This window comes from Pseudomonas sp. ICMP 8385, from assembly GCF_002699915.1.
GTDB lineage: Bacteria > Pseudomonadota > Gammaproteobacteria > Pseudomonadales > Pseudomonadaceae > Aquipseudomonas > Aquipseudomonas gessardii.
In genome coordinates, this window is sequence record NZ_LKBY01000091.1 from 1 (window position 1) to 112,727 (window position 112,727).

Annotated in this window: 104 protein-coding genes and 1 other RNA gene (1 of these 105 running past the window's edge); 66 read left to right on the top strand and 39 right to left on the bottom strand. The window is 61.8% G+C overall.

What is annotated here, in order from left to right; genetic code table 11:
• The first annotated feature begins 130 nt into the window (after positions 1 to 130).
• Positions 131 to 1,366, top strand: a complete 1,236-nt coding sequence (locus tag AO268_RS09660) for a sterol desaturase family protein (protein ID WP_099168553.1) — start codon at positions 131 to 133, stop codon at positions 1,364 to 1,366.
• Here the strand turns inward: AO268_RS09660 and AO268_RS09665 are convergent.
• Positions 1,347 to 1,991 (bottom strand): DedA family protein, encoded by a 645-nt coding sequence (locus AO268_RS09665; protein WP_076964238.1) that lies wholly within the window; start codon positions 1,989 to 1,991, stop codon positions 1,347 to 1,349. The two genes, AO268_RS09660 and AO268_RS09665, sit on opposite strands and share 20 nt — an antisense overlap.
• A gap of 218 nt (positions 1,992 to 2,209) precedes the next feature.
• On the opposite strand from AO268_RS09665, the gene hemB reads away from it, so the two are divergent.
• The 3 genes from hemB (at position 2,210) to AO268_RS09680 (ending at position 7,104) form a co-directional block, all read left to right on the top strand.
• Positions 2,210 to 3,223 (top strand): porphobilinogen synthase, encoded by a 1,014-nt coding sequence (gene hemB, locus AO268_RS09670; RefSeq protein WP_099168554.1) that lies wholly within the window; start codon positions 2,210 to 2,212, stop codon positions 3,221 to 3,223.
• A gap of 18 nt (positions 3,224 to 3,241) precedes the next feature.
• A complete protein-coding gene (ppk1, locus tag AO268_RS09675; RefSeq protein ID WP_099168555.1) occupies positions 3,242 to 5,464 on the top strand; it encodes a polyphosphate kinase 1 in 2,223 nt (740 codons plus the stop codon).
• 230 nt (positions 5,465 to 5,694) lie between these two features.
• The gene (locus AO268_RS09680) at positions 5,695 to 7,104 is read left to right on the top strand and encodes an amidase family protein (RefSeq protein WP_099168694.1); all 1,410 of its coding nucleotides are present in this window, start codon (positions 5,695 to 5,697) and stop codon (positions 7,102 to 7,104) included.
• 4 nt (positions 7,105 to 7,108) lie between these two features.
• Here the strand turns inward: AO268_RS09680 and ppx are convergent, their stop codons facing one another.
• The gene (ppx, locus tag AO268_RS09685) at positions 7,109 to 8,611 is read right to left on the bottom strand and encodes an exopolyphosphatase (protein ID WP_099168556.1); all 1,503 of its coding nucleotides are present in this window, start codon (positions 8,609 to 8,611) and stop codon (positions 7,109 to 7,111) included.
• A gap of 481 nt (positions 8,612 to 9,092) precedes the next feature.
• On the opposite strand from ppx, the gene AO268_RS09690 reads away from it, so the two are divergent.
• The 4 genes from AO268_RS09690 (at position 9,093) to AO268_RS09705 (ending at position 13,624) form a co-directional block, all read left to right on the top strand.
• On the top strand, positions 9,093 to 9,740 hold the full coding sequence (locus AO268_RS09690; protein WP_076964279.1) for a DUF1120 domain-containing protein: 648 nt from the start codon (positions 9,093 to 9,095) through the stop codon (positions 9,738 to 9,740).
• 144 nt (positions 9,741 to 9,884) lie between these two features.
• Positions 9,885 to 10,577, top strand: coding sequence for a fimbria/pilus chaperone family protein (locus tag AO268_RS09695; RefSeq protein ID WP_236309557.1), 693 nt, complete (start codon positions 9,885 to 9,887; stop codon positions 10,575 to 10,577).
• Complete coding sequence (locus tag AO268_RS09700; protein WP_373562124.1) at positions 10,567 to 13,053, top strand: fimbria/pilus outer membrane usher protein; 2,487 nt, start codon at positions 10,567 to 10,569, stop codon at positions 13,051 to 13,053. Before AO268_RS09695 ends, AO268_RS09700 begins: the two co-directional genes overlap by 11 nt.
• Complete coding sequence (locus AO268_RS09705) at positions 13,019 to 13,624, top strand: hypothetical protein (RefSeq protein WP_176561357.1); 606 nt, start codon at positions 13,019 to 13,021, stop codon at positions 13,622 to 13,624. Before AO268_RS09700 ends, AO268_RS09705 begins: the two co-directional genes overlap by 35 nt.
• On the opposite strand, the gene AO268_RS32690 is transcribed toward AO268_RS09705, so the two are convergent.
• Complete coding sequence (locus tag AO268_RS32690; RefSeq protein ID WP_176561358.1) at positions 13,596 to 13,763, bottom strand: hypothetical protein; 168 nt, start codon at positions 13,761 to 13,763, stop codon at positions 13,596 to 13,598. The genes AO268_RS09705 and AO268_RS32690 overlap by 29 nt on opposite strands.
• Before the next feature lie 94 nt (positions 13,764 to 13,857).
• On the opposite strand from AO268_RS32690, the gene trxA reads away from it, so the two are divergent.
• The 4 genes from trxA to AO268_RS09725 all read left to right on the top strand — a co-directional run bounded on the left by trxA (position 13,858) and on the right by AO268_RS09725 (position 18,271).
• Entirely contained in the window at positions 13,858 to 14,187 is a 330-nt protein-coding gene (gene trxA, locus AO268_RS09710; RefSeq protein ID WP_076964277.1) for a thioredoxin TrxA, read from the top strand.
• Positions 14,188 to 14,419: 232 nt separating this feature from the next.
• Positions 14,420 to 15,679 carry a transcription termination factor Rho gene (gene rho, locus AO268_RS09715; RefSeq protein WP_003176825.1) on the top strand — a complete coding sequence of 420 codons (1,260 nt, stop codon included), beginning with the start codon at positions 14,420 to 14,422 and terminating at the stop codon, positions 15,677 to 15,679.
• A 157-nt stretch (positions 15,680 to 15,836) separates the two neighbouring features.
• Positions 15,837 to 17,303, top strand: coding sequence for a 4-hydroxy-3-polyprenylbenzoate decarboxylase (ubiD, locus tag AO268_RS09720; protein WP_076963617.1), 1,467 nt, complete (start codon positions 15,837 to 15,839; stop codon positions 17,301 to 17,303).
• Positions 17,303 to 18,271 (top strand): CDP-6-deoxy-delta-3,4-glucoseen reductase, encoded by a 969-nt coding sequence (locus tag AO268_RS09725; protein ID WP_099168558.1) that lies wholly within the window; start codon positions 17,303 to 17,305, stop codon positions 18,269 to 18,271. Before ubiD ends, AO268_RS09725 begins: the two co-directional genes overlap by 1 nt.
• Positions 18,272 to 18,338: 67 nt before the next feature.
• On the opposite strand, the gene AO268_RS09730 is transcribed toward AO268_RS09725, so the two are convergent.
• Complete coding sequence (locus AO268_RS09730) at positions 18,339 to 18,815, bottom strand: sn-glycerol-3-phosphate transporter (protein ID WP_099168559.1); 477 nt, start codon at positions 18,813 to 18,815, stop codon at positions 18,339 to 18,341.
• 219 nt (positions 18,816 to 19,034) lie between these two features.
• Here AO268_RS09730 and AO268_RS09735 point away from each other — a divergent pair, with 219 nt between their 5' ends.
• Positions 19,035 to 19,700 (top strand): gamma-glutamylcyclotransferase, encoded by a 666-nt coding sequence (locus tag AO268_RS09735; RefSeq protein WP_099168560.1) that lies wholly within the window; start codon positions 19,035 to 19,037, stop codon positions 19,698 to 19,700.
• On the opposite strand, the gene glpT is transcribed toward AO268_RS09735, so the two are convergent.
• Complete coding sequence (glpT, locus tag AO268_RS09740) at positions 19,684 to 21,021, bottom strand: glycerol-3-phosphate transporter (protein WP_099168561.1); 1,338 nt, start codon at positions 21,019 to 21,021, stop codon at positions 19,684 to 19,686. The genes AO268_RS09735 and glpT overlap by 17 nt on opposite strands.
• A 288-nt stretch (positions 21,022 to 21,309) precedes the next feature.
• On the bottom strand, positions 21,310 to 22,290 hold the full coding sequence (locus tag AO268_RS09745) for an NADPH:quinone oxidoreductase family protein (RefSeq protein ID WP_099168562.1): 981 nt from the start codon (positions 22,288 to 22,290) through the stop codon (positions 21,310 to 21,312).
• A gap of 149 nt (positions 22,291 to 22,439) precedes the next feature.
• On the opposite strand from AO268_RS09745, the gene AO268_RS09750 reads away from it, so the two are divergent.
• Positions 22,440 to 22,847: a flagellar basal body-associated protein FliL gene (locus AO268_RS09750; RefSeq protein WP_099168563.1), complete on the top strand. Its 408-nt coding sequence runs from the start codon at positions 22,440 to 22,442 to the stop codon at positions 22,845 to 22,847.
• A 105-nt stretch (positions 22,848 to 22,952) separates the two neighbouring features.
• Here AO268_RS09750 and AO268_RS09755 read toward each other — a convergent pair whose 3' ends face one another.
• The 4 genes from AO268_RS09755 to AO268_RS09770 all read right to left on the bottom strand — a co-directional run bounded on the left by AO268_RS09755 (position 22,953) and on the right by AO268_RS09770 (position 28,286).
• Positions 22,953 to 24,071 (bottom strand): ABC transporter permease, encoded by a 1,119-nt coding sequence (locus AO268_RS09755; protein ID WP_099168564.1) that lies wholly within the window; start codon positions 24,069 to 24,071, stop codon positions 22,953 to 22,955.
• Positions 24,071 to 26,788 (bottom strand): ribosome-associated ATPase/putative transporter RbbA, encoded by a 2,718-nt coding sequence (gene rbbA, locus AO268_RS09760; RefSeq protein ID WP_099168565.1) that lies wholly within the window; start codon positions 26,786 to 26,788, stop codon positions 24,071 to 24,073. Before rbbA ends, AO268_RS09755 begins: the two co-directional genes overlap by 1 nt.
• On the bottom strand, positions 26,785 to 27,750 hold the full coding sequence (locus AO268_RS09765) for an HlyD family secretion protein (protein WP_099168566.1): 966 nt from the start codon (positions 27,748 to 27,750) through the stop codon (positions 26,785 to 26,787). The genes rbbA and AO268_RS09765 overlap by 4 nt, the downstream gene beginning before the upstream one ends.
• A gap of 86 nt (positions 27,751 to 27,836) precedes the next feature.
• Positions 27,837 to 28,286, bottom strand: a complete 450-nt coding sequence (locus AO268_RS09770) for an EVE domain-containing protein (protein ID WP_099168567.1) — start codon at positions 28,284 to 28,286, stop codon at positions 27,837 to 27,839.
• A gap of 196 nt (positions 28,287 to 28,482) precedes the next feature.
• Here AO268_RS09770 and AO268_RS32695 point away from each other — a divergent pair, with 196 nt between their 5' ends.
• The gene (locus AO268_RS32695; RefSeq protein ID WP_092231272.1) at positions 28,483 to 28,632 is read left to right on the top strand and encodes a hypothetical protein; all 150 of its coding nucleotides are present in this window, start codon (positions 28,483 to 28,485) and stop codon (positions 28,630 to 28,632) included.
• 2 nt (positions 28,633 to 28,634) lie between these two features.
• Here the strand turns inward: AO268_RS32695 and AO268_RS09780 are convergent, their stop codons facing one another.
• The 4 genes from AO268_RS09780 to AO268_RS09795 all read right to left on the bottom strand — a co-directional run bounded on the left by AO268_RS09780 (position 28,635) and on the right by AO268_RS09795 (position 30,060).
• Positions 28,635 to 29,270: a 5-formyltetrahydrofolate cyclo-ligase gene (locus tag AO268_RS09780; protein WP_099168568.1), complete on the bottom strand. Its 636-nt coding sequence runs from the start codon at positions 29,268 to 29,270 to the stop codon at positions 28,635 to 28,637.
• Between the two features lie 57 nt (positions 29,271 to 29,327).
• Positions 29,328 to 29,506, bottom strand: a non-coding RNA gene (ssrS, locus tag AO268_RS09785) — 6S RNA.
• A gap of 30 nt (positions 29,507 to 29,536) precedes the next feature.
• Positions 29,537 to 29,854 carry a cell division protein ZapA gene (locus tag AO268_RS09790; RefSeq protein WP_076963628.1) on the bottom strand — a complete coding sequence of 106 codons (318 nt, stop codon included), beginning with the start codon at positions 29,852 to 29,854 and terminating at the stop codon, positions 29,537 to 29,539.
• Positions 29,851 to 30,060 carry a TIGR02449 family protein gene (locus AO268_RS09795; RefSeq protein ID WP_007982902.1) on the bottom strand — a complete coding sequence of 70 codons (210 nt, stop codon included), beginning with the start codon at positions 30,058 to 30,060 and terminating at the stop codon, positions 29,851 to 29,853. Before AO268_RS09795 ends, AO268_RS09790 begins: the two co-directional genes overlap by 4 nt.
• A gap of 137 nt (positions 30,061 to 30,197) precedes the next feature.
• Here AO268_RS09795 and AO268_RS09800 point away from each other — a divergent pair, with 137 nt between their 5' ends.
• From AO268_RS09800 to gcvH, 8 genes are all read left to right on the top strand, one after another.
• On the top strand, positions 30,198 to 30,755 hold the full coding sequence (locus AO268_RS09800; RefSeq protein ID WP_076963629.1) for a YecA/YgfB family protein: 558 nt from the start codon (positions 30,198 to 30,200) through the stop codon (positions 30,753 to 30,755).
• A 20-nt stretch (positions 30,756 to 30,775) separates the two neighbouring features.
• Positions 30,776 to 32,098, top strand: coding sequence for a Xaa-Pro aminopeptidase (gene pepP / locus AO268_RS09805; protein ID WP_076963630.1), 1,323 nt, complete (start codon positions 30,776 to 30,778; stop codon positions 32,096 to 32,098).
• Positions 32,095 to 33,282 (top strand): 2-octaprenyl-6-methoxyphenyl hydroxylase, encoded by a 1,188-nt coding sequence (gene ubiH, locus AO268_RS09810; RefSeq protein WP_099168569.1) that lies wholly within the window; start codon positions 32,095 to 32,097, stop codon positions 33,280 to 33,282. Before pepP ends, ubiH begins: the two co-directional genes overlap by 4 nt.
• 103 nt (positions 33,283 to 33,385) lie before the next feature.
• Positions 33,386 to 34,603, top strand: a complete 1,218-nt coding sequence (locus AO268_RS09815; RefSeq protein WP_176561359.1) for a 2-octaprenyl-3-methyl-6-methoxy-1,4-benzoquinol hydroxylase — start codon at positions 33,386 to 33,388, stop codon at positions 34,601 to 34,603.
• Positions 34,604 to 34,731: 128 nt separating this feature from the next.
• Complete coding sequence (locus AO268_RS09820; protein WP_076963633.1) at positions 34,732 to 35,736, top strand: extracellular solute-binding protein; 1,005 nt, start codon at positions 34,732 to 34,734, stop codon at positions 35,734 to 35,736.
• 162 nt (positions 35,737 to 35,898) lie between these two features.
• The gene (locus AO268_RS09825) at positions 35,899 to 37,515 is read left to right on the top strand and encodes an ABC transporter permease (RefSeq protein WP_076963634.1); all 1,617 of its coding nucleotides are present in this window, start codon (positions 35,899 to 35,901) and stop codon (positions 37,513 to 37,515) included.
• A 156-nt stretch (positions 37,516 to 37,671) separates the two neighbouring features.
• The gene (gene gcvT, locus AO268_RS09830) at positions 37,672 to 38,754 is read left to right on the top strand and encodes a glycine cleavage system aminomethyltransferase GcvT (protein WP_099168571.1); all 1,083 of its coding nucleotides are present in this window, start codon (positions 37,672 to 37,674) and stop codon (positions 38,752 to 38,754) included.
• 52 nt (positions 38,755 to 38,806) lie between these two features.
• Complete coding sequence (gcvH, locus tag AO268_RS09835; protein ID WP_099168572.1) at positions 38,807 to 39,190, top strand: glycine cleavage system protein GcvH; 384 nt, start codon at positions 38,807 to 38,809, stop codon at positions 39,188 to 39,190.
• Between the two features lie 42 nt (positions 39,191 to 39,232).
• On the opposite strand, the gene AO268_RS09840 is transcribed toward gcvH, so the two are convergent.
• The 7 genes from AO268_RS09840 to AO268_RS09870 all read right to left on the bottom strand — a co-directional run bounded on the left by AO268_RS09840 (position 39,233) and on the right by AO268_RS09870 (position 45,356).
• Positions 39,233 to 40,372, bottom strand: coding sequence for a DegT/DnrJ/EryC1/StrS family aminotransferase (locus AO268_RS09840; RefSeq protein WP_099168573.1), 1,140 nt, complete (start codon positions 40,370 to 40,372; stop codon positions 39,233 to 39,235).
• 120 nt (positions 40,373 to 40,492) lie between these two features.
• On the bottom strand, positions 40,493 to 41,158 hold the full coding sequence (locus AO268_RS09845) for an outer membrane protein (RefSeq protein WP_076963638.1): 666 nt from the start codon (positions 41,156 to 41,158) through the stop codon (positions 40,493 to 40,495).
• A 188-nt stretch (positions 41,159 to 41,346) separates the two neighbouring features.
• Complete coding sequence (locus AO268_RS09850; RefSeq protein ID WP_076963639.1) at positions 41,347 to 41,664, bottom strand: DUF2388 domain-containing protein; 318 nt, start codon at positions 41,662 to 41,664, stop codon at positions 41,347 to 41,349.
• Positions 41,665 to 41,733: 69 nt separating this feature from the next.
• Positions 41,734 to 42,180: an NfeD family protein gene (locus tag AO268_RS09855; RefSeq protein WP_076963640.1), complete on the bottom strand. Its 447-nt coding sequence runs from the start codon at positions 42,178 to 42,180 to the stop codon at positions 41,734 to 41,736.
• A gap of 10 nt (positions 42,181 to 42,190) precedes the next feature.
• Complete coding sequence (locus AO268_RS09860) at positions 42,191 to 43,111, bottom strand: SPFH domain-containing protein (protein WP_027608388.1); 921 nt, start codon at positions 43,109 to 43,111, stop codon at positions 42,191 to 42,193.
• 73 nt (positions 43,112 to 43,184) lie between these two features.
• Entirely contained in the window at positions 43,185 to 44,936 is a 1,752-nt protein-coding gene (locus AO268_RS09865) for a GspE/PulE family protein (protein ID WP_099168696.1), read from the bottom strand.
• 84 nt (positions 44,937 to 45,020) lie between these two features.
• On the bottom strand, positions 45,021 to 45,356 hold the full coding sequence (locus tag AO268_RS09870; RefSeq protein ID WP_076963641.1) for a hypothetical protein: 336 nt from the start codon (positions 45,354 to 45,356) through the stop codon (positions 45,021 to 45,023).
• 127 nt (positions 45,357 to 45,483) lie between these two features.
• On the opposite strand from AO268_RS09870, the gene AO268_RS09875 reads away from it, so the two are divergent.
• Entirely contained in the window at positions 45,484 to 45,954 is a 471-nt protein-coding gene (locus tag AO268_RS09875; protein WP_076963642.1) for an Lrp/AsnC family transcriptional regulator, read from the top strand.
• A 250-nt stretch (positions 45,955 to 46,204) separates the two neighbouring features.
• Here AO268_RS09875 and AO268_RS09880 read toward each other — a convergent pair whose 3' ends face one another.
• Positions 46,205 to 47,572, bottom strand: coding sequence for a CYTH domain-containing protein (locus AO268_RS09880; protein ID WP_099168574.1), 1,368 nt, complete (start codon positions 47,570 to 47,572; stop codon positions 46,205 to 46,207).
• A gap of 160 nt (positions 47,573 to 47,732) precedes the next feature.
• On the opposite strand from AO268_RS09880, the gene argE reads away from it, so the two are divergent.
• The gene (gene argE / locus AO268_RS09885; RefSeq protein ID WP_076963644.1) at positions 47,733 to 48,881 is read left to right on the top strand and encodes an acetylornithine deacetylase; all 1,149 of its coding nucleotides are present in this window, start codon (positions 47,733 to 47,735) and stop codon (positions 48,879 to 48,881) included.
• Positions 48,882 to 49,016: 135 nt separating this feature from the next.
• Positions 49,017 to 50,315, top strand: a complete 1,299-nt coding sequence (gene argA / locus AO268_RS09890) for an amino-acid N-acetyltransferase (protein WP_032858930.1) — start codon at positions 49,017 to 49,019, stop codon at positions 50,313 to 50,315.
• A 56-nt stretch (positions 50,316 to 50,371) separates the two neighbouring features.
• On the opposite strand, the gene tauA is transcribed toward argA, so the two are convergent.
• Positions 50,372 to 51,358 (bottom strand): taurine ABC transporter substrate-binding protein, encoded by a 987-nt coding sequence (tauA, locus tag AO268_RS09895; RefSeq protein WP_099168575.1) that lies wholly within the window; start codon positions 51,356 to 51,358, stop codon positions 50,372 to 50,374.
• Between the two features lie 369 nt (positions 51,359 to 51,727).
• Here tauA and AO268_RS09900 point away from each other — a divergent pair, with 369 nt between their 5' ends.
• From AO268_RS09900 to AO268_RS09935, 8 genes are all read left to right on the top strand, one after another.
• Entirely contained in the window at positions 51,728 to 53,053 is a 1,326-nt protein-coding gene (locus AO268_RS09900) for an OprD family porin (protein WP_099168576.1), read from the top strand.
• Positions 53,054 to 53,327: 274 nt separating this feature from the next.
• Positions 53,328 to 53,966 (top strand): peroxiredoxin, encoded by a 639-nt coding sequence (locus AO268_RS09905; protein ID WP_029289478.1) that lies wholly within the window; start codon positions 53,328 to 53,330, stop codon positions 53,964 to 53,966.
• Between the two features lie 315 nt (positions 53,967 to 54,281).
• The gene (ssuE, locus tag AO268_RS09910) at positions 54,282 to 54,875 is read left to right on the top strand and encodes an NADPH-dependent FMN reductase (RefSeq protein ID WP_076963647.1); all 594 of its coding nucleotides are present in this window, start codon (positions 54,282 to 54,284) and stop codon (positions 54,873 to 54,875) included.
• Between the two features lie 93 nt (positions 54,876 to 54,968).
• Positions 54,969 to 55,937: a sulfonate ABC transporter substrate-binding protein gene (locus tag AO268_RS09915; protein ID WP_099168577.1), complete on the top strand. Its 969-nt coding sequence runs from the start codon at positions 54,969 to 54,971 to the stop codon at positions 55,935 to 55,937.
• A 25-nt stretch (positions 55,938 to 55,962) separates the two neighbouring features.
• Positions 55,963 to 57,111: an FMNH2-dependent alkanesulfonate monooxygenase gene (gene ssuD / locus AO268_RS09920; RefSeq protein ID WP_099168578.1), complete on the top strand. Its 1,149-nt coding sequence runs from the start codon at positions 55,963 to 55,965 to the stop codon at positions 57,109 to 57,111.
• 9 nt (positions 57,112 to 57,120) lie between these two features.
• Positions 57,121 to 57,909 carry an aliphatic sulfonate ABC transporter permease SsuC gene (gene ssuC / locus AO268_RS09925; RefSeq protein ID WP_076963650.1) on the top strand — a complete coding sequence of 263 codons (789 nt, stop codon included), beginning with the start codon at positions 57,121 to 57,123 and terminating at the stop codon, positions 57,907 to 57,909.
• Complete coding sequence (gene ssuB / locus AO268_RS09930; protein WP_099168579.1) at positions 57,906 to 58,712, top strand: aliphatic sulfonates ABC transporter ATP-binding protein; 807 nt, start codon at positions 57,906 to 57,908, stop codon at positions 58,710 to 58,712. Before ssuC ends, ssuB begins: the two co-directional genes overlap by 4 nt.
• Before the next feature lie 28 nt (positions 58,713 to 58,740).
• Entirely contained in the window at positions 58,741 to 58,956 is a 216-nt protein-coding gene (locus AO268_RS09935) for a TOBE domain-containing protein (RefSeq protein ID WP_099168580.1), read from the top strand.
• A gap of 129 nt (positions 58,957 to 59,085) precedes the next feature.
• Here the strand turns inward: AO268_RS09935 and AO268_RS09945 are convergent, their stop codons facing one another.
• Both AO268_RS09945 and AO268_RS09950 read right to left on the bottom strand, forming a co-directional pair.
• On the bottom strand, positions 59,086 to 59,721 hold the full coding sequence (locus AO268_RS09945) for a TetR/AcrR family transcriptional regulator (RefSeq protein WP_099168582.1): 636 nt from the start codon (positions 59,719 to 59,721) through the stop codon (positions 59,086 to 59,088).
• Positions 59,722 to 59,856: 135 nt separating this feature from the next.
• Positions 59,857 to 61,233, bottom strand: coding sequence for a glutamine synthetase family protein (locus AO268_RS09950; protein ID WP_057440427.1), 1,377 nt, complete (start codon positions 61,231 to 61,233; stop codon positions 59,857 to 59,859).
• Between the two features lie 278 nt (positions 61,234 to 61,511).
• Here AO268_RS09950 and AO268_RS09955 point away from each other — a divergent pair, with 278 nt between their 5' ends.
• The 8 genes from AO268_RS09955 to AO268_RS09990 all read left to right on the top strand — a co-directional run bounded on the left by AO268_RS09955 (position 61,512) and on the right by AO268_RS09990 (position 70,686).
• Positions 61,512 to 62,300, top strand: coding sequence for a gamma-glutamyl-gamma-aminobutyrate hydrolase family protein (locus tag AO268_RS09955; protein ID WP_099168583.1), 789 nt, complete (start codon positions 61,512 to 61,514; stop codon positions 62,298 to 62,300).
• A 39-nt stretch (positions 62,301 to 62,339) separates the two neighbouring features.
• Positions 62,340 to 63,698, top strand: coding sequence for a glutamine synthetase family protein (locus AO268_RS09960; RefSeq protein ID WP_038444282.1), 1,359 nt, complete (start codon positions 62,340 to 62,342; stop codon positions 63,696 to 63,698).
• Between the two features lie 55 nt (positions 63,699 to 63,753).
• Complete coding sequence (locus tag AO268_RS09965; protein ID WP_099168584.1) at positions 63,754 to 65,118, top strand: aspartate aminotransferase family protein; 1,365 nt, start codon at positions 63,754 to 63,756, stop codon at positions 65,116 to 65,118.
• Between the two features lie 194 nt (positions 65,119 to 65,312).
• Complete coding sequence (locus tag AO268_RS09970) at positions 65,313 to 66,410, top strand: polyamine ABC transporter substrate-binding protein (RefSeq protein WP_076963677.1); 1,098 nt, start codon at positions 65,313 to 65,315, stop codon at positions 66,408 to 66,410.
• Between the two features lie 173 nt (positions 66,411 to 66,583).
• Entirely contained in the window at positions 66,584 to 67,678 is a 1,095-nt protein-coding gene (locus AO268_RS09975; protein WP_076963655.1) for a polyamine ABC transporter substrate-binding protein, read from the top strand.
• Between the two features lie 67 nt (positions 67,679 to 67,745).
• The gene (locus AO268_RS09980; protein ID WP_029289449.1) at positions 67,746 to 68,888 is read left to right on the top strand and encodes an ABC transporter ATP-binding protein; all 1,143 of its coding nucleotides are present in this window, start codon (positions 67,746 to 67,748) and stop codon (positions 68,886 to 68,888) included.
• Positions 68,885 to 69,805, top strand: coding sequence for an ABC transporter permease subunit (locus AO268_RS09985; RefSeq protein WP_099168585.1), 921 nt, complete (start codon positions 68,885 to 68,887; stop codon positions 69,803 to 69,805). The genes AO268_RS09980 and AO268_RS09985 overlap by 4 nt, the downstream gene beginning before the upstream one ends.
• The gene (locus tag AO268_RS09990) at positions 69,802 to 70,686 is read left to right on the top strand and encodes an ABC transporter permease subunit (RefSeq protein WP_038444270.1); all 885 of its coding nucleotides are present in this window, start codon (positions 69,802 to 69,804) and stop codon (positions 70,684 to 70,686) included. The genes AO268_RS09985 and AO268_RS09990 overlap by 4 nt, the downstream gene beginning before the upstream one ends.
• Positions 70,687 to 71,100: 414 nt before the next feature.
• On the opposite strand, the gene AO268_RS10000 is transcribed toward AO268_RS09990, so the two are convergent.
• Entirely contained in the window at positions 71,101 to 71,454 is a 354-nt protein-coding gene (locus AO268_RS10000; protein WP_076963657.1) for a carboxymuconolactone decarboxylase family protein, read from the bottom strand.
• Between the two features lie 99 nt (positions 71,455 to 71,553).
• Here AO268_RS10000 and AO268_RS10005 point away from each other — a divergent pair, with 99 nt between their 5' ends.
• A complete protein-coding gene (locus AO268_RS10005; RefSeq protein WP_099168587.1) occupies positions 71,554 to 72,459 on the top strand; it encodes an AraC family transcriptional regulator in 906 nt (301 codons plus the stop codon).
• Between the two features lie 26 nt (positions 72,460 to 72,485).
• Here the strand turns inward: AO268_RS10005 and AO268_RS10010 are convergent, their stop codons facing one another.
• Together AO268_RS10010 and AO268_RS10015 are read right to left on the bottom strand one after the other, a co-directional pair.
• Positions 72,486 to 74,852: a penicillin acylase family protein gene (locus tag AO268_RS10010; protein ID WP_099168588.1), complete on the bottom strand. Its 2,367-nt coding sequence runs from the start codon at positions 74,850 to 74,852 to the stop codon at positions 72,486 to 72,488.
• A 26-nt stretch (positions 74,853 to 74,878) separates the two neighbouring features.
• On the bottom strand, positions 74,879 to 75,454 hold the full coding sequence (locus tag AO268_RS10015; protein ID WP_099168589.1) for a DUF6436 domain-containing protein: 576 nt from the start codon (positions 75,452 to 75,454) through the stop codon (positions 74,879 to 74,881).
• A gap of 111 nt (positions 75,455 to 75,565) precedes the next feature.
• On the opposite strand from AO268_RS10015, the gene AO268_RS10020 reads away from it, so the two are divergent.
• Positions 75,566 to 76,507, top strand: coding sequence for an alpha/beta hydrolase (locus AO268_RS10020; RefSeq protein ID WP_099168590.1), 942 nt, complete (start codon positions 75,566 to 75,568; stop codon positions 76,505 to 76,507).
• Positions 76,508 to 76,554: 47 nt separating this feature from the next.
• Here AO268_RS10020 and AO268_RS10025 read toward each other — a convergent pair whose 3' ends face one another.
• Entirely contained in the window at positions 76,555 to 77,307 is a 753-nt protein-coding gene (locus AO268_RS10025) for a DUF2059 domain-containing protein (protein WP_076963662.1), read from the bottom strand.
• A 131-nt stretch (positions 77,308 to 77,438) separates the two neighbouring features.
• On the opposite strand from AO268_RS10025, the gene AO268_RS10030 reads away from it, so the two are divergent.
• Together AO268_RS10030 and AO268_RS10035 are read left to right on the top strand one after the other, a co-directional pair.
• Positions 77,439 to 78,071 carry a 2OG-Fe(II) oxygenase gene (locus AO268_RS10030; RefSeq protein ID WP_099168591.1) on the top strand — a complete coding sequence of 211 codons (633 nt, stop codon included), beginning with the start codon at positions 77,439 to 77,441 and terminating at the stop codon, positions 78,069 to 78,071.
• A gap of 2 nt (positions 78,072 to 78,073) precedes the next feature.
• Positions 78,074 to 78,568 carry a DUF523 domain-containing protein gene (locus AO268_RS10035; protein WP_076963678.1) on the top strand — a complete coding sequence of 165 codons (495 nt, stop codon included), beginning with the start codon at positions 78,074 to 78,076 and terminating at the stop codon, positions 78,566 to 78,568.
• A gap of 64 nt (positions 78,569 to 78,632) precedes the next feature.
• Here the strand turns inward: AO268_RS10035 and AO268_RS10040 are convergent, their stop codons facing one another.
• Positions 78,633 to 79,256 carry a transporter substrate-binding domain-containing protein gene (locus AO268_RS10040; protein ID WP_076963664.1) on the bottom strand — a complete coding sequence of 208 codons (624 nt, stop codon included), beginning with the start codon at positions 79,254 to 79,256 and terminating at the stop codon, positions 78,633 to 78,635.
• A 134-nt stretch (positions 79,257 to 79,390) separates the two neighbouring features.
• Here AO268_RS10040 and AO268_RS10045 point away from each other — a divergent pair, with 134 nt between their 5' ends.
• Complete coding sequence (locus AO268_RS10045; RefSeq protein WP_076963665.1) at positions 79,391 to 79,828, top strand: DUF4399 domain-containing protein; 438 nt, start codon at positions 79,391 to 79,393, stop codon at positions 79,826 to 79,828.
• Between the two features lie 62 nt (positions 79,829 to 79,890).
• Here AO268_RS10045 and serA read toward each other — a convergent pair whose 3' ends face one another.
• On the bottom strand, positions 79,891 to 81,120 hold the full coding sequence (gene serA / locus AO268_RS10050; protein WP_076963666.1) for a phosphoglycerate dehydrogenase: 1,230 nt from the start codon (positions 81,118 to 81,120) through the stop codon (positions 79,891 to 79,893).
• A gap of 205 nt (positions 81,121 to 81,325) precedes the next feature.
• Here serA and AO268_RS10060 point away from each other — a divergent pair, with 205 nt between their 5' ends.
• The 4 genes from AO268_RS10060 to AO268_RS10075 all read left to right on the top strand — a co-directional run bounded on the left by AO268_RS10060 (position 81,326) and on the right by AO268_RS10075 (position 85,643).
• Positions 81,326 to 82,720, top strand: a complete 1,395-nt coding sequence (locus AO268_RS10060) for an FAD-binding oxidoreductase (protein WP_076963667.1) — start codon at positions 81,326 to 81,328, stop codon at positions 82,718 to 82,720.
• 24 nt (positions 82,721 to 82,744) lie between these two features.
• A complete protein-coding gene (locus tag AO268_RS10065; RefSeq protein WP_076963668.1) occupies positions 82,745 to 83,410 on the top strand; it encodes a fumarylacetoacetate hydrolase family protein in 666 nt (221 codons plus the stop codon).
• A 265-nt stretch (positions 83,411 to 83,675) separates the two neighbouring features.
• On the top strand, positions 83,676 to 84,602 hold the full coding sequence (locus AO268_RS10070; protein WP_099168592.1) for an SdiA-regulated domain-containing protein: 927 nt from the start codon (positions 83,676 to 83,678) through the stop codon (positions 84,600 to 84,602).
• Between the two features lie 120 nt (positions 84,603 to 84,722).
• Positions 84,723 to 85,643, top strand: a complete 921-nt coding sequence (locus AO268_RS10075; protein WP_099168593.1) for an SdiA-regulated domain-containing protein — start codon at positions 84,723 to 84,725, stop codon at positions 85,641 to 85,643.
• A gap of 7 nt (positions 85,644 to 85,650) precedes the next feature.
• Here AO268_RS10075 and AO268_RS10080 read toward each other — a convergent pair whose 3' ends face one another.
• Entirely contained in the window at positions 85,651 to 87,597 is a 1,947-nt protein-coding gene (locus AO268_RS10080; protein WP_099168697.1) for an autotransporter domain-containing protein, read from the bottom strand.
• 348 nt (positions 87,598 to 87,945) lie between these two features.
• Positions 87,946 to 88,617, bottom strand: a complete 672-nt coding sequence (gene rpiA / locus AO268_RS10085) for a ribose-5-phosphate isomerase RpiA (protein WP_029289406.1) — start codon at positions 88,615 to 88,617, stop codon at positions 87,946 to 87,948.
• Positions 88,618 to 88,753: 136 nt separating this feature from the next.
• On the opposite strand from rpiA, the gene ilvA reads away from it, so the two are divergent.
• On the top strand, positions 88,754 to 90,268 hold the full coding sequence (gene ilvA / locus AO268_RS10090) for a threonine ammonia-lyase, biosynthetic (RefSeq protein WP_076963672.1): 1,515 nt from the start codon (positions 88,754 to 88,756) through the stop codon (positions 90,266 to 90,268).
• A 41-nt stretch (positions 90,269 to 90,309) separates the two neighbouring features.
• Entirely contained in the window at positions 90,310 to 90,723 is a 414-nt protein-coding gene (locus AO268_RS10095; RefSeq protein WP_099168594.1) for a DUF2269 family protein, read from the top strand.
• Between the two features lie 107 nt (positions 90,724 to 90,830).
• Here AO268_RS10095 and AO268_RS10100 read toward each other — a convergent pair whose 3' ends face one another.
• Positions 90,831 to 91,487 (bottom strand): HAD family hydrolase, encoded by a 657-nt coding sequence (locus tag AO268_RS10100; protein ID WP_099168595.1) that lies wholly within the window; start codon positions 91,485 to 91,487, stop codon positions 90,831 to 90,833.
• A 143-nt stretch (positions 91,488 to 91,630) separates the two neighbouring features.
• Between AO268_RS10100 and AO268_RS10105 the strand changes: the two genes are divergently transcribed.
• The gene (locus AO268_RS10105; RefSeq protein ID WP_003176750.1) at positions 91,631 to 92,110 is read left to right on the top strand and encodes an RNA pyrophosphohydrolase; all 480 of its coding nucleotides are present in this window, start codon (positions 91,631 to 91,633) and stop codon (positions 92,108 to 92,110) included.
• A 22-nt stretch (positions 92,111 to 92,132) separates the two neighbouring features.
• The gene (gene ptsP, locus AO268_RS10110) at positions 92,133 to 94,412 is read left to right on the top strand and encodes a phosphoenolpyruvate--protein phosphotransferase (RefSeq protein WP_099168596.1); all 2,280 of its coding nucleotides are present in this window, start codon (positions 92,133 to 92,135) and stop codon (positions 94,410 to 94,412) included.
• A 111-nt stretch (positions 94,413 to 94,523) separates the two neighbouring features.
• Here ptsP and AO268_RS10115 read toward each other — a convergent pair whose 3' ends face one another.
• Complete coding sequence (locus tag AO268_RS10115; RefSeq protein WP_099168597.1) at positions 94,524 to 95,270, bottom strand: NRDE family protein; 747 nt, start codon at positions 95,268 to 95,270, stop codon at positions 94,524 to 94,526.
• 214 nt (positions 95,271 to 95,484) lie between these two features.
• Here AO268_RS10115 and lgt point away from each other — a divergent pair, with 214 nt between their 5' ends.
• On the top strand, positions 95,485 to 96,297 hold the full coding sequence (gene lgt, locus AO268_RS10120) for a prolipoprotein diacylglyceryl transferase (RefSeq protein ID WP_032858860.1): 813 nt from the start codon (positions 95,485 to 95,487) through the stop codon (positions 96,295 to 96,297).
• A gap of 51 nt (positions 96,298 to 96,348) precedes the next feature.
• Positions 96,349 to 97,320, top strand: coding sequence for a thymidylate synthase (locus AO268_RS10125; RefSeq protein ID WP_099168598.1), 972 nt, complete (start codon positions 96,349 to 96,351; stop codon positions 97,318 to 97,320).
• A gap of 294 nt (positions 97,321 to 97,614) precedes the next feature.
• Here AO268_RS10125 and cadR read toward each other — a convergent pair whose 3' ends face one another.
• Positions 97,615 to 98,064: a Cd(II)/Pb(II)-responsive transcriptional regulator gene (cadR, locus tag AO268_RS10130; protein ID WP_076963123.1), complete on the bottom strand. Its 450-nt coding sequence runs from the start codon at positions 98,062 to 98,064 to the stop codon at positions 97,615 to 97,617.
• A gap of 85 nt (positions 98,065 to 98,149) precedes the next feature.
• Here cadR and AO268_RS10135 point away from each other — a divergent pair, with 85 nt between their 5' ends.
• From AO268_RS10135 to AO268_RS10165, 7 genes are all read left to right on the top strand, one after another.
• Positions 98,150 to 100,468, top strand: coding sequence for a heavy metal translocating P-type ATPase (locus AO268_RS10135; protein ID WP_099168599.1), 2,319 nt, complete (start codon positions 98,150 to 98,152; stop codon positions 100,466 to 100,468).
• 16 nt (positions 100,469 to 100,484) lie between these two features.
• Complete coding sequence (locus AO268_RS10140; RefSeq protein ID WP_076963125.1) at positions 100,485 to 101,348, top strand: LysR family transcriptional regulator; 864 nt, start codon at positions 100,485 to 100,487, stop codon at positions 101,346 to 101,348.
• A gap of 237 nt (positions 101,349 to 101,585) precedes the next feature.
• A complete protein-coding gene (locus tag AO268_RS10145) occupies positions 101,586 to 102,650 on the top strand; it encodes a putative 2-aminoethylphosphonate ABC transporter ATP-binding protein (protein ID WP_099168600.1) in 1,065 nt (354 codons plus the stop codon).
• A gap of 1 nt (position 102,651) precedes the next feature.
• A complete protein-coding gene (locus AO268_RS10150; protein WP_076963127.1) occupies positions 102,652 to 104,376 on the top strand; it encodes a putative 2-aminoethylphosphonate ABC transporter permease subunit in 1,725 nt (574 codons plus the stop codon).
• A gap of 26 nt (positions 104,377 to 104,402) precedes the next feature.
• On the top strand, positions 104,403 to 105,428 hold the full coding sequence (locus AO268_RS10155) for a putative 2-aminoethylphosphonate ABC transporter substrate-binding protein (RefSeq protein ID WP_076963128.1): 1,026 nt from the start codon (positions 104,403 to 104,405) through the stop codon (positions 105,426 to 105,428).
• A gap of 123 nt (positions 105,429 to 105,551) precedes the next feature.
• Positions 105,552 to 106,685 (top strand): TIGR03364 family FAD-dependent oxidoreductase, encoded by a 1,134-nt coding sequence (locus tag AO268_RS10160; protein WP_099168601.1) that lies wholly within the window; start codon positions 105,552 to 105,554, stop codon positions 106,683 to 106,685.
• Complete coding sequence (locus tag AO268_RS10165; protein ID WP_099168602.1) at positions 106,685 to 107,239, top strand: phosphonate degradation HD-domain oxygenase; 555 nt, start codon at positions 106,685 to 106,687, stop codon at positions 107,237 to 107,239. Before AO268_RS10160 ends, AO268_RS10165 begins: the two co-directional genes overlap by 1 nt.
• Here the strand turns inward: AO268_RS10165 and AO268_RS10170 are convergent.
• Both AO268_RS10170 and AO268_RS10175 read right to left on the bottom strand, forming a co-directional pair.
• Positions 107,236 to 108,603: a DUF3482 domain-containing protein gene (locus tag AO268_RS10170; protein ID WP_099168603.1), complete on the bottom strand. Its 1,368-nt coding sequence runs from the start codon at positions 108,601 to 108,603 to the stop codon at positions 107,236 to 107,238. The two genes, AO268_RS10165 and AO268_RS10170, sit on opposite strands and share 4 nt — an antisense overlap.
• Positions 108,596 to 109,975 (bottom strand): DUF2868 domain-containing protein, encoded by a 1,380-nt coding sequence (locus AO268_RS10175; RefSeq protein WP_099168604.1) that lies wholly within the window; start codon positions 109,973 to 109,975, stop codon positions 108,596 to 108,598. Before AO268_RS10175 ends, AO268_RS10170 begins: the two co-directional genes overlap by 8 nt.
• A gap of 69 nt (positions 109,976 to 110,044) precedes the next feature.
• Here AO268_RS10175 and AO268_RS10180 point away from each other — a divergent pair, with 69 nt between their 5' ends.
• Complete coding sequence (locus AO268_RS10180; protein WP_099168605.1) at positions 110,045 to 110,557, top strand: dihydrofolate reductase; 513 nt, start codon at positions 110,045 to 110,047, stop codon at positions 110,555 to 110,557.
• Between the two features lie 73 nt (positions 110,558 to 110,630).
• On the opposite strand, the gene AO268_RS10185 is transcribed toward AO268_RS10180, so the two are convergent.
• Positions 110,631 to 112,022, bottom strand: a complete 1,392-nt coding sequence (locus AO268_RS10185; RefSeq protein ID WP_099168606.1) for an L-cystine transporter — start codon at positions 112,020 to 112,022, stop codon at positions 110,631 to 110,633.
• A 242-nt stretch (positions 112,023 to 112,264) separates the two neighbouring features.
• Here AO268_RS10185 and AO268_RS10190 point away from each other — a divergent pair, with 242 nt between their 5' ends.
• Positions 112,265 to 112,727 carry the 5' end (the start) of a phosphorylcholine phosphatase gene (locus tag AO268_RS10190; protein ID WP_099168607.1) on the top strand. Its footprint extends 596 nt past the window's final position, so the window shows 463 of its 1,059 coding nt (coding positions 1-463); the start codon lies at positions 112,265 to 112,267; its stop codon lies off the right edge, out of view.

The window sequence follows — 112,727 nt, forward strand, 5'->3', positions numbered from 1 at the left end:
CTCGTCGAATTGATTGTTTTTTGATCATTTGGCGAGTTTAAAAGTTGCGCTAGGTGGTATGCCGGGGAAATACATGGCTACTTCAGACCATCCCTAATCTTGATGTAACAATAATTGATCGGACTTGCCCATGGACTTCGTCCCTTACGCGGTACCGTTTTTCATTGCCCTGATTGTGCTCGAACTGCTGGCTGACCGTTGGCGCGGCGAGCGCAACTACCGGGTGGCCGATGCCATCAACAGCCTGAGCACCGGTGTGTTGTCCACCACCACCGGGCTGTTGACCAAGGGCGTGGGCCTGCTGACCTACGCCTTTGCCCTCCAGCACCTGGCACTGTTCGAGCTGGCGACCCAGAGCGTCTGGACCTGGGTGTTTGCCTTTGTCTTCTATGACTTCTGCTACTACTGGCTGCACCGCTGCGGGCATGAGCGCAACATCCTGTGGGCGGCGCACTCGGTGCATCACCAGAGCGAGGACTATAACCTCACCACGGCCTTGCGCCAGACCAGCACGGGTTTCCTGTTGAGCTGGATCTTCTATCTGCCACTGGCTGTGGCCGGTGTACCGCTGGTGGTCTTTATCAGTGTGGCGTCACTCAACCTGCTGTATCAATTCTGGGTGCATACCCGTCATGTGCCCAAGCTTGGCTGGTTCGAGTGGTTTTTTGTCACGCCGTCCAATCATCGAGCCCACCATGCACAGAACGCTCTCTACATGGATCGCAACTACGGTGGGGTGTTCATTATTTGGGACCGCCTGTTTGGTTCGTTCCAGGAAGAAGACGAAAACGAGCCGGTGATCTTTGGCGTGACCACGCCTTTGGCCAGTTGGAACCCGCTGTGGGCCAACCTGCAGTTTTATGCGCAGTTGTGGAGTGATGCCCGGCGTACCGAAAGTGGGTGGGACAAGTTGCGTATCTGGTTTATGCGCACCGGCTGGCGCCCGGCGGACGTCAAGGCCAAGTACCCGCTGGCCAAGCCGGACCTGAGCCAGTTCCGCAAATTCGAGGTGCCCCTCGATACACGCCAGCAGGTCTACATCGCCCTGCAATTTGCCGCGTATGTGGGCTTTGGCAGCTACCTGATGAACTTTGGCGAAGGCATGCCGACCGCCGCGTTGGTGCTGGGCTGGAGTGTGATGGCGTTGGGGCTGTTTACCTTGGGCGTGGCACTGGAGAACCGCCCATGGGCCTTGAAGGCTGAGTTGCTGCGGCTGCTGCTGAACGTGCCGCTGGTGTGGCTGGCGCCGCTGGTCGGGTTGTGGCCGGCCAGCGCGCTGGGCTGGCTGGGGCTGGCCAGCTACAGCCTGCTCAGTGTCATCGGCCTCTACTGTTGTCGGGGCCGGCTTACTCGGTGGGTGTCGTAGGCTCGGGCTTTTTCGGCTCGGCCAGTTGTGCCTGCGCCAGTTGGGCTTGCTCGGCGGCGCAGTTTTCCCGGGCCAGGCGGGCGTTGCGGATGCGCCGGCGCAGCCACAAGCCCAGGCCGAGCACCAGCAAGGCGCCCAGGACCCACAGCTCGTACTTCTTGACGCTGCCCAGCATGCCTTCGAGCACGGCGCCAAAGTGATAGGCCGCCGCGCCCAGCGCTGCCGCCCAGATCGCCGCGCCGATACCGTTGAGCAACAGGTAGCGCCCCGGCGGGTAGCCGGACAGGCCAATGGCCACGGGCATGACCGTACGCAAGCCGTAGACGAAGCGGAAACTCAGTACCCAGATATCCGGGTGCCGGCGGATATGCTCCAGCGCCCGATCGCCCAGCAGTTGCCAGCGTGGCTTGCGCGCCAACAATTTGCGCCCATGCTTGCGGCCCATGAAGTACCAGAGCTGGTCGCCGGCGTAGCTGCCGAAGAACGCGACCACCACCACCACGTTGATATCCATGTATCCGCGGAACGCCAGGAAGCCTGCGAGTACCAGAATGGTCTCACCTTCAAAGAACGTCCCCAGGAAGAGGGCAAAGTAGCCAAAGTCATTCAGAAATTGTTGGAGCATTGTCTGGGTGCTGGCGAAATGAACGCGCAGCCTACGCCTTCGCGAACATTCATGAAAGTATCGAGATGTGTCACGAAGTGAACATTTCCTACGGAAACCATGAAGGAGACGACAGGCCGCATGCCGGATGGATGAGTAAGCACAACTGTCATTCCTTCGTCATAATGGCCGCTTATAACTGTCACGCTCGCCCGTCAAGCCGGGCTCAGGAGTCTGCCGTGAGCTTTACCCCCGCCCAACGCCTGTTTCCCGCTACCCGCCTGCGCCGCAACCGTCGTGATGATTTTTCTCGCCGCCTGGTGCGTGAAAACGTCCTGACGGTGGATGATCTGATCCTGCCGGTGTTTGTGCTGGACGGTGAAAATCGCCGGGAAGCGGTGGCGTCGATGCCGGGTGTCGAGCGTTTGACCATCGATCTACTGCTGGAAGAGGCCGCACAGTGGGTCGAGCTGGGGATCCCGGCGCTGGCGCTGTTCCCGGTCACGCCGGCCGGGCTCAAGTCCCTGGACGCCGCCGAGGCCTGGAACCCCGAAGGCATTGCCCAGCGCGCAACCCGCGCCCTGCGCGAGCGGTTCCCGGAGTTGGGGGTGATCACCGACGTGGCGCTGGACCCGTTCACCACCCACGGGCAGGATGGCATCCTGGATGAAGAAGGCTATGTGCAGAACGACATCACTGTTGACGCACTGGTCAAGCAGGCGCTGTCCCATGCCGCCGCGGGCGCCCAGGTGGTGGCCCCGTCGGACATGATGGATGGTCGGATCCAGGCGATCCGCGAGGCGCTGGAGCTGGCCGGGCATGTCAATGTGCGGATCATGGCCTATTCGGCCAAGTATGCCAGTGCCTACTACGGCCCGTTCCGCGATGCGGTCGGCTCGGCGTTGAACCTGGGCAAGGCCAACAAGGCCTCGTACCAGATGGACCCGGCCAACAGCCACGAAGCCTTGCACGAAGTGGCGGCGGACCTGGCCGAAGGCGCCGATATGGTAATGGTCAAGCCTGGCATGCCGTACCTGGACATCCTTTATCGGGTCAAGGAGGAATTCAAGGTGCCGACCTTTGTCTATCAGGTCAGTGGTGAATATGCGATGCACATGGCCGCGATTCAAAATGGCTGGTTGAGTGAAGGCGTCGTCCTGGAATCTCTTACCGCCTTTAAACGTGCGGGTGCCGATGGCATCCTGACTTACTTTGCCGCCCGTGCCGCCCAATTGCTTAGAGAGCAACAATAGCCCTCACAGGAACACTCGATGAATACCGAAGGACTCACAGACGTTGCTGTAAAAGATGCGCACCCGGTGGTTGAACAGGTCGCCGAAACCCCGTCGGAGCTTGTGCCTGAGCAGCCTGTCGTGATCGCGGAGCCGGTGGTGGCGGCACCGCCTCTGGTGATTCCGAACCTGGACGACAGCAGCCTGTACATCCATCGCGAGCTGTCGCAACTGCAATTCAATATCCGTGTGCTGGAACAGGCGCTGGATGAGTCCTACCCGCTGCTGGAGCGCTTGAAGTTCCTGCTGATCTTCTCCAGCAACCTGGACGAGTTCTTCGAGATCCGTGTCGCCGGCCTCAAGAAACAGATCACCTTCGCCCGTGAACAGGCCGGCGCCGATGGCCTGCAGCCGCACCAGGCCCTGGCCCGCATCAGCGAGCTGGTGCACGGCCATGTGGACCGCCAATACGCCATCCTCAACGACATCCTGTTGCCGGAGCTGGAAAAGCACCAGGTGCGCTTCATCCGTCGGCGCAACTGGACCGTCAAGCTCAAGACCTGGGTCCGTCGCTATTTCCGCGACGAGATCGCGCCGATCATTACCCCGATTGGCCTGGACCCGACGCACCCGTTCCCGCTGCTGGTGAACAAGAGCCTGAACTTTATTGTCGAGCTCGAAGGTATCGATGCCTTTGGCCGTGACTCGGGCCTGGCGATCATCCCCGCGCCGCGCCTGTTGCCACGCATTATCAAGGTACCGGAAGAGGTCGGGGGGGCTGGCGATAACTATGTATTCCTTTCGTCGATGATCCACGCCCACGCCGATGACCTGTTCCAGGGCATGAAGGTCAAGGGCTGCTACCAGTTCCGCCTGACCCGTAACGCCGACTTGGCGGTAGACACCGAAGATGTGGAAGACCTGGCCCGCGCCCTGCGCGGCGAGCTGTTCTCGCGGCGCTACGGCGACGCGGTGCGCCTGGAAGTGGCGGATACCTGCCCCAAGCACCTGTCGGACTACCTGCTCAAGCAGTTCAACCTGGCCGAGACCGAGCTGTACCAGGTCAACGGCCCGGTGAACCTGACGCGCCTGTTCAGTATCACCAGCCTGGACAGTCACCCGGAGCTGCAATACACGCCGTTCACCCCGCAGATCCCGAAACTGCTGCAAAACAGCGAGAACATCTTCAGCGTGGTCAGCAAGCAGGACATCTTGCTGCTGCACCCCTTCGAGTCGTTCACCCCGGTGGTCGACCTGCTGCGCCAGGCCGCCAAGGACCCCCACGTCCTGGCCGTGCGCCAGACCCTGTACCGCAGCGGCGCCAACTCGGAAATCGTCGATGCACTGGTAGACGCTGCGCGTAACGGCAAGGAAGTCACGGCGGTGATCGAGCTGCGTGCGCGGTTCGACGAAGAGTCCAACCTGCAACTGGCCAGCCGCCTGCAAGCGGCCGGCGCGGTGGTGATCTATGGCGTGGTGGGCTTCAAGACCCACGCCAAGATGATGTTGATCCTGCGCCGCGAAGCCGGTGAGATCGTGCGTTACGCGCACCTGGGCACCGGTAACTACCACGCCGGCAACGCCAAGCTCTACACCGACTACAGCCTGCTGACCTCCGACGACGCCTTGTGCGAAGACGTCGGCAAACTGTTCAGCCAGTTGATCGGCATGGGCAAGACGCTGCGCATGAAAAAACTGCTGCATGCGCCGTTTACCCTGAAGAAGGGCATGCTCGACATGATTGCCCGCGAGACCCAGTTCGCCCTCGATGGCAAGCCGGCGCACATCATCGCCAAGTTCAACTCCCTGACCGATCCGAAGATCATTCGCGCGCTGTACAAGGCCAGCCAGTCCGGCGTGCGTATCGACCTGGTGGTGCGGGGCATGTGCTGCCTGCGTCCGGGCATCGCGGGTGTGTCCCACAATATCCATGTGCGTTCGATCATCGGCCGCTTCCTGGAGCACACGCGGGTGTTCTACTTCCTCAACGGCGGCGAAGAGCAGATGTTCCTGTCCAGTGCCGACTGGATGGAGCGCAACCTCGACAAGCGCGTCGAGACCTGTTTCCCGGTGGAAGGCAAGAAGCTGATCATGCGGGTCAAGAAGGAGCTGGAGAGCTATCTGACCGATAACACCCACAGCTGGAGCCTGCAATCGGACGGGCGCTACCTGCGCAACACCCCGACCGGCAACCAGAACCCGCGCAGTGCGCAGGCGACCTTGCTGGAGCGCCTGGGCAGCCCGGTGCTGACGGTTCGCTGATATCGACCATGCCTACATCGGCCACCGGGAAATCGGACAGGATTGTCAGATTTTCCAGGTTGGGGAGCCCAGGCTCCGGTTCCTAGACTGACCTCGGGCTATCAGGCGATAGCCGGTACAGGGCAGTTAAGGAATTTTCGATGATGGGATCCGTTGGTATCGGGTTGGGCACTGTGGGGCTATACGAAGCGCTGGCTTCGCCGCCAAAGGGCTACCGCAGTGCGCAGGCCATGTCGTCCGACATGGCTCGGGCGGCAGTCACTTGCGAGTCACTGGTGCGCGATGCATTGAGGCGTATTGCCACTATCGATCAGGGTTTGCAGGGCGGCAATGCCTTTGTGCAGGTCAACCCCGATGCGCGTGAACAGGCGCGCATGCGCGACCAGGAGCGTGCCGGCGGTATTGTGCGCGGGTTTTTGCATGGCGTGCCGGTTGCCCTGAAAGATGTCTTTGAAACCCGCGGGAAAATGCACACCAGTGCCGGGTCCCGGGCGTTGGTCGGTTCACCGTCGAGCAAAAACGCCAGGGTCGTGGACAACCTGCTCAAGGCCGGCGCCGTGATCGTGGGCAAGACCAATATGAGCGAACTGTCCAACTTCCGCTCCAGCGTACCGGTCGATGGCTGGAGCTCCCGTGGTGGGCAAACCCTCAATCCCCATCGACTGGGAGGGCAGGTAGCAGGGTCCAGTTCGGGGTCGGCGGTGGCGGTCGCCCAGGGCCTGGTGCCGCTGGCACTGGGCATCGAGACCAATGGCTCGATCATTGCCCCGGCGGCCTACAACGGCGTGGTCGGGCTGAAAACCACGGCCGGGCTGGTGAGTACCGAGGGGGTGATGACCAGTTCAAGGTTGGATTCGGTGGGCACCTTTACGCGCAGCGTGCGCGATGCTGGCGAAGCGCTCAATGCCATGACCGAAACAACCGGCTACACCGCCGGGCTCACGCCGGATGCCTTGCAGGGCAAGCGCATTGGCTACACGCCGCTGCCTGTGTTGTCGCCTGAGGAGGCCGGGGATCCGGCCTTGCGCGCGGACCGTCAGCACTTCGCGGACGCGATCGCATTGCTGGCGTCCAGGGGCGCCGTCATGGTGCCGATAGGCAGGCTGGATGCGGAGGTCTCCCGTGAAGCTTACGATCAATACAGCGATGCGCTACTTGCCGGGATCAAGCACCACCTGGACAGCTACCTGGCTGGTCGGGAAGGGTTGCCCGTGAAGTCGTTGGCTGAACTGATTGCCTTCAATGAGCGTGACAGGCAGGCCGGGGAGCCGGACCAGGCATTGCTGGAGCAGATCAACCGCCTGCAGGTGACGGATGAACAGCGCGAGCAACTATGGGCGAGCGTCCTGCCGGTGTTCAAGGGCACCCTCGATAAGCCGCTGAGCGAGCACAGGCTCGATGCCATCGTGTCGAACTTCCGCTCTGACAGTTACTACTTTGCTGCCGCTGCCGGTTACCCCGGCATCTCGGTGCCCTCGGGCATGGATGACGAGGGCATGCCGACGGCGCTGCATTTTTCGGGTGTGGGCAACAGTGAAGCCACGCTGCTCTCGGTCGCCCATGGCTATGAACAGGCCTCGCAGGCCATCCGCGAGCCGGCGTTCTTGCCTGGCACGCCGGTGTCGTCCGAGAACGCCTAGGGGGTCAGTGCACGTTCAGGCTGAAACCCACCCGCGTCAGCCACTCGGCCTCCTGGGCGAAATCCGCCTGGGTCAGCTGGTTTTCATCCAGCCAATTTTCGGGGAACACCACATCCAGGCTGTCGCCATTGGCGAGCAGGGTGACTTGCGGCATCTGTTGGGTGCCGCGAATGTGATGGAACAGGATCGCAAAGCGCAGCAGGGCGCACAGGCGAATCAGCTTGATGCCCTCGGCGCCGAACTCGGCGAACTTGTCCTTGGGAATATTGCGGCGATGACCGCGTACCAGCAGCGCCAGCATCTGCTGGTCCTCCCGGGAAAACCCCGCCAGGTCAGAGTGCTCGATCAGGTACGCACCGTGCTTGTGGTAATGGTAGTGGGCGATATCCAGCCCCACTTCATGGACCTTGGCCGCCCAGCCCAGCAGTTCACGCCAGACCCCGTCTTCCAGCTCCCAGTCCGCAGCCACCTGGTCGAAGGCATGCAGCGCCTTGCGCTCGACCCGTGCCGCCTGTTCCAGGTCAACGTGGTAACGCTCCATCAGCGAGCCCAGGGTGCGCTCACGCACGTCTTCATGGTGATGGCGGCCCAGCAGGTCGTAGAGCACGCCTTCACGCAGGGCGCCATCGCAGTGGTCCATGCGTTGCAGTTCGAGGGCGTCGAAGATGGCTTCAAGGATCGCCAGGCCGGCCGGGAAGATGGCCCGGCGGTCGGGCTTGATGCCCTCGAAGTCGATCTTCTCCGCATCGCCGAGCTTGAACAGCTTGCGCTTGAGCCAGGCCAGGCCTTCGGCATTCACCTCGCCGGTGCCATGGCCGCCGGCCTTCAGGGCCAGGCCGATGGCGCGGATGGTGCCGGATGAGCCGATGGCTTCATCCCAGGTCAGGCGGTGCAGGGCGTGCTCGATGCTCATGATCTCCAGCCGCGCTGCCGTGTAGGCCTGGGCGTAGCGGGCCGGGGTGATCTTGCCGTCCTTGAAATAGCGTTGGGTGTAGCTGACGCAACCCATTTGCAGGCTTTCGCGCAGCAGCGGCTCGAAGCGCTGGCCGATGATGAACTCGGTGCTGCCGCCGCCAATGTCGGCCACCAGGCGTTTGCCGGGGGTATCGGCCAGGGTGTGGGAAACGCCGAGGTAGATCAGGCGCGCTTCTTCACGGCCGGAGATGACTTCCACCGGGTGCCCGAGGATCTCCTCGGCACGGCGGATGAATTCGCCCCGGTTACGCGCTTCGCGCAATGCGTTGGTGCCGACGATGCGCACGGCGCCCTGGGGCATGCCGTTGATCAACTGGGCAAAGCGCTTGAGGCAATCGAGCCCGCGCTGCATGGATTCTTCGTTGAGCTTGCGCTCGTCGTCGATCCCGGCCGCCAGTTGTACCTTTTCGCCGAGCCGCTCAAGGATGCGGATCTCACCGTTCTGGGCCTTGGCCACGACCATGTGAAAGCTGTTGGAGCCCAGGTCGATGGCGGCGATCAGGGACAGATTCTTGGCTTTGGATTGCGGCATGGGTAGGGGATCTCGGTCGATAACCTCGCCATCGTGCCACGATCAAACGCTGACGCCAACGCGCAGTGCTCGGTGATTTGCCCTACACATGCTCTCGATCAAAATTTGTAAAAAATGTAAGGCAAATTCCTGGATGGCGGATGACATCATTCCAGGGGCTGTAGGTAAGTAAGAGGTAGTTGGTTTTTTTAGAGTTTTTATGCTGTTTCCTACATGGTGAATCTACTTGTGAAGGTTCATAACTTGTTTTGGACTACTTCTGAAGTTTGTGAGGTTGACAATTGTTTTTAACGAGTCTCACAAGGATCAAGGTTTAGTCTTATATTTCTTGGGTGAGTCGAAGAGGGAAACTGTCGTTCGGCAATGATGCCGTGGTGTTATTTATTTATGGCTTTTTGTTTCATGGAGGAACTCATTGTGGGCGGTGGAACTGTCCGGTTTGAATAAAAAATACCTGACACTTACAAACGACAGGTTGATCATGAAAAAAGTATTAGGTTTGACGATGGGCATTATCTGCTTGGGTGCAAGTATTGGCGCTCAAGCAACAAACGTTGCGCAGTTGGTGGTGCGTGGCACGATCGTTCCCGCAGCCTGCAATCTCAGCCTGGGGGGTGGTGGGATCATCGACTACGGGACCATCCGCTCCGGTGAGTTGTCCCAGACCGCCTTCAACCCCCGTGAAGAGAAAACCACATCGCTGTCTGTCAACTGTGGCACCACGCCGACCAAGTTCGGCCTGGCCCTGACCGACTTGCAGTCGGCCAGCAAGGTGCCTGGCATCCTCGGTAGCGGTTACACCGAAGCCCAGAACTTTGGCCTGGGCGCTACAGCGTCCCGGCGTACGGGCGGGTACTCGGTCACGCTACGCGACCTGAGGTCTTCAGGCGCTACGTTGAATCCGATCGTGCGGATCAGCCAAGGCGCCTGGCAGAGCAGCGATGGCAAAGTCGCGCAAGCACCTAGCCAGTACTCATGGCGTAATAGTGCAACGATTACGCCGGCCGCGATCGCTCAGCTAACAGGTGTCATTGCTGTAAAAGCGGTCATCAACAAGGCACAGGACCTGGACCTGTCGCGTGATGTCACCCTGGATGGGCGTGCGACCTTAGTACTTAGCTACATATAAGCGAAGAAAACAGCCGATAGTGGGACGGAAGTTGTCATGGTACTTGCGGAACTTATCGGCTGCTTTCGCGTGGGTGATTATTTATTTGCTGAATATTTGGGTCGTTGCGGAGAAAACACGGTGAATCGTTTTTTGAAAGCAAGTGTGACGCTGTTGTGGTGTGCAGGTTTATTGTTTGGCGCAAATGGCATCGTGATAGCCGATGGTATGCAGCCCGAAACAACCGTCGTCGTGCTTAATGAAGAAGACGGTGAAGCAACGATCAATATCAAGAACACAGACCCGGGGCCCGCACTGCTTTATTCGGTCATCGAAAACATACCGGAAGACCAGGAGCCATTGCTGATAGTCACGCCACCGATTACCCGGGTCGAGGCCGGCGAAACCCAGTTGGTCCGTTTTATCAGCACCGCCGGGGCGCCACTCAAGACCCAGCGCCTGAAGCGTGTGTCCTTTGAAGGTATTCCCCAGGCTCGCACCCCCGGAGGGGCGACCATTGGGATCACGCTGCGACAGAACCTGCCGCTGATCCTGCACCCCAAGGGGTTGGCCAAGCACCAGGCACCGTGGGAGTTGCTGAAGTGGAAGCGCCAAGGCAGTCGCCTGACGGTCCACAACGACAGTGCGTATGTGGTACGGCTGGCGCTGGAGTTGCAGTTGCTGCCGGAAAAACGGCTGGCGACCCTGCCGCGCAGCTATGTCCTGCCGGGTGAAGTGCTGGCGGTCGACACCCAGGGTTCCCTGGCCGGTGTTACCTCGGTGGTTTTGCAGCCTGCCACGGTGTATGGCTTCAGTGTTGACAGCTACAAAGCTGATGTGACCGATCATGGGATTTGACCGGGCGGTGAGCAAGGGGGCCGGTGCAGCCTGTTGTTCGGGGCTGTTTATGGGCCTGGCAACCCTTTCAGGGTTTCATGGCGAGGCGTTGGCCCTCGAATTGGGGGACGGCTTTGACCTGGCGGCCCTGACCACCCACGGCATTGACCCAAAGGTCTCGGATTATTTCCGCAGTGCTGCGCGCTTTCGCGAGGGTGTCCAGGTGGTCGGGCTGCGGGTCAATGGCGTCGCATTGGGGCTGGTCGATGCCCGTTTCGACTATCAGGGTCAGTTGTGCTTTACCCGTGGGTTGCTGGACAAGGCCGGCTTGCGGGTGCCGTCGACGGTCCTGCAGGCGGGTGTTACGGCCGACCAGGCGTGCCATGACTTCCTTGGCGAGTTCCCGGCGACGCTGGTGAGGTTGCGTCCCAGCAATGACGAAGTGTCGCTGGTGGTGCCCACGCAGTCGTTTCGCGAGCCGCAATGGGAGGCGGGCAATTTCAGCCAGGGCGGTACGGCCGCCCTGCTCAATTACGATGTGCTGGGGTTCGATAACCAGGGGCGCAATGATTCCAGCCGGTTTGTCTCGGCCTATACCGAGGCGGGGTTCAATCTTGGCAACTGGGTGGTGCGCAGTCGGCAGTTCTATATCTCTGATAATGGCCGGGGCAGCAGCGAGCATGTATATGCCTATGCCCAGCGGGATTTCGCGCCCCTGCAATCGACCTTCCAGGTCGGCCAGATCTCCAGCCGGAGCCCGGTGTTTGGCGGGCTCCAACTGTCGGGTTTCCAACTCTTTCCCGATGGTGTTTCACGCCTGGGGAGCGCCAATGACGTTGTGGTCGAGGGCTTGGCCCATAGCCAGGCGAGGGTCGAGGTGCGCCAGTCCGGGGTGCTGATTTATTCGACCCTCGTGCCTGAAGGGCCGTTCAGCCTCACCGGCCTGCCGCTGCTCAATGGCACCAGTGACCTGGACGTGAGCGTCATCGACATGCGGGGTGGCAAGCGCAGTTTTGTGGTGCCCGCTGCGTCCTTCGGTGCCCAGGTGCCTGTTGCGCCAGGCTTTGACTTTGCCCTGGGCAAGGTGCGCGAAACGCTTCTCAGCGACCGGGAGCCGCCGGTGGTGGCGATGGGCAGCGGCACCTGGGGCCTGGGGGCGGGCACGGCCCTGGGGTTCGGCTTGCTGGGGACGGATGAATACCACGCGGCAGGGGGGACATTGAGTCGTGTCTTTTTCCAGCGGGTTTCGGTGGCGGCACGGCACAACGTGTCCCGGGATCAGGTGCGTGGCGTGGGGGGCACGCGCAATGCCTTGTCGCTGAGCAGCCCAGTGGGCGCCGGGGTTGAGGTCAACCTGAGTGCCACCACCCAGAGTCGAGGCTATCGCGATGTCCTGGAGGCCGGCGCATCGGCCAGGGATGACCTGGATGCGCGCTTCCATCGCCAGTACACCGTCGGGTTGAGTTGGGGCGGGCCGACGTTCGGCGGGTTCTCCCTTAGCTATTCGCGCAGTGAGCAGTTTGACGGGCAGGGTGCCGAGCATGTGTTTGCGTCGTGGAACCAGCGCTTCAGGGATGTCGATGTGGCCCTGATCGCCGATTCGCAGACCGGCCCGTCAAGGCGGCGAAAGCGTCGTTACACCGCCAATGAGGAACTCCCCTCCGAAGGCGTGTCGGTGCGCCTGCAAGTCAGCGTGCCCTTCGGCGAGAGCCGGCGCCTTACCTCCTTCGCCAGCCGCCGCAATGGCCGCTCCGATATCGGTACAACCCTGTCGGAACGAGTCAACGAGTATGTGGACTACGAAGTCGGAACCGAACGCGACCTGACGGATCGTCAGCAAGCGGTACACGGCCGGGTCGATGTCATGCCGCGCTACACCCGTGTGGGTGCGGGAATCAACCGGGATGCATCGGGCACCAGCTACACCGGGCAATTGCAGGGTGCCATTGTGGCCCATGAACAGGGGCTGACCTTTTCGCCCTACGCGGTGCAGGACACTTTCGGCTTGCTGTCGGTGGGCAATGTCTCAGGCGCCAAAGTCGAGACCCCCCAGGGCCCCGTCTGGACCGATTACCGTGGCTTCGCGGTCATTCCTGGCTTGCCGGCCTACAGCAACAGTCACCTCGAAGTGCAGACCCAGTCCCTGCCCAAGCGTGTCGACCTCAAGAACGGCACGCAGACGCTCGCCGCCGCACGCGGCTCGTTCAATACCGTGGAGTTCAAGGTGATCAGCGCTCGCCGCGTGCTGTTGACCGCTCGCGACGCCAGTGGGCGGGCATTACCCCAGGGCGCCCCGGTATTTGGCGAGGACAAGGCCTTCCTGACCAGCGTGGTGGGTGAAGGCCTGATCTTCCTGAATGACAGCCAGCCTCAGCAAACCCTGAGGGTGGAAATGCCGGGCTCCACGAAACCCTGCCTGTTGCAACTGAACCTTGAGCCAGAGCCTTCCAATGAAAAACTGTATGAAACCGCCTCGGCAACCTGTCGTGCGCTGTAAATCGCCAGGCAGGGTCTATCCATGCCTGTTGTTCGTGATGGTGTTGTTGATCAGTGAGGTCAGCGCCGCCAGCTGTCAGTTGGCGTTAAGCCAGCCGCGGGTTGATTGCGGTGTATTGCGCCAAGGGCAGGTGTTTGACGGGCACGCCAACCCGCAGTCCCTGGGCAAGCGTACGGTGCTGTTGAACGTAGTGTGTATCGACCCGGTCCCCATGGCGCTACGGTTCAGTGGGGCGCCAGGAGGTGCGCAGGGCTTTCGGTTTGGCGGCGCCGGTGCCGTTGCCCTGAGTGTCCGGGATGCCCACCTTGACGGCCGGTCCGTGGACCTGGTCGCCGAGGATTCGGCGCCGGCAGAGGCCAGCGAGCGCCTTGTGCCCGGGCAGGTTCTGATCGCCCGGGCGGCTGGTGTACCGGTAACCGGCCGTCGGTTATCGGTGCAACTGGAGATCGACCCCTCTCTGTCGTCCGATGCCTTTTCTGTCCGCCGTGAAACAACGCTCGAAGGGCAGATACAGGTCGAGTGGCTGCCGCGTGGGGTTGGCGTCAGCCCGGTTGCTCCACCGAGCCAATGACGTTGGCCGGCTCAGCGGTGCGCGGTTGCGTCAGGCACTGCTGGAGCGCCATGCCGGCTTTCTGCCGCAGGTCAGCGTGGGCGGCGTCGAGGTCTTCGCCGTCGGCTTCGGCAATGGGCCATACCCAAAATGAGCGCATCCCATAGCAAGAGTCAATCAGCGGCGGCTTCCTGAATGAAGGAAGGGCGGCTATGATGGGCAACGTTTTTTTTGCTTACAACCCGGAGACATCCATGAGCAACGATCTTATCAAGCACGTCACCGACGCGACCTTTGAGGCCGAAGTACTTAAGGCTGAAGGCCCGGTGCTGGTTGACTACTGGGCTGAGTGGTGCGGTCCTTGCAAAATGATCGCTCCGGTCCTGGACGACATCGCTACCACCTACGAAGGCAAGCTGACCATTGCCAAGCTGAATATCGACGAGAACCAGGAAACCCCGGCCAAGCACGGCGTGCGTGGTATCCCGACCCTGATGCTGTTCAAGAACGGCAACGTCGAAGCCACCAAGGTCGGCGCACTGTCGAAGTCGCAACTGGCGGCATTCCTCGACGCCAATATCTAAGTGTCGTAAAAAAGCCCCGCAATTTGCGGGGCTTTTTCGTGAAGCAGGGCTAGACGCTCTGAAATCCAGGTGGTACATTCGGCCCCGCACTGGTTTCTCCACTGCCCCCTGCAAGCCGTCGCCGACGCACTCCTTTCGATTAGTACGCGATCCTGTCGCCTTCTCTGCGGCGCGGCCTCATTAAGCCAAAAGCTTAATTCCCCCCCTCTATAAATGATTACGTCATTCCTATATGAATCTGACTGAACTCAAGCAAAAGCCGATTACCGACCTGCTCCAACTGGCCGAAGAAATGGGCATAGAAAATATGGCCCGTTCGCGCAAGCAGGACGTGATTTTCTCCCTGCTGAAAAAGCACGCGAAAAGCGGCGAGGAAATCTCCGGTGATGGCGTGCTGGAGATTCTCCAGGACGGCTTCGGCTTCCTCCGCTCTGCAGACGCCTCCTATCTCGCCGGCCCAGACGATATCTACGTCTCGCCGAGCCAGATCCGTCGCTTCAACTTGCGCACCGGTGACACCATCGTTGGCAAGATCCGCCCTCCGAAGGAAGGCGAGCGTTACTTCGCCCTGCTCAAGGTCGACACGATCAACTTCGATCGCCCGGAGAACGCGAAGAACAAGATTCTCTTCGAGAACCTGACGCCGCTGTTCCCGACCGTGCGCATGAAGATGGAAGCCGGCAACGGTTCCACCGAAGACCTGACCGGTCGTGTGATCGACCTGTGCGCCCCGATCGGCAAGGGCCAGCGTGGCCTGATCGTCGCACCGCCGAAAGCCGGTAAGACCATCATGCTGCAGAACATTGCAGCGAACATCGCGCGTAACAACCCTGAAGTTCACCTGATCGTGTTGCTGATCGATGAACGCCCGGAAGAAGTGACCGAAATGCAGCGCACCGTGCGCGGCGAAGTGGTTGCCTCGACGTTCGATGAGCCGCCAACCCGCCACGTGCAGGTTGCCGAAATGGTGATCGAGAAGGCCAAGCGCCTGGTCGAGCACAAGAAGGACGTGGTGATCCTGCTCGACTCCATCACCCGTCTGGCCCGTGCCTACAACACCGTGATCCCGAGCTCCGGCAAGGTGTTGACCGGTGGTGTCGATGCCCACGCCCTGGAGAAGCCGAAACGCTTCTTCGGCGCTGCGCGTAACATCGAAGAAGGCGGCTCGCTGACCATTATCGCCACCGCGCTGGTTGAAACCGGCTCGAAGATGGACGAGGTGATCTACGAAGAGTTCAAGGGTACCGGCAACATGGAGCTGCCTTTGGACCGTCGCATCGCTGAAAAGCGTGTGTTCCCGGCCATCAACATCAACCGCTCCGGTACTCGCCGCGAAGAGTTGCTGACGGCCGACGACGAGCTGCAGCGCATGTGGATCCTGCGCAAGCTGCTGCATCCGATGGACGAAGTCGCTGCCATCGAGTTCCTGATCGACAAGCTGAAAACGACCAAGACCAACGACGAGTTCTTCCTGTCGATGAAACGTAAGTAATACGACGTTTCAGGTCCGAAAGAATGGCGCCCCTAGGGGCGCCATTTTTTTGCCCGGGATTTTTAACGACACCTGGCGGGTAATTGCGCCTCGATAAGGCTGCCAGCGGCCCTCAGAGCAGGTAGGATGTACGCCTATTTTACGGGTGGCATGGTTAATGAAATTCAAGGATCTTCGGGATTTCGTGCAGCAACTTGAGCAGCGCGGAGAGTTGAAACGTATTCAGGTGCCGGTTTCCCCGGTCCTGGAAATGACTGAGATTTGCGACCGCACCTTGCGCAACAAGGGCCCGGCGCTGCTGTTCGAGAACCCCACAGGCTTTGATATCCCGGTGCTCGGCAACCTGTTCGGCACACCCGACCGGGTAGCGTTCGGCATGGGCGCCGAGTCGGTCAGCGAACTGCGCGAAATCGGCAAGCTACTGGCCTTCCTCAAGGAGCCCGAGCCGCCCAAGGGCCTCAAGGATGCGTGGTCGAAGTTGCCGATCTTCCGCAAGATCATTGCCATGGCGCCCAAGGTGGTCAAGGACGCGGTCTGCCAGGAAGTGGTCATCGAAGGCGATGATGTCGACCTGGCGATGCTCCCGGTGCAGACCTGCTGGCCCGGCGACGTCGGCCCGCTGATCACCTGGGGCCTGACCGTCACCAAGGGCCCGAACAAGGACCGCCAGAACCTCGGCATCTACCGTCAGCAAGTGATTGGCCGCAACAAGGTGATCATGCGCTGGCTGAGCCACCGTGGCGGCGCCCTGGATTACCGCGAGTGGTGCGAGAAGCACCCGGGCCAGCCGTTCCCGGTCTCCGTGGCCCTGGGCGCCGACCCGGCGACGATCCTCGGCGCCGTGACGCCGGTGCCCGACAGCTTGTCCGAATACGCCTTTGCCGGCCTACTGCGCGGCAACCGTACCGAGCTGGTGAAGTGCCGTGGCAACGACCTGCAAGTGCCGGCCACCGCCGAAATCATCCTCGAAGGCGTGATTCATCCGGGTGAGATGGCCGATGAAGGCCCGTATGGCGACCACACCGGCTACTACAATGAAGTCGACAGCTTCCCGGTGTTCACCGTCGAGCGCATCACCCACCGGATCAAGCCGATCTACCACAGCACCTACACCGGCCGCCCGCCTGATGAGCCGGCGATCCTCGGCGTGGCGCTGAACGAGGTGTTCGTGCCGATCCTGCAGAAGCAGTTCCCGGAAATCACCGACTTCTACCTGCCGCCGGAAGGCTGCTCGTACCGCATGGCCATCGTGACCATGAAGAAGTCGTACCCGGGCCATGCCAAGCGCGTGATGCTCGGTGTGTGGTCGTTTTTGCGACAGTTCATGTACACCAAGTTCGTTATTGTCACCGACGACGACATCAACGCCCGGGACTGGAACGATGTGATCTGGGCTATCACCACGCGCATGGACCCCAAGCGCGACACGGTGATGATCGATAACACGCCCATCGACTACCTCGACTTTGCCTCGCCGGTGTCGGGCCTGGGCTCGAAGATGGGCCTGGATGCCACCCATAAATGGCCGGGTGAAACCACCCGCGAGTGGGGCCGGGTGATCGTCAAGGATGAAGCGGTGACGGCGCGTGTCGATGCGATGTGGAAAGAATTGGGAATAGATTGATGCGTGTAACCCTGCAACCTTCCGGTGCGGTCCTCGACTTGCAGCCGGGCGAGCGGATTCTTGAAGGTGCGCGGCGCCTGGGCTATGAATGCCCCCAGGCGTGTCGTAATGGAGTGTGTCACGTGTGTGCGGCGCTGCTGGTCGAGGGCCGGGTGCAGCAAGCCGGTGAGGTACGCGATCATGGCGAGTTCTACACCTGCATCGCCGAACCGCTGGAAGATTGCATCGTGCTGTGGGATGGCGTGCTGGCGCCGGGCGAGTTGCCGGTGCGCCAGCTTGCCTGCCAGTTGAGCGAATGCGTGGAGCTGGGGGGCGATGTGTGGCGCGTGCGCCTGCGGGCCCCGGCTGGCAAAGCGCTGCGTTACCACGCGGGCCAGTACCTGATGATCGAGCGCGAGAACGGCGACAAGTCGGCGTTTTCCCTGGCGTCGGCACCCCATGCCGGGCGCGAGCTGGAGCTGCATGTGCTGGTGCGCGAAGACAGCGCCCGCAGCCTGATCGAGCAGTTGCAGCGTAACCAGATGGCGCGGGTCGAACTGCCATTTGGCGATACCCACCTGGCCGAGTTACCCGACGGTCCGCTGGTGCTGATCGCGGCGGGCACCGGCATGGCGCAAATGCACAGCCTGATCGAACACTGCCGGGCCACGGGGTTCAAGTATCCGGTGCATCTGTACTGGGGCGTGCGCCGTCCCGAGGATTTCTACCAGGTCGAGCACTGGGAGCAGTGGCAGCAACTGCCCAACCTGTTCCTGCACAAAGTGGTCAGCGACCTGTGCGGGTGGGAAGGGCGTTGTGGCTTATTGCATGAAGCGGTGTGCGAAGACATCACCGACCTCAAGGCCGTGCATGTCTACGCCAGCGGCTCGCCGGCGATGATCTATGGCACGCTGGATGCGCTGGTACATGCCGGGATGGATGCGCACCAGATGCGCGCTGACGTATTTGCCTACGCCCCCCGCGCCTGAGACGCCGCTCAAACTGTGGGAGCGGGCAAGCTCCCACATTGGATTGTGTCTACTCAGGTGTGCGGCGTCAGAAGCGCACGCCCGTGGTCACCATCGCCGCATTGAACCCCAGCAACACAAACTCCGCTGCCACCGGTCCGTAGTAGGCACCCACCGACGGAATGATCACCGGCGCCACGCCGTAGCGGTTCAGCGGGATCTTGTCGCGGTATTGGCCGCGATAGCCCTGGATCGCGCCGCCGGTCAGCTTCAGATACACCGGATAGTCGGCCATGTCATAGCGCTTGCCCGCATAGGCGTAATACGAGCGCTGGCGAAACGAGTTGCGAAAGGTCGCACCGCCATACACCCACCCCGAAGCGTCATTGCGCTCCAGGCCGATCAGGTCTTGATGGTTGTTGTGCTCGGGATCCGGTGCAAAGTGCCGGGTGTAGACGCTGGTCTGGGCGTACCAGAAGCCTTTGTCGTCGTTGGCCGGCGCTTCGGCGGCCAGGGCGGTGGTGGCCTGCGCCAGGAGCAGCAGGCCGGAAAGTCGGTTTTTCATGGGGCGACCTCGATAGTCGGTAGATGCGCGACAAAGTGGGTCGTGACGCGGGTCTATTTTGCGGGCAGGCCGCCGATAAAGGCTGAACGGACGCTGAAAATTGCGGCGTTTTCCGGGCTTATCCCCTAGCACTTTTTCGCCTTGCGGTTACAGCGGCGCGTTCTATTACGGTAAAGTCGCCTATAACTGGTAAGGCACAGGAGACCTAAGCGATCTGCCATGACCGTTATTGAATCCGAACTTCTGCAATGGGCTTACCCGCCGCGGCTCGATCTGGGGCCGCAACTCACTCACGAACAATTGATGAGCTCGATGCAGGCCACCATGGGGCTGCACAAGGGTGGGCCGGTCTGGCTGTTTGCGTATGGTTCGCTGATCTGGCGCCCTGAATGTTCGGCAGCCCAGCGCGTGCGCGCCCGGGTCCATGGGTATCACCGGGGCCTGTACCTGTGGTCCCACGAGCACCGGGGCACGCCGGAGTTACCGGGGCTGGTGTTTGGCCTGGATCGTGGCGGCTCGTGCAGCGGTTTTGCCTATCGCCTGCCGGAGGATCAACTGGAGGCCTCGCTCTATGCCTTGTGGCAGCGCGAGATGCCTTACCCCTCCTATCGGCCCCACTGGCTCAGTTGCCGGCTTGAAGACGGCAGCCAGGTGCAGGCATTGGGTTTTGTGCTGGAGCGGCACCTGCCCAGCTATGCCGGCAACTTGCCCGACAGCGTGCTGAACCAGGTCTTTGCCTGTGCTTGCGGGCGTTACGGCACCACTCGCGATTATGTCGAGCAGACCGTCAACGCCCTGCGGAGCCACGCCATGCCAGACAAGAATCTGGAGGCGCGGCTCAAGCGATGTGCCAAAGGCGTCGCGGCGATTAACGCGCCGAGCTGATGCTATTGGTGTGCCACAGGGTGGGGATCAGGAACGCGATGGCCAACAGGCACGCGCCGATCAGCAGCACAAAGCCGCCGTCCCAGCCGAAGTGGTCCACGGTGTAGCCCATGGCCGCACTGGCGGCTACCGAACCGCCCAGGTAACCGAACAGACCGGTAAAGCCTGCCGCCGTACCTGCGGCTTTCTTCGGCGCCAGTTCCAGGGCCTGCAGGCCGATCAGCATCACTGGGCCGTAGATCAAAAAGCCAATGGAGAACAGCGCGATCATGTCGACCATCGGGTTGCCCGGCGGGTTGAGCCAGTACACCAGGGTCGCCACGGTCACCAGGGCCATGAACACAATGCCGGTCAGGCCACGGTTGCCACGGAAGATCTTGTCCGACATCCAGCCGCACAGCAGCGTGCCGGGGATCCCCGCCCACTCGTAGAAGAAGTACGCCCACGACGATTTATCGACGGTGAAGTGCTTGGCTTCCTTGAGGTAGGTCGGTGCCCAGTCCAGCACGCCATAACGCAGCAGGTAGACGAACACGTTGGCGAAGGCGATGTACCACAGCATCTTGTTGCGCAGCACGTACTTGACGAAGATTTCCTTGGCGCTGAATTCGTCTTCGTGGCTGTCGTCGTAGCCTTCCGGGTAGTCGTTCTTGTACTTCTCGATCGGCGGCAAGCCTACCGACTGCGGGGTGTCACGCATGGTGATAAAGGCAAACGCCGCCACTGCCAAGGCCACCGTTGCCGGCACATAGAACGCTGCGTGCCAGTCGTTGAACCAGGCCATGCCCAACAGGAACAGCGGGCCGATCAGGCCGCCGCCGACGTTATGCGCCACGTTCCACACCGACACCACGCCACCGCGTTCTTTCTGCGACCACCAGTGCACCATGGTCCGTCCACTCGGCGGCCAGCCCATGCCCTGGGCCCAGCCGTTGATGAACAGCAGAATGAACATCATGGTCACGCTGGACGTTGCCCAAGGCGCGAAACCGAAAATGAACATCACCCCGGCCGATACCAGCAAGCCAAAGGGCAGGAAGTAGCGCGGGTTGGAGCGGTCGGACACCAGGCCCATGAGGAACTTGGACAGGCCGTAGGCAATCGCGATCGCCGACATGGCCAGGCCCAGTTGACCACGGGTGTAACCCTCGTCGATCAGGTACGGCATGGCCAGGGAGAAGTTCTTGCGCAGCAGGTAGTAACCCGCGTAGCCAAAGAAAATACCGGCGAAGATCTGCCAGCGCAGTCGTCGGTAGGTACTGTCGATCTTTTCTTCAGGCAGGGGTGCCTGATGAGGGGCAGGACGAAAGAAAGCAAACATTCAAGAGCTCCAAATTTCTTGTTTTGACTGCGGATGCGAATGTTACAGTTTCGTTACCGAAAATAGCATCGCCTCTTATCTGCAAACACAGGAAACTGGAGTAATTGCATGTTCTTTTACGAACATGTCGCTAATAGATAAATTTGGGTCGTGATCAGATTCCTCAGAACACCGCAGATCAAATGTAGGAGCTGGCTTGCCTGCGATAGCGGTGGATCAGTCACGAAAGATGTAGCTGACCCACCGCTATCGCAGGCAAGCCAGCTCCCACATTGACCGCATTTCAAATCACTGGCGGACCTGCACGACCACCTTGCCCACCGCCCTGCGTTGCCCCAGGTCATTGATCGCCTGCGCCGCGTTGTCCAGCGGATACACCTGCGACACCAGCGGCTTCAACTTCCCCTCGGCATACCAATCAAACAGCTGCTGGAAATTCGCCGCATTCTCCTGCGGCTGGCGCTGGGCAAACGCACCCCAGAACACCCCGACCACCGCCGCGCCCTTGAGCAGCGCCAGGTTCACCGGCAATTCAGGGATGCGCCCGCTGGCAAACCCCACCACCAGCAGCCGGCCGTTCCAGGCAATGGCGCGAATGGCCTGGTCAAACAGATCGCCGCCCACCGGGTCGTAGATCACGTCGGCACCGTTGCCGTCGGTCAGGCGCTTGATTTCATCCTTGAGGTTGCTTTCGCTGTAGTTGATCAATTCATCGGCACCCGCCGCCTTGGCCACGGCCAGCTTGTCGGCGCTGCTGGCGGCGGCGATCACCCGGGCGCCCATGGCCTTGCCGATTTCCACGGCGGCCAGGCCCACGCCACCGGACGCGCCCAGCACCAACAGGGTCTCGCCGGCCGCCAGCTGGCCACGCTGCTTGAGGGCGTGCATCGAGGTGCCGTAGGTCATGCTGAAGGCGGCGGCGGTGTTGAAGTCCATGCTCGGCGGGATCGGCAATACGTTATAGCCCGGCACCGCGACCTGCTCGGCAAAGCTGCCCCAACCGGTCAGCGCCATGACCCGGTCGCCGACCTTCAGGTGGCTGACCTTTTCCCCGACGTCGCTGACCACCCCTGCCGCTTCGCCACCCGGCGAGAACGGGAAGGGCGGTTTGAACTGGTACTTGCCCTCGATGATCAGCGTGTCCGGGAAATTCACCCCGGCGGCATGCACCTCCAGCAGGATCTCGTTCTTCTTGATCGCCGGGCTTTCGACGTCTTCCAACACCAGGGTTTCGGCAGGGCCGAAGGCTTTGCACAGCACGGCTTTCATCGGACTATTCCTTTTGGCGTATTGGCCGATAAGTGTAGGTGGGTCAGGTCACGGGTCAACGAGCATGCCCCGGCCTGATAAGTCGCCATAAGCTTGTGCTCTGCCTTGCTAGCGTTATGCTACTGGCAACCGAATGTGAGGAATGAACTGTGAAAGCGTGGATCCTGTTGATGCTGGCCCTGACGTTGCCGATGGCAGCCCATGCCGAAGAAGCCAAGGAAGGCGAAGCGCCGAAGGTCAGCTACTACAGCCTGACCCCGCCCTTTGTCGGCAACTACGCCCTGGACGGCGGCCCGAAACTGCGGGTGTACAAGGCCGATGTGGCCCTGCGCGTGACCGGCACGGAAGCGGCGGCGGCGATCAAGGCCAATGAGCCGTTGATCCGTAATCAACTGGTGGCGCTGTTTACCCAGCAGACTGTCGAGAGCATGGGCAGTGTCGAAGGCAAAGAGAAGTTGCGTCAGGAAGCGTTGAAGCAGACTCAGCAAGTGATGAATGATGAGACGGGGAAGCCGGTGGTTGAGGACTTGTTGTTCAATAATCTGATCATCCAGTAAAGCGGGCGCTTAGCGCCCATCGCAGGCAAGCCAGCTCCCACATTTTGACGGTGTTCACAAATCAAAGTGTGGGAGCTGGCTTGCGATGACGGCCTTGCGGGCGCTTCAAGATGCCAGGCTTTTCCTGAATCTGGCCAACGCCACCGCAAAAAACACCAACCCAATCCCCGCCAGCGCCAGCAAATCCGGCCACACCACGCCCACCCCGGCATCGCGGAACAAAATCGCCGCACTCAAGCTCACAAAATGCGTGGACGGCGAGCCCTGCATCACCCATTGCAACCATTCGGGCATGCTGTCCAGCGGCGTACTGCCGCCTGACAACAGCAACATCGGAATAATCACCGGGATCGCCAACAAGCCAAACTGCGGCGTCGAGCGGGCGAGGGTGGCGAGGAAGATGCCCAGGGCGGTGCTGGCAAACAGGTACAGCGCCGTCACCAGCAGGAACAGGCTCAACGAGCCGGCCAGCGGCACGCCGAGCAGGCCCTTGACCACCACTTCCAGTGACAGCCAGGTACACAGCACCACCACCAGCATGTTGCTCCAGATTTTTGCCAGCATGATTTCCAGGGCGGTCAGTGGCAGTACCAGCAAATGGTCGAGGGTGCCGTGCTCGCGCTCGCGCAGCAGGGCGGTGCCGGTCAGGACGATGGCGAGGATGGTGATGTTATTGACGATCTGGATCACCGCCAGGAACCAGCCACCTTCCAGGTTGGTATTGAACAGCGCCCGGGTGGTCAGCGCCGCCGGTGCCCGTTGACTGGCATCCGCCTGGCCGCTGTAGGTCAGCAGTTCGCGCTGGAAAATCCGCCCGATATAGCCGGCGCCCATAAACGCCTGGCTCATGGCCGTGGCATCCACATTGACCTGCACGCTCGGCTGGCGGCCGGCCAGCAGGTCGGCCTGGAAATTGGCTGGCACGTTGATCACGAAGGTGTACTGGCCGCTGTCCATCACCTTGTCCAACTGGTCGTAGGGCAGTGGCACGGCAGTCTGGAATTCCGGGGGTTGCAGGGCCTCGGCCAACTGGCGTGACAATTGGCCATGGTCTTCATCGACAAAGGCCACGCTGGCGTTATGCACGCCAATCACCGAACCGGCCGCTGGCATATAGATGGCGACGGTGAAGGCGTAGAACAGAAACAGCAGCAACACGCTGTCGTGACGCAGGCTGGTGAGTTCTTTGAGCCCCAGGCGCAGGATATGGGCGAACTTATGCATCAGGCCTCCTGCTTCTTGAGCATGACCAGGCTCAGCCCGGTGAAACCCAGGAAAAATCCGAACAGCGCCAGGCACTGTGGCCACAGCTGGCGCAGGTCCAGGGCTTTGGTGAAGGTGCCGACGGCCACATCCAGGAAGTAACCTGCGGGAAACAGCATACCCATCAGCGCGGCCGCGCCTTCCAGGGACGAGCGCGGCACGATCAACCCGGAGAACTGGATGGTCGGCAGGCTGGTGATGATCATGGTGCCAAGGATCGCGGCGATCTGGGTGCGGGTGAACGCGGAAATCAGCAGGCCCATGCTGGTGGTGGCCAGCACATACAGCAGGCCGCCAAACGCCAGGGTCACGCCACTGCCCTTGAACGGCACGCCGAACAGCCAGCGGTTCATCGCCACCAGCAAGGCCAGGTTGATCAGGCTGATGACCAGGTACGGCGCCTGTTTGCCCAGGAGAAACTCCAGGCGGGTCAGCGGCGTGGCATAAAAGTTGGTGATCGAGCCCAGTTCCTTCTCGCGCACGATGCCCAGGGCGGTGAGCATGGCCGGGATAAACGCCAGGATCAGTGCCATCACGCCCGGGCCGATGGCATTGACGCTGACCACGTCCTGGTTATAGCGAAAGCGCGTTTCCAGTTTGGCGGCGGCGGGGCGGGTCTGTGGTGTGCTGCTGAGTTCGGCCAACTGCTGCAGATTGGCCTGATGCACAGCCTCGACATAGTTGCGGCTGGTCTCGGCGCGAAACGGCATGCCGCCATCGAGCCAGGCGGCCACCGCCGGTTGGCGCCCGGCGTACAGGTCGCGGCCAAAGCCCGGGGGGATTTCCAGGGCCAGTTTGATTTCCGAACGTTGCAGGCGCCGGTGCAACTCGGCCGAATCGCTGATCGGTGGCTGTTCGGCGAAGTAGCGCGAACTGCGGAAGGCCTCTAGGTAAGCGCGGCTTTGCGGCGTCTGGTCCTGGTCGTACACGGCGAAGGCGAGCTTCTCTACGTCCAGGGAAATGCCGTAGCCGAAGATCACCATCATGAAAATCGCCCCGAGCAGAGCAAAGGCCATGCGCACTTTGTCGCGCAGCAGTTCCTTGCCTTCGCGACTGGCCACCGCCAGCAGGCGCGCCAGGCTGAAGCCGCGCTTGCTGACTGGCGGCGTGCTCGGTGTGCTGACGGTTGCACTGGGCGCGGCGGCTTCCGGGGCCTCCTGGGCTTGCTCCAGGCAGGTGACGAACGCGGCTTCCAGGGTCTCGCCGTGGAATTGCTGTTGCAGGGCGTCCGGGGTGTCGCAGGCCAGCACCTTGCCGGCGTGCATCAACGAGATGCGGTCGCAGCGCTGGGCTTCGTTCATAAAGTGGGTGGAGAGAAAAATCGTCACCCCTTGCTCGCGGGACAACTCCACCAGCAAACGCCAGAAATCGTCGCGCGCGGCGGGGTCCACGCCGGACGTGGGTTCGTCGAGGATCAGCACTTCCGGGCGATGCAGCACCGCCACAGCCAGGGACAGGCGCTGGCGCAAACCCAGGGGCAGTTCGCCGGAGGGCTGTTCGGCGATTTCGCCCAGGTCAAAGCGTTGGATCAGTTCCTCAATGCGCGGCCCACTGTCGGCCTTGGGCAGGTCGAACAACTGTGCGTGCAGCACCAGGTTCTGGCGCACGCTGAGTTCGCCGTACAGCGAGAAACTCTGGGACATGAAGCCCACGCGCTTGCGGGTCGCCAGGTCCTTGGCATTCACCGGGTTGCCCAGCAGTGTGGCGCTGCCTTCACTGGCCGGCATCAGCCCGGTGAGGACTTTCATGGTGGTGGTCTTGCCGCAGCCGTTGGAGCCGAGAAAGCCAAAGATCTCACCACGGCCGATGGCGAAGCTGACCTTGTTGACGGCGGTGAAGTCGCCAAAGCGCAGGGTCAGGTCGTGGGCTTCGATGGCGATATCGGTGGTGTCGTGTGCCCGAGGAGGGATCACCAGCGGCTGGTTGTTGTGCGCGCTGTCGCCCTGGAAATGGGTAAAGGCTTCATCCAGCTTGCCGCTGGGCGTGACCGCCGCCAGTTCATGGCTCAGGCCATCGGCAATCAGCTTGCCGCGGTCGAGCATCAGGCAATGCTCGAACTGCTCGGCTTCTTCCATGTAGGCCGTGGCCACCAGCAGCGTCAGTTGCGGGCGCTCGCTGCGTACGGTTTCTACCAGTTCCCAGAAGCGTCGGCGTGACAATGGGTCGACGCCGGTGGTGGGTTCATCAAGGATCAGCAAGTCCGGGTCATGGATCAGCGCGCAGCACAGCCCTAGTTTCTGCTTCATCCCGCCCGACAGCTTGCCGGCTGGGCGGTCGGCGAAACGTGCCAGGTCGGTGGCCAGCAGCAGGTTGTGCATGCGCTGCTCGCAATCGGCTTTGGACAGGCCAAACAGGGTGGCAAAAAACCGGATGTTTTCGCGGATGGACAGCTCGGGGTACAGGTTGCCGCCCAGGCCCTGGGGCATAAAGGCGATCAACGGGTACAGGCTGTTGCGGTGGCGGCGGTCTTCGATGGAGCCGCCCAGCACCTGCAGGTCGCCGGCCTGCAGCTTTTTAACCCCGGCGATCAGGCCCAGCAGGCTCGACTTGCCCGCGCCATCCGGGCCGATCAGGCCGCAGCGGGTGCCGGCCGGCAGGCTGAAGGCAATGTCGAGCAGTGCCTGTTGCTTGCCGTAGCGGTGGTTGATGCCCGTGGCGTGCAGCGCCAGCCCGTTCATTGCAGGTTGGCCGGCCAGTCCAGGTCGGCAGTGCGCACGTAGCCGGCGCCGGGCATGCCGGGCTTGGCCTGGGGCACGGCGCTGGGTTGAGTCAGGCGCAGTTTGACGCGGAACACCAGTTTCTGGCGTTCGTCGCGGGTTTCCACTTCTTTGGGGGTGAACTGGGATTTGGCCGCGACAAAGCTGATTTTCGCCGGCAGCGGATGATCCGGCAGGGCATCGAGCACGATCCGCGCTTCACTGCCCACGGTCAGGCGGCCAGTGACGGAGGCGGGCAGGTAGAGGTTCATGTACTGGTCATTCGGATCGATCAGCAGCAACACCCGCCCGCCGGCGCCGAGCACTTCACCAGGTTCGGCCAGGCGCAGCTGGATGATGCCGTCGATGGGCGCGCGCAGGCTGCTGTCCTCGATTTCGCTGGTCAGTTGCGCCACCTGGGCCTGGGCCGCACCGATGGCAGCCTTGACCGCATTGACCTGGGCCTGGGCGGCTACCACCGCTGCATTGCCGGTGTTCTGGCGTGCCTGTTGCTGGTCGATCAACTGCGCGCTGGCGAAGCCGCGGCGGTACAGCTCTTGGGTACGCTTGAGTTCCTGGCTGGCCAGCAGGTTTTCGCTCTGGCGCAGCTGCACATTGGCTTCGGCGGCGGCGAAGTTTTCCTTGGCCCGCAGCACTTCGGCCTCGGCCTGGGAGCGCTGGGCTTCCAGGGTGCGGGTGTCGATACGTGCCAGCAGTTGGCCCTTGAGCACTTTGTCGCCTTCATCGACCCGCACCTCGGCCAGGCGCCCGGGGATCTTGGTGGCGATCTGCACTTCGGTGGATTCCAGCCGGCCGTTGCCCATGTGCAAACCTTCCGGCAGGCGGTCGAGGGTGGACTTCCAGTAGCCGAAGCCGCCGGCGGCCACCAGCAACAGAATCAGGAGAAAAGCGAAGAAGTGCGAACTGCGATGGGGCGTCGACATGGGTGCATCCTGCGGTGTTAGCGTCCTAGTTTGCCGGGATCGTAACCGATAGCCGTTGATACCGGTCAAATGAATCCCTTTAGGCGTTAACGCAGGGCCATGACCGCCGCCCATTGCTCGGCCGTCACCGGCATCACCGACAAGCGACTGCCTTTTTGCACCAGCGGCAATTCGGCCAGGGCGGTTTGTTGCTTGAGGTAGCCCAGCCCGAGGACCTTGGGGAAGGTCTCGACGTGGGCCACGGTGATGGCGCTCCACGGATTTTTTTCTGCTGTGGCCTTGGCATCGAAGTGATGGTTGCCGGGCTCCAGCGCCGTCGGGTCTGGATACGCCGCTTCGATGATTTTTCCTACGCCGGCAATCCCCGGTTCCGGGCAACTGGAGTGGTAGAAGAAAAACGCGTCACCCACGGCCATGGCCCGCAGGAAGTTGCGCGCCTGGTAATTGCGCACGCCATCCCAGCGTGCTTCGCCGAGTTTTTCCAGGCCCTGGATGGACAACTCATCAGGCTCGGATTTCATCAGCCAATAGGCCATGGTTTTTGCTCCTTTGCAGGGGATTGGATAGGTTGTGCGGCAACTTCATGACAAACCGACGGTCGGTTGACGTCAAGGTTTGCGTGTTGGTTCACGTTAACGCAGAATGCCGGGATTTTAAGCTTGACGCAGCTGGAACGGGCTACATTGGAACGTTGCTGTCATCGTGTGTGATAGGCCTGAAGGGGGGCAATCGATGAAACGCAAACCGGATTTACTATGGATTTTGGTTATTTTGTTCGGTCTGGGCGTCGTGACCACCGGGTATGCGCAGAGCCTCTGGTCGAACAAGACCGAAGCGCCTGTTGAATTTGCACAGCAGCAACAACAAACCTTCAAGCGTTGACGCTATTTCGGCGCCGTTGAGTCCAGCGGCGTCCCCTCTGCGATATACCACTTCCTGTCGGTCACGGTGCCATTTAACGGCACGTCCCAGCTGGCCTGTGCCAGTCGCTCGACCTTCTGACATTCATGGGCCAGCCCCAGCAGCGTCGGCTTGCGCCACGCCGAGCGGCGCGCCAGGTACGCCAGGCTGCGATCATAAAAGCCGCCGCCCATGCCCAGCCGCCCACCCGCCTCATCGAACCCCACCAACGGCAGCAGCACCAGGTCCAGGGCCCAGACCTTGCGCTGGCGGCCGACATTGACCCGTGGCTCAAGAATGCCGAAGCGATTGGGCACAAGCTTTTCCCCGGGGCGCACGCGTTGGAACACCATCTTGGTTCGTGGCCAGGCACTGAGCACCGGTAGGTAGGTGGCCTTGCCCCGACGCTGGGCCGCGCGCAGCAGCAAGCGCGGATCGATTTCGCCATCCGTCGGCAGGTACAGGGAAATATGTTTGGCCCGGCAAAACAGCGGGTGCTGTGCCAGTTGCCGATACAAGCCAAGCGCTGCCTGGCGTTGCTCGCCTGGCGTGAGGGCGCGGCGGGCCTTGCGCAACATGCGTCGAAGGTGCGGACGGGAAAGCGGCGCAGGTTCGGTCATGGTGTTCGGCTCATAAAACAATGCCAGTCCGGGGACTGGCATTGAGTTTGGGAATTCAGGCTCCCCGACAGAACCGCTGTCGACTTAGCCCTTGAACCCGAAAGTTCAAGGTGGAAGAAGCAGTAGGCTTTAAGGCTTTCCGTCTAGCGGACATGCACACCAGCCCAACGTGCAACTTCCAGGGTAGTGCGAATCGGCTCAGGGACATCGCCGACTGGCAAGCACGCCAGGGAGTGAGGCGAGTATACCCCAAACAGGTTCGGCAATCAGCCTTTGGGTTGCTCTTGATCGTTGGAAAGGGCCAGGTCGACACGTTCCAGCAGGTCGCGTACTTGCTCACGTGTCGAGCCGCTGGCCTGGACGTCAGGGCGTTCCTGCCTGTGCAGCAAATCGTGGGTAATGTTCAGCGCTGCCATCACGGCGATACGGTCGGCGCCGATGACTTTGCCGCTGCTGCGGATTTCACGCATCTTGCCATCCAGGTAGCGGGCGGCGCTCACCAGGTTGCTGCGCTCTTCCTGGGGGCAGATGATTGAATACTCTTTGTCGAGGATCTGCACGGTGACGCTATTGCTTGAACTCATGAGTCTTGCTCCAGGGCCTTCAGGCGCGAAATCATCGATTCGACCTTACGCCGGGCGATTTCGTTTTTTTCAATGAGGTGAGCGCGTTCCTCGCGCCAGGTCTTTTCCTGAGCTAATAGGAGTCCGTTTTGACTCTTTAGTTGCTCGACCCGGGTAATTAGCAATTCGAGTCTGGCCATCAGCGCTTGCAAGTCGGTGTCTTCCATGGGGTTCCACTGGATTTGTCTGATGAATGGCAACTGCAGGATAAACGATCTGACGCCCTTGATAGTCGGGTGCGTCTGCCGGTGCTAGGATACAGCGCTTCATTCTAGACATCGCGCCGCCTGGCGCCTAGCTCATCATGCCTATTCAGAACTCCCCGTACGATGCTTTTTCCAAACTGCTGAGCGCCAGCGGTCATTCTTGCTCGCCTGCCGAACTGCATGGCGTGCTGCTGGGCCGCAGTTGCACCGGCGTCGGTTTTGACGCCGACAACTGGTTGGCCGACGCCGCAGAAGTGCTCGAAACGGAGCCAGTAGATAATGTTCGTAACGCCTTGATCGGCCTGCAAGAAATGGTCAAGGGCGAGTTGACCGGCGATGACATTGCGGTAGTCCTATTGCTGCCGAGCGATGATGCGCCACTGGCCGAGCGCGCTGCCGCCCTGGGCGAATGGTGCAAGGGTTTCCTCACTGGCTTTGGCGTGAATTCCGGCGGCCTGGAACTGAGCACCGACGCCCAGGAAGTGTTGCAGGACCTGGCAGCCATCTCCCAGGTGCAAGATGCCCTGGAAGAATCCGAAGACGGTGAAGGCGACTACATGGAAGTCATGGAATACCTGCGCGTCGCGCCGCTGCTGTTGTTCACCGAGACCAAAAAATCGGCTGAACCCGCCGCCATCAAGCCGTCGCTGCACTAAGAGAGGGAACCCACCTGCCCATGATCCATATCCCCAAAGCGGAATACACCCGCCGCCGCAAGGCGCTCATGGCGCAGATGGAACCCAACAGCATCGCGATCCTGCCGGCCGCCGCCGTGGCGATCCGCAACCGTGATGTCGAACACGTCTACCGCCAGGACAGCGACTTCCAGTACCTGAGCGGTTTCCCCGAGCCGCAAGCGGTGATTGTGTTGATGCCTGGGCGCATTCACGGCGAATACGTGCTGTTCTGCCGCGAACGCAATGCCGAGCGCGAATTGTGGGACGGCCTGCGCGCCGGCACCGAAGGCGCGATTCGCGAATACGGCGCCGACGATGCGTTCCCGATTACCGATATCGACGACATCCTGCCCGGCCTGATCGAAGGCCGCGACCGGGTGTATTCGGCCATGGGCAGCAATGCCGAATTCGATCGGCACCTGATGGAGTGGATCAACGTGATCCGCTCCAAGGCGCACCTCGGTGCGCAGCCGCCGAACGAATTCGTTGCCCTGGATCATCTGCTGCACGACATGCGCCTGTATAAATCCGCCGCAGAAGTGAAAGTCATGCGCGAAGCTGCGCGGATTTCCTGCGCGGCCCATATCCGGGCGATGCAGGCCTGCCGCGCCGGGCTGCATGAGTTCAGCCTGGAAGCCGAGCTGGACTACGAGTTCCGCCGGGGCGGGGCGAAGATGCCGGCCTATGGCTCCATCGTGGCTTCGGGGCGCAACAGTTGCATCCTGCACTACCAGCAGAATGACGCGCTGCTCAAGGACGGCGACCTGGTATTGATCGACGCCGGTTGTGAGATCGACTGCTATGCCAGCGATATCACCCGGACCTGGCCGGTCAATGGCAAGTTCTCCGCCGAGCAGAAGGCGATCTACGAAATTGTGCTGGCCTCCCAGGAAGCCGCTTTTGCGCAGATCGCGCCGAACAAGCACTGGAACCAGGCCCATGAGGCAACCGTGCAAGTGATCACCGCCGGGCTGGTGAAGCTGGGCTTGTTGCAGGGTGAGGTGGACGAGTTGATCGCCAGCGAAGCCTACAAGGCGTTCTATATGCACCGCGCCGGGCACTGGCTGGGCATGGATGTGCATGATGTGGGCGAGTACAAGGTCGGCGGCGAATGGCGGGTGCTGGAAGTGGGCATGGCCCTGACCGTGGAACCGGGCATCTACATTGCCCCGGACAACCAGAACGTGGCAAAGAAATGGCGTGGCATAGGCGTGCGCATCGAGGATGACGTGGTGGTGACCAAGCAAGGCTGTGAAATTCTGACCGATGGCGTGCCCAAGGGCGTGGCCGAGATCGAAGCGCTGATGGCGGCCGCCCGATGAGCCGGGTCAACCTGGCCATTATCGGTGGCGGCCTGGTGGGCGCCAGCCTGGCATTGGCATTGCAGGCCGGGGCCAAGGCCCGGGGCTGGAAGATCATGCTGATCGAACCCTTCGCCCCCGGCGACAGCTACCAGCCGAGCTACGACGCCCGTTCCTCGGCGCTGTCCTTTGGCGCGCGGCAGATCTATCAGCGCCTGGGTGTGTGGCAAGACATTTCCCGGCGCGCCGAGCCGATCAAGCAGATCCATGTTTCCGACCGTGGCCGCTTCTCCACTGCACGCTTGTCGGCGCTCGAAGAGGGTGTGCCGGCCCTGGGCTATGTGGTGGAAAACGCCTGGCTCGGGCAGTGCCTGTGGCAAGGCTTGGATAAGGACGTGATCAGTTGGCGTTGCCCGGCCGAAGTCAGCCGCCTGGAACCGCTGGCCGATGGCTACCGCCTGACCCTCAACGACGAAACCGTCATCGAGTGCGACCTGGCGGTACTGGCCGATGGTGGCCGCTCCGGGCTGCGCGAGCAGTTGGGCATTGGCGTCAAGCAACGGCCTTACAACCAGAGTGCCCTGATCGCCAACATCACCCCCAGCGAAGCCCATAACGGCGAGGCCTTCGAGCGTTTCACCGACGATGGCCCGATGGCCTTGCTGCCCCTGGCCGACAACCGTTGCGCGTTGGTGTGGACCCGCGTCGGCATGGACGCCCAGCGCTTGGCGCAGTTGGATGAGCGCAGTTTCCTCAGCGAATTGCAGGGCGTGTTCGGTTATCGCCTGGGCACCCTCAAGCAGGTTGGGGCCCGTCACCTGTATCCGTTGACCCTGGTGGAGGCCGAGGAGCAGGTGCGCTCGCACTTGGTGATCCTCGGCAACGCCGCCCACAGCTTGCACCCGATTGCCGGCCAGGGTTTCAACCTGTCGCTGCGCGATGCCTATGCCTTGGCCGAGGCCTTGCTGGCCGGGCCGGCGGTGCCGGGCGACCTGGCGACCTTGCAGGCCTATCGCGAACGCCAGCGCCTGGACCAGCAATTGACCGTGGGCTTCTCCGACCAGGTCACCCGCCTGTTCGGCAGCGGCCAACCACTGGTCGCCATGGGCCGCAACCTCGGCCTGCTGGGCCTGGACCTGCTGCCGCCGGCCAAACGCTGGTTCGCCCGACAGGCCATGGGCCTGGGCACGCGCCCCGATGCGTAAGTGGTTGCCCTACGAACACCTTCATGACAGTTGCGCCACCCAGGTGGCGCGAGTCCTTTACCTGCGGCACACGCCGCCAGCGAAACAGGCATAAAGCATGGACATGCGCGCAGATGTGCTGATTGTCGGGGCCGGAATGGTCGGAAGCGCCCTGGCGCTGGCGTTGCAGGGCAGTGGCCTGCAGGTGCTGCTGCTCGACGGCAGCCCGCTGAGCGTCAAGCCGTTCGACGCCGATGCACCCTTTGAACCGCGGGTGAGTGCCTTGTCGGCCGCCAGCCAGCGCATTCTCGAACGCCTGGGCGTGTGGGACGGCATCGCCAGCCGCCGCGCCAGCCCCTACGGCGAGATGCAGGTGTGGGATGGCAGCGGCACCGGGCAGATCCACTTTTCGGCGGCCAGCGTGCATGCCGAGGTGCTGGGGCATATTGTCGAAAACCGTGTGGTCCAGGACGCCCTGCTCGACCGCCTGCACGATTGCGACCTGGGCCTGCTGGCCAATGCGCGCCTGGAGCAGATGCGTCGCTCCGGCGATGACTGGCTGCTGACCCTGGCCGATGGCCGCACCCTGCGCGCGCCGCTGGTGATCGCCGCCGACGGTGCCAACTCGGCCGTGCGCCGCCTGACCGGCACCGCCACCCGTGAATGGGATTACCTGCACCACGCCATCGTCACCAGCGTGCGCAGCAGCCAACCACACCAGCGCACGGCCTGGCAGCGTTTCACCGACCATGGCCCGCTGGCGTTCCTGCCGCTGGTGCGCGATGGCCAGGACGATTGGTGCTCGATCGTCTGGTCGACCACGCCGAGCGAGTCCGAACGCCTGATAGCCCTGGACGACGCAAGCTTCTGCGGTGAACTGGAGCGCGCCTTTGAAGGCCGGCTGGGCCGCGTGGTCAGTGCCGACCCACGCCTGTGCGTCCCGCTGCGCCAGCGCCACGCCAAGCGCTACGTCGCCGAGGGCCTGGCGCTGATTGGCGATGCCGCCCACGTTATCCACCCATTGGCGGGGCAGGGCGTGAACCTGGGCTTCCTCGACGCGGCGGTGTTGGCCGAGGTGCTGTTGCAGGCGTCTGAACGCGGTGAACGCTTGGCGGATGTGAAGGTGCTCAGCCGCTACGAGCGGCGGCGCATGCCCCACAACCTGGCGCTGATGGCGGCGATGGAGGGCTTTGAACGGCTATTCCAGGCCGATCAGTTGCCGTTGCGCTGGTTGCGCAATGCCGGGCTGAAGATGGTCGACCAGATGCCTGAGGCCAAGGCCCTGTTTGTGCGACAGGCGCTGGGTTTGACTGGGGACTTGCCGGATCTGGCCAAGGCCTGAGGCCACCTGCCGCACCCTAAAGGGGGGCTTATGCAACATCTCGTAACTTCTGCGCCCAGTGTTCGGTTGAGATGCTAAATGTGAGTCCTTATCATTTGCGCTCACTTTTCCTACGAGAGACCGCACCTATGTTGGCACCCAAGCGCCTCCTGACTGCCCTGGCACTCACCCTGATCGCCAGCACCACCGCCCAGGCGGCTGACGAGGTGGTGGTCTACTCCTCTCGTATCGATGAGTTGATCAAGCCGGTATTCGACGCCTACACCCAGAAAACCGGAGTGAAGGTGAAGTTCATCACCGACAAGGAAGCGCCGCTGATGCAGCGCATCAAGGCCGAAGGTCAGAACGCCACGGCTGACCTGCTGCTGACCGTCGATGCCGGCAACCTCTGGCAAGCCGAGCAGATGGGCATTCTGCAACCGTTCACCTCCAAGGTGATCGACGCCAATATTCCTGCGCAATATCGTGCTGCCAGCCACGCCTGGACCGGCTTGAGCCTGCGGGCGCGGACCATTGCCTACTCCACCGCTCGCGTCAAACCGGGTGAGTTGACCACCTACGAAGCCCTGGCCGACAAACAATGGGAAGGCCGCCTGTGCCTGCGTACGGCGAAGAAGGTCTACAACCAGTCGCTGACCGCCACCCTGATTGAGACCCATGGCGCGCAAAAGACCGAGGAGATCATCAAGGGGTGGGTCAACAACCTGTCCACCGACGTGTTCTCCGATGATGTGGCCGTGCTGGAAGCGATCAATGCCGGGCAATGCGATGTCGGTATCGTCAACACTTACTACTATGGCCGCCTGCATAAGCAAAAGCCGGACCTGGGCGTCAAACTGTTCTGGCCGAACCAGGGTGACCGTGGTGTACACGTCAACCTCTCGGGCATCGGCCTGACCCAGTACGCGCCGCACCCGGAAGCCGCCAAGGCCCTGGTGGAATGGATGACCACGCCTGAGGCGCAGAAGATCTTTGCCGACGTGAACCAGGAGTTCCCGGCCAACCCGGCGGTGCAGCCGTCTGAAGAAGTGGCTGCCTGGGGTAAGTTCAAGGCTGATACCTTGCCGGTGGAAGTGGCGGGCAAGCGCCAGGCCGAGGCGATTCGCCTGATGGATCGTGCGGGCTGGAACTGAGTACAATTTGTAAGGCTCCACAAATCTAATGTGGGAGCTGGCTTGCCTGCGATAGCATCACCCCGGTATCACTGATAAACCGAGGTGTCTGCATCGCAGGAAAGCCAGCTCCCACAATGTTTTGTGCATGCCTCCAAATCATCCACTGCTTGAGAATTCCTTTTGGCCCACCCCGCCCAACGCCGCTGGTACCTGCCGGTCTTCACTGTCGCCGCCCTGGTGCTGCTGCCGCTGAGCGTCCTGCTGCTGTCCTGGCAAAGCATCGATACGCAAATCTGGTCGCACCTGTGGGCCACCCAGATGCCGCGTCTGCTGGGCAACACCTTGACCCTGGTGTTGGGCGTCGGGGTGGGTGTCACGGTGCTGGGCGTGAGCCTGGCGTGGCTGACCAGCCTCTGTGAGTTCCCCGGCCGGCGCTGGCTGGATTGGGCCTTGATGCTGCCGTTTGCCATCCCGGCCTATGTCCTGGCATTTGTCTTCGTTGGCCTGCTGGACTTCTCCGGGCCGGTACAAACCCTGCTGCGCGAATGGTTCGGCATGGGCCTGCGCCTGCCGCGTGTGCGTTCGACCAGTGGCGTGATCATCGTGCTGGTGCTGGTGTTCTATCCCTATGTCTACCTGCTGGCGCGTACCGCCTTCCTGGCCCAGGGCAAGGGCTTGATGGAAGCGGCGCGGGTGCTGGGTCAATCGCCCTGGCAGGCCTTCTGGCGGGTGGCCCTGCCCATGGCGCGCCCGGCTGTCGGTGCCGGCGTGGCCCTGGCGTTGATGGAAACCCTGGCGGATTTCGGCGCGGTGTCGGTGTTTAATTTCGATACCTTTACTACCGCCATCTACAAGACCTGGTATGGCTTTTTCAGCCTGTCCAGCGCCGCGCAACTGGCGAGCCTGCTGCTGTTGGTGGTGATGCTGGTGCTCTACGGCGAACGCCGGGCCCGGGGGGCCAGCCGCCCGGGCAATGAGCGACCGCGGGGCAAGGCGCTGTATCACCTGCATGGCTTCAAGGCAGCCGCCGCCACGGGCTGGTGCGCCCTGGTGTTTGCCTGCGCCTTCGTCATCCCGATGATCCAACTGCTGGCCTGGTTCTGGCAGCGCGGGCGTTTCGACCTCGACGAGCGCTATGCCGGGCTGATTGTGCATACCCTCTACCTGGGCGGCATGGCCGCGTTGATCACCGTCAGCGTCGCGTTGCTGTTGGCCTTCGCCAACCGCCTGGCGCCGACCCGGGCCATCCGTTCCGGGATCAGCCTGGGCAACCTGGGCTACGCCTTGCCGGGGTCGGTCTTGGCAGTGTCGATCATGCTGGCGTTCAGCTATCTGGACCGCGAGCTGGTGATCCCGGTTTCCAGCTGGTTGGGCGGTGCGGGCAAGCCTTTGTTGCTGGGCAGCCTGTCGGCCCTGGTGATGGCCTATCTGGTGCGCTTCCTGGCCGTGGCCTATGGCCCGCTGGAAAACAGCCTGGCGCGCATCCGCCCGTCGTTGCCGGAGGCAGCGCGCAGTCTTGGGGTCAGTGGGCCACGACTGTTTTGCAAAGTGTATCTGCCGCTGTTGCTGCCAGGCACCTTGAGCGCGGCCTTGCTGGTGTTTGTCGATGTGCTCAAGGAAATGCCCGCGACCCTGCTGATGCGCCCGTTCGGCTGGGATACGCTGGCGGTACGCATCTTTGAGATGACCAGCGAGGGCGAGTGGGCGCGTGCCTCCTTGCCTGCCCTGACCCTGGTATTGGTCGGCCTGTTGCCGGTCATCGGTTTGATCCGACGTTCGGCCCGACGAATCGGTTAGGTGCCAGTCCTACGGCTTGAGGCTACAATGCGCGGCATTCGGTGCGGCCCGTCTTTCGGGCTGGGTTGCTGATTGTGGCTGCGGGCCTTGTATTTCAAGGTGTGTAGCCCGAACGGCAACCGTCCGCACCTTCGCCACGCCCGGAAGGAGAAACCCATGGGACAGCGTACGCCTCTGTATGACCTGCATCTCGCCCTTGGCGCGAAGATGGTCGATTTTGGCGGTTGGGATATGCCTCTGCACTACGGCTCGCAAGTCGAGGAGCACCATCAGGTGCGCCGTGACTGTGGGGTGTTTGATGTTTCCCACATGACCGTGATCGATATTTCGGGCCCCCAGGCCAAGGAATGGCTGCAGTACCTGCTGGCCAATGATGTCGATCGTTTGCATGGTTGCGGCCATGCGTTGTACAGCGCCATGCTCAACGAGCAGGGCGGGGTGGTGGACGACATGATTGTCTACCGCGCCGAAGACGGTTACCGGCTGGTGGTCAATGCGGCCACCCGCGACCAGGATATCGCCTGGATGCAGGCCCAACTGGGCAACTACCCGGTACTGATGCGCGAACGCCCGGACCTGGCCATGCTGGCGATCCAGGGCCCCCACGCCCGGCACAAAATTGCCGAGCTGGTTACCCAGTCTCGCGGTGTGTTGATCCACCAGCTCAAGCCTTTCGAGGGCCGTGCCGACGGCGACTGGTTTATCGCACGTACTGGCTATACTGGCGAAGATGGCTTGGAAATCGTCCTGCCTGCCGACCAGGCCCCGGGGTTTTTCAACGACCTGGTGGGCGCGGGCATCTCGCCCATCGGCCTGGGCGCACGCGACACCCTGCGCCTGGAGGCCGGCATGAACCTCTACGGCCAGGATATCCACCTGAATGTGTCACCGTTGGCCGCCAACATGGCCTGGAGCATCGCCTGGGAACCTGCCAGCCGCGACTTCATCGGGCGCGCCGCCCTGGAAGCCGAGCGGGCGGCCGGGGTGCAGCTCAAGTTGGTGGGGTTGGTGCTGGAAGAGCGCGGGGTTTTACGCGCTCATCAAGTGGTTCGTATCGCCGATGTTGGCGAAGGAGAGATCACCAGTGGTAGTTTCTCTCCTACGCTGAGTAAATCCATTGCCCTGGCGCGTGTACCGATGGCCACCGCTGACCGCGCCGAAGTCGAGATTCGCGGAAAGTGGTACCCGGTGCGAGTGGTCAAGCCGACCTTCGTGCGTCATGGCAAAACCTTGATCTAACCTTTTCTGGCGGGCCAATGGCCGCTGACATTTCTTTTTGAGGACACAGACTATGAGCGATATCCCTGCCGCACTGCGTTTTGCCGAAAGCCACGAATGGGCACGCCTGGAAGCGGATGGCACCGTGACCGTCGGGATCTCCGATCACGCCCAGTCAGCGTTGGGTGATGTGGTTTTTGTTGAGTTGGCGGAAGTGGGCAAGGTGTTCGCCGCAGGCGACGCTGCGGGCGTAGTAGAGTCGGTGAAGGCTGCTTCGGATATTTATTCGCCAGTGTCGGGTGAAGTGATTGCGGTCAACCAGGCGTTGGCCGATGCCCCTGAGTCGCTCAATGAAAAACCCTACGAGGCCTGGATCTTCAAGGTCAAGCCAAGCGATACCGCCGACCTGGAAAAATTGCTGGATGCCGCTGGCTACAAGGCCGCCATCGGCGAATAACAGCGCCCGCTGCAGGAGCCGGCTTGCCGGCTCCTGCAAAGGTCAAGGCTTGAGCACCAGCTTCACCGCCGCCACCGCCCGCTCCACATCCGCCTTGGTCATCGCCGTAAACATCGGCAACGACACAATCAAACGCCCGACTCTTTCCGCCACCGGGAACATGCCGTCCTTGAACCCCTGTGCCCGATACAGGCTCAGCAGGTGGATCGGCGGGTAGTGATAGCCAATGCCCACGCCCTGGGCCTGCATCTGTTCCATGAACGTGGCACGGGCCGGCAGGCCGTCCGCGCGCTCGGGCAGCACCAACTGGAACAGGTGCCAGTTGCTGTTTTCAAAGTCTGCAGGCGGCAGTTGCGCGCCGTACAGGTGCTCGAAATCGTTGCCAAAGCACTCGAAGTAATGCCGGGCCAGCGCTTGCCGATGGGCGGTGATCTGCTCGATATGGGCAAACTGGCCCAGGCCGATGGCGGCGGCGATATCGGTCATGTTGAACTTGCCGCCCAGTACATCCACGTCCAGGCCATCGAACCCGCTGCGGGTCACGCCTTGCAGGCGGTACTTCTCTGCCAGGCGTGCTTCTTCTGGGGTGTTCAAGACCAGGCAGCCGCCTTCGGAGCAGGTAATGTTCTTGTTGGCCTGGAAACTGAACGAGACAAAATCCCCGGTGGCACCAATACGCTGGCCATCCCAGCTGGAGCCCAGCGCCTGGGCGGCATCCTCGATGATCCGCAGCCCATACTTGTTGGCCAGCGCGTAGAGCATCGGCATGTCCAGCGGCAGGCCCGCCAGGTAGACCGGAATGATCGCCTTGGTGCGCGGCGTAATGGCCGCCTCCAGTTGCGCCAGGTCTATATTGCGGGTCACCGGGTCAATATCGGCAAACACGGGCGTGGCGCCGACCTCCAGAATCACGTTGGCCGTTGCCACCCAGGAAATCGGCGTGGTGATCACTTCATCCCCTGGCCCGACACCGGCGATGCGCAGGGCAATCTCCATGGTGCAGGTGCCGGAGTTGAAGGTACGTACCGGCCGGCCGCCAAAATAGGCCGACAATTGCGCTTCAAACGCCTGCACCTTGGGCCCGCTGGTGATCCAGCCGGAACGCAACACATCACCAACCGCCGCAATAGTGGCTTCATCAATGCTAGGTTTTGAAAACGGCAGGAAAGGCAGTTGGCTCATGATGTTGAAAGCATCCGTTTCAGATAGGCGATAAGTAAAGAAGCAGATCAGTGCCGGTATGGTTGCACGGCCTGACTGAATATAGCCTGTCGCCTGTGAACGAATTGTCAGCCATGGTGCTTAGAAGGCAACCCGGGCTTCAAGGAAGAGATTCTGTTCCTTGAGCTTGCCTTTGAGCTGCTCATCCCGCGCGTTTATACGATTGGCGAAGGTGTTGTAGCCCGTTTCAACATCACCCATGGACACATAGCGATAGCCGACGCCCAGGGTCACTTTTTCGCTGACCTTGGCGTCGAGCCCAAGACCTACGCTGTAGGCAAAGTTGTGCTGGCGGTTGCCGGCAAAGCGCCGGGTTTCGTTGGTCTGGTAACCGTCGGAGTCGATACGGGCCAGCCCCACTCCGGCCATGCCATAAAACGAAAGCCAATCGTTGAGCGGGATATCCTTGTAGCCATTGAGCATCAAGCGTTGGCTATGGGTGTCGAGGCTGTTGACGTTGGCGTTGAAGGGCGCCCAATAGGATTTGAATGTCGAGTTGCTTGGCATGGTGTATTCACCTTCCAGGCGCCACCCCTCCATAAAGGCATAACCCACGGCGAAGGCCGGGGTGAATGTTTTGGTGTTGTCTGGCGCATCGACCCGTTCGTTAACACGCGGGCTGGTCAGCAGTGCGCTGGAGAGGTTTTGACGGGCGCTGTTGAATTTTGCCGAACCGTACCAGCCTTCCGCCTGGGCTGAGGTGGTTGCGACCGTGGCCAGTAGCAGGGTCAGAGGCAGCTTTTGCATGGTTGTTGATTCACTTTCACCAAGAAGGGAATCCATAGCTTGCGGCGGGGAGTGCCTGGTCTGAACAGGACTTCTCTGGCATTTGTTGGCGACGTCGATGCAAGCGTCTATTGAATATTCAGTGCGGCTTGTAGGAAAAAAACGCAAAAAAATGCCGCTTTAAAAAGCGGCATTTTTACTGGACGGTATTACTCGGCAGCAATGGCGTTTTTCGCCAGGATGGCGTTGGCCAGTTCCATGTCCGTGGCCTTCAGGCCTGGGTGGTCGGCACGCACTTTCTGCATGGCGGCTTCCAGGTAAGGGCCACGGATGCCACCGTCGCTGGCGACGAAGCTGCCAGCGTCGTCCTGGGCGGCGACGACCAGCTTGTGGTCCTTGAAGGTCAGGTAGGTCGAGCCGGTAGTGGCGCCCGATGAGATGACATTACGCCAGAAGCTGTCGGCCATCGCTGAACCAACAGGGAGGGACAGCACGGCGAGGGTGGCGACAGCATATTTGAGACGCATGATGGGTGACTCCGACTGGGTTAACTGAACTGTTTGATTGTCGATAACCCAGCCTAGTTCCGTGGCGGCCTAAACAGTTTCGATCCGCAGAATCACGCCGTCCTGGCCAACCACCCGCACTTGAGCCCCCACAGGCGCATCAGGCCCGGTGACCATCCATACCCCATCGCCGACCTTGATCTTGCCCCGGCCATCGATAATTGCCTGGTGCACCACAAAGGTACGGCCAACCAGCTCCGAACCCCGCATATTCAGGCCCGGCTGGTCGCTGGCCTTGGCGCTGCTGCGCTGGCGCTTCCACCAGTACACCGCCGTGAGGATGGACAGCACGGCAAACAGCAGCAGTTGCAGCTCCAGCCCAAGCCCCGGGATCAGGAACTTGAGCACGCCCACGGCCGCCGCCGCGATCCCCATCCACAGCAGATAGCCACCGGCACCAAACACTTCGAGAATCAACAGCACCGTGCCCAGCGCCAGCCAATCCCAGAACGACAGGTGTTGCAAAAATTCCCACATGGCGCGGGCCTCAGGCTTTCTTGTTGTCGAAGGTGGCCTTGACGATTTCGCCGATGCCGCCCACTGCGCCGATGACCTGGCTGGCCTCCAGCGGCATCAGGATCACTTTGCTGTTGTTGGCCGAGGCCAGCTTGCCCAGGGCATCGATGTATTTTTGCGCGACAAAGTAGTTGATGGCCTGCACATTACCGGTGGCAATCGCTTCCGAGACCACTTGGGTGGCGCGGGCTTCGGCTTCGGCTTGCCGTTCACGGGCTTCGGACTCGAGGAACGCGGCCTGGCGCCCCCCTTCAGCCTCGAGGATCTGCGCCTGCTTCTTGCCTTCGGCGGTCAGGATGGCGGAGGCGCGCAGGCCTTCGGCTTCCAGGATCTGGGCACGCTTGATCCGCTCGGCTTTCATCTGGCCGGACATGGCCGCCATCAGGTCGGCAGGCGGGCTGATGTCCTTGATCTCGATACGGGTGATCTTGATACCCCACGGCGCGGTGGCTTCATCGACCGTGCGCAGCAGCTTTTCGTTGATGCCGTCGCGCTGGCTGAGCATGGCGTCCAGCTCCATGGAACCGAGCACCGTACGGATATTGGTTTGCAGCAGGTTGCGGATCGCATGTTCGAGGTTGTTGACCTCGTAGGCCGCCTGGGCGGTGTTCACTACCTGGAAGAAACACACCGCGTCGATCTGCACCGTGGCGTTATCGGCGGTGATCACTTCCTGGGGCGGAATATCCAGCACGCTTTCCATCACGTTGATCTTGCGCCCGATGCGGTCCATCACCGGGATGATGATATTCAGGCCAGGCTTGAGCGTATTGGTGTAGCGGCCGAAGCGCTCCACCGTCCACTGGTAGCCCTGGGGCACGACCTTGAAGCCCATGAACAGGATGGCGATGGCCAAGCCTACGAAGAGGAGAAGCACTGTTCCGATCTGCATAACGATTCCTTGTCTGGTGATGGCTAACGTGAGGTCTGTCGATTGTAACGGGCTTGTCGCAGATAAGAACGGTTTACTCGTTCGCAGGGGTGACCCGCAACACTTCTTCGAGGGTGGTCAGCCCGGCAGCCACCTTGTGCGCACCCGCCAGGCGCAGGCTGTGCATACCGCCCTTGAGCGCCTCGCGGCGCAAGGCCTGCAGGTCGGTGTCGGCGCTGACCAGGGCCCTGGCAGCGTCATTCATCAGCATGATCTCGTAGACCCCGACGCGCCCGCGATAGCCACTGTCCCGGCACTCTGCGCAGCCATTGGCCCGGTAGACGCTGGCGGGTGGCGGCATGCAGGACTGGGTGGCGCTGTGCCAGTCGTCCTGGTTCAACGCCACCGGGCTTTTACACTGTGGGCATAACCGCCGCACCAGGCGCTGGGCCATGACCCCAAGCAAGGTGGCCTTGATCAGGTAATGGGCAATGCCCAGTTCCAGCAGGCGGCTGACTGCGCTGGGGGCGTCGTTGGTGTGCAGGGTCGAGAGCACCAGGTGGCCGGTCAAGGCTGCCTGGATCGCCATTTCGGCGGTTTCCAGGTCGCGGATCTCGCCGATCATGATGATGTCCGGGTCCTGGCGCATCAGGGCGCGGATGCCGCTGGCAAAGGTCAGGTCGATATTGTGCTGGACCTGCATCTGGTTGAAGGCCGGCTCCACCATCTCGATGGGATCTTCCACCGTACACAGGTTGACCGTTCGGGTCGCCAGTTGCCGCAGGGTGCTATAGAGGGTGCTGGTCTTGCCCGACCCGGTAGGGCCGGTGACCAGGATGATGCCGTTGGCCTGGCCGGTCATTTGCCGCCAGCGCTGCAGGTCATCGGCCGAAAGGCCCAGTTGCTGGAAATCCTGGAGCAGGACCTGAGGGTCGAAAATCCGCATCACCAGTTTCTCGCCGAAGGCCGTGGGCAGGGTTGAAAGACGCAGTTCCACTTCGAGACCCGTGGGGGTCCTGGTCTTGACCCGGCCATCCTGGGGTTTGCGCTTCTCGGCGACATTCATCCGCCCGAGGCTTTTCAGGCGGCTGACCACGGCGGTGGTGACCTGGGGCGGGAACTGATAGACATCGTGCAGCAGCCCATCGATACGCAAGCGCACGCGGCCCTGGTCGCCGCCAGGCTCGATATGGATATCGCTGGCGCGCTGGCCGAAGGCAAATTGCAGCAGCCAATCGACAATATTGACGATGTGCGCGTCGTTGGCATCGGGTTCCTGATCGCTGGCGCCGAGGCTGAGTAGGGTCTCCATAGGGGATGCAGCGGGGTTGACCTGATCGGCCCCGCTGACCGACCTGGCCAGCTGGAAGAACTCCTGGGTACAACGGCGGATCGCCTGGGGGTTGGCCACCACGCGCTTGATCGAGCGCTTCAACACATGGGCCAGGCCTGTTTCCCACTCGCGCAGGTACGGCTCGGCACTGGCCACCGTCACGCTGTCGCGATCAAGGGCGACGGCAAGGATATGGTGGCGCTGGGCGAAGGCATGGGACATCAGCGGCACCACGCTCGCCACATCGATATTCAGCGGGTCGATGCGTAGATAGGGTTGCCCCACATGACTGGCGAGCCACTCCGACAGGTGCTCCAGGGACAGCGACAGGCCGGGCCGGGCGGGGTCGGGCAGGGCCTGGCTGGCGAGAAACTCCAGCGGGTGCAGGCCGCCCGCCGGAGTGCGCCGCAAACGCTCGGCCAGGGCCTGGTCGAGCAGGCCGTGGGCGGTGAGGGCGGGCAGCAGGTCGTCGAGACGAAGCCTGCGATCCTGGTGTTCTGGCACAGCGGGCATGGCGGTTTCCTGGGCGATTTCGAGCAGTAGCGCCAAGGCTAGTCCGCTCCTGGCCGCTGTCGCCCCCAGGGTTGTTGCCGGCTTTTACTGCGCCACCGCCTGTACGGCTTGCAGCCTTGTGGATTCAACGGGTTGCAGTTCCAGCGAGCACACGCTGATCAAGTTACGAAGCTTTTCACCGATCACCTGGGCACGGTGCCAGCTCAGGCCATCCATCACCACGTCGATGTTCAGCAGGTCATCGTCGCGGGTCACGCTCACTTGTTGGGGCACCAGGCACTGCAAGGCGAAGTAGTTGAGGATGCGGCACAGCACATCGGGCTCGGCCTCGGCGAGGATCTGATAGCGCGCCTGGCAATGGCTGTTGCTGACGGCCCAGGCATCGAGGCGGGTGGCGGGGCTGGCGGGGACTGAATGCATGGCCGTTCTCCAAAATTGACTGGAGAAATTTTTACATGGGGTGGCGGGTATTTTTTATCTATGTTTGAGCGATATGCCTTATAAATGACTAAGGCAATTCGCAGAAGTTGGGTTTAAAGGTATTTTTATGCACAGTGAATTGGATGTCTACGACCGTCGGATTCTGGCGTTGCTCCAGGAAGATGCATCGCTCTCCAGCGCGCAGATTGCCGAACAGGTCGGCCTGTCGCAGTCGCCCTGCTGGCGGCGGATCCAGCGGCTCAAGGAAGAGGGAGTGATTCGTGCCCAGGTGACATTGCTCGACCGCAAGAAAATCGGCCTCAACACGCAGATCTTTGCCGAGGTCAAACTCAACGCCCATGGGCGCTCCAACTTCACGGAATTCACCGAGGCGATTCGCGGCTTCCCGCAAGTGCTGGAGTGTTATGTGCTGATGGGGTCGGTGGATTTTCTGTTGCGCATTGTCACCTCGGATATCGAGGCATATGAGCGGTTTTTCTTCGAGAAACTGTCGATGGTGCCGGGGATACAGGAGGTTAATTCGATTGTGGCGCTGTCGGAGATCAAGTCCACCACCAGCCTGCCAGTGTTGCGGTGAGGGTGCGGGTGTCATCGCGGGCAAGCCCGCTCCCACATTGGAATGCATTTTCCTGTGGGAGCGGGCTTGCCCTAATGCCAGTCAGTTAAGCCTTTTTGTAGGAGCGAGCTTGCTCGCGAAGAACTTGAGAGCGCCGCGTTTACCTAGCAAACACGCGTTATCGTTGACGTCCTTCGCGAGCAAGCTCGCTCCTACAGAAAGCAGAATCCGCTTAACTGACTGGCATTAGGGCTTGCCCGCGATAGCAATCTTACATGCGCAACAAAGTCTTCCAGGCCCGGTTCTGATACACCGCAATCACCTGGTGCATCCGCGCATCCAGCGACTCATCGGTGATCGGCTGGTTGGCCAGGGCCGCCAACTTGTTCAGTTCACCGTACAAACGATCCAGCTCCGGGATCTCCAGCAGGTGGCGGGCGTGGTGCAGCCAGGCCTGCAGGCGCTCGATACGCGGCAGTTGCTCGGCCAGGTCTTCCGGCTGTTGCTGGTAGCGTGGCAGGCGCAGGGCGACGGCTTCGTCGGCCAGCAGGCGTGGCAACCAGTTGGCGACCTGGGCGGCGCCCTGGCGGTTGCCCCGCACATTGCGCTCCAGGGTCCAGGTACGGGCCAGCAGCCAGCGTGAAGTGTTCAGTGAGAACAGGCCCCAGCGCACGTCGGTCAATTCTTCGAGGAACTGTTCCGGCGCGGCCTTGCGCACGTCTTCATCGTCTTCACCGGCCTGGACCAGCGGGCGCCAGTCTTCCAGCAGGGCGTCGAGGGCGCTGCGCAGTTCGCTGGTGGACTGGCGTGGCGCGGCCTGGCCGAGGCTGCCGATCAGGGCACGCATTTGCGCGAGGTTTTCTACCCAGTCCTGCAACAGGCGCCAGTGGCCGTTGAAACGATATTGCTCGGCCAGGCGCTGGCTGCTGCCCAGCAGATGCCAGGTCAGCGCGGCGAAAACGTCATCCAGGGGCATTTGCGGTTGCAGTTGCGGGGCCGGCAGGCTCAGGGAGTAGCTGTTGGCGTCGAACAGGCGATAGCCGCGCTCGGCCTTGCTGATATCACACGGCATCAGCGCCAGGGTCTGGGCCAGTTCGGCCGCCAGCTCCAGCAGGGCGGCGGGCTCGCCTTCGCGCAGTTCCAGTTCCAGCTCGCAGATTTCTTCCTTCTGCTTGCCGACAATCACCTGGCCCAGGTCCAGGGCGGCTTCGATCACCACCTTGGCCTTGCCACGGCCCCAGGCGATCTCGGCACGTTCGCGTACGAAGTCGGTGGTGAAGATCGGCTTGAGGGTCTTTTTGTCCAGCTCGGCCAGTTGCTCGGGCCAGCATTCGCCGTCGAGTTTCTTCACGTCGAGCTTGGCCTTGGCCAGTTTCCAGTCGTATTCATTGCGCTCCGACAAGCCGGCAACGCTGTGGCCACGGGTCTTGAGGGTCTGGATCACTTCGTCGCCATCCTTGCGCAGGCGCAGGGCAACCTTGGCCTGGGCCAGGTCGCGCTCGGGGGTGTCGAAGTACTGGTTCATCAACTCACGGCGTTCCCAGCCACTTTTGTTGCGTTTTTTCAGGAGCGGGTGCTCACGTAGCGCGACGAGGGTCTCGCGGCTGACGCGCAGCTTGATTTCGGTTTCTTTTTGCATGGCCGGAACATCCAGGATCGGGAGTGCAGCCGGGGGAATCGGTGGCTGCCAAGGTCGTGCAGTGTACAGGACTGAGCCGGGCAACGTGCCGCAACGGGTTTATTGTGCAGCGTAGATGGTTCTATGATGGGTTTCATCCGTGGAAGTTGAGAGACAGCGTATGCCTTTACCGTCCATGAAAGAACAGTTTGCCGCCCTGGTTGCCGCGCCCTCTGTCAGTTGTACCCAAGCGTCTCTCGACCAGACCAACCGCCCGGTGATCGACTTGCTTGCCACCTGGCTGGGCGACCTGGGGTTTGCCTGCGATATCCAGCAGGTCAGCCCCGGCAAATTCAACCTGCTGGCCAGCTTCGGCAGCGGCCCCGGTGGCCTGGTGCTGGCGGGGCACAGTGATACCGTGCCGTACGATGAAGCGCTGTGGCAGACCGATCCTTTGAAGTTGACGGAAGTGGATGGCCGTTGGGTAGGACTGGGTAGCTGCGACATGAAAGGCTTTTTCGCGCTGGCCATCGAAGCGGTGCTGCCGCTGCTGGACCAACCGTTCAAGCAGCCGCTGTTGATCCTCGCCACCTGTGATGAAGAAAGCTCCATGGCCGGCGCCCGCGCCCTGGCGGCGGCCGGTCGCCCCCTGGGCCGCGCGGCGGTGATTGGCGAGCCCACGGGCCTCAAGCCGATCCGCCTGCATAAGGGCGTGATGATGGAGCGCATCGATATCCTCGGGCGCAGCGGCCATTCGTCGGACCCGAGCCTGGGCCACAGCGCCCTCGAAGCCATGCATGACGCCATGGGCGAGCTGCGCGGCCTGCGTCTGGCCTGGCAGCGGGAGTATCGCAACCCTCAGTTCAGCGTGCCCCAGCCGACCTTGAATTTTGGCTGCATCCACGGCGGCGACAACCCCAACCGCATTTGCGGCCAGTGCTCCCTGGAGTTCGACCTGCGGCCCTTGCCCGGCATGGACCCCCAGGTGTTGCGCGAGGCCATTCGCCAGAAATTGACGCCCATCGCCGAGCGCCACCAGGTGCAGATCGACTACGCGCCGCTGTTCCCCGAAGTGCCACCCTTCGAGCAGCCCGAAGACGCCGAGCTGGTGCGGGTCGCGGAGCGTTTGACCGGCCATCGTGCTGAAGCAGTAGCGTTCGGCACTGAAGCGCCTTATCTTCAGCGCCTGGGTTGCGAAACCCTGGTGCTCGGCCCCGGCGACATCGCCTGCGCCCATCAACCGGGCGAGTACCTAGAAATGTCACGCTTGACGCCTACAGTGCGTCTATTGCGGGAATTGATTGAACACTACTGCCTCAAGCCCGCATAAATTAACCCCATTGCACCCCGTACATAGAAGGAGAGCGAGCGTGTCGCCAAGCCTGTTCCGACGATAACCATCAGCCCGCTGTGCGTTTAGCGATTCATCCTTTTTTGGCTGCTTTTTATTACAGGCCCAGGTGTTATGCCCGAATACGTCAATTGGCTTCGTCACGCTTCGCCCTACATCAATGCCCACCGTGACTGCACCTTTGTGGTCATGCTGCCGGGCGATGGGGTGGATCACCCCAACTTCGGCAATATCGTCCATGACCTGGTGCTGCTGCACAGCCTCGGCGTGCGCCTGGTGCTGGTGCACGGCTCGCGCCCGCAAATCGAAACCCGCCTCGCCGCTCGCGGCCTGACCCCGCATTACCACGACGGCATGCGCATTACCGATGCGGCGACCCTGGAGTGCGTGATCGATGCGGTCGGCCACCTGCGCATCGCCATCGAAGCGCGGCTGTCCATGGACATGGCCTCTTCGCCGATGCAGGGCTCGCGCCTGCGGGTGGCCAGTGGCAACCTGGTGACCGCACGGCCCATCGGCGTGCTGGACGGCATCGACTACCACCACACCGGCGAAGTACGCCGGGTCGACCGCAAGGGCATCAACCGCCTGCTGGACGAGCGCTCCATCGTGGTGCTGTCGCCCCTGGGCTATTCGCCGACCGGGGAGATTTTCAACCTGGCCTGTGAAGACGTGGCCACCCGCGCCGCCATCGACCTGGGCGCCGACAAGCTGCTGCTGTTTGGCGCCGACCTGGGCCTGATCGACGAAAACGGCCGGCTGGTGCGCGAACTGCGCCCGCAGCAAGTGCCGGCGCACCTGCAACGCCTGGGCAACAACTACCAGGCCGAACTGCTGGATGCGGCGGCCGAGGCCTGCCGTGGGGGCGTGGGGCGCAGCCATATCGTCAGTTATGTCGAGGATGGTGCACTGCTGACCGAACTCTTTACCCGGGACGGCGGCGGTACGCTGGTGGCCCAGGAACAGTTCGAGCTGGTGCGCGAGGCGGCGATTGAAGATGTCGGCGGCTTGCTGGACCTGATCAGCCCGCTGGAAGAGCAGGGGATCCTGGTGCGTCGCTCGCGGGAAGTGCTGGAGCGGGAAATCGAGCAGTTCAGCGTGGTGGAGCGCGAAGGCATGATCATCGCCTGCGCCGCGTTGTACCCGATTGCCGATTCGGACGCGGGTGAGCTGGCGTGCCTGGCGGTCAACCCGGAATATCGCCATGGCGGGCGTGGCGATGAGCTGCTCGAGCGCATCGAAACCCGCGCCCGCACCCAAGGCTTGAAGACCCTGTTCGTGTTGACGACCCGCACCGCCCACTGGTTCCGCGAGCGCGGCTTTGTACCGAGCAGCGTAGACCGCCTGCCGTCGGCGCGGGCTTCGCTGTACAACTTCCAGCGTAATTCAAAGATCTTCGAGAAGACCCTATAGGCGCCACACATCTAGTGTGGGAGCAGGCAAGCCAGCTCCCACATTTTTGTCCGGGTTTATTCCTTGATGAATTTTCCGGTCACATAGGCCGAATAGTCTGGTAGCACTGTCTCTACCTTCCCTTGTTCCTTGAGAAATTTCGCTGTTTCCCCAATGGACCTGGCCGTCCCACCATTGAGCAAGGCCTCAGTTTGCTGCGCCCGGACATCCGGGAATGTGCTGCCCTCCAGCAGTTCCGGGATATCCGCAGCGTTTGCCCCGGTCAACCGGGCGATCTTCTGTACCGGCACCGAATCCACCGTCCACTCGGATTTGTGCGCCGCATACTCGGCAAACGAATCCAGGGTGACCTTGGCAAACTTGGCCACGACCTCAGGATGTTTCTCGGCAAAGTCCTTGCGCGCCACCCACACCTCGAAGGTCGGCGCGCCCCATTGGCCCACCTCGGCCGCATCGGTCAACGTCTTACCAGTTTTGCGGATTTCCCCCAGGGCAGGCGACCAGACAAAAGCCCCGTCGATATCCCCGCGTTTCCAGGCTGCGGCAATTTGTGCCGGCTGCAGGTTCACCACTTTCACCTGGCGGGTGTCCAGGCCCCAGTGTTTCAAGGCCCCGAGCAGGCTGTAGTGGGATGTGGAGACAAAAGGTGTCGCAATGGTTTTGCCGATCAGGTCCTTGGGTGCGTCAATTTGGCTGTCGTTACGCACTACCAACGCTTCAGAACTGTTGATCTGAGCCGATACGATGAACGCTACGATGGGTAGATTGCGGGATGCGGCGGCGGCCAACGGGCTGGAACCGAGGTTGCCGATCTGCACATCGCCGGAGGCCATTGCGCTGATCACGTCCGGGCCGCTGTTGAAGCGGCGCCAGTCGATGTTCTCGCCGATGGCTTGCTCGTAAAGACCGTCGGCCTGGGGCACTTTGCTTGGGTCGACGCCGGTCTGGTAGCCGATGGTGAGGTTGGCTGCCTGCACGCCAAAAGAAAGTGTAACTGACAGTAAAACTGTAACAAATTGACTAGAGGATGCGCGTTTGGCCATGATGGCGTCGCCTTTTTGATCGTGAGTGACGTGTGCAAGATTTTGCTCACACTAAACGATCTAAAAAACGGCCAATAAATACCCTTTAGGAATTAGCTTATGGAGCGATACCCCGCTGCGGGCTGGTGGCTCCATGGAAAGTGTTATTCCTGAATAGTATGAAAAAGGATGAAATAATTCTTTTTGGGTGTATGAAAAACTCATTAACCTGTAGAGATTCAATCAACTGCGATTAGACGAAGGTAGTAGACACACAAGGTTACGATTGACTTGTCAGTCATGATCTGGCGCTAATCGCGCATCTATGGATCGAGGGCGTCAGACCCGAGACCAAAGAACTACAAAAATTAGAAATCAGAGGAGCGAAATATGAAGAAGTACACATTGGCGATCGCCGTTGCAGCTGGGGTTCTGGCTCAACAAGCCGGCGCCGCGGGTTTCCTTGAGGACAGCAAGGCAACTGTCAGTTCCCGGACCCTGTATTTTGATAACGACCAGCGCGAAGGTGGGGCGGACCAACGCGAAACGGCCACTGGCCTGAAGTTCAACTACCAGTCTGGTTTCACTCAAGGCACCGTTGGTTTTGGTATTGATGCTCAGGCACTGGTCGGTATCCACCTGGATGGTGGCCGTGGTCATCACCCAGACAACAACTCCTTTGTACCCAGCGACACCGACGGCTCTGCTGTAAGCAACTGGAGCAGCGCAAGCGCCAATGTCAAGGCCCGCTTCTCCAAGACAGAAGCCCATCTGGGTGGCGCTCTGGCGCCAAACCTGCCGATTCTGATTGCCAGTGACGGTCGTCTGTTGCCACAGACCTTCGAGGGCGGCACCGTCACCTCTAAAGAAATCGACAACGTTACGTTTAACGGCGGCCAACTTGAGCACGCCACCGGGCGTGCTTCGACCAACAGCACGGGCCTGTCTGTGGCCGGCGCCAGCCAGGAAAGCAACAAGTTCCGCTTTGGCGGTGCTGATTGGAAAGTCACCAAAGACCTGACATTGCAGTACTACTACGCCAACCTGGAAGACTTCTATAAGCAACACTTCCTGGGTCTGGTTCACGTCTACCCGATCACAGAAGGTCAGTCGTTCAAAACCGACCTGCGCTACTTTGACAGTAGCTCCGACGGTAAGAATGGCCAGGCGGGCTACCAGTTCAACAACAATGGTGGTTACGCGAAGGATGCTGGCGAGGTTAATAACAAAACCTGGAGCGCCATGTTTACCTACTCCCTGGGTGGCAGCGCGTTCATGCTCGGGCACCAGCGTGTCAATGACGACGGTGGCTTCGTCTGGTTGAACCAGGGCGGTGTTGTCGACGGTAATGGTCGTAACGAAGGTGCCGGTGGTTCCAGCTTCTACCTCTTCACCGATAGCATGATCAACTCCTTCGTACGTGCAGGTGAAAACACCACCTTCGGTCAGTACTCCTATGACTTCGCTGTCTTGGGCGTTCCAGGTTTGAAAACCTCGATTGCTTACCTGCGTGGCGACAACATCAAAGCCAAGAACGGTGGCAGTGACCAGTCTGAGTGGGAACGCGATATGCGTATCGACTACACCATTCAGTCGGGCGCGCTTAAAGGCTTTGGCACCACACTGCGTCATGGTGCCTATCGCGGCAGCGGTACCGGCATTCAGGACCAGGATCAGACTCGTCTGATCTTTAACTACACTTACAGCTTCCTGTAAGCCAAGCGCATAAAAAAACCTCGCGTTTACCGCGAGGTTTTTTTTGTCTGCACAAGTCGGGCCCAGCCCCCGCAGCCCTTCCTGAACCCTCTTTTTACCGTGTCTCAAGGCCTTCTCGAGCCTTGGGTGGCATGTTGGCCTGGGTCTTTTCCACGGTCCAGTGAACAGATTTTTAATATTCCTATATCGTCTAAATAAATCGATATTTATTCTTTTAAAAAATCCAGCAGCGCAGGCACAGTGGGCTCCATAAGCACTCATCAGGAGCCACACCATGAGCCTCAGACTGGGCGATATCGCCCCCGACTTTGAACAGGATTCCAGCGCCGGCAAGATTCGCTTCCACGAGTGGCTGGGCGATAGCTGGGGCGTGTTGTTTTCCCATCCGGCGGACTTCACCCCGGTGTGCACCACCGAACTGGGCTTTACTGCCAAGCTCAAGGACGAATTCGCCAAGCGTGGGGTCAAGGCCATTGCCCTGTCGGTAGACCCGGTGGACTCCCACCACAAGTGGATCGAGGACATCAACGAAACCCAGAACACCCTCGTCAACTTCCCGATCCTGGCCGATGCCGACCGCAAGGTCTCGGACCTGTACGACCTGATTCACCCCAATGCCAACGACACCCTTACCGTGCGTTCGCTGTTCGTGATCGACCCGAACAAAAAAATTCGCCTGACCATCACCTACCCGGCCAGCACCGGGCGCAACTTCCATGAAATCCTGCGGGTCATCGACTCGTTGCAGCTGACCGACAACTACAAGGTCGCCACCCCGGCCAACTGGCAGGACGGTGATGAAGTGGTGATCGTGCCGTCGCTCAAGGATGAGGACGAGATCAAGAAACGCTTTCCCAAGGGCTATCGTGCGGTGAAGCCGTATCTGCGGCTGACCCCGCAGCCCAACCGCTAAAGCTGACATCGCCATCGCGGGCAAGCCCGCTCCCACAGTTGACCGCATTCCCCTGTGGGAGCGGGCTTGCCCGCGATGGCGTCAGTACAAACGCTGCAAACATTGCATGAGGAGCGACTCACCTAGCAGGGGTTTTCAGGCCGTTTCGACGGCCTTTTTTTTCGCCCTCCGAATGCTCTTTCTCATATGCAATTTAAGAATAAACAAATGAATAAATAAGATTTATAGATATATAAATCTGCTGATAAGGTCTGTTCCATCTTGGCGCCATCGCCACACCGCGAACCGCCGACACTTGCTCAAGGAACCTCCCCGATGCTGGTCGTAACACTTGGTGGCAGTCCCAGCCAACGCTCCCGCTCCGGGGTGCTGCTGGATCATTCCCGGCGCTGGCTGCAGCAGCAAGGCGTGGAAGTGGTGAGTTATCAGATACGGGACTTCCCGGCCGAAGATTTGCTGTATGCCCGCTTTGACAGCCCCAAGGTCCTCGACCTGCTGGCCCAGGTGGCCAATGCCGATGGTTTGCTGATCGCTACGCCGGTGTACAAGGCTTCGTTTTCCGGCGCGTTGAAAACCGTCCTCGACCTGCTGCCGGAACGGGCCCTGGCCCACAAGGTGGTATTGCCTATGGCCACCGGTGGCAGCATTGCCCATATGTTGGCGGTGGATTACGCCTTGAAGCCCGTGCTGTCGGCGCTCAAAGCCCAGGAGCTGCTGCACGGGATTTTTGCCGAAGACAGTCAGATTGCCTATGGCGAAGGCAGTGCCCAGGCGCAGTTGCTGCCGATCCTGGAACAACGCCTGAGCGAAGCCCTGGAGCAGTTCTACAGCGCCATGGCCCGCCGCCCACAACCGCTGGACCCCCATGTGTTGAATGAACGTTTGTTGAGTGCTCGCTGGAGCATCTAAGCCGAACCCTAATGTAAGAAACCCTCACCTTACTTCGCCGCCAACGGCCAAGCAGGTGCAGCCACAACCCTTATCGTCAATATGGAGAGCGCCATGCGCACTGTCATCTTGCGTCGGGGCCTGGTCGCACTGTTTGCTGCGGCTGTGTCCTTCGGCGCCATTGTTCAAGCTCAAGCGGCCGAAACCCTGCGGATCGGCTATCAGAAGTACGGCACCCTGGTGCTGCTCAAGGCCAAGGGCACCCTGGAAAAACGCCTGGCTGAGCAGGGCGTGAACGTGCAGTGGACCGAGTTCCCCGGCGGCCCGCAGTTGCTTGAAGGGCTGAATGTCGGCTCCATCGACTTTGGCGTCACCGGCGAGACCCCGCCAGTGTTTGCCCAGGCCGCCGGCGCCGACCTGCTCTATGTCGCCTATGAACCGCCAGCGCCGACCAGCGAAGCCATCCTGGTGCCCAAGGACTCGCCGATCACATCGGTGGCCGGGCTCAAGGGCAAGAAAGTCGTGCTCAATAAAGGCTCCAATGTGCATTACCTGCTGGTGCGCGCCCTGGAAGATGCCGGCCTGAAATACACCGATGTACAGACCGTGTTCCTGCCGCCCGCCGACGCCCGTGCCGCCTTCGAGCGGGGCAGTGTCGATGCCTGGGTGATCTGGGACCCGTACCAGGCGGCTGCCGAGAAGCAGTTGCAAGCCCGCACGTTGCGTGACGCCACCGGCATTGCCGACAACCATCAGTTCTACCTGGCCACCAAGCCTTACACCGAGAAACACCCGCAGGTGCTCAAGGCCTTGGTGGAAGAAGTGCGCGCCGTGGGCGAATGGTCCAAGGCCAACCCCCAGCAAGTCACCGAACAAGTCGCACCGCTGCTCGGCCTGCCGACTGACATCACCCTGACATCGGTGAAACGCCAGGGCTATGGCGCGCTGTTCCTGACCCCGGCAGTGGTCGCCGCCCAGCAGAAAATCGCCGACACCTTCTACCAGCTCAAATTGATTCCCAAGCCCTTGAGCATCAAGGACGTGATCTGGACCCCACCTGCGACCGTGGCCAAAGCGCCGTAATCCGACTTCTTCAGGAGACAACTCCATGAGCCTCAGTATTTTCTGGTTCCTGCCTACCCACGGCGATGGCCATTACCTTGGCACTGCCGAAGGCGCTCGCGCCGTGGATCACGGTTATTTGCAACAGGTGGCCCAGGCCGCTGATCGCCTGGGCTTTGGCGGGGTGTTGATTCCCACCGGCCGCTCCTGCGAAGACTCGTGGCTGGTGGCCGCCTCGCTGATCCCGGTGACCCAGCGCCTGAAATTTCTGGTTGCACTGCGCCCCGGGATCATTTCCCCGACGGTGGCGGCGCGCCAGGCGGCGACCCTGGACCGGCTGTCCGGTGGCCGGGCGTTGTTCAACCTGGTGACCGGTGGTGACCCGGAAGAACTGGCCGGCGACGGCCTGTTCCTCAGCCATGAGGAGCGCTACCAGGCATCGGTGGAATTCACCCGCATCTGGCGGCGCGTGCTGGAAGGCGAAACCGTGGACTACGACGGCCAGCACATCAGCGTCAAAGGCGCCAAATTGCTGTACCCGCCGATCCAGCAACCGCGCCCGCCGCTGTATTTCGGCGGCTCTTCCGAAGCGGCCCAGGACCTGGCGGCCGAACAAGTAGAAATGGTCCTGACCTGGGGCGAACCACCGGCGGCAGTGGCGGAAAAAATCCAGCAGGTACGGGCCAAGGCGGCCAAGCTTGGGCGCACCGTGCGCTTTGGTATTCGCTTGCATGTGATCGTGCGTGAAACCAACGAAGAGGCGTGGAAAGCCGCCGATAAACTGATCTCCCATCTGGACGACGACACCATCGCGCGGGCCCAGGCCTCGCTGGCGCGCTTTGATTCGGTGGGCCAGCAACGCATGGCCGCCCTGCATGGCGGCAGCCGCGACAACCTGGAAGTCAGCCCCAACCTGTGGGCCGGCGTTGGCCTGGTGCGCGGCGGTGCTGGCACGGCACTGGTGGGCGATGGCCCGACCGTGGCGGCGCGGGTCAAGGAATACGCAGAGCTTGGCATCGACACCTTTATCTTCTCTGGTTATCCACACCTGGAAGAGTCGTACCGGGTCGCGGAATTGCTGTTCCCGCACCTGGATATCGAGCGCCCAGAGCTGCCGAAAAGCGCCGGTTACGTCAGCCCGTTTGGCGAGATGGTGGCCAACGACATTCTTCCCAAAGCCGCGTCGCAGAGCTGAGGCGCCGTCATGAAGAGTCAACGGATTGTGCATCGGCTGGCGCCGTGGGCGCTGCCGATCCTGTTGCTGGCGGTGTGGCAGTTGTCGGTGTCGGCGGGCTGGTTATCGACACGGATTCTGCCGGCCCCCAGCGCCGTGATTGCGGCCGGGGTGCACCTGGTCAGCAGCGGTGAAATCTGGACCCACCTGGCCATCAGTGGCTGGCGTGCTGGCCTGGGCTTTGTGATCGGCGGCGGCATCGGCTTGGCCCTGGGTTTTATCACCGGCCTGTCGGCCTGGGGCGAGCGCCTGCTGGACAGCTCGGTACAAATGATTCGCAACGTGCCGCACCTGGCGCTGATCCCGCTGGTGATCCTGTGGTTTGGCATCGATGAGACGGCGAAGATTTTCCTGGTGGCCCTTGGCACGCTGTTCCCGATCTACCTCAATACCTATCACGGCATCCGCAACGTCGACCCGGCGCTGGTGGAGATGGCCCGCAGTTATGGCTTGTCCGGCTTTAGTCTGTTTCGCCAGGTGATCCTGCCCGGCGCCTTGCCCTCGATCCTGGTGGGGGTGCGCTTTGCCCTGGGCTTTATGTGGCTGACGCTGATCGTTGCGGAAACCATCTCGGCCAGTTCCGGTATTGGCTACCTGGCGATGAATGCCCGGGAGTTCCTGCAAACCGACGTGGTGGTATTGGCGATTGTGCTGTACGCCGTGCTCGGTAAGTTGGCGGACCTCGCGGCGCGAGGCCTGGAGCGGGTGTGGCTGCGCTGGCATCCGGCCTATCAAGTGCATAAGGGAGGTGCGGCATGACCGCTCAACAACCTCCACGTTTGCTGCGCGGCATCCCGTTGGCGGTGCGCAAGTTGCGCAAGGCGTTTGGCGCGCGGGAAGTGCTGCGCGAGATCGATCTGCACATCCCGGCGGGCCAGTTCGTCGCTGTGGTCGGCCGCAGTGGCTGCGGCAAAAGTACTTTGCTGCGCCTGCTGGCCGGCCTTGATAGCGCCAGCAGTGGCGAGTTGCTTGCAGGCTCCGCACCGTTGAGCGAAGCCCTCGAAGACACGCGACTGATGTTCCAGGAAGCGCGCCTGCTGCCGTGGAAAAAGATCATCGATAACGTCGGCCTGGGCCTTAAAGGCAACTGGTGGCCCCAGGCGCTGGAGGCGCTGGAAGCGGTCGGCCTGGCCGAGCGTGCCGATGAATGGCCGGCGGCGTTGTCCGGCGGGCAGAAACAACGGGTGGCCCTGGCCCGCGCCTTGATTCACCAACCGCGCCTGTTACTGCTGGATGAACCCTTGGGCGCGCTGGATGCCCTGACCCGGATCGAGATGCAGCAACTGATCGAAAACCTGTGGCGCAAACACGGTTTTACCGTGTTGCTGGTGACCCATGACGTCAGCGAAGCCGTGGCCATTGCCGACCGGGTGATCTTGATCGAAGACGGCGCAATCGGCCTCGACCTGCAGGTGGAACTGCCACGCCCGCGGGTCCGTGGCTCCCATCGCCTGGCGGCCCTGGAAACCGAAGTGCTCAACCGTGTGCTGGCACTGCCCGGCACGCCGCCTGCGCCGGAACCTGTTTCACCGTTGCCTACGCAATTGCGGTGGGCGCAATAACTCACTTGTCCTACGAAGGAAGAACACCATGACTATTAAAGCCATCAACGTGCGTAACCAGTTCAAAGGCACCATCAAGGAAATTGTCGAAGGCGACGTACTGTCGGAGATCGACGTGCAGACGGCATCCGACATCGTCACGTCAGTGATCACCACCCGCTCGGTCAAAGAGCTGGAGCTGGTGATTGGCAGTGAAGTGATTGCGTTTGTGAAGTCCACCGAGGTGTCGATCGCCAAGCTGTGATGATCGTTCCCACGCTCTGCGGATGATCGTTCCCACGCTCTGCGTGGGAATGCACCCCGTGACGCTCTGCGTCACAACAGCGGACGCAGAGCGTCCTAAGAGGCGTTCCCACGCAGAGCGTGGGAACGATCATTGGAGGCGCTTGGGCAAAAACACCGGCAAATAAAGCCCCACATACGCATCAAACACCCGCATCCCTTCCTCCGCCATGCGCGGGGTGATCTGCCCATGCTGATGCACCGAGCGTGCATACACGCGGTCGCTCAGTTCCAGCGCCAGGGCAAAAACGTCCACATCCGCCGGCAGCACCGGCACTTCAAAGTGGCGGTTGAACACGTGCAGCATCAAGTCCCCCAACTCCAGGTCATGCTGGCGGTCGGCCTGGGTCACTTCGGTGAGGCCGTGCTGGGCGAGGATCAGTTGGCGGGCCGCCGCGTCCTTGCTGTAGATCGCCAGCATGCGCAACTCGACCACGCGCGACAGGTCGCGCCAAGTGTGCAGTTGGTCGTGGTCGATGGGCGCTTGCAGCGCGGCGCGGAAGGCGGCGTGCACATCGGCCGTCAGGGCTTCGAGCAAGGCCGGGACGCTGGCGAAAAAGTGATACACCGATGACGGCGGAATCTGCGCCCGTTCGGCCACGCTGTAGATCGACAGGCTGGCCACGCCTTCGGCGGCCAGCAACGTGCGGGCGGCGTCGAGGATCGCGTCGATCCGGGCCTGGCTGCGGGCGCGGGGTTTGCGAGGGGCGGCGGGGCGGGTTGTCATGGAAGTCTCCTACAAGGCAGCGGGCATTGTACGCGACCTTGATCGTTCCCACGCTCCGCGTGGGAACGAGGGAGCAGGGCATAAAAAAACGCCACAGGCCATAAGCCTGCAGCGTTCATTTATTGCAGCCACCGCTTACACGGTATGCAGGTACCAGTTGTACTCAAGGTCGGAGATGGAGTGTTCAAATTCCTCCAGCTCACTTTCCTTGCAGGCGACGAAGATATCGATGTATTTCGGATCGATGTACTTGGCCATCACCTCGCTGTCGTCCAACTCGCGCAGGGCATCGCGCAGGTTGTTCGGCAGGCTTTGTTCGTTCTGCTCGTAGCTGTTGCCCTCCACCGGTGCGCCAGGCTCGATCTTGTTGGTCAGGCCGTGGTGCACGCCCGCCAGGACCGAAGCCATCAGCAGGTAAGGGTTGGCATCGGCGCCGGCCACACGGTGTTCGATACGTACGGCGTCGGACGAGCCGGTCGGTACGCGAATCGCCACGGTGCGGTTGTCCAGGCCCCAGCACGGCGAGTTCGGCACGTAGAACTGTGCGCCGAAACGACGGTAGGAGTTGACGTTAGGGCACAGGAAGGCCATTTGTGCAGGCAGGGTCTCCAGCACACCGCCGATCGCGTGACGCAATGCGGCGTTCTGCTCGGGATCCTCGCTGGCAAAGATGTTCTTGCCGTCTTTGTCCAGGATCGAAATATGCACGTGTAAACCATTGCCGGCCTGGCCTGGGTAAGGCTTGGCCATGAAGGTGGTGTCCATCTCATGGTCGTAGGCAATGTTCTTGATCAAACGCTTGAGCAGTACCGCGTAGTCGCACGCCTTGATCGGGTCGGCGACGTGGTGCAGGTTCACTTCAAACTGCGCCGGGGCACTTTCCTTGACGATGGCGTCAGCCGGGATGCCTTGCTCTTTGGCACCTTCCAGAATGTCCTGGAGGCAATCGACGTATTCGTCGAGATCGTCGATCAGGTAGACCTGTGTCGAGTGCGGGCGTTTGCCGGAAATCGGCGAGCGGGGAGGTTGTGGCCGGCCGTTCACGTTCTCCTGGTCGATCAGGTAGAACTCAAGCTCGAAGGCGGCGCAGATGGTCAGGCCCATATCGTCAAACTTGGTTACAACTTGGCGGAGCACTTCGCGCGGATCGGCGAAGAAAGGTTCACCTTCAAGTTCGTGCATGGTCATCAGCAGTTGCGCGGTAGGGCGCTTTTGCCAGGGTTCATTGCACAGGGTGTCGGGGATTGGATAACAGATTCGGTCAGCATCACCGATGTCCAGGCCCAGGCCGGTGCTTTCCACCGTTGAGCCATTGATATCCAGGGCAAATAAAGAGGCCGGCAAGTTGATGCCTTTCTCGTAAACCTTGTGGAGGCTGGTGCGTTCGATGCGCTTACCGCGCACCACACCATTCATATCCGCAATTAGAAGGTCTACGTACAGAACCTCAGGATGATCCTTAAGGAACGCGTTCGCTTCGTTAAGCTGAACGGCACGCGGGGGTACCGACATGATGCAACACCTTTGTTGTTAAAAATATCAATCATTGATCTTTTCTGGTTTCAGTCAACCCGAACGGCATGCCGAAGTCAAGCGAGGCCTTTTTTGCCCTAAAAAAGCGCGTTGAGGGCTTTTTTGTGGCTTTTTTGGGCAGTTTTATCGGTTTGACCGGCTTGGGACTAGCAGGCTTGAGCGGGCCGTGTTGTATTTTTTACGGGGGTGTTGTGTAAAAAAATGAACAAGGCTAAGCTCGATTCAAACCCATAACAGCAATAATACCGGGGTGCTTCATGTCTGGCCTGCCGTTAATCGGCGTCACCGCCTGCTCCAAACAGGTCGGTCTGCATGCTTATCACATCAGTGGCGACAAATATGTCCGCGCCGTGGCAGTCGCTGCCAAGGGCCTGCCATTGATTATTCCGTCCCTGGGGCAGTTGCTCGACCCGGCCAATATTCTTGACGGCCTGGACGGCATTCTCTTTACCGGCTCACCTTCCAATATCGAACCCTTTCACTACGACGGTCCGGCCAGCGCGCCCGGGACTGCCCATGATCCTGCACGGGACCAGAGCACCCTGCCGCTGATTCGCGCAGCGATTGCCGCAGGCGTGCCGGTGCTGGGAATCTGCCGGGGCTTCCAGGAAATGAACGTGGCCCTGGGCGGCAGCCTGCACCAGAAGGTTCATGAACTGCCGGGTATGCTCGATCACCGCGAAGACGACACCCAGCCGCTGGACGTGCAGTACGGCCCGGCGCATGCCGTGGCGATCACGCCGGGCGGGGTCTTGTCTGGACTGGGCTTGCCGGACACGATCCAGGTCAACTCGATCCACAGCCAGGGCGTTGACCGTCTGGCGCCCGGCCTGCAGGTCGAAGCGCGCGCGCCGGACGGCCTGGTCGAGGCTTTTTCGCTCAAACAGGGCAAGGCATTTGCAGAGGCTTTTGCATTAGGAGTGCAATGGCACCCCGAATGGCAGGTAAGCTCCAACCCGTACTACCTCGCGATCTTCCAGGCATTTGGCGATGCCTGCCGAACGCGGGCGAAACAAAGAGACGCACACGCGTCAAACAACGCCTGACCTTTAATGGATGTCAGGAAACCCAGCCCAGAGGCATTTATGAGTAACAACCTCGACCAGCTCACCGATTGGTTGAAAGACCACAAGATCACAGAAGTCGAATGCATGATTGGCGACCTCACGGGGATCACCCGGGGCAAGATCTCGCCGACCAACAAGTTCATCGCCGAAAAAGGCATGCGCCTGCCCGAGAGCGTTCTGTTGCAGACCGTGACCGGCGACTATGTCGAAGACGACATCTATTACGAATTGCTCGACCCGGCCGACATCGACATGATCTGCCGCCCCGACCAGAACGCGGTATTCCTGGTGCCCTGGGCCATCGAGCCCACCGCCCAGGTGATCCACGACACCTACGACAAGCAAGGCAACCCGATCGAGCTGTCGCCGCGCAACGTGCTCAAGAAAGTCCTCAAGCTCTACGCCGACAAAGGCTGGCAGCCTATCGTGGCGCCGGAGATGGAGTTCTACCTGACCAAGCGCTGCGAAGACCCGGACTTCCCGCTGCAACCGCCGATTGGCCGTTCCGGCCGCCCGGAAACCGGTCGCCAGTCCTTCTCTATAGAAGCGGCCAACGAATTCGACCCGTTGTTTGAAGACGTCTACGACTGGTGCGAGTTGCAGGAGCTGGACCTCGACACCCTGATCCACGAGGACGGCACGGCGCAGATGGAAATCAACTTCCGTCACGGCGATGCCCTGTCCCTGGCCGACCAGATCCTGGTGTTCAAGCGCACCATGCGTGAAGCCGCACTCAAGCATGATGTGGCCGCCACCTTCATGGCCAAGCCCATGACCGGCGAGCCCGGCAGCGCCATGCACCTGCACCAGAGCATCATTGATATCGCCACCGGCAAGAACGTGTTCTCCAATGAAGACGGCTCCAAGAGCGAGCTGTTCCTGCACCACATCGGTGGCCTGCAGAAGTTCATCCCCGAGCTGTTGCCGCTGTTTGCGCCCAACGTCAACTCGTTCCGCCGCTTCCTGCCGGACACCTCGGCGCCGGTGAACGTGGAGTGGGGCGAAGAGAACCGCACCGTGGGCCTGCGCGTGCCGGATGCCGGCCCGCAGAACCGCCGTGTGGAAAACCGCCTGCCGGGCGCCGATGCCAACCCGTACCTGGCCATCGCCGCCAGCCTGCTGTGTGGCTATATCGGCATGGTCGAAGGCATCAGCCCGAGCGCCCCGGTGGTCGGTCGTGGTTACGAGCGCCGCAACCTGCGCCTGCCGTTGACCATCGAGGACGCACTGGAACGCATGGAAAACAGCAAGACCATCGAGAAATACCTGGGTCACAAATTCATCACTGGCTACGTCGCGGTCAAGCGGGCCGAGCATGAAAACTTCAAGCGCGTGATCAGTTCGTGGGAGCGGGAATTCCTGCTCTTCGCCGTCTGATGCGCCGGGTGCGGCTGTCATACGCCGCACCTTCACCTACTTTTTGGAGATTGGTATGTCCAGCAACAACCCGCAAACCCGTGAATGGCAAGCCCTGAGCAACGATCATCACCTGGCGCCGTTCAGCGATTTCAAGCAGTTGAAAGAGAAAGGCCCGCGCATCATCACCAACGCCAAGGGCGTTTACCTGTGGGACAGCGAAGGCAACAAGATCCTCGACGGCATGGCCGGCCTGTGGTGCGTGGCCATCGGTTATGGCCGCGACGAGCTGGCTGATGCCGCCGCCCAGCAGATGAAACAACTGCCTTATTACAACCTGTTCTTCCAGACCGCCCACCCGCCGGTGCTGGAACTGGCCAAGGCCATCGCCGATATCGCCCCGGCCGGCATGAACCATGTGTTCTTCACCGGCTCCGGCTCCGAAGGCAACGACACCATGTTGCGCATGGTCCGCCACTACTGGGCGATCAAGGGCCAGCCGAACAAAAAAACCATCATCAGCCGCAAGAATGGCTACCACGGCTCCACCGTGGCCGGCGCCAGCCTGGGCGGCATGACGTATATGCACGAGCAGGGCGACTTACCGATCCCGGGCATCGTGCACATCGCCCAGCCGTACTGGTTCGGCGAAGGCGGCGACATGAGCCCTGAAGAATTCGGGGTCTGGGCGGCCAACCAACTGGAAGAGAAGATCCTCGAAGTCGGCGTGGACAACGTCGGTGCCTTTATCGCCGAGCCGATCCAGGGCGCCGGCGGTGTGATCGTGCCGCCAGAGACCTACTGGCCGCGCATCAAGGAAATCCTCGCCAAGTACGACATCCTGTTTGTCGCCGACGAAGTGATCTGTGGCTTTGGCCGCACCGGTGAGTGGTTCGGTAGCGATTTTTTCGGCCTCAAACCAGACATGATGACTATCGCCAAGGGCCTGACCTCGGGTTATATCCCCATGGGCGGCCTGGTTGTGCGCGACGAAGTGGTGGCGGTGCTCAACGAAGGTGGCGATTTCAACCACGGTTTCACCTATTCCGGCCACCCGGTGGCGGCGGCGGTGGCCCTGGAAAACATCCGCATCCTGCGCGATGAAAAAATTGTCAGCCGCGTCCATGACGAAACGGCACCGTATTTGCAAAAGCGTCTACGCGAGCTGGCGGATCATCCGCTGGTGGGCGAAGTGCGTGGTATCGGCATGCTGGGGGCCATCGAGCTGGTCCAGGACAAGGCCACGCGCAAGCGTTATGAAGGCAAGGGCGTGGGCATGATCTGCCGCACCTTCTGCTTCGAGAACGGCCTGATCATGCGCGCCGTGGGCGATACCATGATCATTTCGCCGCCGCTGGTGATCAGCAAGGCCGAAATTGACGAGTTGGTCACCAAGGCTCGCCAGTGCCTGGACCTGACTTTGGCGGCATTGCAGGGCTAAGTGCTAGGCTCAGAATGCAGCGGCTGCGGCTGTTGCATCTGGGCAATGATAAATGCGGGGCTTTGGTTGAAAGCCGGCCCCTGAACTTGCCAGACTGTCGCCCTGTTTTGTCGCCCCTCGACGGGCCATGAAACATAGAGAAATGTGGCCCAAAAAAGAAAAAATTGGAGCATGACCGAATGAAGGCATTAGGTTTGAAGAACGCTGGCAAGACCCTCCTGGCCTTGTCCCTGATGGGCGCAATGGCCAGCATGGCCCAGGCTGCCGACAAAGTGCTGCACGTCTACAACTGGTCCGACTACATTGCACCGGACACCATCGCCAACTTTGAGAAAGAGTCCGGCATCAAGGTGGTGTACGACGTTTTCGACAGCAACGAAACCCTGGAAGCCAAGCTGCTGGCGGGCAAGTCCGGCTACGACGTGGTGGTGCCGTCGAACAACTTCCTGGCCAAGCAGATCAAGGCCGGTGTGTACCAGGAGCTGGACAAGTCCAAGCTGCCCAACTGGAAGAACCTTGATACCGACCTGCTCAAGGCTGTCGGTGACGCCAGCGACAAAGGCAACCTGCACGCATTCCCGTACATGTGGGGCACCATCGGCATCGGCTACAACCCAGACAAGGTCAAGGCTGCGCTGGGCGTGGACAAGATCGACTCCTGGGATGTGCTGTTCAAGCCCGAGAACATCGAAAAACTCAAGAGCTGTGGCGTGAGCTTCCTCGACTCGCCAACCGAAATGATCCCGGTGGCCCTGCACTACCTGGGCTACCCGACCGACAGCCAGGACAAGAAGCAACTGGCTGAAGCCGAGGCACTGTTCCTCAAGATCCGTCCTTCGATAGGCTACTTCCACTCCTCCAAGTACATCTCGGACCTGGCCAACGGCAACATCTGCGTAGCCGTGGGTTACTCGGGTGACCTGGAACAATCCAAGTCCCGCGCGGCTGAAGCCGGTGGCAAGGTCAAGGTTTCCTACGCCATTCCGAAGGAAGGCGCAGGCAGCTTCTACGACATGGTTGCCATCCCTAAAGATGCCGAGAACCTGGACGCCGCCTACCAGTTCATGAACTACCTGCTCAAGCCTGAAGTCATGGCGGCAATCACCAACAGCGTACGTTTCCCGAACGGTAACAAGGCCGCCACGCCGCTGGTGAACAAGGATATCTCGGGCGACCCGAGCATCTATCCGTCGGATGACGTGAAAGCCAAGCTGTATGCAATCAGCGATCTGCCGGCCGCGACCCAGCGCCTGCTGACGCGCAGCTGGACCAAGATCAAGTCGGGTAAATAAGCAAGAACCTGTAGGAGCGAGCTTGTGTGGGAGCAAGCTCGCTCCCACCCAGGCCTGCTCTCACAAATTAAATGACAGAAAGTTTTGCCGGATCGGTTTATCGAGGGTAAGTTGCGCGCCGGTTTTGTTGTCGGGCAACAACTTTGGGCCCAACTATTTAAGAGGACCTCCACTTGCCAATTTCTTTATTTCGCAAAGCCTTGCTGGTAGGGGCGGGTCTCACGTTGGCAGTCAGCGTGCAGGCGGCTTCGACTGTGCATGTTTATAACTGGTCGGACTATATCGGCCCCGAGACCCTGGCCAACTTTGAAAAGGCCACCGGCATCAAGCCGGTCTATGACGTGTTCGATTCCAACGAAACCCTGGAAGGCAAATTACTGGCCGGGCGCACCGGGTATGACGTGGTGGTGCCGTCCAACCACTTCCTGGGCAAGCAGATCAAGGCGGGCGCGTTCCAGAAGATCGACAAGGCGCAGTTGAGCAACTACGCCAACCTCGACCCGGCGCTGCTCAAGCGTCTGGAAAAGAACGACCCGGGTAACCAATACGCCGTGCCCTACCTGTGGGGCACCAACGGCATTGGCTACAACGTCGACAAAGTCAAAGAAGTGCTGGGTGTCGACAAGATCGACTCCTGGGCCGTGCTGTTCGAGCCGGAAAACATGAAGAAGCTGGCCAGTTGCGGCGTGTCCTTCATGGACTCGGCCGATGAAATGCTGCCTGCGGTGCTCAACTACATGGGCCTGGACCCCAACAGCACCAACCCGGCCGACTACAAGAAGGCCGAGGAAAAGCTCCTGAAAGTGCGTCCCTATGTGACCTACTTCCACTCTTCCAAATACATCTCGGACCTGGCCAACGGCAATATCTGCGTGGCCGCCGGGTTCTCCGGCGATGTATTCCAGGCCAAGGCCCGTGCAGCCGAGGCGGGCAAGGGTGTGAATATCGCCTACGCGATTCCGAAAGAAGGCGGCAACCTGTGGTTTGACGTGCTGGCGATCCCCAAGGACTCGACCAACGTCAAGGAGGCCCACGCCTTCATCAACTATTTACTGCAACCTGAAGTGATCGCTCAGGTCAGTGATTATGTCGGCTACGCCAACCCTAACCCAGGGGCGGACACGCTGATGGAGCAATCGATACGCACTGACGAAGCGGTTTATCCACCGCAGGCGGTTCTCGATCGGACGTTTGTCAACGTCGAGCTACCCCCGAAAGTGCAACGCTTGATGACCCGCAGCTGGACCAAGGTCAAGACGGGCAAGTAAGGCTCACACTATCTAAGGTTCGTTCGTATTGGACGTTCTGCACTCTTTTTTTCTGGGAGTTTCGTAAATGGCAGTTGCCTCCGGCGCCTATAAGAAAGCCCTCGAGGGCGACCAGACACCGAAAAAGGTGTTGGTCAAAATCGACCGGGTCACGAAGAAGTTCGACGAGACGATTGCCGTGGACGATGTGTCCCTGGAAATCAAGAAAGGCGAGATCTTCGCCTTGCTCGGCGGATCGGGTTCGGGCAAGTCCACCTTGCTGCGCATGCTCGCAGGTTTCGAGCGCCCGACCGAAGGGCGGATTTTCCTCGACGGTGTGGATATCACCGACATGCCGCCCTACGAGCGGCCGATCAACATGATGTTCCAGTCCTACGCCTTGTTCCCCCATATGACCGTGGCGCAGAACATCGCCTTCGGCCTGCAACAGGACAAGATCCCCAAGGCCGAAGTCGAGGCCCGCGTGGCCGAGATGCTCAAGCTGGTACAGATGAGCCAGTACGCCAAGCGCAAGCCGCACCAGTTGTCTGGCGGCCAGCGTCAGCGGGTGGCCCTGGCCCGTTCCCTGGCCAAGCGCCCGAAACTGCTGCTGCTCGATGAGCCGATGGGCGCCCTGGACAAGAAGCTGCGCTCGCAGATGCAGCTGGAACTGGTGGAGATCATCGAGCGCGTCGGCGTGACCTGCGTGATGGTGACCCACGACCAGGAAGAGGCCATGACCATGGCCGAGCGCATCGCGATCATGCACCTGGGCTGGATCGCGCAGATCGGCAGCCCGATCGATATCTACGAAACCCCCACCAGCCGCCTGGTGTGCGAGTTCATCGGCAACGTCAACATCTTCGACACCGTGGTGGTGGATGACGCCGAAGGCCACGCGGTGCTCAAGTGCGCCGACCTGGACCGCGATATCTACGTGGGCTATGGCATCGCCACGTCGGTGGAAGACAAGTCGGTGACCTACGCCATCCGCCCGGAAAAACTGCTGGTTACCACCGAAATGCCGACCTGCGAGCACAACTGGTCCAGCGGCAAGGTGCATGACATTGCCTACCTGGGCGGCCACTCGGTGTTCTACGTCGAGCTGCCGAGCGGCAAGCTGGTGCAGTCCTTCGTCGCCAACGCCGAACGCCGTGGCGCGCGGCCGACCTGGGGTGACCAGGTCTACGTGTGGTGGGAAGACGACAGCGGCGTGGTACTTCGCTCATGAACATGAAGAAATTCAAACGGCGATTGCACCGAATAATTCCCAGCGGCAAGCAGGTGGTCATCGGGATTCCATTCCTGTGGCTGTTCCTGTTCTTCATGCTGCCGTTCTTCATCGTCCTGAAGATCAGCTTTGCCGAAGCCGACGTGGCGATCCCGCCCTACACCGAGATCTACACCTACCTCGAGCAGAAGCTGGAGGTGGTGCTCAACCTGGCCAACTACAGCCTGCTGGCCGGCGACGAGCTGTACATTGCCGCCTACCTGGGCTCGCTGAAGATGGCGTTTTTCAGCACGGCCTTGTGCCTGCTGATCGGCTACCCGATGGCCTATGCCATCGCCAGTGCGCGCAAAGAGATGCAGACCGTGCTGGTGCTGCTGATCATGATGCCGACCTGGACCGCGATCCTGATCCGCGTGTATGCGTGGATGGGCATCCTCAGCAACAACGGCTTGCTCAATGGCTTCCTGATGTCCATGGGCCTGATCAACGAGCCGTTGCAGATCCTCAACACCAATATCGCGGTGTATATCGGCGTGGTCTATTCGTACCTGCCGTTCATGATCCTGCCGCTGTACGCCAACCTGGTCAAACATGACCAGAGCCTGCTGGAAGCCGCGTCGGACCTGGGTTCGAGCACCTTCAACAGCTTCTGGAAAATCACCGTGCCGCTGTCCAAGAACGGCATCATTGCCGGCTGCATGCTGGTATTCATCCCGGTGGTGGGCGAGTTCGTGATCCCGGAACTGCTGGGCGGCCCGGAAACCCTGATGATCGGTAAAGTGTTGTGGCAAGAATTCTTCAACAACCGTGACTGGCCGGTGGCTTCCGCCCTGGCGGTGGTGATGCTGGCGATCCTGATCGTGCCGATCATTCTGTTTAACCGCAGCCAAGCCAAAGAGATGGAGGGCAAGGTATGAAGCGCTTCAGTTTCTCCAGCTTCATGCTGGTAGCCGGGTTGTTGTTCATCTACCTGCCGATGCTGATCCTGGTGATCTATTCGTTCAACGAATCGAAACTGGTGACGGTGTGGGGCGGCTGGTCGATCAAGTGGTACGTGGGCCTGTTGGACAACACCCAGTTGATGGGCTCGGTGGCGCGTTCCCTGGAAATCGCCTGCTACACGGCGGTGGCCGCGGTGGCGCTGGGCACATTGGCCGCGTTCGTGCTGACCCGTATCAGCCAGTTCAAGGGCCGCACGCTGTTCGGCGGCCTGGTGACCGCGCCGCTGGTCATGCCCGAAGTGATCACCGGTCTGTCGCTGTTGCTGCTGTTCGTGGCCATGGCGCAGATGATCGGCTGGCCCCAGGAGCGTGGCATCGTCACCATCTGGATCGCTCACACCACGTTCTGTGCGGCGTATGTGGCGGTGGTGGTGTCGGCGCGCCTGCGGGAGCTGGACCTGTCGATCGAAGAGGCGGCCATGGACCTGGGGGCGCGGCCATGGAAGGTGTTCTTCCTGATCACCATCCCGATGATCGCGCCTTCGCTGGCGGCGGGCGGCATGATGTCGTTCGCGCTGTCCCTGGATGACCTGGTACTGGCCAGCTTCGTCTCGGGCCCGGGTTCGACCACCTTGCCGATGGAAGTGTTCTCGGCGGTGCGCCTTGGGGTCAAGCCCGAGATCAACGCCGTGGCCAGCTTGATCTTGTTGGCGGTGTCGTTGGTGACCTTCCTGGTGTGGTTCTTCAGCCGTCGTGCTGAAGAGCGGCGCAAGAAGGCGATCCAGCAAGCGATTGAAGAAGCTGCGGCAGATGGCTGGAAGCAGCCGGATGTACGCCGGGCGCCAGCACCGGTCTAAGACTGATTGCTCCCACGCTCCGCGTGGGAGTGCCTCCTGTGACGCTCTGCGTCACGCTGTGGACGCGGAGCGTCCTGGGCTGCATTCCCACGCAGAGTGTGGGAACGATCTTATGTACGTGCCAGCACCGGTCTAAGACTGATCGCTCCCACGCTCCGCGTGGGAGTGTCTCCTGTGACGCTCTGCGCCACGCTGTGGACGCGGAGCATCCAGGGCTGCATTCCCACGCAGAGCGTGGGAACGATCTTATGTACGTGCCAGCGCCGGTCTAAGACTGATCGCTCCCACGCTCTGCGTGGTAGCGCCTCCTGTGACGCTCTGCGTCACGCTGTGGACGCGGAGCGTCCAGGGCTGCATTCCCACGCAGAGCGTGGGAACGATCTTGATGTACGTGCCAGCGCCCGGCGTTTCAGCTCAACTTTGCGGCGCTGGTTTGAGTGTGTCGTAGGCTTCCAGTGCGCGCAGCGAGTAGATGTAGGCGGCGCCGGCATTCAGCGAGATCGCGGTGGCAAGCGTCGCGGCGATTTCTTCGCGGGTGGCGCCGGCCTTGATCGCGGCGTCGGCATGCACGCCGATGCAGCCGTCGCAGCGGGTGGTGATGGCCACGGCAATCGCGATCAGTTCGCGGGTCTTGGCATCCAGGACGTTGTTTTCCTCGGCAGCCTCGCCCAGCGCCATGTAGGCTTTGACCATCTTCGGGTTGCTCTTGCCCAGTGCGCCAAAGGCGTTCTTCACGGTGGGCAGCAAGTCGGGCCAGTTATTGAACATTGCGTTGACTCCTGAACGGGTTGGGTGTGAAGCCAGTGTGTGCCGTTCGGATTTGGCGGTATTGTTCGATCCGCTCATCTTTTTGACCGATATTCGCAAATGAACGCTATCGACACGCTGATCACATTGGCCAACCTGCGCGGCCGCCTTGACGTGCGCTGCCAGTTCCAGGGCGACTGGGCCCTGGACCATGCGCCCGAATCGCTGGGGGTGGCGCCGTATCATATTGTCGTGCGGGGGACCTGCCACGCCGAGCTTTCGGGTGGGCAGCAGGTGACGCTGGCAGAAGGCGATATCCTGTTGATGCCCGGTGGTGCGACCCATCTGCTGCGCAGCCAGGGCGCGCAGACCCCGCCGAGGCTGCCCACGGTGATCGACAGCGGGGTACTGAAGGTGCATCGCTTGGGCGGTGATCAGCCGGAGGTGGAGATGCTCTGTGGCGCCTTTCACTACAACCGCCAGTCGTTGCTGTTTGCGGCCTTGCCCGAGTACCTGGTGGTGTCCAGCCGACAATGGCCGGCCGATGGGCAACTGGCGGCACTGATTGCGCTGATGCGCAGTGAGGCTGACGGTGAGCGGCTGGGCGCGCGGTCGTTTATTGATGCCCTGTCGGTGGCGCTGTTCACCTTGCTGGTGCGCACCTGGTTGGCGCAACAGGCGCCGCTGGCCGGCACCTTTGCCTTGCTCACCGACAAACGCCTGGGCCGCGCCTGGCAGGCGATGCTGGCCGAGCCCGGGCATGACTGGACCATCGACAGCCTGGCGGGGGCTGCATCGATGTCCCGGGCCAAGTTCATGCGCGCATTTGTCAAAGTGGCCGGCGTGTCGCCGTGGGTGCTGCTGACCCAGTTGCGCATGGAGCTGGCGTTCAACCTGCTGCAGCAGTCACGGCTGAGCCTGACGGATATTGCGGCCCGGGTGGGTTACCAGTCCCAGGCGGCGTTCAGCAAGAAATTCAAGGAGGCATATGGCCAAGCGCCCGGTCGAATGCGCAACGCAGATTAAAACTGTGGGCTTGTGTGGGTGTTTCTTCAGGGCTGTTGTGGGCGGGCCGGCAACAACTTGAGGGTGCCGCGAGTATTGGCCTGGACCTCTTCTTCATCAAAATGCGCCTGCTCGTACCCGCCCTCGATATACGTCTGGGCCTGGTCGGCATAGTGCTTGTCGAACGGCACGCCGCTTTGGCCGACCGGGTTGATGGTCAGGGCGTGGGCGGCGTCGGCGAAGTCCACCAGGCGTCGGGTGGACGGGCCGTACGTCACCGGCCATGGCGCCGGGCCGATGATTGCCGACAGGTTGTTCGGCACTTCGTGGCTGCCCGGTGCGGCAAACGGCCCGACATTGACGATCTGGTCCAGTGGCTGCTTGACGCCCAGCGGGTGGCCGTGGGTCAGGGTATGGGCCTTGCCCCACTGCCACTGCGCCGGATCAGCGCCGAAGGTGGTTTTCAGATGGGCCAGGCTCTTGTCCCAGGCGCGCTTGAGCGTCTCGGCGCGCTGGCCGTTCCACCACGGCGAATCGGCAGCGGCGGCCAGGCGCGGCAAGGCGGCGTCGACGACACGGGTGGTGATCAGGGTCTTGAACATCTCGTCACCCAGCTTGGGGCGAAAGGCTGCGTCGGCCAGGTCGTACAACAGTTGGTTGAACAGCGTGGCCGGGATCGACTCTACCGGGTAGTCACCTTTCCACGCGGCCAGTTGCTCCAGCAACTTGAGTTCGGCGGGGTCCTTGACCACCTCGCGCAGCACCGGCAACAGCGGCGCCAGCAGGCGGGGCCCGTAGGCGGTGGTGGTGCCCAGTTGCACGGCCTGGCTGTTGTCCAGGTCCCATTTGACCTGGTTGTCGCTCAATTGCGCGTTCAACTGTTGGCCGCGGTCCGCCAGGTTGTAATAGCCGGGGATCGGCATGCCCGTGGGCGACACCGGCTGGGCATTGGCCGAGACCACGTAGCCACGGGTGGGGTTTTCTTCCTGGGGGTTGGCGCTGAACGGGTAGAAGCCCAGCTTGTCGGCCTGGGCCGTACTGCCGTCGAGGATAAACCCGGGGTTGGCCCCGGCCGGGCGGATCGGCAGTTGCGCCGCCGCCCACCAGCCGATATCGCCCCGGGCATTGGCCCACACGATATTGAGCCCCGGCGCATGCACCTTGGCCACCGCCATGCGCGCCTTGGCCAGGGTGTCGGCGCGATTGAGCTGGTAGAAACCCTCGAGGATCGGGTTTTCGGTGTCGAGGAAGGCCCACCACATGGCAATCGGCGTGGTGCCGGCATGGGCGCCCAGCACGTCGTTGATGATCGGGCCGTGGGGCGACTGGCGCAGGGGCAGCGTTACCGGGGCCTGGCCCTTGACCGCGATCTGTTGTTCGCTGGTGGTCATGTCGACCCACTGGTCGTGGTAGCGCACCTGGTTGGGGTTGTCCGGGTTGACCTGCTCGGCGATCAGGTCGAGGTCATCGTTCTGGAACATCGTCAGGCTCCAGCCAAACGCCTTGTTGTGGCCCAGGAACGCCACCGGCACCAGGGCGTTGTGATAACCATAGAGTTCAAAGCCGGGCGCCGACAGATGCGCCTCGTACCACACCGACGGCACCGAGAACCGGATATGCGGGTCGCCCGCCAGCAACGGCTTGCCGCTTTTGGTGCGGTTGCCGCTGATGGCCCAGGCGTTGCTGCCCTCGAACTGCGGCAGGCCGTTGTCGGCCAGGGCCTGCTCGCTGAGGCGGGCGATGGCACTCAGGCCTTGCCAGTCGGCGGCGGCCAGGCCCAGGTCGCCGTTGGGCTTCCAGTCGAGGTCAAATACTTGCAGGTAGTCGCTGCCCAGTTGGTCGCGCACGTAGGTCAACAAAGGCTCTGTACGAAAAGCTGCGGCAAAGCTGTAGGCCAGGTAGCCGGCGATGCTGACGGTGTCGGCCGCGGTGAACGGCCGCTTGGGGATGCCCAGCACGTCAAACTCCATGGGGCTGGCGTGGCGGTCCTGATATTGGTTGATCCCGTCCAGATAGGCTTGCAGGGCCTTCCAGTGCGGTGACTGGCGGTCCATCTGCGCCGCATAGGTGGTGGCGCGCTCGCCGATGCGCAGGCTGCGGAACAGTTTGTCGGTGTCCAGCAACTTGGCGCCCAGCACCTCGGCCAGTTCACCGCGCGCCAGGCGGCGCATGATTTCCATCTGGAACAGGCGGTCCTGGGCGTGCACATAACCCAGGGCGCGATACAGGTCGGCCTCGTTCTCGGCGCGGATATGCGGCACGCCACGGTCGTCGTAGCGCACCGTGACCGAGCCTTGCAGGTTGGCCAACTCTACCGTGCCCTGGCGGGTGGGTTGCTTGCTGTAGACGTACCAGCCAGCCCCGAGGGCAATCAACACCAGTAGGGCCGCGAGACCCGACAAGACGCGCTTCATGAACAATCCTTTTTATTCGTGTAGGGCTATGAACCTTCCGGCCAAGAACAATAGCAGCCCACCGCCAGGGTGTGGGTCGCGTTCACCGCTCGACCGCCCTTGAGCGCCTGCAGGATCGGTTCGATAAAGCTGTTGCTCGAATTACAGGTCAGGCCCTCGCTGTACGGGCCGAAATACGCCAGTTTGCCATTGCGATCCCAGATCCCCACTGCCGGGCTGGCGGGCAGTTGGTCGGCGCCGGGCAGGCTGGTGAGGATTTTCATCGTGCCCAGGGTCGCGGGCAGTTGGCCGTGGCTGCCGGCTTTTTGCAGGGCGTAGAACTCCACGCCCTGGGGCGCGTATTGCTCGATCAGTTCACTCAGGTGCTGCTGGTTGCCGACATTGCACGGGCAGGCCGGGTCCCAGAAGTGCACCAGGCGGATCGGCCCGGGCCCGGCGAGGTCGTCGGGCAGGCGCAGCAGGTCCCCGGAAAACACCGCCGTATGTTCGCTGAAAGCCCGCAGGTAGCGGCCCTGGAACCAGTCATACGCGGCCCACAGCACGGCGGCGCAGATCAGCAGGATCAGGCTGGCGAACAGGGCGGTGCGGTAGGGTTTTCGCATTCAGAACCATCCTCGAAGGTGGCGTAGCTTGCCATGCTTGCCCTGACAGATGAATATCGCGACTCGATATTCATCTGTTCAAGGCTGTGAAGCCTGAGTCTGGAAGTGTTTATGCCTGTTACCTTTGACCCCGATCATCTGCGCGAAAGCTTGCGGCCCCTGGTGGACGCGCAGCCGCTTTCGGCCGAGGCCAGGGTCTACCAGCGCTTCTACGGGCTGGACCTGGCCGCGCGCAAAACCCCGGTGGCCAGCCGCCTGGGGTGCTTCGAGGTGGAGGGGTTCAAGGTGGTCAGCCAGGCCTGGTGGCCGGCGCAACCTGTGGCAACACTGTTTATGTTCCACGGTTTCTACGACCATATGGGCCTGTACCGCAACGTGGTGGAGTGGGGCCTGGACCAGGGCTTCGTGGTGATTGCCTGCGATTTGCCGGGCCATGGCCTGTCCAGCGGCGAGCGCGCCAGCATCGATGATTTTGCGGTGTACCAGCACGTGGTGCAGGGCTTGTTCGAGCAGGCCGACGCGCTGCAACTGCCCAAGCCCTGGCATCTGTTTGGGCAAAGTACCGGTGGGGCGATTGTGGTGGACCATCTGCTCAACCAGGGCGCCAGCAGCCCGGCGCAGGGGCAGACGTTCCTGTTGTCGCCACTGGTGCGGCCGCGTGCCTGGGGCTGGTCGCAGCTCAGCTATTACCTGCTCAAGCCGTTCGTCAAAGGCATCGCCCGGCGCTTCAGCGATAACAGCAACGACCCGGCGTTCCGCCCCTTCCTCGAAGCCGACCCATTGCAGCCCCGGCAGTTGCCGACCGCCTGGGTGGGCGCGCTGGCGCGCTGGATCAAACGCATCGAAGCGGCGCCGCGCAGTCCGCGGCGGCCCCTGATCGTGCAGGGTGAGGAGGATATGACGGTGGATTGGCAGCACAACCTGCAGGTGCTGCGTGGCAAGTTTGATCAGCCGCAGGTCCTGATGTTGCCCCGTGGGCGGCATCACTTGGCCAATGAGCTGCCTGAAATCCGCGAGGAATACTTCAAGTTCCTCACCGACCATCTGACCTGACCCTTCCCCCCGTAGGCGCGAGCAAGCTCGCTCCTACAGGGTGGGTGTCAGGGGGCCAGGCTTGAGGTGCTCTGGCCGACCGCCAGCCCGGCGCGGATCGCCGCCAGTGCCGCCTGGTAGTAAGCCTTGCCTTCCGGCGATTCGGCAAAGGTGGCGAACTCTTCCAGCTCCGGGTCCGACAGGTCCCGATAGACGTACAGCAGGGTGTTGTGCAGGTCATTGCCGATCTGCTGCATCAAGCGCTCGCGCTGGCCGTTGAGCAGGCTTTGCGCCTGGCCTGCGCCCAACAGGCCGGGGATCATCTGGCTCAGGCTGTCTGCGGCCACGCCGGCAATCGCCAGGCTGACCTCGGCCCCGGCTTCGCGGGCGGGCAGGGCCTGGGCCAGGTGGCCGATGATCAGGCTGCGGGTGGCGTCGGCCTGGATCTGCGGCAAACCCTGGGCGTTCTTGGCCAACTGGTCACGGCGGGTCGCCAGCAACTCGGCGGCGACAATCTTGCGCCCCAGCGGCGACTGGAAAAACGCCAGCGCCGGCTTGGGGTCGGCCAGGTTCTGGCGCAACTGGGCTTCGGCGCGCTGATCCATGGCCTTGGGGGCGAAGCGTTTATTGCTGTTGTCCACCAGCGCCTGGTACACCGCCGGTGGCAAGCTGTTGCGGTAGCGCTGCTGGGCGGCACTCAAGGCGTCAGTAAAATGCGCACGTTGTTCCGGCCAGCCGGCGACCGCGTACAACTGGTCATGGCTGTCTGCCCAGGCGGGCAACACGCAGAACATCAGCAAGGATAAAAACAAACGACGCATAGGGACTCCTGTCAGTCGGCCACTATTGTCCGTGTCGGGCGTAGGATTTGTCGAGAAGTCCTATCAATCGCCTGACTAAAGTGTATTTAGGCGCTCGGCGGCGCTGTCGGTTTTCCAGGCGTATGGATACTATGCGCGCCATGCACATATCCCCTGATGACCCGCTGCTGCTACGCATCGTCGACGACCTGGCCGTGAAAGGCTGGTCGCAGCAGAACATCTTCCTGCCAGAGGCTCTGACCCTGGAACTGGCGGCTGAGTGCCATAAACGTGCCGCTGAAGGTGAATTGGCACCTGCCGCTGTAGGACGAGGCCCAGCCCAGGAGATTCGCGAGGGGATCCGTGGCGACCATATCCAGTGGCTGGAACCCGGCCAGGCGTCGGTGTGCGATCGCTATCTGGGGCTGATGGACAGCCTGCGGCTGGCGATGAACCGCGGGCTGTTCCTTGGCCTGGAAGAGTTTGAATGCCACTTCGCCATGTACCCGCCAGGGGCGTTCTACCTCAAGCACCTCGACCGTTTTCGCGACGATGACCGGCGCATGGTCTCGGCGGTGGTCTACCTGAACCAGGACTGGCTGCCCGAGTACGGCGGCCAGTTGCGCATGTACCTCAAGGACGGCGTTGAATATGACGTGGACCCTGCCGGCGGTTGCCTGGTGGTGTTCCTGTCGGGGGACGTGCCCCATGAAGTCCTGCCCGCCCACCGCGAACGCCTGTCCCTGACCGGCTGGGTTCGCCGGCGGGGCAACGAGCCGTTTTGAGCGTGCAAAAGATTCTGGTCAGCCGCTGCCTGTTGGGGCATCGGGTACGTTACGACGGTGGCGCCAGCGGGCCGTTCGACCAACTGGCCGCCTGGCAGGCCGAAGGCCGGGTAGTTGCATTGTGCCCGGAAGTAGCCGGTGGCCTGCCCACGCCACGACCCCCGGCCGAAATTCCGGGTGGGCAAGGGCTGGATGTGTGGGAAGGCCGGGCCCGGGTGTTGACCGCCGATGGCGCGGACTTCAGCGAAGCCTTCCTTGAGGGCGCGCGCCAGGCTTTGGCCCTGGTGCAGCGCCATGGCATCGGCATTGCCGTGCTCAAGGCCAACAGTCCGTCATGCGGCAACCTGCTGACGTATGACGGCACCTTCAGTGGGGTGAAAGTTGCGGGCGAAGGGGTGACGGCGGCGTTGCTCAAGCGCCATGGGGTGCAGGTGTTCAGCGAATTGGAACTGGCCGAGGCTGCGGTAGCCCTGGCCCTGCTCTCAAATCCGACCTAAAAGCCCATGTGGCAAGCCCGCTCCCACACAAGCCCTCCCACACACAAGTCTGGTCCCACATGGGTTATTTGGTGGGTTTGCTGGTGTCTGCCTCAAACCACTTTTCCGACAGTGCCGTCAGCCGCCCATCGGCCTTGATCCGCTCCAGCGCTTTGTCCAGGCTCGACTTGAACGCCGGGTTGCCCTTCTGGAAGGGGATCGCCAGGGTCAAAGTCGCTTTGCTATCACCCCGGCTGCGCAGATCCACGCCCTCGCTGGGCTTTGCGGCAAACTGGCTGCCCTTGAGGGTGTCCAGGTTGCTCAGCAGGCGTTTGGGTTGCTTGTGCGCAATCAAGCGGGCGCTGGAATAGCTATACGGCGTGCTGAAATCGAAACGATCGCGCAGTTCAGGAGTCACAGCGATGTGGTTGATCGCCACGTCGTACTTGCCGCTTTCCACACCGGGCAGCAAGTCGCTGTCGTCGGTGGTGATAAAGGAGGCGCGTACGTCCATTTCCCGAGCCAGCAACTCACCCAGTTCCACTTCAAAACCGGTGAGTTTGTCGCCTTCCTTGAAGTTGAAGGGCGGCGTGTCTGCTTCCAGGGCAATGCGCAGTTCCCCACGGTCAAACACGTCGTCGAACAGTTCGGCGTGAGCCAAGGGGCTCAACAAAGGCAACACAAGTAACAGGCCAGGCAAAAAGCGCATGGTCACTCCTAAAGAATTCAAAGGTGCGAGACGCGATTCAGGCTCGCTTTGCTATGGTGTCGAGTGCCTTGGACAACGTTTCATCACTAAGTTGTCATAACCCTACAGATTTCACAGAAAAACTGGAGAAGTTAATGAAAGCCATTTTGTCTCGTGCAACCCTGGCCAGTCTTTTGCTGGGGGCTTCCATGCTGGCCTCGGCGGCCGATATCCCACGTACACCGGCACCCAAGGGGGCTGAAGTGTCCATTGTCTCGCCCAAGGATGGCGCCACCGTCGACAAGACCTTTACCGTCGAGTTTGGCATCAAGGGCATGGACCTGGAGCCCATCGACAAACAGGTGCCAGGTGCCGGCCATCACCACCTGCTGATCGACCAGACGCAACTGCCTGACCCAAGCCAGCCGATCCCGGCCACCGCGACCGTGATCCATTTCGGCAAGGCACAAACCAAGACCGAACTGACCCTGGCCCCAGGCAAGCACACCCTGCAACTGCTGGCGGGCGATAACCTGCATCGTCAGTTCGAGCCTACTGTAGCCTCAAAAGTGATTACGATTACCGTGAAGTAAGATTTGTTCAGACGAAAAAAGGGAGCCCCGTGGGGCTCCCTTTTTCGTACACGCTTGCAGCCTTAGAACAACACGCGGCTACGAATAGTACCGCTGATGTGCTGCAGCTTTTCTTGCGCCAGGTCCGAGTACTCGGCGTCTACGTCGATCACCACGTAGCCGACCTTCTCGTTGGTCTGCAGGAACTGACCGGAGATGTTGATGCCGTTTTCCGCGAAGACCTTGTTGATCTCCATCATCACGCCAGGAATGTTCTGGTGGATGTGCAGCAGGCGGTGCTTGCCAGGGTGAGCCGGCAGGGCCACTTCCGGGAAGTTGACCGAGGACACCGACGTACCGTTGTCGCTGTACTTGACCAGCTTTTCTGCCACTTCCAGGCCGATGTTGGCCTGGGCTTCAGCGGTGGAACCGCCGATGTGCGGGGTCAGGATCACGTTGTCCAGGCCACGCAGCGGGCTTTCGAAGATGTCGTCGTTGGAGCGCGGTTCCACCGGGAACACGTCGATGGCGGCGCCGATCAGATGCTTGTCCTTGATCGCGTCGGCCAGGGCGTCCAGCTCGACCACGGTGCCGCGCGCGGCGTTGATCAGGATCCCGCCCTTCTTGATGGCGCGGATTTCCTTCTCGCCGATCATCCACTGGGTCTCAGCGGTTTCCGGCACGTGCAGGGTCACGATATCGGACATGCCCAGCAGTTCGGTCAGGCTCGACACCTGGGTGGCGTTGCCCAACGGCAGCTTGGTCAGGGTGTCGTAGAAGAACACCTGCATCCCCAGGCCTTCAGCCAGTACCGACAACTGGGTACCGATCGAGCCGTAACCGACAATACCCAGCTTCTTACCGCGGATTTCAAAGGAGTTGGCCGCGCTTTTGATCCAGCCGCCACGGTGGCAGGAAGCGTTTTTCTCAGGGATGCCACGCAGCAACAGGATCGCTTCCGCTAACACCAGCTCCGCAACGGAGCGGGTATTGGAGTACGGGGCGTTGAACACCGCGATACCGCGCTCGCGCGCCGCATTGAGGTCGACCTGGTTGGTGCCGATGCAGAAACAGCCGACCGCCACCAACTTCTTGGCGTGGTCGAAGACCTCTTCGGTCAGCTGGGTGCGGGAGCGAATGCCGATAAAGTGCGCGTCGGCGATCTTTTCCTTGAGCTGGGATTCCGGCAGAGAACTGGTGATGTACTCAATGCTGGTGTACCCGGCGGCCTTTAGGACGTCGACGGCCGATGGGTGGACGCCTTCCAGAAGAAGGAACTTGATCTTGCTCTTATCGAGAGAAGTCTTGCTCATCTGCGTAAACCTGTGTCCCGGAGAAAAATGGCAGGGAATCGGATCGTTTAAGCTGACCCGGACGGCAGGAAAGCCGTCACCGCAGAAACGCCCTTGGGCTCTGTCCTGCGGGGGCGGTATGCTAGCATACGCGCCCCGCTAAACACTCATTCCTGCGACGTGAAGCGTTCTCAGGATGACCATGAATTGTTCGAGAGTTCTGTCGATGACCCATCCTGCCCTGATTGATGAGCTAAAGACCCTGGTTGAGCCCGGCAAAGTGCTGACCGATGCAGACTCCCTGGAGGCTTACGGCAAGGATTGGACCAAGCACTTCGCCCCCGCGCCGACCGCCATCGTCTTCCCCAAGACCATTGAGCAGGTGCAGGCCATTGTCCGTTGGGCCAACACGCACAAGGTGGCGCTGGTGCCATCCGGTGGGCGTACCGGCTTGTCGGCGGCTGCGGTGGCGGCCAATGGCGAAGTGGTGGTGTCGTTCGACTACATGAACCAGATCCTCGACGTGAACCTCACCGACCGCACCGCCGTGTGCCAGCCGGGTGTGGTCACCAAGCAATTGCAGAACGTCGCCGAAGAAAACGGGTTGTACTACCCGGTGGACTTCGCCTCGTCCGGTTCCAGCCAGATTGGCGGTAATATCGGCACCAATGCCGGCGGGATCAAGGTGATTCGCTACGGCATGACCCGCAATTGGGTGGCGGGCATGAAGGTCGTCACTGGCAAGGGCGATGTGCTGGAACTCAACCGCGACCTGATCAAGAACGCCACCGGCTACGACATGCGCCAGCTGTTTATCGGCGCCGAAGGCACCCTGGGCTTTGTGGTCGAGGCCACCATGCGCCTGGACCGGGCCCCTAAAAACCTCACTGCCATGGTCCTGGGCACCGCCGACTTTGACTCGATCATGCCGGTGCTGCATGCATTCCAGGGCAAGCTGGACCTGACCGCCTTCGAGTTCTTCTCCGACAAGGCCCTGGCCAAGGTCATGGCCCGCGGCGATGTACCGGCGCCGTTCGAGACCGATTGCCCGTTCTACGCCCTGCTGGAATTTGAAGCCACCACCGAAGAAGTGGCCAACCACGCCCTGGAAACCTTCGAGCACTGTGTCGAACAGGGCTGGGTGCTCGATGGCGTGATGAGCCAGAGCGAAACCCAGTTGCACAACCTGTGGAAGCTGCGCGAGTACATCTCCGAGACCATCTCCCACTGGACGCCGTACAAGAACGATATTTCGGTCACCGTGTCGAAAGTGCCGGCATTCCTCAAGGAAATCGATGCGATTGTCGGCGAACACTACCCGGACTTCGAGATCGTCTGGTTCGGCCACATCGGTGACGGCAACCTGCACTTGAACATCCTCAAGCCGCAAAACCTGTCCAAGGATGAGTTCTTCGCCAAGTGCGCCACCGTCAACAAGTGGGTGTTCGAGACCGTCGAGAAGTACAACGGCTCGATCTCCGCCGAACATGGCGTAGGCATGACCAAGCGTGATTACCTGACCTACAGCCGCTCCCCGGTTGAAATCGACTACATGAAGGCCGTGAAAGCCGTGTTCGACCCCAACGGGATCATGAACCCGGGCAAGATCTTCGCTGTTTAACCATCACGCAAGAGGAAGTGGCCCATGAGCTATCAGCACAAGTACGTCGACGGCACCAACATCCACTTTCCACTGGGCAAAGTGGTCTGCATCGGGCGCAACTACGCCGAGCACGCCAAGGAGCTGGACAACCCGGTGCCGACCGAGCCCCTGCTGTTTATCAAGCCGGGCAGCTGCGTAGTGCCTTTGGAAGGCGGTTTCGCCATTCCGGCCGAGCGTGGCTCGGTGCATTACGAGGCGGAAATCGCGGTGCTGATCGGCAAGCCTTTGTCGAAAACCCCGAGCCGTGAAGAAGTGCTGGACGCCATCTCCGGCTTCGCCCCGGCCCTGGACCTGACCTTGCGCGACAAGCAGGCCGAGCTGAAGGCCAAGGGCCTGCCATGGGAAATCGCCAAGTCCTTCGACGGTGCGGCGGTGATTGCCCCGTTTGTGGTCGGCAGCACCTTCCCGGACCTGGCCGAGATTGGCATTCGCCTGACCATCAATGGCCAGGTGCGCCAGGACGGCAGCAGCGCGCAGATGCTCAACCCGATTGTGCCGATGATCCAGCATATGGCGGGCTGCTTCTCGTTGCAGGCCGGTGATGTGATCCTCACCGGCACGCCTGTCGGCGTGGGGCCGCTGGAAGTGGGCGATGAGCTGGTGCTGGAACTGCCGGGCGTGAGCCGCTTCGAGAGCTCCGTACGCTAACGCCCTTGCTTATGTAGGAGCTGGCTTGTGTGGGAGCTGGCTTGCCTGCGATGCAAGCACCGTGGTGTATCAGGCACACCGCGGTGATGCTATCGCAGGCAAGCCAGCTCCCACACAAGCCCAGCTCCCACAGTTAATTTGCATACAACCCAAAATCGGGGTTTTGCATTTTTTTCACACGTCATCTGGATAATCCTCGGGCATATGGCACGTAGGCGTTCTGAGCCTGGGCTATCACCTACAGCCGATTATCTGGAATGCCTCCATGGCCGTGCCTCTCCCTTCTGTGAAACCCACGCTTCGTTCGCGCTTGCACATGCGCTGGTATTCCTGGCTGTGCCTGGCGGGGGCGCTGATGTATGGCATTGCCTGGTTGATGCACTGGGATGACCGGGGCGCGTTATGGGTGTTGGAGCGTTTTGAAAGCCCGGTCGAGCGCCAGGAGAGTGTCTGGCTCCCGGATTACCAGGCCGTGATCGATGCCAAGCCGCTGCCCGGCATGGAAAAGGATGAAGCTTCGGACTTGGCCTACGACCCAAGGACCAAGACCCTGTTCGCGGTCATGGGCCGCAACCCATTCCTGGTGGAACTGAGCCTGCAGGGCGATGTGCTGCGCAAGATACCCCTGGTGGGCTGGAGCAACCCGGAAGGCGTGACGGTGATGGAAAACGGCGTGCTGGCCATCGTGGATGAGCGCAGGCACAACGTGACCCTGGTCAAGGTCGATGCCGACACGCGTCAACTGGCCTTCGCTGACTTCCCAAGCTACGACCTGGGCCCCTCCAAGGAGCAGAACAAGGCGTTCGAGGCTGTCACCTGGGACAAGCGCAATCAACAACTGGTGTTGGGCATTGAGCGCCCGGCGCAGCTGTTTACCTGGCACAGCGACGGCGGCCAGGCCCTGGCCGGCGACAAGCAGACATTGCCCAGCTCCGAGCTGGATATCCGCAACCTCTCGGCCCTGAGCGTCGACCCGCGCACTGGCCACCTGTTGGTCTTGTCCGCCGACTCCCATCTGCTGCTGGAACTGGACGAAAAAGGCGAGCAAGTCAGCTTCATGACCGTGCTTGGCGGTTTCAATGGCCTGAAAAACACCATCCCCCGCGCCGAAGGCGTGACCATGGACGAAAACGGCACGCTGTACATGGTCAGCGAGCCCAATCTGTTCTATCGCTTCGAGAGGCAGAAATAGCCGACTTATACGTCGGATTCTTCTCTATGCGCGGCATTCCCCAGACACTGAGCGGTGTTTAAGTTTAAATTCAGGCGGCTGTGATATTCATTTGCCAGTTTTGACTTTGAGCCAGCCCCCATGCGTCGATTGACCCGCCCCAAACCTGCCCTGCTTATCTTGTTGCTGATCGCCTTGGTTGCCGTGGGGGTAGTCGCGCAGCAATTTCGTTTATTCGAGCGCGCCTGGTTCAACTGGCAGGCCTGGCGCCAACCGGCGGACGAGCGCTCCATTGGCCTGGCGGATTATCAGGTGGTGCTGGAGGCGCAGGTGATTGAGGGCCTGGACGATGATGTCTCGGCGCTGACCTACGACCCGGTACGCAAGAGCCTGTTTACCGTGACCAATAAAAATGCCGAACTGATCGAGTTGTCCCTGGAGGGCAAGATCCTGCGGCGGATTAACCTGGTGGGGTTTGGCGATGCCGAAGCGGTGGAGTTCATCAGCGAGAACACTTATGTGATCAGCGATGAGCGCCAGCAGCGGCTGATCAAGATCCACCTGGAGGACGACACGCGGTTTCTCGACGCGGCCGAGGCCGAGCAGATGACCCTGGGCGTGCACCTCAAGGGCAATAAAGGGTTTGAAGGGCTGGCCTATGACTCGGTGGGCAAGCGCCTGTTTGTCGCCAAGGAGCGGGACCCGATGTTGATCTACGAAGTGCACGGGTTTCCCCATTTCAAACCAGAAAAAACCTACTCGGTCCACGTGGTCAACAACCCCCGGCGCGATGCCGGGTTGTTTGTGCGCGACCTGTCCAGCCTGCAATACGACGAACGCAGCGGCCATTTGCTGGCGCTGTCCGATGAGTCGTACCTGGTGCTGGAACTGGATATCGATGGCCGCCCCTTGAGCAGCCTGTCACTGCTCAAGGGGCGCCATGGCTTGAAAAAGCGCGTGCCCCAGGCCGAGGGTATCGCCATGGATGACGATGGCACGTTGTACCTGGTCAGCGAGCCGAACTTGTTCTACGTCTTCAAGAAAACCCCCGGCCCTTTGTAGGTACGGGTCAGAACATCCACTGCACACCTAGCGAATAGCCGGTCTGGCTGCCTTCGGCATGGCCCAGGCGGCCATTCACCTCGGCGTACACCCCAAGCTGCGGGGTGATCGCCAATTGGCTGCCGACCTGCGCGCGGCCAAAACTCTTGTCTATTGAACCCAGGCGCGCAGTGCGCACCTGGCCATCAGCCCGTGCAGTCAGGTCCAGGTCGTCCAGGCGGCCGTCGGCCAATTCCTTGACCCAGGCGATGTCGCCGTAGGGCATCAGGCTCAAGCCGTAAGGCAGGGCTACTGCGCCGCGTACGCGCCAGCCGAGGCTGGCTTCCAGGGAATCGAAGGACTGTTCTTCATACTCAAGGGCGGTGCGCAGGTTCTGCTTCTCGTGGAACTTGTCGATGCGCGAGTGGCTGTAATCGAGCCCGGCAAACGGCCCGGTCTTGATCGCGCCCAGGTCGAAGTCATAACCGCCGAGCACCCGGGCCCCCAGGGAGAGGGCATCGGTCTCGCCAGTCAACTGCTGGTTAAGCAGCACGGGGCCGCCGTTGGCCTGGATCAGCAGGTTGCGCTTGGAATCGAAGCGGCTGTGGCCCACGCTCAGGTCGCCGGCCAGCCAGGTCGGGCCGCCATCGCTCAACAGGGTGTAGACCGCGGCTTGCCAGGTGTCGCTTTGCAGCTTGCCACGGTGCTCCAGCTTGTCGCGGCCGTTGAGGTAGCTGAGGCTGGCGCCGATATTCAGGCTGCTGCTCAGTTGATAGTCGCCCAGGGCATGCAGGCCCAGGCGCCGGGCCTCGGGGTTGGGGGCGGTGTCGAAGCCGCTGTCGGGGTTGTATTCGCCGTCCACGCCGATCTCGCCATCGAAGCTGCCCACTTCACGGCTGGCCGATTGCAGGGTCAGCCAGCGCCGGTCGTGCAGGCGCACCATGGCCTGGTGCTGGCGCTGCAGGTTGTCCTGCATATTGCGTGCAACCGCGCCGCCCGAGGTGGTAGAGGCCATCAAGTCGGCATTGGTCAGCTCCAGCACCAGGCGGCTGAGCAGACGCGAATAGTCGCGCAGGCGCTGGTCGATGCGCTCCTGGCCGAAGGCATTGGTCAGGACCGTCTTGTTATCTTCGTTGGGGTCGTGCCAGGTCGAGCCGCCGGGGATCGCCGGGTTGTCGGTCTGGGTGTAGCCGTCCAGGGCACCCAGTTCCCAGTTGGTGGCTTCGATATACAGGATGGGAATGTTCAGCGCCTCGAAGGCCTCGCCATCACTGCAACAACCGGTGCCGGCGGGGTATTGCGGGTCCAGGCCGGGGTTGGTGAACAGGTTGATGTTCAACTCCCTGGCGATCTGCAACGTGTGTTCGCGCAACGCCGCCAGGGCCGGGTTGGCCGTGCTGTTCTGGCCCGCGTGGGCGTACATCTTGTCGCCGGTGATCAGGCTGTCGAGGTTGATCATGGCCAGCATGTTGGCGCGCTGGCTGGCGCTCAACGACTCCACAAACGCCTTGGAGCCACGCAAGCCTTCCTCTTCGGCGCCGAAGCCGACGATCTGCAAGCCGTTTTCCAGTTGCAGGCCACCGAGGTTTTTCGCCACTTCAGTCAGCACGCTGGCGCCGGAACCGTTGTCGTCCAGGCCCTGCAGGGCCGGGCGGCCGAAGTAGGTATCGAAGTGCGCGCCAATCACCACGTACTGCGGTTTGGTGCCGGCGGCGTAGGCCACCACGTTCTGCGAGGCGCGGCTGCCGGCGTTCCAAGTGAAGTCCTGGCGACTGATGTTATAGGCGCTGCCCATCTGGCTCTGCATCCAGTCGGCGGCCCCGGCGAAGTTGGCCGTGCCGCGGTAGCGGCCGGGGTAGTCGGTGATCAGCTTTTCCAGGGTGACATTGGCGTGTTCGCCATAGTCGTAGGCATGGGATTGAGTCGACAGCAGGGCACAGGCAACGCTGACAGCGAGGGCGAGGGGTTTGATCACAAAGTCTTCCTTGGGGTGATGGAGGGAGTCGCTCGGCGGGACCGATTGCACAATGCGCGCCTCATTCCATGGGGCGGTCGCGAATTGGCGCGTTGTTGGCCGTGGGGGTCGCCTGGCTATAAGTTGTAACGGATTTGATACCAGATGCGGCAGGGGATGCCGTGACTTGGCGCACAAATTGGGGCGGGCGGGGGAGGGAATGCTGCGAAAAGTAGCGCTTTTGTTACATATCCATCGGGTACAACTCGGTCAAATGTGGGAGCTGGCTTGCCTGCGATAGCATCAACTCGGTCTTGCTCAAAGACCGAGTCGCCTGCATCGCAGGCAAGCCAGCTCCCACATACAGCATCAGGCCTTGAGGGTTTTCACGCCTTCACTGGTCCCCAGCAGCAGCACATCCGCAGGCCGCGCTGCAAACAACCCGTTGGTGACCACGCCGACGATCGCATTGATCTGGGTCTCCAGTTCCACCGGGTTGGTGATCTGCATGTTGAACACGTCGAGGATGATGTTGCCGTTATCGGTCAACACGCCTTCGCGGTACACCGGGTCGCCGCCCAGTTTCACCAGCTCGCGGGCCACGTGGCTGCGGGCCATGGGGATCACCTCCACCGGCAGCGGGAAGTTGCCCAGTACCGGCACCAGCTTGCTGGCGTCGGCGATGCAGATAAAGGTCTTGGCCACGGCCGCGACGATTTTCTCGCGGGTCAGGGCTGCGCCGCCGCCCTTGATCAGGTTCAGGTGTTCGTCGCTTTCATCGGCGCCGTCGATGTAGAACTCCAGGTCGCTCACGGTATTGAGCTCGTACACCGGGATGCCATGGCCCTTGAGGCGCGCGGCGGTGGCTTCGGAGCTGGCCACGGCGCCGTCGAACGCGCCCTTGTGCAGGGCCAGCGCATCGATAAAGCAATTGGCGGTGGAGCCGGTGCCGACACCGACGATGCTTTTATCGTCGAGCTTGGGAAGGATTAAATCGACGGCGGCCTGGGCCACTGCCTGTTTGAGTTGATCCTGGGTCATGCGGGCTCCGAAGCGGGCGGGGAGTAAAGAGGGGCGCGAGTATAACCCAACAAAACCTCTGGATTCGTGTGGTCGTCCGGCCAAAAGGCGGGTTAGACTCCTCGGCCCTGCCCAACCCGCCCAGTGATGCTTTCCGATGCTCGAACAGTACGTCAAGAAGATCCTCACCTCGCGCGTTTACGACGTTGCCGTGGAAACCCCGTTGCAGACCGCCCGCCAGCTCTCCGAGCGCCTGGGCAACCAGGTCTGGCTCAAGCGCGAAGACTTGCAGCCGGTGTTCTCCTTCAAGATTCGCGGCGCCTACAACAAGCTGACCCAACTGAGTGCCGAAGAGCGTGCGCGTGGCGTGGTCACCGCCTCGGCGGGCAACCATGCCCAGGGCCTGGCCCTGGCGGCCAAGGTGCTGGGGGTCAAGGCCACCATCGTGATGCCCAAGACCACCCCGGAGATCAAGGTCGAAGGCGTGCGCTCCCGTGGCGGCAAAGTGCTGCTGCACGGTGACTCTTTCCCGGAAGCGTTGGCGTATTCGCTGAAACTGGTCGACGAAAAAGGCTACGTCTACATTCACCCCTACGATGACCCACACACCATTGCCGGGCAGGGCACGGTGGCGATGGAGATCCTGCGCCAGCACCCGGGGCCGCTGGACGCGATTTTCGTCCCGGTGGGCGGTGGCGGCCTGATTGCCGGCATCGCGGCGTACGTGAAGTACCTGCGCCCGGAGATCAAGATCATCGGTGTCGAGCCGGACGACTCCAACTGCCTGCAGGCCGCCATGGCCGCGGGTGAGCGCGTGGTACTGCCAGCCGTGGGGATCTTTGCCGATGGCGTGGCCGTGGCGCAGATCGGCCAGCACACCTTCGATATCTGCAAAGACTATGTGGATGAAGTCATCACCGTCAGCACCGATGAAATCTGCGCGGCGATCAAGGATATCTACGACGACACCCGCTCCATCACCGAGCCTGCCGGGGCCCTGGGCGTGGCGGGGATCAAGAAGTACGTGGAGACCCGTGGCGTCAGCGGCCAGACCTTTGTCGCCATTGATTCCGGGGCCAATGTCAACTTCGACCGCCTGCGCCATGTGGCCGAGCGCGCCGAGCTGGGGGAAGGCCGCGAGGCGATCATTGCCGTGACCATCCCCGAGCGCCCGGGCAGCTTCAAGGCCTTCTGCGAGGCCGTGGGCAAGCGCCAGATCACCGAATTCAACTACCGCTACCACTCCGGCAGCGAGGCGCACATTTTTGTCGGGGTGCAGACCCACCCGGAAACCGACCCGCGCAGCGCGCTGATCGCCAGCCTCACCGAGCAGGGTTTCCCGGTGCTGGACCTGACCGAGAACGAACTGGCCAAGCTGCACATCCGTCATATGGTTGGCGGCCACGCGGCGCATGTCAGCAATGAAGTGGTGTTTCGCTTCGAGTTCCCGGAGCGTCCGGGGGCCTTGTTCAACTTTCTTAACAAATTGGGCGGGCGCTGGAACATCTCGATGTTTCACTATCGCAACCACGGCGCGGCCGACGGCCGTGTGGTGGCCGGGCTGCAAGTGCCGGCCAACGAGCGCCACCTGGTGCCGGCGGCATTGGAAGCAATTGGTTACCCGTACTGGGATGAAAGCGACAACCCGGCCTATCAGCTGTTCCTCGGTTGAGCGACTACGCTGATTGGGCGGCCTTTTAAGGAATCGAGAGCATGGAATATCTGACGACCCTCAAGACGATCCACATGGTGGCCACCGTGCTGCTGCTGGCCAGTGGCCTGGCCCTGGCCGTGCAGAGCTGGCGCAAGCGTGCCGCCGGCCCGGCGGTTACGTTGCACCGGCCATGGCTGTTTGTCTGGGTGTTGATGGGCATCAGCCTAGTGAGCATGCCGTTTACCGGCTGGTGGCTGGTGCACCTGATCGGCTGGCCTTTGGGGCAGACCTGGATCCTGGGCTCCAGCGTGATCTACAGCGTGGCGGCGCTGGCCTGGTTCTGGCTGGTGGTGCGCCTCAATCGCCTGCGGCTGGGCGGTACGGGCAGCGCGAAATTCACCCTGGCCCTGGCGGTTGTCAGCCTGGTGGGGTTCGTGGCGATTGCCGGGTTGATGGGTGCCAAACCCGTCTGATCGTTCCCACGCTCCGCGTGGTCACGCAGCCCAGGACGCTCTGCGTCCCAGGAGTGGACGCAGAGCGTCCGGTGAGGCATTCCCACGCAGAGCGTGGGAACGAGCATTTAGGCGCGCAGGCTAATCACCGGCCAGCCACGCTTCTGGGCCTCGGCCCGCAGATTCGGGTCCGGATCCACCGCCACCGGGTGAGTCACCTGCTCCAGCAGCGGCAGGTCGTTCATCGAGTCGCTGTAAAAATAGCTGCCCTCCAGGCTATACCCGGTTTCTTCCAGCCAGCGCTTGAGGCGTGTCACCTTGCCTTCACGGAAGCACGGCACATCCGTACTGCGTCCGGTGTAGCGGCCATCGGCCATCTCGCATTCGGTGGCGATCAGGGTTTCAACCCCCAAACGTGCGGCAATCGGCGCGGTGACAAAGCGGTTGGTGGCGGTAATGATCACCAGCGTGTCGCCGGCGGCGCGGTGCCTGGCCAGCAGTTCAGCCGCCTTGGGCAGCATCAGCGGCTCGATGCAGTCGCGCATGAAGTCGCGGTGCCATTCGTCGAGTTGGGCCATTTCGGTGCTGCCGAGGATCTCCAGGCTGAAGTTCAGGTAGGCGGCGTTGTCCAGCTTGCCGGCCAGGTAATCCTGGTAAAACGCGTCGTTGCGGGTCTTGTAGGCAACGGCATCGAGGATGCCGCGCTCACACAGGTAATCACCCCAGGCGTGGTCACTGTCGCCGCCCAAAAGCGTGTTGTCCAAGTCGAATAAAGCCAGGCGCATTGCGGTTACTCGCTGAAAAGTCTGTAAAAAGGCGTCCAGAATACGGTCTTTTCACAAGAGTGCACATAAGGTAAGCAGCCTCGTTGCCGCTGCAACAAGCTTTGTGGAACAATGCGGCGACATGCGTTTGCGAGGTTGTTGCCGTGATCGACCCCGATGGTTTCCGTCCAAATGTCGGGATTATTCTTACGAATGATGCCGGACAGGTGCTATGGGCTCGCCGAATCAACCAAGATGCCTGGCAGTTTCCCCAGGGTGGGATCAACCCCGACGAAACCCCTGAAGACGCCCTGTACCGTGAGTTGAACGAAGAAGTCGGCCTGGAGCGCGAAGATGTGCAAATTCTGGCCTGTACCCGAGGCTGGTTGCGCTATCGTTTGCCGCAACGCCTGGTGCGTACCCACAGCCAACCGCTGTGCATCGGCCAGAAGCAAAAGTGGTTTCTCCTGCGCCTGATCTCCAACGAGCAGCGGGTGCGGATGGATTTGACCGGTAAACCGGAGTTCGATGGCTGGCGCTGGGTCAGTTATTGGTATCCGTTGGGCCAGGTGGTGACATTCAAGCGCGAGGTTTATCGTCGCGCTCTCAAAGAGCTTGCCCCGCGCCTTTTAGCGCGCGACTGACGACGGAGTTCGACCCCGAGCCATGCTCAATACGCTGCGCAAGATCGTCCAGGAAGTTAACTCCGCCAAGGATCTCAAGGCGGCGTTGGGGATTATTGTGTTGCGCGTCAAGGAAGCCATGGGCAGCCAGGTCTGCTCGGTTTACCTGCTGGACCCCGAGACCAACCGTTTTGTGCTGATGGCCACGGAGGGCTTGAACAAGCGCTCCATCGGCAAGGTCAGCATGGCGCCCAATGAAGGTCTGGTGGGCCTGGTGGGGACGCGTGAAGAACCCCTGAACCTTGAAAACGCGGCCGATCACCCGCGTTATCGCTACTTTGCCGAAACCGGTGAAGAGCGCTATGCCTCATTCCTCGGCGCGCCGATCATCCACCACCGCCGCGTTGTCGGCGTGTTGGTCATCCAGCAGAAAGAACGCCGCCAGTTCGACGAAGGTGAAGAAGCCTTCCTGGTGACCATGAGCGCGCAACTGGCCGGGGTGATCGCCCATGCCGAGGCCACCGGCTCGATTCGCGGCCTGGGGCGCCAGGGCAAGGGCATCCAGGAGGCCAAGTTCGTCGGCGTGCCGGGCTCACCGGGCGCGGCGGTCGGTACGGCGGTGGTCATGTTGCCCCCGGCTGACCTGGATGTGGTGCCGGACAAGTCCGTCGATGACATCGACGCGGAAATCAAACTGTTCAAGACCGCCCTGGAAGGCGTGCGCGCCGACATGCGCAACCTGTCGACCAAGCTGGCCACCCAGTTGCGCCCCGAAGAACGGGCGCTGTTCGACGTGTACCAGATGATGCTCGACGATGCGTCCCTGGGTAACGAAGTCAAGACCGTGATCAAGACCGGCCAGTGGGCCCAGGGCGCGCTGCGCCAGGTGGTCACCGATCACGTCAACCGCTTTGAACTGATGGACGACGCCTACCTGCGCGAGCGCGCCTCGGATGTGCGCGACCTGGGTCGGCGCCTGCTGGCCTACCTGCAGGAAGACCGCAGCACCAACCTGGTGTACCCCGACAACACCATCCTGATCAGTGAAGAACTGACCGCCACCATGCTCGGCGAAGTGCCGGAAGGCAAACTGGTGGGCCTGGTCTCGGTATTGGGCTCGGGCAACTCCCACGTGGCGATCCTGGCCCGGGCCATGGGCATCCCGACGGTGATGGGCCTGGTGGACCTGCCGTATTCCAAGGTCGACGGTATCGCGATGATCGTCGACGGGCACCGTGGCGAGGTGTTCACCAACCCCAGCGAGGTGCTGCGCAAGCAGTACGCCGAAATTGTCGAGGAGGAGCGCCAGCTGTCCCAGGGGCTCGATGCCCTGCGCGAACTGCCCTGCGTGACCCTCGACGGCCACCGTGTACCGCTGCTGGTCAATACTGGCCTGCTGGCGGACGTGGCGCGTGCTCAACAACGTGGCGCCGAAGGGGTGGGCCTGTACCGCACCGAAGTGCCATTTATGATCAACCAACGTTTCCCGAGCGAGAAGGAGCAGCTGGCGATTTATCGCGAGCAACTGTCCGCCTTCCATCCGTTACCGGTGACGATGCGCAGCCTGGACATCGGCGGCGACAAGTCACTGTCTTATTTCCCCATCAAGGAAGACAACCCCTTCCTTGGCTGGCGCGGCATCCGCGTGACCCTCGACCACCCCGAAATCTTCCTCGTCCAGACCCGCGCCATGCTCAAGGCCAGCGAAGGCCTGAACAACCTGCGCATCCTCCTGCCGATGATCTCCGGCACCCACGAGCTGGAAGAAGCCCTGCACCTGATCCACCGGGCCTGGGGCGAAGTGCGCGACGAAGGCGCCGACGTGCCGATGCCGCCGATTGGCGTGATGATCGAAATCCCGGCCGCGGTGTACCAGGCCAAGGAACTGGCGCGGCAGGTGGACTTCCTGTCGGTGGGCTCCAACGACCTGACCCAATACCTGCTGGCCGTGGACCGCAACAACCCACGGGTGGCCGACCTCTACGACTACCTGCACCCGGCGGTGCTGCAAGCCTTGCAGAACGTGGTGCGCGACGCCCATGCCGAAGGCAAGCCGGTGAGTATCTGCGGGGAAATGGCCGGTGATCCGGCGGCGGCGGTGCTGTTGATGGCCATGGGCTTTGACAGCCTGTCGATGAACGCCACCAACCTGCCGAAGGTCAAGTGGATGCTGCGCCAGATCAACCTGAGCAAGGCCAAGGACCTGCTGGCGGAGTTGATGACCATCGACAATCCGCAAGTTATCCACAGCTCGCTGCAATTGGCCCTGAAAAGCCTGGGGTTGGCGCGGATGATCAATCCGACCGCGACAAAAACCCTCTAAAAAATGTGGGAGCGGGCTTGCCCGCGATTGCGGTAGGTCAGTCAACTAAGATGTCGACTGATCCAATGCTATCGCGAGCAAGCCCGCTCCCACCGTTGACCTGCGGCGCTGTTAAATCCTCAGTTCCACCTCACCCAGCCGCCCACCATGAGGCCCAAAACTGCGCTCGACCATATGCCGCATGCCATCGGCATGCACAATCAGCGCGGTACTCGCCCGCGTCCCGTAACTGGGGCTGGCGATAAACACACTCGACAACAAACTCTCCGTGGCCAACCCCACCCCGGTATCCGGCAGTTCGGCAAAGGGCGCGGTCTGCGGGTCGTTCAAAATACCCAGCAAGGCTTCCGGTTGCGGATCATCCAGCACGTGGGCCAGCGCCGCCTTGGCCTTGAGCAGTTTCGGCCATGGCGTGTCCAGCCCGGCATTGGATAAGCCATAGATCCCGGCCGTCAGTTGGGTAGGCGTCGACTCATTGGCGTTGTAGTGCCATAGCTCTTGAGGCGTGCCAATCAGCAGGTTGAAGCCGGCATATTCAATGGATCTGCCGTTAACATCGGCTAAATAGTCGCTAACCGGCAGCGAACCGTTGAGAAAGCGTGCCACCAACTCGCCCCGGGACTTGCGCGCCGGTGGCTGGTGCGGGTCACGGATATTGGTCAGCGCGGCAAACCGTCCATCGGCGCCAATCCCCAGCCAGGTGCCCCCGGCTTCCTGGTCGCGGCCGGCATACACCTGCGGTGCATCCAGCCACTGGGCCAGGGGCAGGCTGGGCCGGGCGTAGAATTCGTCACGGTTGGCCGCGACGATCAGCGGCTGGGCATGGCCCGGCCGCCAGGCGAAAACAATCAGGCACATAAGGCGATCCCTTTGTGTTTTGCCCACTCTACCCATAGAACCGCCGGCTATCCATCGTATCGAAGTTGGGCCAGAGGCCTCCCATCCGTTAACATGCCAGGCTGCTTGGCGTGGGGGGCGTACTTCTTCATTTGATCGAACTGCTGTAACGCAGGCTTAATCGCCCACCGGCATGGTCCGTGCGCAATAACCAATGATTTAACGAGGAGTCGCAATGCTGCCTTACCCGCAGATCGACCCGGTGGCCCTGGCCATCGGTCCGCTGAAAATCCACTGGTACGGGTTGATGTACCTGATCGGCATCGGCGGCGCCTGGCTGTTGGCTTCCCGACGCCTGAACCGCTTCGACCCGACCTGGACCAAGGAGAAGCTCTCCGACATGGTGTTCTGGATGTCGATGGGCGTGATCGTCGGCGGGCGCCTGGGCTACGTGCTGTTCTACGACCTGAGCGCGTACCTGGCCAACCCGACCCTGATCTTCGAGGTGTGGAAGGGCGGCATGGCATTCCATGGCGGCTTTATCGGCGTGATGCTCGCGGCCTGGTGGTTTGGCCGGCGCAATGGCAAGTCATTCTTCCAGTTGATGGACTTCGTCGCACCGATGGTGCCGATTGGCTTGGGGGCCGGGCGTATCGGCAACTTTATCAACGCCGAATTGTGGGGCAAGCCGACCGACGTGCCGTGGGCCATGGTGTTCCCGCCGTTCAGCGACCCGGCGCAACTGCCGCGCCATCCGTCGCAGTTGTACCAGTTCGCCCTCGAAGGCGTGGCGCTGTTCCTGATTCTCTATATCTTCTCGCGTAAACCGCGCCCCACCATGGCGGTTTCGGGGATGTTCGCCCTGTTCTACGGGATCTTCCGTTTCATCGTCGAGTTCGTGCGGGTGCCGGATGCGCAACTGGGTTACCTGGCCTTTGGCTGGCTGACCATGGGGCAGGTGCTGAGCATTCCGATGATTCTCGCCGGCCTGGGCATGCTCTGGTGGGCTTACAACCGCCCGCAGGCGATCAAGAACACCGCGCTATAAATTTGAACGCCGGGGCCTTGGGGCCTCGGCTTCACCGATACAGGTAATGTCATGAAGCAATATCTCGAGCTGGTTTCCCACGTCATCAACAACGGCACCAAGCAGGCCAACCGCACGGGCGTGAACACCATCAGCTTCCCCGGTGCGATGTTGCGCTTTGACCTGCAGGAAGGCTTCCCGGCCATCACCACCCGCAAAATGGCCTTCAAATCGGCGATTGGCGAGATGTGCGGCTTTTTGCGTGGGGTGAATAACGCCGCCGAATTCCGCGCCCTGGGCTGCAAGGTCTGGGACCAGAACGCCAATGAAAACGCGCAGTGGCTGACCAACCCGTTCCGCCAGGGCGAGGACGACCTGGGCGAGATCTACGGCGTGCAATGGCGCAAATGGCCGGCGTACAAGCAGATCCCGCTGAGCAACCAGGCGGCCATCGAGCAGACCCTGGTCCAGGGCTATCGCCAGATCGCCGAAGGTGAGGAAGACGGCCAGGCCTACGTGGTGCTGTACAAGGCCATCGACCAGATCCGCCAGTGTGTCGACACCATCATCAAGGACCCGGGCAGCCGGCGCATCCTGTTCCACGGCTGGAACTGCGCCCAACTCGATGAAATGGCCTTGCCGCCGTGCCACCTGCTGTACCAGTTCCACCCGAATGTGCAGACCAGGGAAATCTCCCTGACCCTCTACATCCGTTCCAACGACCTGGGCCTGGGCACGCCGTTCAACCTCACCGAAGGCGCCGCGCTGCTGAGCCTGATCGGGCGCCTGACCGGCTACACGCCGCGCTGGTTCACCTACTTCATCGGTGACGCGCACGTCTACGAAAACCACCTGGACATGCTCAACGAACAGCTCAAGCGCGAGCCATTCGCCGCGCCGAAACTGGTGATCAGCGAGCGCGTGCCGGAGTTTGCCAAGACCGGGGTGTACCAGCCGGAGTGGCTGGAGCTGATCGAGCCGGGCGATTTCTCGCTGGAAGGCTATGAGCACCATGCGCCGATGACGGCGCCGATGGCGGTCTAGTCCAGACCGCATCGTCTGCATCGCAGGCAAGCCAGCTCCCACATGTGACCGAGTACTCAGGCACAACCTGAGCCAAATGTGGGAGCCGGGCTTGCCCTAATGCCAGTCAGTTAAGCCTTTTTGTAGGAGCGAGCTTGCTCGCGAAGAACTTGAGAGCGCCGCGTTTACCTAGCAAACACGCGTTATCGTTGACGTCCTTCGCGAGCAAGCTCGCTCCTACAGAAAGCAGAATCCGCTTAACTGACTGGCATTAGGGCTTGCCCGCGATGGCGTCAGATCAGGCACCCCCATTCTCTAGTGGCCGTGGCTTCTGCCCACATGGGAATGCTCCGCCTCACTGGCCGCCACACTCCCACTGACCTCCAGGCGCTGCAAGATCCCGCACTGCTCAATCTCCGGCCCTTCGCCACAACGCTGGCGCAGGTCGAGCAATTGCTTCTGCAAGGCCAACAACCCATCAATCCGCGCCTTGACGTGATGGATATGCTCGTCGATCAGTGCATTGACGCTTTCGCACTGGTCCTGGGGGCTGTCGCGCAGGCCCAGCAGGCTGCGGATCTCTTCCAGGGTCATGTCCAGGCTGCGGCAGTTGCGGATAAACGTCAGGCGCTCGGTGTGGGCCTGGGTGTACAGGCGGTAGTTGCCCTCGCTGCGAGCCGGCGGCGGCAGCAGGCCTTCCTTCTCGTAATAACGGATGGTTTCCACCGGGCATTCGGTCAGTTTTGCCAGTTCACCGATCTTCATCGCAGCAATCTCCAAAAGGGGGCTTGACCCTATAGTGGCTACAGGGTCTTTACTTGGCAACAGGCACCTCTATGGACGCGACACAATGAGCGATTCCCTGCGCACCCCACACAAGCACGACCACAGCCACGATCACGACCACGGTCATGATCATGACCATAGCCATCACGACCACAGCCATGATCATAGCCACCATGATCACGCGCAAAAGCTTGCGCCTGTGAAAAAGCATGATCACGGCGGCGATTCCTGCTGCTCCGGCGCGGCGGCCCCGTCGTTGGTGACGTTGACGCAAGCCACCAGCGCCAACGCGCGCCTGAGCACTTTCCGCATCGAAGCCATGGACTGCCCCACCGAGCAGACGCTGATCCAGAACAAACTGGGCAAGATGGCCGGTGTACAGCAACTGGAATTCAACCTGATCAACCGCATCCTCGGTGTCACCCACGACCTGCCGAGCACCGCACCGATCGTCGAGGCCATCAAGTCCCTGGGCATGCAGGCCGATCCGATCGAAGAGGGCGTGCCGGCTGCCGCACCACCGGCCAAGAAGCATTGGTGGCCGCTGGCCCTGTCTGGCTTTTGTGCCCTGGCGGCAGAGGTGATCCATTTCACCAGTGCCGCACCGACCTGGGTGGTGGCGCTGGTGGCGCTGGTGTCGATCCTCAGTGGCGGCCTCACCACCTACAAAAAGGGCTGGATTGCCCTGAAAAACCTCAACCTGAACATCAACGCACTGATGAGCATCGCCGTGACCGGTGCGATCCTGATCGGCCAGTGGCCGGAAGCGGCGATGGTGATGTTCCTGTTTACCGTGGCCGAGTTGATCGAGGCCAAGTCCCTGGACCGTGCGCGCAATGCCATCAGTGGCTTGATGCAGATGACCCCGGAACGGGCCACGGTGCGCCAGGCTGACGGTAGCTGGGTCGAACAGGAGGTCAAGAACATTGAGTTGGGTGCGATCGTGCGGGTACGTCCCGGCGAACGCATTGGCCTGGACGGCGAAGTCAGCGCCGGCCAGTCCACCATCGACCAGGCGCCAATCACCGGCGAAAGCCTGCCGATCGAGAAAACCGTGGGCGATAAAGTCTTCGCCGGCACCATCAACCAGGCCGGTTCCCTGGAATACCGGGTGACCGCTGCCGCCAACAACTCCACCCTGGCGCGCATCATCCATGCCGTGGAACAGGCCCAGGGCTCGCGGGCACCGACCCAGCGCTTTGTGGACAGCTTCTCGAAAATCTACACCCCGGTGATATTCCTGTTTGCCCTGGCCGTGGCCGTGATCCCGCCGCTGTTCATGGGTGGCGTGTGGTTCGACTGGATCTATCGCGCCCTGGTGCTGTTGGTGGTTGCCTGCCCTTGTGCCCTGGTGATTTCCACCCCGGTCACCATCGTCAGCGGCCTGGCGGCTGCCGCGCGCAAAGGTATCCTGATCAAGGGCGGCGTGTACCTGGAGGCCGGCTACAAACTGGACTACCTGGCCCTGGACAAGACCGGCACCATCACCCACGGCAAGCCGGTGCAAACCGACTACCTGGCGTTGTTCCCCAACGTAGAAGACCACGCACCGGCCTTGGCCGCCAGCCTGGCCGCGCGTTCCGACCACCCGGTGTCGCTGGCGATCGCCAATGCCGCGGTGGATAAAAACCTGCCGCTGCGGGTTGTGGATAACTTCGAGGCCCTGGCTGGGCGCGGGGTACGCGGCGAGATCAACGGTGAGGTCTACCACTTGGGCAACCACCGCCTGGTGGAGGAGCTGGGCCTGTGCTCGCCGGCCCTTGAAGAAAAACTCTTCGCCCTGGAAAAACAAGGCAAGTCCGTGGTGTTGCTGCTCGACAAATCCGGCCCAATGGCGCTGTTTGCCGTGGCCGATACGGTCAAGGACAGCAGCCGCGAAGCCATCCAGCAGTTGCACGACCTGGGCATCAAGACCCTGATGCTCACCGGCGACAACGTTCACACCGCCCGGGCGATTGCTGCCCAAGTGGGCATCGACGAGGCCCAGGGCGATCTGTTGCCCACCGACAAGCTCAAGGCTATCGAGGACCTGTACGGGAAAAACCACCGGGTCGGCATGGTCGGCGACGGCATCAACGACGCCCCGGCCCTGGCCCGCGCCGAGATTGGTTTTGCCATGGCCGCCGCGGGCACCGACACGGCCATCGAGACCGCCGACGTGGCGCTGATGGACGATGATTTGCGCAAGATTCCGGCATTCATACGCTTGTCGCGTCAAACGTCGAGTATCCTCAAGCAAAACATCGGCCTGGCGTTGGTGATCAAGGCGATCTTCCTGGTCGTCACCTTCATGGGCATGGCCACCATGTGGATGGCGGTGTTTGCCGATATGGGCGTGAGCCTGCTGGTGGTGTTCAATGGTCTGCGCCTGTTGCGCAAATAGTCGATGAGAGGGTGGTGTGCTGAGTGCCGAGCTGAAGGCGTTTTACATGGTCGCCCGCCTGGGCAGCATTACCCAGGCGGCGAAAAAGCTCGGCCTGAGCCAACCCACGGTGACCACCCAGATCCGCCATCTGGAAAGCCAGTACGCAGTTGAGCTGTTCTATCGCGGTGGCCGCCGCCTCACCGTCAGCGACGAAGGGGCGCGGCTGCTGCCGATGGTCAAGGCGTTGTTGCAGCAGGAAGCGGATATTGAGTTTTTTCTGCGCAACAGTGGCCAGCTCCAGGGCACGTTGCGGATCGCCGCGACTGCGCCGTATTACATCCTCGACCTGGTGAAAACCTTCCGCGAACGCCTGCCGCACGTCGAGGTGGCGGTGGAAATCGGCAACTCCCAGCAGGTCCTCGAAGCCCTGGATGATTACCGGGTGGATGTCGCCGCCTCCTCGCAGCTGCTGGAAGACCCGCGCCTGATCCGCCGGGTGCTGGGCAGCGACCCGCTGGTGCTGGCAGTGCATCGCAATCACCCGTTGGCCGTGCTGGAACATGTGCCGCTCAGTGCACTGGCGGGGCATACCCTGTTGATGCGCGAGGCAGGGTCCACCACCCGGCGCCTGACCGAAGAGATGCTCAAGGGCAGCGGTGTGCGTTATGGGCCGCTGCTGGAAATCGGCAGCCGCGAATCGATTCGCGAGGCGGTGCTGCGCAATATCGGCATCAGCATCATCGCCCGCCAGGAAGTGCCCCATGACCCGCAGCTGCGGGTGCTGACCATCGAGAACGCGCCGCAGATTCCTGAGTACCTGTACTGCCTCAAGGAGCGCAAAGGTGCACGGTTGCCGGCGGCGTTTCTGGGGTTGGCGCAGGAAATGTCGCCACTCTGAAAGATTTTTGATGGTTTTAAAATCGCCATCGCCGGCAAGCCAGCTCCCACACTTGAAGGTATTCACAGCTCCAAATGTGGGAGCTGGCTTGCCTGCGATAGCGGTAGACCAAACACCCCAAGGCTATACCCCTACCCAAATCCACCAATACCACTATCACCCACTTTTGCCTTCCTGCCACACCAGGGACGCATTTGCTCCCTAGCATGGCCTTCATCCGTTCGATGAGGTGCCATCATGCACACAGCCCAGCTCAACCCCGGCGCGCCGATGAAGGTGCGTGGTATCCAGAAGCGCTTTGGCGCCTTTACTGCCCTGGACCATGTGTCCCTGGACGTCGCCGCCGGTGAACTGGTGTGCCTGCTCGGCCCCTCGGGTTGTGGCAAGACCACCTTGCTGCGCTGCATCGCCGGCCTGGAACGCCAGGACAGCGGCGAGTTGTACCTGGGGGATCGCGATGTTTCCCTACTGGCGCCCCAGGCGCGGGACTACGGCATTCTGTTCCAGTCCTACGCGCTGTTTCCCAACCTCAACGTCGAGGCCAATATCGGCTACGGCCTGAGCGGCAGCGGCCGCGATGAAGTGCGCAAGCGCGTGGCGCAAATGCTGGAGCTGGTGGGTCTGAGCGGCAGCGAAAAGAAATACCCCGGCCAACTGTCCGGCGGCCAGCAGCAACGGGTCGCCCTGGCCCGTGCCCTGGCGCCGGCCCCGTCGCTGTTGCTGCTGGACGAACCGATGTCAGCCCTCGACGCCCGGGTGCGCGAGCACCTGTGCACCGAACTGCGTCAACTGCAACGCCGCCTGGGCATCACCACCCTGATGGTCACCCACAACCAGGACGAGGCCATGCTGATGGCCGACCGCATCGCCGTGATGAACAACGGCAAGGTCGAGCAGTACGCCACCCCGCAAGAAATCTACGACCGCCCGGCCACACCGTTCGTGGCCGAATTTGTCGGCCAGGGCAACTGGCTGCCGTTCAGCCGCAACAGTGCCAGCCACGCCCAGGTCGGCGGGATGAATGTGCGCCTGGCCGAAGGCAGTGGTAAAGCGGCGTCGGGCCGCCTGTTCTGCCGCCCGGAAGCGATCAGCATCAACCCGCCGGCGCACGAGGAAAACCTGTTCCCGGCCAAGGTCCGCGAGATCACTTTCCTCGGTAACCGTTGCCGCATGAGCTTTGAACTGAACCAGTTGCCCGGCCATCCGCTGCTGGCCGAACTGGCGCCGGAAGCCATGCCGCGCCTGGGCGCCCAGGATATCTGGGTGGCACTGCCGCCGCGCAGCCTGCAGGTGTTTGCCTGAGATGGCCGCGGATATGACCCTGCCGATACCCGGCCGCGTGGCCCGTCAGGTTTCCCGTGCGCAAATCGGCGACCGTATTTTTGTCCTGGGCGGCAAGTTGCTGCTGCTGTGCCTGTTGGGCATCGCCGTATTGCTGCCGTTGCTGGCGATCTTCTGGCGCGGCTTCAGCGCCGAAGACGGCCAGGGCGGCGGGCTGGTGGCGGCGCGTGAGCTGCTGACCAGCGCCAACTTCCACTGGCTGCTGGGCAATAGCCTGAAGGTTTCCCTGAGCGTTGCGATCATTGTCGTACCCCTGGCCTATCTGTTTGCCTACGCCCTGCAACGCACGCTGATCCCCGGCAAGCCCCTCTGGCGCGGCCTGTCGTTGCTGCCGCTGATGGCGCCGTCGATGCTGCCGGGCATCGCCCTGGTGTACCTGTTCGGCAACCAGGGCCTGTTGCGCGGCCTGCTGTCAGACAACATCTATGGCTTCTGGGGCATTGTCCTCGGTGAAGTGATCTACACCTTTCCCCATGCGCTGATGATCCTGCTGTCGGCGCTGTCCCTGGCGGATGCGCGGCTGTTCGACGCGGCGTCGAGCATGGGCGCCAGCCCGGCCCGGGCGTTTCGCAGCATCACTTGGCCGGCGACGCGCCAGGCCGTGTTCGCCGCGTTCTGCCTGGTGTTCACCCTGACCATCACCGATTTCGGCGTACCGGTGGTGGTGGGCGGTGACTATCAAGTGCTGGCGCTGGAAGCCTACAAGGCCGTGGTCGGCCAGCAGCAGTTCGGTCGCGGGGCCCTGATCGGCATGGTGCTGCTGTTGCCGGCGCTGCTCAGTTTTGCCGTGGATACCTGGCTGCGCCGGCGCCATGGCGATGCCATGAGCGGCCGTGCCCAGGTGTTCCAGCCGGCGCCATCGCGTCTGCGGGATGGCTGCTACCTGGCGATTGTGCTGCTGATCTGCGCGGTGTTGCTGTTGGTGTTCGGCATGGCGGTGTATTCGTCGCTGGTGAAGTTCTGGCCGTACAACCTGTCGCTGTCGCTCAACCACTATCAGTTCGACGACACCGCCGGCGGCGGCTGGCTGGCCTATCGCAACAGCCTGACCATGGCGATCTGCACCGCCCTGATCGGCAGCGTGCTGATCTTTACCGGCGCTTACCTGATGGAAAAGACCAAGGGGCAAAAGGGCTTGAACCTGGCGCTGCGCATGCTCAGCTTTGTGCCGATGGCGGTGCCGGGCCTGGTGCTGGGCCTGGGCTACGTGTTCTTTTTCAACCTCAACGGCAACCCGCTGCATGTGCTCTACGGCACCATGACACTGCTGGTGGTGTGCACCATTGCGCACTATTTGACCACTGCGCAAATGACCGCCACCACCGCCCTGCGCCAACTCGACGCCGAGTTCGAGGCCGCCGCGCTGTCGCTCAAGGCGCCGCTGTACCGCCACTTTTTGCGGGTGACGGTGCCGATCTGCCTGCCGGCGCTGTTGGATATCTTGCGCTACCTGTTTGTCTCGGCGATGACCACCGTATCGGCCGCGATCTTCCTCTACAGCCCCGACACCATCCTGGCGGCGGTGGCAGTGCTGAATATGGACGACGCCGGCAACGTGGGCGGCGCGGCGGCCATGTCGACCCTGATTCTGTTCACCTCAGCCGGCGTTTCGCTGCTGCTGGCGTGGGCCTCACGCGGCTTGTTGCGCCGCTCCCAGGCCTGGCGCCAAACCGCGCCTGGTCAATAACTCTGCCCCACACAAGGACACGCACCATGTTCAAGCCCCTGGCCCTCGCCGCTGCTGTGCTTACCGCGTTCAGCCTCAATGCCTTTGCTGCCAAGACCGAGTTGACCGTGTACACGGCCCTTGAGGCCGAGCAGTTGAAGACCTACAAAAAAGCCTTCGAGGCGGCCAACCCGGACGTCGAGATCAAGTGGGTGCGCGACTCCACCGGGATCATCACGGCCAAGCTGCTGGCGGAAAAAGCCCGCCCGCAAGCCGATGCCGTGTGGGGCCTGGCGGCGTCCAGCCTGGCGATCCTCGATCAGCAGGGCATGCTGCAAAGCTACGCGCCCAAGGATCTGGACAAGATCGGCAAGAACTACCGCGACGCCGCCAACCCACCGGCCTGGGTCGGCATGGACGTGTGGGCCGCGACCATCTGCTTCAACACCGTCGAAGCCGAGAAACAGGGCCTGAGCAAGCCGATCAGCTGGCAGGACCTGACCAAGCCTGAGTACAAGGGCAAGATCGTCATGCCGAACCCGGCGTCATCCGGCACCGGCTTTCTTGACGTCAGCGCCTGGTTGCAGACCTTCGGCGAGAAGCAGGGCTGGCAGTACATGGATGACCTGCACCAGAACATCGGCCAGTACGTGCACTCCGGTTCCAAGCCGTGCAAGTTGGCGGCGTCCGGGGAGTTCCCGATCGGTATCTCCTTTGAATACCCGGCGGTGCAGTTGAAGCGCCAGGGCGCGCCACTGGATATCGTATTGCCCAAGGAAGGCCTGGGCTGGGATATCGAAGCCACGGCGCTGATCAAGGGCACGGCGCACCAGGACGCGGCGCAGAAACTCGCCGACTTCTCTGCCAGCCCCGCCGCGATGGAGTTGTACAAGGAGAATTTCGCGGTGCTGGCCCAGCCGGGCATTGCCAAGCCGCAGACCGAATTGCCGGCGGACTATGAGCAGCGCCTGATCAAGAACGACTTTGCCTGGGCCTCGAAGAACCGCGACAGCATCCTGGCTGAGTGGCGCAAGCGCTATGACGGCAAGTCGGAGAAGGTGGCGGGCCAGTAATATTTGTTGGGGCTGATGGCCTCATCGCCGGCAAGCCAGCTCCCACATGTTGATCTGTGAATACATTCAAATGTGGGAGCTGGCTTGCCGGCGATAGCGGCCTCAAATTCAGGACATCACTTAATGACACACCACAGCGACCTGCTGATCATCGGCGCCGGCATCCTCGGCCTGTCCCACGCCTACGCCGCCGCCAAACGCGGCCTCAGGGTCAAGGTGTTCGAGCGCACCGCCACGCCCCTGGGCGCCTCGGTGCGTAACTTCGGCCAGGCCCTGGTCACCGGCCAACCGCCCGGGCAGATGCTCGACCTGGCCCGGCAAAGCCGTGAGATCTGGGGCCAATGGGCACAACTGGCAAACCTGCCACTCAAGCGCAATGGCTCCTACCTGTTTGCCCGCACCGAAGCCGAAGAGCACCTGCTGGAGGCTTTTTGCGCCGGGCGCGCCAAGGCGTATGGCTACCGCGTCAACCTGCTGCAAGGCGCCGCGCTGCATGATCTGTATGGCGGCCAGTTTCGCCATCATCGCGCCGCGTTGCACGGCCTGGACGATCAGCAGCTGTATTCACGCCAAGCACTCCCCGCACTGATCAACTACCTGCACCGCGAACTCAAGGTGGAGTTCCACTTCTCCACCCTGGTACGTGATATCGAGCCCGGCCAATTGCACAGCACCGCTGGCAGCTTTCGTGGCAAGCAGATCATTGTCTGCTCCGGCCACGACTACCAGACCCTGCTGGCCGAGCAGATCGCCGCACTCCAGCCGCAAATCTGCCAACTGCAAATGCTCCGTGCCCGGCCCAAGGTCGACTTGAACCTGCAACACGCGCTGCTGACCGGCCTGAGTTGCGTACACTACGGCGCCTTTGCCGACTTGCCGGAAGCGGCCCCCGTGCAGGCGCAGATCCTGCGCGACACGCCGCACCTGCATGAGCATGGCATCCACCTGTTGATCAGCCCGACGCCCCATGGCGAGTTGATCATCGGCGATTCCCACCATTACGGCAGCGATCCATCGCCGTTCAATGCCGAACAGGTGGACAACTGGATGATCGAACTGGCAGAACAGACCCTGGGCTGCCAGATCCAAGTCGTGGAGCGCTGGCAAGGCGTCTATGGTGCCCGTGGGCCGGGGCCGTTTTCGTTCCTGCGCGCCGCCGAGGGGGTCAGCGTGGCCTTGATGCACACTGGCGTGGGCATGAGCGTGGGGCCGGCGCTGGCCGAACGCGCTATCACTGAACTGTGGGGGGAGGCGTGATGAACGCTGAGCAGGTAGTCGCCGAAGTCTTTGGCCTGTACGAACAGCATGGTGCCGCCGATTACATTGGCGAGCCGGTGTCGCAGATCGAGCATATGTCCCAGGCCGCGCAACTGGCCATGGCCGAGGGCTTCGACGACGAAGTGGTGCTGGCGGCGTTCTTCCATGATATCGGGCATCTCTGCGGCCAGGGTGGCGCGAATATGGGCGGCTACGGCGTGGTCAGCCACGAACGCCTGGGCGCCGATTACTTGCGGCGTGCCGGGTTCAGCGAGCGCCTGGCGAAACGGGTGGAGTATCACGTGCAGGCCAAGCGCTACCTGACCTTCAGCCAGCCGGACTACTATGCGCGCTTGAGCGAGGCCAGCCGCCGCACCCTGGGCTACCAGGGCGGGGTGATGACGGCCGACGAGGCCCGTGTGTTTGAGCAGGACCCGCTGTGTGCGGTGAGCCTGCGCATGCGCCACTGGGATGAACAGGCCAAGGCAATGCACGTGCCGCTGCTCGACCTTGAGGTGTTGAAGGCCAAGGCCCGGCAACTGCTGGCGGCCTAGGCCTCGTCCAGGCGCTGGGCCAGGGCCTCGATCTGTTCCTGGCGCTCGGCCTGGCTCAACCTTGGGTGAGGGTTGAGGGACGACCATTGCGGATGGGCGCGTGCCTTGTGCAGGGCGTCGGGCAGCTTGCCTTCGCGCCAGCTCTTGTCTTGTGGGGTGTCGACCTTGATGCTGTGCAGCGCCGCATGCCCGCGCAGGTTCAGGGCCTTGAGCAATTGGCGCTGGCGCAGGGCCAACAGGCGCAACACGCTGTCATCCACGGTCAGCTCGCGCTGGCCCTTGATCTTGCCCAGCAAACGGCTGCCGTAGCTGCGTGCGGTTTGCAGCGCGCCGCCGGCAATCGCCCCGGCCAGGGCGGCGGCGCCCAGGGTCAGGCCGCCGACCAGCAAATCCACACCGGCCCCGGCGGCGGCCCCCGCGGCAATTCCGCCGCCGACCCGCACCCCCAGTTGCTTGAGGGTTTCGGGGTTGAACAAATCATCGCCCCAACGCCCGTCCAGCAAGGGCAGGTCGCTGGCGGCGGCGTCTTGCGGGCGGAAGCCGTAGAGTTTGAGCAGGGCCTCGACGCAACGTTGTTCGCGCTGGCGCACGGCCTTGCGCAGATCGCTGATGGCTTGCTGTTCATCCTCGGTGACCACGCTGCGCCGGCACGCGGCGCAATCGATCAGCAGCTCGGCGATCAGGCGTGCGGCGCTTTGCTGGCGCGCCTGGCGCTGGGCCTCCTGGTCGAGGATCAGCCGTTCCAGCTGTGGCCGTGCGCTTTCCAGCAACAGGGCCAGGCTTTCATACAACCGCCGCTCGCCATCTTCGGGGGGCGCCACGCTGTCAAAGCGCACCAGCGCATGCAGGCCCAGGCGGGCCAGGGCTTCGCGCCAGTCCGGCTCGCGGTGGTCGCTGCTGCTGACAAAGTTGAGCACCGGCAGCAGCGGTTTGCCGCAACTGGCCAGCACTTGCAGCTCGTCGCGGTATTTGGCCAGCACCGGCTCCCGCGCATCGATCACGTACAGGCCGGCGTCGGATGCCAATAACTGGCGCAGCACCTTGGCCTCCTGTTCAAAGCGCTGGCGGGCTTCGCTGCCTTCGAGGAAACGGGCGAGGCGGGCCGGGCCGTCGAGGCGTTCGCCGGGGCGGTCGAGGCGCTCCAGGTAGTCGAGCAGGGCGATGGCATCTTCCAGGCCCGGGGTGTCGTACAGCTCCAGCAAGGCCTCGCCGTCGACCGACAGGCGCGCGCCTTCGACATGCCGGGTGGTGCTGGGGCGGTGGGACACCTCGCCAAAGCCCACGTCCCGGGTCAGGGTGCGCAGCAGCGAGGTCTTGCCGACGTTGGTGTGGCCGACCACCGCCAGTTTCAGGGGTTTAGTCATGACCGGTCTCCAGCCAGGTGAGCGGCGCACAATCGGCGAAGGAGAGATCCAGTTGCTGTAAGGCCGTGTGCCAATCGCCGAGGCGCTCGGCATCCAGTGCCTGGCCGGGCGGTGCTTGCAGCAGCCAGACCCGGGTAGCGCTGGCGCTGCGGGCCAGTTCGCCGATCAGCGCCAGGCTGCCGCGATCCGGCGAGCGGCGTGGGTCGCAGGCGATCACCAGGCGCGCCGGCGGGAAGCGAGTCAGTTGCTCCAGCAGTGTGTGGCGCGATTCGCGGCTGTCGAGGATACCGGCGTCCTTGACCGTGGCCGGCAGTTTGGGCGGCCAGGGGCGCTGGTCGTCCAGTTCGATGGCCACCAGCAGCGCGCCATCGCTGTGCAGTTCGCTGGCGCCGCCGCTGACGTGGTGCAACTGCTCTGGCGCGGCATCGTTGACGCCCAGGCGTTCGCTGCTGGGCATCAAGGCTTCGCGCAAGTGGGCGTAGCCGGGCAGGTTGAGGTCCAGGGCCAAGGCAGCGCGCCCGCGTTGCCAGCGCCATAGGCACAGCACCGCGAGGATCAGCCGGGGCAGCAGGCCATAGACCAGCAACACCCCCACCAACCACGCAGCCCAGGCCTGGCGGGCGCTTTCGAGAGTCAGCGCCGAGTCGCCGCTGGCGCGGATCATCTCCACGGTCGGTACGCTAAAACCCAGCAGCGCAGGCAGGCTGCCCAGGGCCTGGGTCACGCTGACAAAGGTGTCGGCGCCGAGAAGGGTGGTTTCCCAGACAAACCCGTAGCGCCGGGTGGCCATCAAGGTCAGCAGGATCACCAGCGCGCTGCACAGCGCCAGCAGCCACAGGCCATTGACCAGCACGCCCACCGCCCAGCGGTTGAGCTTTTGGCGTTGCAGCAGCAACAGCAGGGCCGGGGCCAGTTGTGCGGCCTTGGCATCGCGGGCGAGCTTTTCGCTGAGCCACAACCACAAGCGGCCGAGGCTGGCGCTGTGTTCTCCGGCAAACAACAGGCCCAGGGCCCAGCTCAGCAGCAGGATCAGGTTCAAGCCCAGCAGGCTGCCCAGGGCCCAGAACACATTGACCGGGGCCAGGCCGTTGCCCAGGGCGGCGAAGGCCAGGCCAGCGCCGCTGACGATGGCCAGCACCATCAGCACGATCAGCGCCAGGCGTGCGCCTTGCAGCCAGTGGAGCAGGGCGGCGCGCAGGCCGTCACGCTCGGCCAGCCACAACGCGCGGTTTTGAATGCGCGTCGGCAGGTCGCCGCCGTGGCTGCGGGCCAGTCGATTGGCTTCCTGGTCTTCCAGGGGGCCGGCGTGTTCTTCACGCAGGCGCACGGTTTCCGTCAGCCAGAGTGTGTGCAGGGGAGTCAGAGCAGTCACGCGCCGTCCTGTTGTGTCAGTGAGCCTGGAGCATAACCCCTGGCCCGCGCCTCTGGTATTCTCGTCGCCATGAAAAAAACTCTCCCTTTAAGCCTGATCGCAGCCCTCGGTGAAAACCGCGTGATCGGCATCGACAACAGCATGCCCTGGCATTTGCCGGCGGATTTCAAATATTTCAAGGCTACCACCCTGGGCAAGCCGATCATCATGGGGCGCAAGACCTGGGACTCCCTGGGACGACCGTTGCCGGGTCGCTTGAACATTGTGGTCAGCCGTCAGACCGGCCTGGCGCTCGAAGGTGCGGAAGTTTTTCCGTCCCTCGATGCAGCCGTTGCGCGCGCCGAGGCTTGGGCACTGGAACAGGGCGTGGACGAGCTGATGTTGATCGGCGGCGCGCAGCTGTATGCGCAGGGGCTGGAGCAGGCGGATCGCCTGTATTTGACGCGGGTGGGGCTGAGCCCGCAAGGGGATGCGTGGTTTCCAGAGTTTGATACCAACCATTGGAAGCTGGTGTCGAATGTGCAGAACCCGGCTGAAGGCGACAAGCCGGCCTATAACTTTGAAGTCTGGGAAAAAGCCTAAAAGCATCGCGGGCAAGCCCGCTCCCACATGGTGACTCAACTGTGGGAGCGGGATTGCCCGCGATAGCGCTCTATCAGGCCTGCGCCAACTCCGCGTGCTCATCGGCATTGAGCCGTTCTTTATCGGTCTGCTGCATGATCTGGCTGGTAATCGCCCCCGCCGTCATCGAACCATTCACGTTCAACGCCGTACGGCCCATGTCGATCAGCGGCTCCACGGAAATCAGCAGCGCCACCAACGCCACCGGCAAGCCCATGGCCGGCAGCACGATCAGCGCGGCAAACGTCGCACCGCCGCCCACACCGGCTACACCGGCCGAACTCAGGGTCACGATTGCCACCAGGGTAGCGATCCATAGCGGGTCGAGCGGGTTGATGCCCACGGTCGGCGCCACCATCACGGCCAGCATCGCCGGGTACAGGCCGGCGCAGCCGTTCTGGCCAATTGTCGCGCCGAACGAGGCGGCGAAGCTGGCGATGGACTGCGGGATGCCCAGGCGGCGGGTCTGCGCCTCGATGCTCAGCGGGATGCTCGCCGCGCTGGAGCGACTGGTGAAGGCAAAGGTCAACACCGGCCATACCTTGCGGAAGAAACGCAGCGGGTTGATCCCGGCCAGCGACAGCAGCAGGCCGTGGACTACAAACATCAGCCCCAGCGCCAGGTAGGACACCAGCACGAAGCTGCCGAGCTTGATGATGTCTTGCAGGTTGGAACTGGCGACCACTTTGGTCATCAGCGCCAGCACGCCGTAGGGGGTCAGCTTCATCACCAGGCGCACCAGGCGCATCACCCAGGCTTGCAGGGTGTCGATGGCGTTCAGCACTTTCTGGCCTTTTTCCACGTCATCCTTGAGCAGTTGCAGCGCGGCAACCCCCAGGAACGCAGCGAAGATCACCACACTGATAATCGACGTCGGCTTGGCCCGGGCCAAGTCGGCAAACGGGTTCTGCGGGATGAACGACAGCAGCAACTGCGGGATATTCAGGTCGGCGACCTTGCCCGCATAGTCACTCTGGATCACCTGCAGGCGCGCCAGTTCCTGGGTGCCGGCCACCAGGCCTTCGGCGGTGAGGCCGAACAGGTTGGTCAGGCCGATACCGATCAGCGCCGCGATGGCGGTGGTGAACAGCAGCGTGCCGATGGTCAGGAAGCTGATCTTGCCCAGGGACGCGGCGTTATGCAGGCGGGCCACGGCGCTGAGGATCGAGGCGAACACCAGCGGGATCACGATCATCTGCAACAGTTGCACATAACCATTGCCCACCAGGTCGAACCAACTGATCGAGGCCTTGAGTACCGGGTGACCAGCACCATAAATAGTGTGCAGGATCACACCAAACACCACCCCGAGCACCAGGGCCAGCAAGACCTTTTTGGCCAGGCTCCAGTGGGTGCGACGGGTTTGGGCCAGGCCCAGCAATAACGCCAGGAACACCAGCAAATTGAGAATCAGCGGCAGATTCATTGAAGCTCCAATTAAATGGCTGCCAGTCGCCTGAGCGTGCGACTGCGAACCGGAAAGCCTAACAGCTTGAAATATATTGATTTAATACCGTTATGGAATGACTACTGTCGTTTTTGGAATAAGGGATTGGCGCCTAGATATAAATGGGTGGCGGTATCAGGACGCAGACCGTCGTGCTGGTGCCGGAAACAGTCACAAGGATTTGCTAGCGTTGTGGCCTTTCACTCAGGGAGAAAACGCACATGAAGCTTGCGCCGAGACTGTTTGCCGCCGCGCTATGCCTGGGGCTTGCCAGCCAGGTCATGGCCGCCACCGAGTTGAAACACTGGCCGGCACCCGCCGCCAAGCAATTGAATGCAATGATCGCCGCCAACGCCAACCAGGGCAATTACGCGGTGTTCGACATGGACAACACCAGCTACCGCTTCGACCTCGAAGAATCGCTGCTGCCGTATATGGAAAACAAAGGCCTGATCACCCGCGACAGTCTCGACCCTTCGCTCAAGCTTATGCCCTTTAAAGACACCGCCGACCATAAGGAAAGTCTGTTCAGTTACTACTATCGCCTGTGCGAAGTGGACGACATGGTCTGCTACCCGTGGGTCGCCCAGGTGTTTTCAGGCTTTACCCTCAAGGAACTCAAGGGCTACGTCGATGAGCTGATGGCGAGCGGCAAGCCGGTGCCGGTCACCTATTTTGAAGGCG

Excerpts from the sequence above, each read along its gene's own strand:
- ssuB (WP_099168579.1), top strand. The coding sequence starts at position 57,906 with ATGACCGCTCAACAACCTCCACGTTTGCTGCGCGGCATCCCGTTGGCG.
- rbbA (WP_099168565.1), bottom strand. The coding sequence starts at position 26,788 with ATGAACGGGCTGGCGCTGCACGCCACGGGCATCAACCACCGCTACGGC.
- AO268_RS09660 (WP_099168553.1), top strand. The coding sequence starts at position 131 with ATGGACTTCGTCCCTTACGCGGTACCGTTTTTCATTGCCCTGATTGTG.
- AO268_RS09705 (WP_176561357.1), top strand. The coding sequence starts at position 13,019 with ATGAAACCGCCTCGGCAACCTGTCGTGCGCTGTAAATCGCCAGGCAGG.
- AO268_RS09850 (WP_076963639.1), bottom strand. The coding sequence starts at position 41,664 with ATGCGTCTCAAATATGCTGTCGCCACCCTCGCCGTGCTGTCCCTCCCT.
- AO268_RS10005 (WP_099168587.1), top strand. The coding sequence starts at position 71,554 with ATGAACGCTATCGACACGCTGATCACATTGGCCAACCTGCGCGGCCGC.
- AO268_RS09990 (WP_038444270.1), top strand. The coding sequence starts at position 69,802 with ATGAAGCGCTTCAGTTTCTCCAGCTTCATGCTGGTAGCCGGGTTGTTG.
- ubiD (WP_076963617.1), top strand. The coding sequence starts at position 15,837 with ATGAAATTCAAGGATCTTCGGGATTTCGTGCAGCAACTTGAGCAGCGC.
- ilvA (WP_076963672.1), top strand. The coding sequence starts at position 88,754 with ATGCTCGAACAGTACGTCAAGAAGATCCTCACCTCGCGCGTTTACGAC.
- AO268_RS09900 (WP_099168576.1), top strand. The coding sequence starts at position 51,728 with ATGAAGAAGTACACATTGGCGATCGCCGTTGCAGCTGGGGTTCTGGCT.
- AO268_RS10075 (WP_099168593.1), top strand. The coding sequence starts at position 84,723 with ATGCGTCGATTGACCCGCCCCAAACCTGCCCTGCTTATCTTGTTGCTG.
- AO268_RS10180 (WP_099168605.1), top strand. The coding sequence starts at position 110,045 with ATGAAAAAAACTCTCCCTTTAAGCCTGATCGCAGCCCTCGGTGAAAAC.
- AO268_RS10155 (WP_076963128.1), top strand. The coding sequence starts at position 104,403 with ATGTTCAAGCCCCTGGCCCTCGCCGCTGCTGTGCTTACCGCGTTCAGC.
- AO268_RS10100 (WP_099168595.1), bottom strand. The coding sequence starts at position 91,487 with ATGCGCCTGGCTTTATTCGACTTGGACAACACGCTTTTGGGCGGCGAC.
- trxA (WP_076964277.1), top strand. The coding sequence starts at position 13,858 with ATGAGCAACGATCTTATCAAGCACGTCACCGACGCGACCTTTGAGGCC.
- AO268_RS09840 (WP_099168573.1), bottom strand. The coding sequence starts at position 40,372 with ATGAGCCAACTGCCTTTCCTGCCGTTTTCAAAACCTAGCATTGATGAA.
- AO268_RS09865 (WP_099168696.1), bottom strand. The coding sequence starts at position 44,936 with ATGCCCGCTGTGCCAGAACACCAGGATCGCAGGCTTCGTCTCGACGAC.
- ssuE (WP_076963647.1), top strand. The coding sequence starts at position 54,282 with ATGCTGGTCGTAACACTTGGTGGCAGTCCCAGCCAACGCTCCCGCTCC.
- AO268_RS09815 (WP_176561359.1), top strand. The coding sequence starts at position 33,386 with ATGCGCGCAGATGTGCTGATTGTCGGGGCCGGAATGGTCGGAAGCGCC.
- AO268_RS09855 (WP_076963640.1), bottom strand. The coding sequence starts at position 42,180 with ATGTGGGAATTTTTGCAACACCTGTCGTTCTGGGATTGGCTGGCGCTG.
- serA (WP_076963666.1), bottom strand. The coding sequence starts at position 81,120 with ATGAGCAAGACTTCTCTCGATAAGAGCAAGATCAAGTTCCTTCTTCTG.
- AO268_RS09875 (WP_076963642.1), top strand. The coding sequence starts at position 45,484 with ATGCACAGTGAATTGGATGTCTACGACCGTCGGATTCTGGCGTTGCTC.
- AO268_RS10145 (WP_099168600.1), top strand. The coding sequence starts at position 101,586 with ATGCACACAGCCCAGCTCAACCCCGGCGCGCCGATGAAGGTGCGTGGT.
- AO268_RS10060 (WP_076963667.1), top strand. The coding sequence starts at position 81,326 with ATGACCCATCCTGCCCTGATTGATGAGCTAAAGACCCTGGTTGAGCCC.
- AO268_RS10165 (WP_099168602.1), top strand. The coding sequence starts at position 106,685 with ATGAACGCTGAGCAGGTAGTCGCCGAAGTCTTTGGCCTGTACGAACAG.
- ppx (WP_099168556.1), bottom strand. The coding sequence starts at position 8,611 with ATGCCGCAATCCAAAGCCAAGAATCTGTCCCTGATCGCCGCCATCGAC.
- AO268_RS10070 (WP_099168592.1), top strand. The coding sequence starts at position 83,676 with ATGGCCGTGCCTCTCCCTTCTGTGAAACCCACGCTTCGTTCGCGCTTG.
- argE (WP_076963644.1), top strand. The coding sequence starts at position 47,733 with ATGCCTTTACCGTCCATGAAAGAACAGTTTGCCGCCCTGGTTGCCGCG.
- AO268_RS09745 (WP_099168562.1), bottom strand. The coding sequence starts at position 22,290 with ATGAAAGCCGTGCTGTGCAAAGCCTTCGGCCCTGCCGAAACCCTGGTG.
- AO268_RS09950 (WP_057440427.1), bottom strand. The coding sequence starts at position 61,233 with ATGTCGGTACCCCCGCGTGCCGTTCAGCTTAACGAAGCGAACGCGTTC.
- AO268_RS09935 (WP_099168580.1), top strand. The coding sequence starts at position 58,741 with ATGACTATTAAAGCCATCAACGTGCGTAACCAGTTCAAAGGCACCATC.
- AO268_RS10150 (WP_076963127.1), top strand. The coding sequence starts at position 102,652 with ATGGCCGCGGATATGACCCTGCCGATACCCGGCCGCGTGGCCCGTCAG.
- AO268_RS09915 (WP_099168577.1), top strand. The coding sequence starts at position 54,969 with ATGCGCACTGTCATCTTGCGTCGGGGCCTGGTCGCACTGTTTGCTGCG.
- ssuD (WP_099168578.1), top strand. The coding sequence starts at position 55,963 with ATGAGCCTCAGTATTTTCTGGTTCCTGCCTACCCACGGCGATGGCCAT.
- AO268_RS09770 (WP_099168567.1), bottom strand. The coding sequence starts at position 28,286 with ATGGCCTATTGGCTGATGAAATCCGAGCCTGATGAGTTGTCCATCCAG.
- gcvH (WP_099168572.1), top strand. The coding sequence starts at position 38,807 with ATGAGCGATATCCCTGCCGCACTGCGTTTTGCCGAAAGCCACGAATGG.
- AO268_RS09960 (WP_038444282.1), top strand. The coding sequence starts at position 62,340 with ATGAGTAACAACCTCGACCAGCTCACCGATTGGTTGAAAGACCACAAG.
- AO268_RS09700 (WP_373562124.1), top strand. The coding sequence starts at position 10,567 with ATGGGATTTGACCGGGCGGTGAGCAAGGGGGCCGGTGCAGCCTGTTGT.
- AO268_RS09765 (WP_099168566.1), bottom strand. The coding sequence starts at position 27,750 with ATGTCGACGCCCCATCGCAGTTCGCACTTCTTCGCTTTTCTCCTGATT.
- AO268_RS09980 (WP_029289449.1), top strand. The coding sequence starts at position 67,746 with ATGGCAGTTGCCTCCGGCGCCTATAAGAAAGCCCTCGAGGGCGACCAG.
- AO268_RS09735 (WP_099168560.1), top strand. The coding sequence starts at position 19,035 with ATGACCGTTATTGAATCCGAACTTCTGCAATGGGCTTACCCGCCGCGG.
- AO268_RS09755 (WP_099168564.1), bottom strand. The coding sequence starts at position 24,071 with ATGCATAAGTTCGCCCATATCCTGCGCCTGGGGCTCAAAGAACTCACC.
- rho (WP_003176825.1), top strand. The coding sequence starts at position 14,420 with ATGAATCTGACTGAACTCAAGCAAAAGCCGATTACCGACCTGCTCCAA.
- AO268_RS10010 (WP_099168588.1), bottom strand. The coding sequence starts at position 74,852 with ATGAAGCGCGTCTTGTCGGGTCTCGCGGCCCTACTGGTGTTGATTGCC.
- gcvT (WP_099168571.1), top strand. The coding sequence starts at position 37,672 with ATGGGACAGCGTACGCCTCTGTATGACCTGCATCTCGCCCTTGGCGCG.
- AO268_RS10170 (WP_099168603.1), bottom strand. The coding sequence starts at position 108,603 with ATGACTAAACCCCTGAAACTGGCGGTGGTCGGCCACACCAACGTCGGC.
- tauA (WP_099168575.1), bottom strand. The coding sequence starts at position 51,358 with ATGGCCAAACGCGCATCCTCTAGTCAATTTGTTACAGTTTTACTGTCA.
- pepP (WP_076963630.1), top strand. The coding sequence starts at position 30,776 with ATGATCCATATCCCCAAAGCGGAATACACCCGCCGCCGCAAGGCGCTC.
- AO268_RS09725 (WP_099168558.1), top strand. The coding sequence starts at position 17,303 with ATGCGTGTAACCCTGCAACCTTCCGGTGCGGTCCTCGACTTGCAGCCG.
- AO268_RS09965 (WP_099168584.1), top strand. The coding sequence starts at position 63,754 with ATGTCCAGCAACAACCCGCAAACCCGTGAATGGCAAGCCCTGAGCAAC.
- AO268_RS10185 (WP_099168606.1), bottom strand. The coding sequence starts at position 112,022 with ATGAATCTGCCGCTGATTCTCAATTTGCTGGTGTTCCTGGCGTTATTG.
- rpiA (WP_029289406.1), bottom strand. The coding sequence starts at position 88,617 with ATGACCCAGGATCAACTCAAACAGGCAGTGGCCCAGGCCGCCGTCGAT.
- AO268_RS09845 (WP_076963638.1), bottom strand. The coding sequence starts at position 41,158 with ATGCAAAAGCTGCCTCTGACCCTGCTACTGGCCACGGTCGCAACCACC.
- AO268_RS10030 (WP_099168591.1), top strand. The coding sequence starts at position 77,439 with ATGCGCGCCATGCACATATCCCCTGATGACCCGCTGCTGCTACGCATC.
- glpT (WP_099168561.1), bottom strand. The coding sequence starts at position 21,021 with ATGTTTGCTTTCTTTCGTCCTGCCCCTCATCAGGCACCCCTGCCTGAA.
- AO268_RS10065 (WP_076963668.1), top strand. The coding sequence starts at position 82,745 with ATGAGCTATCAGCACAAGTACGTCGACGGCACCAACATCCACTTTCCA.
- cadR (WP_076963123.1), bottom strand. The coding sequence starts at position 98,064 with ATGAAGATCGGTGAACTGGCAAAACTGACCGAATGCCCGGTGGAAACC.
- AO268_RS10115 (WP_099168597.1), bottom strand. The coding sequence starts at position 95,270 with ATGTGCCTGATTGTTTTCGCCTGGCGGCCGGGCCATGCCCAGCCGCTG.
- AO268_RS09665 (WP_076964238.1), bottom strand. The coding sequence starts at position 1,991 with ATGCTCCAACAATTTCTGAATGACTTTGGCTACTTTGCCCTCTTCCTG.
- AO268_RS10045 (WP_076963665.1), top strand. The coding sequence starts at position 79,391 with ATGAAAGCCATTTTGTCTCGTGCAACCCTGGCCAGTCTTTTGCTGGGG.
- AO268_RS10015 (WP_099168589.1), bottom strand. The coding sequence starts at position 75,454 with ATGCGAAAACCCTACCGCACCGCCCTGTTCGCCAGCCTGATCCTGCTG.
- AO268_RS09905 (WP_029289478.1), top strand. The coding sequence starts at position 53,328 with ATGAGCCTCAGACTGGGCGATATCGCCCCCGACTTTGAACAGGATTCC.
- AO268_RS09680 (WP_099168694.1), top strand. The coding sequence starts at position 5,695 with ATGTCGTCCGACATGGCTCGGGCGGCAGTCACTTGCGAGTCACTGGTG.
- AO268_RS09955 (WP_099168583.1), top strand. The coding sequence starts at position 61,512 with ATGTCTGGCCTGCCGTTAATCGGCGTCACCGCCTGCTCCAAACAGGTC.
- AO268_RS09860 (WP_027608388.1), bottom strand. The coding sequence starts at position 43,111 with ATGCAGATCGGAACAGTGCTTCTCCTCTTCGTAGGCTTGGCCATCGCC.
- ptsP (WP_099168596.1), top strand. The coding sequence starts at position 92,133 with ATGCTCAATACGCTGCGCAAGATCGTCCAGGAAGTTAACTCCGCCAAG.
- ssuC (WP_076963650.1), top strand. The coding sequence starts at position 57,121 with ATGAAGAGTCAACGGATTGTGCATCGGCTGGCGCCGTGGGCGCTGCCG.
- AO268_RS09780 (WP_099168568.1), bottom strand. The coding sequence starts at position 29,270 with ATGACCGAACCTGCGCCGCTTTCCCGTCCGCACCTTCGACGCATGTTG.
- AO268_RS32695 (WP_092231272.1), top strand. The coding sequence starts at position 28,483 with ATGAAACGCAAACCGGATTTACTATGGATTTTGGTTATTTTGTTCGGT.
- AO268_RS09690 (WP_076964279.1), top strand. The coding sequence starts at position 9,093 with ATGAAAAAAGTATTAGGTTTGACGATGGGCATTATCTGCTTGGGTGCA.
- AO268_RS10000 (WP_076963657.1), bottom strand. The coding sequence starts at position 71,454 with ATGTTCAATAACTGGCCCGACTTGCTGCCCACCGTGAAGAACGCCTTT.
- AO268_RS32690 (WP_176561358.1), bottom strand. The coding sequence starts at position 13,763 with ATGCGCTCATTTTGGGTATGGCCCATTGCCGAAGCCGACGGCGAAGAC.
- AO268_RS09790 (WP_076963628.1), bottom strand. The coding sequence starts at position 29,854 with ATGAGTTCAAGCAATAGCGTCACCGTGCAGATCCTCGACAAAGAGTAT.
- lgt (WP_032858860.1), top strand. The coding sequence starts at position 95,485 with ATGCTGCCTTACCCGCAGATCGACCCGGTGGCCCTGGCCATCGGTCCG.
- AO268_RS10095 (WP_099168594.1), top strand. The coding sequence starts at position 90,310 with ATGGAATATCTGACGACCCTCAAGACGATCCACATGGTGGCCACCGTG.
- AO268_RS09870 (WP_076963641.1), bottom strand. The coding sequence starts at position 45,356 with ATGCATTCAGTCCCCGCCAGCCCCGCCACCCGCCTCGATGCCTGGGCC.
- AO268_RS09800 (WP_076963629.1), top strand. The coding sequence starts at position 30,198 with ATGCCTATTCAGAACTCCCCGTACGATGCTTTTTCCAAACTGCTGAGC.
- AO268_RS09945 (WP_099168582.1), bottom strand. The coding sequence starts at position 59,721 with ATGACAACCCGCCCCGCCGCCCCTCGCAAACCCCGCGCCCGCAGCCAG.
- AO268_RS09795 (WP_007982902.1), bottom strand. The coding sequence starts at position 30,060 with ATGGAAGACACCGACTTGCAAGCGCTGATGGCCAGACTCGAATTGCTA.
- AO268_RS10040 (WP_076963664.1), bottom strand. The coding sequence starts at position 79,256 with ATGCGCTTTTTGCCTGGCCTGTTACTTGTGTTGCCTTTGTTGAGCCCC.
- ubiH (WP_099168569.1), top strand. The coding sequence starts at position 32,095 with ATGAGCCGGGTCAACCTGGCCATTATCGGTGGCGGCCTGGTGGGCGCC.
- AO268_RS09880 (WP_099168574.1), bottom strand. The coding sequence starts at position 47,572 with ATGCAAAAAGAAACCGAAATCAAGCTGCGCGTCAGCCGCGAGACCCTC.
- AO268_RS09985 (WP_099168585.1), top strand. The coding sequence starts at position 68,885 with ATGAACATGAAGAAATTCAAACGGCGATTGCACCGAATAATTCCCAGC.
- argA (WP_032858930.1), top strand. The coding sequence starts at position 49,017 with ATGCCCGAATACGTCAATTGGCTTCGTCACGCTTCGCCCTACATCAAT.
- AO268_RS10020 (WP_099168590.1), top strand. The coding sequence starts at position 75,566 with ATGCCTGTTACCTTTGACCCCGATCATCTGCGCGAAAGCTTGCGGCCC.
- AO268_RS10135 (WP_099168599.1), top strand. The coding sequence starts at position 98,150 with ATGAGCGATTCCCTGCGCACCCCACACAAGCACGACCACAGCCACGAT.
- AO268_RS10125 (WP_099168598.1), top strand. The coding sequence starts at position 96,349 with ATGAAGCAATATCTCGAGCTGGTTTCCCACGTCATCAACAACGGCACC.
- AO268_RS10025 (WP_076963662.1), bottom strand. The coding sequence starts at position 77,307 with ATGCGTCGTTTGTTTTTATCCTTGCTGATGTTCTGCGTGTTGCCCGCC.
- ppk1 (WP_099168555.1), top strand. The coding sequence starts at position 3,242 with ATGAATACCGAAGGACTCACAGACGTTGCTGTAAAAGATGCGCACCCG.
- AO268_RS09730 (WP_099168559.1), bottom strand. The coding sequence starts at position 18,815 with ATGAAAAACCGACTTTCCGGCCTGCTGCTCCTGGCGCAGGCCACCACC.
- AO268_RS09820 (WP_076963633.1), top strand. The coding sequence starts at position 34,732 with ATGTTGGCACCCAAGCGCCTCCTGACTGCCCTGGCACTCACCCTGATC.
- AO268_RS10160 (WP_099168601.1), top strand. The coding sequence starts at position 105,552 with ATGACACACCACAGCGACCTGCTGATCATCGGCGCCGGCATCCTCGGC.